At 42.6% G+C, this 115343-nt stretch carries 99 protein-coding genes, 1 tRNA gene and 1 pseudogene (2 of these 101 only partly in view); 42 read left to right on the forward strand and 59 right to left on the reverse strand.

Annotated features, from left to right (window positions below; all coding sequences use genetic code 11):
• The 6 genes from SHALO_RS12700 to SHALO_RS12725 form a co-directional block, all read right to left on the reverse strand.
• Positions 1 to 1068, reverse strand: the 5' portion of a protein-coding gene (locus tag SHALO_RS12700; RefSeq protein WP_238585246.1) for an MFS transporter. Its footprint begins 114 nt before the window's first position; only the first 1068 of its 1182 coding nucleotides appear in the window; the start codon lies at positions 1066 to 1068; its stop codon lies beyond the left edge, outside the window.
• A gap of 11 nt (positions 1069 to 1079) precedes the next feature.
• Entirely contained in the window at positions 1080 to 2366 is a 1287-nt protein-coding gene (locus SHALO_RS12705; RefSeq protein ID WP_238585247.1) for an MFS transporter, read from the reverse strand.
• Positions 2305 to 4092, reverse strand: a complete 1788-nt coding sequence (locus tag SHALO_RS12710) for an ABC transporter ATP-binding protein (protein ID WP_069478841.1) — start codon at positions 4090 to 4092, stop codon at positions 2305 to 2307. Before SHALO_RS12710 ends, SHALO_RS12705 begins: the two co-directional genes overlap by 62 nt.
• Positions 4089 to 5864 carry an ABC transporter ATP-binding protein gene (locus SHALO_RS12715; protein WP_069478842.1) on the reverse strand — a complete coding sequence of 592 codons (1776 nt, stop codon included), beginning with the start codon at positions 5862 to 5864 and terminating at the stop codon, positions 4089 to 4091. Before SHALO_RS12715 ends, SHALO_RS12710 begins: the two co-directional genes overlap by 4 nt.
• Before the next feature lie 11 nt (positions 5865 to 5875).
• Positions 5876 to 7981, reverse strand: a complete 2106-nt coding sequence (locus SHALO_RS12720; protein WP_084010934.1) for a TonB-dependent receptor — start codon at positions 7979 to 7981, stop codon at positions 5876 to 5878.
• Positions 7982 to 8104: 123 nt separating this feature from the next.
• Positions 8105 to 10147, reverse strand: a complete 2043-nt coding sequence (locus SHALO_RS12725; protein WP_084010936.1) for a TonB-dependent receptor — start codon at positions 10145 to 10147, stop codon at positions 8105 to 8107.
• A gap of 111 nt (positions 10148 to 10258) precedes the next feature.
• On the opposite strand from SHALO_RS12725, the gene SHALO_RS12730 reads away from it, so the two are divergent.
• On the forward strand, positions 10259 to 11224 hold the full coding sequence (locus tag SHALO_RS12730) for a helix-turn-helix transcriptional regulator (RefSeq protein WP_069478844.1): 966 nt from the start codon (positions 10259 to 10261) through the stop codon (positions 11222 to 11224).
• Between the two features lie 10 nt (positions 11225 to 11234).
• On the forward strand, positions 11235 to 12191 hold the full coding sequence (locus SHALO_RS12735) for a helix-turn-helix transcriptional regulator (protein WP_069478845.1): 957 nt from the start codon (positions 11235 to 11237) through the stop codon (positions 12189 to 12191).
• Positions 12192 to 12194: 3 nt separating this feature from the next.
• On the opposite strand, the gene SHALO_RS12740 is transcribed toward SHALO_RS12735, so the two are convergent.
• From SHALO_RS12740 to SHALO_RS12755, 4 genes are all read right to left on the reverse strand, one after another.
• Entirely contained in the window at positions 12195 to 13880 is a 1686-nt protein-coding gene (locus SHALO_RS12740) for a sensor domain-containing diguanylate cyclase (protein WP_069478846.1), read from the reverse strand.
• A complete protein-coding gene (locus SHALO_RS12745) occupies positions 13877 to 14692 on the reverse strand; it encodes a hypothetical protein (RefSeq protein WP_069478847.1) in 816 nt (271 codons plus the stop codon). Before SHALO_RS12745 ends, SHALO_RS12740 begins: the two co-directional genes overlap by 4 nt.
• 15 nt (positions 14693 to 14707) lie before the next feature.
• Positions 14708 to 15451, reverse strand: coding sequence for an EAL domain-containing protein (locus SHALO_RS12750; protein WP_069478848.1), 744 nt, complete (start codon positions 15449 to 15451; stop codon positions 14708 to 14710).
• A 64-nt stretch (positions 15452 to 15515) separates the two neighbouring features.
• Complete coding sequence (locus SHALO_RS12755; protein ID WP_069478849.1) at positions 15516 to 15827, reverse strand: DUF2325 domain-containing protein; 312 nt, start codon at positions 15825 to 15827, stop codon at positions 15516 to 15518.
• Between the two features lie 158 nt (positions 15828 to 15985).
• Between SHALO_RS12755 and phnD the strand changes: the two genes are divergently transcribed.
• The 10 genes from phnD (at position 15986) to SHALO_RS12805 (ending at position 23923) form a co-directional block, all read left to right on the forward strand.
• Positions 15986 to 16933 (forward strand): phosphate/phosphite/phosphonate ABC transporter substrate-binding protein, encoded by a 948-nt coding sequence (gene phnD / locus SHALO_RS12760; protein WP_069478850.1) that lies wholly within the window; start codon positions 15986 to 15988, stop codon positions 16931 to 16933.
• A gap of 8 nt (positions 16934 to 16941) precedes the next feature.
• Complete coding sequence (gene phnC / locus SHALO_RS12765) at positions 16942 to 17766, forward strand: phosphonate ABC transporter ATP-binding protein (RefSeq protein WP_069478851.1); 825 nt, start codon at positions 16942 to 16944, stop codon at positions 17764 to 17766.
• A complete protein-coding gene (phnE, locus tag SHALO_RS12770) occupies positions 17763 to 18554 on the forward strand; it encodes a phosphonate ABC transporter, permease protein PhnE (RefSeq protein WP_069478852.1) in 792 nt (263 codons plus the stop codon). Before phnC ends, phnE (SHALO_RS12770) begins: the two co-directional genes overlap by 4 nt.
• Positions 18542 to 19357 (forward strand): phosphonate ABC transporter, permease protein PhnE, encoded by an 816-nt coding sequence (phnE, locus tag SHALO_RS12775; RefSeq protein WP_069478853.1) that lies wholly within the window; start codon positions 18542 to 18544, stop codon positions 19355 to 19357. Before phnE (SHALO_RS12770) ends, phnE (SHALO_RS12775) begins: the two co-directional genes overlap by 13 nt.
• Complete coding sequence (locus SHALO_RS12780; protein ID WP_069478854.1) at positions 19357 to 20277, forward strand: HAD-IIA family hydrolase; 921 nt, start codon at positions 19357 to 19359, stop codon at positions 20275 to 20277. The genes phnE (SHALO_RS12775) and SHALO_RS12780 overlap by 1 nt, the downstream gene beginning before the upstream one ends.
• A gap of 43 nt (positions 20278 to 20320) precedes the next feature.
• Positions 20321 to 20647 carry a YnfA family protein gene (locus SHALO_RS12785; protein WP_069478855.1) on the forward strand — a complete coding sequence of 109 codons (327 nt, stop codon included), beginning with the start codon at positions 20321 to 20323 and terminating at the stop codon, positions 20645 to 20647.
• A 67-nt stretch (positions 20648 to 20714) separates the two neighbouring features.
• Positions 20715 to 21221, forward strand: coding sequence for a DUF1007 family protein (locus SHALO_RS12790; protein WP_069478856.1), 507 nt, complete (start codon positions 20715 to 20717; stop codon positions 21219 to 21221).
• On the forward strand, positions 21218 to 21967 hold the full coding sequence (locus SHALO_RS12795) for a nickel/cobalt transporter (RefSeq protein ID WP_069478857.1): 750 nt from the start codon (positions 21218 to 21220) through the stop codon (positions 21965 to 21967). The genes SHALO_RS12790 and SHALO_RS12795 overlap by 4 nt, the downstream gene beginning before the upstream one ends.
• A 3-nt stretch (positions 21968 to 21970) precedes the next feature.
• Positions 21971 to 23398 (forward strand): nickel/cobalt transporter, encoded by a 1428-nt coding sequence (locus SHALO_RS12800; RefSeq protein WP_069478858.1) that lies wholly within the window; start codon positions 21971 to 21973, stop codon positions 23396 to 23398.
• Positions 23399 to 23407: 9 nt separating this feature from the next.
• Positions 23408 to 23923, forward strand: coding sequence for a DUF1007 family protein (locus tag SHALO_RS12805; RefSeq protein ID WP_069478859.1), 516 nt, complete (start codon positions 23408 to 23410; stop codon positions 23921 to 23923).
• Positions 23924 to 23954: 31 nt separating this feature from the next.
• Here SHALO_RS12805 and SHALO_RS15660 read toward each other — a convergent pair whose 3' ends face one another.
• From SHALO_RS15660 to SHALO_RS12815, 3 genes are read right to left on the reverse strand one after another with little or no spacing between them, the layout of a single operon-like run.
• On the reverse strand, positions 23955 to 24089 hold the full coding sequence (locus tag SHALO_RS15660; protein WP_274532260.1) for a hypothetical protein: 135 nt from the start codon (positions 24087 to 24089) through the stop codon (positions 23955 to 23957).
• A complete protein-coding gene (locus tag SHALO_RS12810) occupies positions 24086 to 24592 on the reverse strand; it encodes a flavodoxin (RefSeq protein ID WP_069478860.1) in 507 nt (168 codons plus the stop codon). Before SHALO_RS12810 ends, SHALO_RS15660 begins: the two co-directional genes overlap by 4 nt.
• 24 nt (positions 24593 to 24616) lie before the next feature.
• Complete coding sequence (locus SHALO_RS12815) at positions 24617 to 25063, reverse strand: hypothetical protein (protein ID WP_069478861.1); 447 nt, start codon at positions 25061 to 25063, stop codon at positions 24617 to 24619.
• Positions 25064 to 25231: 168 nt separating this feature from the next.
• On the opposite strand from SHALO_RS12815, the gene SHALO_RS12820 reads away from it, so the two are divergent.
• A complete protein-coding gene (locus SHALO_RS12820; RefSeq protein WP_069478862.1) occupies positions 25232 to 25858 on the forward strand; it encodes a LysE family translocator in 627 nt (208 codons plus the stop codon).
• On the opposite strand, the gene SHALO_RS12825 is transcribed toward SHALO_RS12820, so the two are convergent.
• The 6 genes from SHALO_RS12825 to SHALO_RS12850 are packed head-to-tail and all read right to left on the reverse strand — an operon-like array spanning position 25855 to position 30287.
• Positions 25855 to 26670: a TIGR01777 family oxidoreductase gene (locus SHALO_RS12825; RefSeq protein WP_069478863.1), complete on the reverse strand. Its 816-nt coding sequence runs from the start codon at positions 26668 to 26670 to the stop codon at positions 25855 to 25857. The genes SHALO_RS12820 and SHALO_RS12825 overlap by 4 nt on opposite strands.
• Position 26671: 1 nt before the next feature.
• Positions 26672 to 27178, reverse strand: a complete 507-nt coding sequence (locus SHALO_RS12830; protein WP_069478864.1) for a hypothetical protein — start codon at positions 27176 to 27178, stop codon at positions 26672 to 26674.
• Positions 27175 to 28137 (reverse strand): hypothetical protein, encoded by a 963-nt coding sequence (locus SHALO_RS12835; protein WP_069477106.1) that lies wholly within the window; start codon positions 28135 to 28137, stop codon positions 27175 to 27177. The genes SHALO_RS12830 and SHALO_RS12835 overlap by 4 nt, the downstream gene beginning before the upstream one ends.
• Positions 28134 to 28799, reverse strand: coding sequence for an ABC transporter ATP-binding protein (locus SHALO_RS12840; protein WP_069477107.1), 666 nt, complete (start codon positions 28797 to 28799; stop codon positions 28134 to 28136). The genes SHALO_RS12835 and SHALO_RS12840 overlap by 4 nt, the downstream gene beginning before the upstream one ends.
• Positions 28796 to 29983 carry an ABC transporter permease gene (locus SHALO_RS12845; RefSeq protein ID WP_069477108.1) on the reverse strand — a complete coding sequence of 396 codons (1188 nt, stop codon included), beginning with the start codon at positions 29981 to 29983 and terminating at the stop codon, positions 28796 to 28798. The genes SHALO_RS12840 and SHALO_RS12845 overlap by 4 nt, the downstream gene beginning before the upstream one ends.
• Positions 29973 to 30287, reverse strand: coding sequence for a hypothetical protein (locus tag SHALO_RS12850; protein WP_069478865.1), 315 nt, complete (start codon positions 30285 to 30287; stop codon positions 29973 to 29975). The genes SHALO_RS12845 and SHALO_RS12850 overlap by 11 nt, the downstream gene beginning before the upstream one ends.
• Before the next feature lie 267 nt (positions 30288 to 30554).
• Between SHALO_RS12850 and SHALO_RS12855 the strand changes: the two genes are divergently transcribed.
• Positions 30555 to 31178 (forward strand): LysE family transporter, encoded by a 624-nt coding sequence (locus SHALO_RS12855; protein ID WP_069478866.1) that lies wholly within the window; start codon positions 30555 to 30557, stop codon positions 31176 to 31178.
• Here the strand turns inward: SHALO_RS12855 and SHALO_RS12860 are convergent.
• Together SHALO_RS12860 and SHALO_RS12865 are read right to left on the reverse strand one after the other, a co-directional pair.
• Complete coding sequence (locus SHALO_RS12860; RefSeq protein ID WP_069478867.1) at positions 31175 to 31516, reverse strand: arsenate reductase family protein; 342 nt, start codon at positions 31514 to 31516, stop codon at positions 31175 to 31177. The two genes, SHALO_RS12855 and SHALO_RS12860, sit on opposite strands and share 4 nt — an antisense overlap.
• Positions 31513 to 33630, reverse strand: coding sequence for a diguanylate cyclase (locus SHALO_RS12865; RefSeq protein WP_069478868.1), 2118 nt, complete (start codon positions 33628 to 33630; stop codon positions 31513 to 31515). Before SHALO_RS12865 ends, SHALO_RS12860 begins: the two co-directional genes overlap by 4 nt.
• A gap of 136 nt (positions 33631 to 33766) precedes the next feature.
• On the opposite strand from SHALO_RS12865, the gene rarD reads away from it, so the two are divergent.
• The 8 genes from rarD (at position 33767) to SHALO_RS12905 (ending at position 40696) form a co-directional block, all read left to right on the forward strand.
• Positions 33767 to 34663 (forward strand): EamA family transporter RarD, encoded by an 897-nt coding sequence (rarD, locus tag SHALO_RS12870; RefSeq protein ID WP_069478869.1) that lies wholly within the window; start codon positions 33767 to 33769, stop codon positions 34661 to 34663.
• Positions 34664 to 35338 carry a response regulator gene (locus SHALO_RS12875; RefSeq protein ID WP_069478870.1) on the forward strand — a complete coding sequence of 225 codons (675 nt, stop codon included), beginning with the start codon at positions 34664 to 34666 and terminating at the stop codon, positions 35336 to 35338.
• Positions 35322 to 36719, forward strand: a complete 1398-nt coding sequence (locus SHALO_RS12880; RefSeq protein WP_069478871.1) for a sensor histidine kinase — start codon at positions 35322 to 35324, stop codon at positions 36717 to 36719. The genes SHALO_RS12875 and SHALO_RS12880 overlap by 17 nt, the downstream gene beginning before the upstream one ends.
• Before the next feature lie 105 nt (positions 36720 to 36824).
• Complete coding sequence (locus SHALO_RS12885) at positions 36825 to 38336, forward strand: phosphoethanolamine transferase (RefSeq protein ID WP_069479428.1); 1512 nt, start codon at positions 36825 to 36827, stop codon at positions 38334 to 38336.
• Positions 38337 to 38381: 45 nt separating this feature from the next.
• Positions 38382 to 38855, forward strand: coding sequence for a DNA-deoxyinosine glycosylase (locus SHALO_RS12890; protein ID WP_069478872.1), 474 nt, complete (start codon positions 38382 to 38384; stop codon positions 38853 to 38855).
• A 75-nt stretch (positions 38856 to 38930) separates the two neighbouring features.
• Positions 38931 to 40118: an EAL domain-containing protein gene (locus tag SHALO_RS12895; protein ID WP_069478873.1), complete on the forward strand. Its 1188-nt coding sequence runs from the start codon at positions 38931 to 38933 to the stop codon at positions 40116 to 40118.
• 109 nt (positions 40119 to 40227) lie between these two features.
• The gene (gene relB / locus SHALO_RS12900; protein ID WP_069478874.1) at positions 40228 to 40443 is read left to right on the forward strand and encodes a type II toxin-antitoxin system RelB family antitoxin; all 216 of its coding nucleotides are present in this window, start codon (positions 40228 to 40230) and stop codon (positions 40441 to 40443) included.
• Positions 40427 to 40696 carry a type II toxin-antitoxin system RelE family toxin gene (locus SHALO_RS12905; RefSeq protein WP_202968803.1) on the forward strand — a complete coding sequence of 90 codons (270 nt, stop codon included), beginning with the start codon at positions 40427 to 40429 and terminating at the stop codon, positions 40694 to 40696. Before relB ends, SHALO_RS12905 begins: the two co-directional genes overlap by 17 nt.
• A gap of 34 nt (positions 40697 to 40730) precedes the next feature.
• On the opposite strand, the gene SHALO_RS12910 is transcribed toward SHALO_RS12905, so the two are convergent.
• The 6 genes and pseudogenes from SHALO_RS12910 to SHALO_RS12930 all read right to left on the reverse strand — a co-directional run bounded on the left by SHALO_RS12910 (position 40731) and on the right by SHALO_RS12930 (position 46246).
• The gene (locus SHALO_RS12910; protein ID WP_069478876.1) at positions 40731 to 42260 is read right to left on the reverse strand and encodes a PAS domain-containing sensor histidine kinase; all 1530 of its coding nucleotides are present in this window, start codon (positions 42258 to 42260) and stop codon (positions 40731 to 40733) included.
• A complete protein-coding gene (locus tag SHALO_RS12915; protein ID WP_069478877.1) occupies positions 42250 to 43941 on the reverse strand; it encodes a PAS domain-containing sensor histidine kinase in 1692 nt (563 codons plus the stop codon). The genes SHALO_RS12910 and SHALO_RS12915 overlap by 11 nt, the downstream gene beginning before the upstream one ends.
• Positions 43942 to 43949: 8 nt before the next feature.
• Positions 43950 to 44318: a response regulator gene (locus SHALO_RS12920; RefSeq protein ID WP_025345874.1), complete on the reverse strand. Its 369-nt coding sequence runs from the start codon at positions 44316 to 44318 to the stop codon at positions 43950 to 43952.
• A gap of 3 nt (positions 44319 to 44321) precedes the next feature.
• The gene (locus SHALO_RS15570; protein ID WP_238585330.1) at positions 44322 to 44756 is read right to left on the reverse strand and encodes a CZB domain-containing protein; all 435 of its coding nucleotides are present in this window, start codon (positions 44754 to 44756) and stop codon (positions 44322 to 44324) included.
• Positions 44748 to 45146: pseudogene (locus SHALO_RS15775) on the reverse strand (methyl-accepting chemotaxis protein); the annotation flags it as partial. The pseudogene SHALO_RS15775 and the gene SHALO_RS15570, both read right to left, overlap by 9 nt.
• 587 nt (positions 45147 to 45733) lie before the next feature.
• Positions 45734 to 46246 carry a NifB/NifX family molybdenum-iron cluster-binding protein gene (locus tag SHALO_RS12930; RefSeq protein WP_069478879.1) on the reverse strand — a complete coding sequence of 171 codons (513 nt, stop codon included), beginning with the start codon at positions 46244 to 46246 and terminating at the stop codon, positions 45734 to 45736.
• Positions 46247 to 46362: 116 nt separating this feature from the next.
• Between SHALO_RS12930 and SHALO_RS12935 the strand changes: the two genes are divergently transcribed.
• Positions 46363 to 46947 carry a DUF134 domain-containing protein gene (locus tag SHALO_RS12935; RefSeq protein ID WP_069478880.1) on the forward strand — a complete coding sequence of 195 codons (585 nt, stop codon included), beginning with the start codon at positions 46363 to 46365 and terminating at the stop codon, positions 46945 to 46947.
• A gap of 64 nt (positions 46948 to 47011) precedes the next feature.
• On the opposite strand, the gene SHALO_RS12940 is transcribed toward SHALO_RS12935, so the two are convergent.
• From SHALO_RS12940 to SHALO_RS12960, 5 genes are all read right to left on the reverse strand, one after another.
• Positions 47012 to 47776, reverse strand: coding sequence for an undecaprenyl-diphosphate phosphatase (locus SHALO_RS12940; RefSeq protein ID WP_069478881.1), 765 nt, complete (start codon positions 47774 to 47776; stop codon positions 47012 to 47014).
• Positions 47777 to 47889: 113 nt separating this feature from the next.
• Positions 47890 to 49068, reverse strand: a complete 1179-nt coding sequence (locus SHALO_RS12945) for a mandelate racemase/muconate lactonizing enzyme family protein (protein ID WP_069478882.1) — start codon at positions 49066 to 49068, stop codon at positions 47890 to 47892.
• Between the two features lie 34 nt (positions 49069 to 49102).
• Entirely contained in the window at positions 49103 to 49918 is an 816-nt protein-coding gene (locus SHALO_RS12950) for a MetQ/NlpA family ABC transporter substrate-binding protein (RefSeq protein ID WP_069478883.1), read from the reverse strand.
• A gap of 11 nt (positions 49919 to 49929) precedes the next feature.
• Positions 49930 to 50592: a methionine ABC transporter permease gene (locus tag SHALO_RS12955; RefSeq protein ID WP_069478884.1), complete on the reverse strand. Its 663-nt coding sequence runs from the start codon at positions 50590 to 50592 to the stop codon at positions 49930 to 49932.
• An 8-nt stretch (positions 50593 to 50600) separates the two neighbouring features.
• Complete coding sequence (locus tag SHALO_RS12960) at positions 50601 to 51569, reverse strand: methionine ABC transporter ATP-binding protein (protein WP_069478885.1); 969 nt, start codon at positions 51567 to 51569, stop codon at positions 50601 to 50603.
• Positions 51570 to 51948: 379 nt separating this feature from the next.
• Between SHALO_RS12960 and SHALO_RS12965 the strand changes: the two genes are divergently transcribed.
• From SHALO_RS12965 to SHALO_RS12990, 6 genes are all read left to right on the forward strand, one after another.
• Positions 51949 to 53268, forward strand: coding sequence for a double-cubane-cluster-containing anaerobic reductase (locus SHALO_RS12965; protein WP_069478886.1), 1320 nt, complete (start codon positions 51949 to 51951; stop codon positions 53266 to 53268).
• A gap of 248 nt (positions 53269 to 53516) precedes the next feature.
• Complete coding sequence (locus tag SHALO_RS12970; RefSeq protein WP_084010942.1) at positions 53517 to 54836, forward strand: double-cubane-cluster-containing anaerobic reductase; 1320 nt, start codon at positions 53517 to 53519, stop codon at positions 54834 to 54836.
• Positions 54836 to 55594, forward strand: a complete 759-nt coding sequence (locus SHALO_RS12975) for an acyl-CoA dehydratase activase (protein ID WP_069478888.1) — start codon at positions 54836 to 54838, stop codon at positions 55592 to 55594. The genes SHALO_RS12970 and SHALO_RS12975 overlap by 1 nt, the downstream gene beginning before the upstream one ends.
• A 56-nt stretch (positions 55595 to 55650) precedes the next feature.
• Positions 55651 to 56328 carry a hypothetical protein gene (locus SHALO_RS12980; protein WP_069478889.1) on the forward strand — a complete coding sequence of 226 codons (678 nt, stop codon included), beginning with the start codon at positions 55651 to 55653 and terminating at the stop codon, positions 56326 to 56328.
• Between the two features lie 89 nt (positions 56329 to 56417).
• Positions 56418 to 56678: a type II toxin-antitoxin system prevent-host-death family antitoxin gene (locus SHALO_RS12985; protein WP_025345883.1), complete on the forward strand. Its 261-nt coding sequence runs from the start codon at positions 56418 to 56420 to the stop codon at positions 56676 to 56678.
• A complete protein-coding gene (locus SHALO_RS12990) occupies positions 56668 to 56943 on the forward strand; it encodes a type II toxin-antitoxin system RelE/ParE family toxin (RefSeq protein WP_069478890.1) in 276 nt (91 codons plus the stop codon). The genes SHALO_RS12985 and SHALO_RS12990 overlap by 11 nt, the downstream gene beginning before the upstream one ends.
• Before the next feature lie 8 nt (positions 56944 to 56951).
• Here SHALO_RS12990 and SHALO_RS12995 read toward each other — a convergent pair whose 3' ends face one another.
• The 11 genes from SHALO_RS12995 to SHALO_RS13045 form a co-directional block, all read right to left on the reverse strand.
• Entirely contained in the window at positions 56952 to 58223 is a 1272-nt protein-coding gene (locus tag SHALO_RS12995; protein ID WP_069478891.1) for an HlyD family type I secretion periplasmic adaptor subunit, read from the reverse strand.
• Positions 58220 to 60340, reverse strand: coding sequence for an ATP-binding cassette domain-containing protein (locus SHALO_RS13000; protein ID WP_158513725.1), 2121 nt, complete (start codon positions 60338 to 60340; stop codon positions 58220 to 58222). The genes SHALO_RS12995 and SHALO_RS13000 overlap by 4 nt, the downstream gene beginning before the upstream one ends.
• A gap of 10 nt (positions 60341 to 60350) precedes the next feature.
• Complete coding sequence (locus SHALO_RS13005; protein ID WP_069478893.1) at positions 60351 to 72881, reverse strand: beta strand repeat-containing protein; 12531 nt, start codon at positions 72879 to 72881, stop codon at positions 60351 to 60353.
• A gap of 58 nt (positions 72882 to 72939) precedes the next feature.
• A complete protein-coding gene (locus SHALO_RS13010) occupies positions 72940 to 73905 on the reverse strand; it encodes a hypothetical protein (protein WP_069478894.1) in 966 nt (321 codons plus the stop codon).
• A gap of 94 nt (positions 73906 to 73999) precedes the next feature.
• Positions 74000 to 75796, reverse strand: a complete 1797-nt coding sequence (locus tag SHALO_RS13015) for a tetratricopeptide repeat protein (protein WP_069478895.1) — start codon at positions 75794 to 75796, stop codon at positions 74000 to 74002.
• 55 nt (positions 75797 to 75851) lie between these two features.
• Positions 75852 to 77132, reverse strand: coding sequence for a TolC family protein (locus SHALO_RS13020; protein ID WP_158513726.1), 1281 nt, complete (start codon positions 77130 to 77132; stop codon positions 75852 to 75854).
• A 117-nt stretch (positions 77133 to 77249) separates the two neighbouring features.
• A complete protein-coding gene (locus SHALO_RS13025; RefSeq protein WP_069478897.1) occupies positions 77250 to 77882 on the reverse strand; it encodes a hypothetical protein in 633 nt (210 codons plus the stop codon).
• 30 nt (positions 77883 to 77912) lie between these two features.
• The gene (locus SHALO_RS13030; RefSeq protein WP_069478898.1) at positions 77913 to 80018 is read right to left on the reverse strand and encodes a MotA/TolQ/ExbB proton channel family protein; all 2106 of its coding nucleotides are present in this window, start codon (positions 80016 to 80018) and stop codon (positions 77913 to 77915) included.
• Between the two features lie 222 nt (positions 80019 to 80240).
• Positions 80241 to 81296, reverse strand: coding sequence for an ABC transporter substrate-binding protein (locus tag SHALO_RS13035; RefSeq protein WP_145923264.1), 1056 nt, complete (start codon positions 81294 to 81296; stop codon positions 80241 to 80243).
• Complete coding sequence (locus tag SHALO_RS13040; protein WP_238585248.1) at positions 81278 to 82114, reverse strand: class I SAM-dependent methyltransferase; 837 nt, start codon at positions 82112 to 82114, stop codon at positions 81278 to 81280. The genes SHALO_RS13035 and SHALO_RS13040 overlap by 19 nt, the downstream gene beginning before the upstream one ends.
• A 5-nt stretch (positions 82115 to 82119) precedes the next feature.
• Entirely contained in the window at positions 82120 to 84237 is a 2118-nt protein-coding gene (locus SHALO_RS13045) for a TonB-dependent siderophore receptor (RefSeq protein WP_084010947.1), read from the reverse strand.
• A gap of 355 nt (positions 84238 to 84592) precedes the next feature.
• Between SHALO_RS13045 and aspA (SHALO_RS13050) the strand changes: the two genes are divergently transcribed.
• From aspA (SHALO_RS13050) to SHALO_RS13075, 6 genes are all read left to right on the forward strand, one after another.
• Positions 84593 to 86023, forward strand: coding sequence for an aspartate ammonia-lyase (gene aspA, locus SHALO_RS13050; protein ID WP_069478900.1), 1431 nt, complete (start codon positions 84593 to 84595; stop codon positions 86021 to 86023).
• A 181-nt stretch (positions 86024 to 86204) separates the two neighbouring features.
• On the forward strand, positions 86205 to 87611 hold the full coding sequence (gene aspA, locus SHALO_RS13055) for an aspartate ammonia-lyase (protein ID WP_069478901.1): 1407 nt from the start codon (positions 86205 to 86207) through the stop codon (positions 87609 to 87611).
• Positions 87612 to 87734: 123 nt separating this feature from the next.
• A complete protein-coding gene (locus tag SHALO_RS13060) occupies positions 87735 to 89036 on the forward strand; it encodes an anaerobic C4-dicarboxylate transporter (RefSeq protein WP_069478902.1) in 1302 nt (433 codons plus the stop codon).
• Between the two features lie 232 nt (positions 89037 to 89268).
• Complete coding sequence (locus tag SHALO_RS13065; RefSeq protein ID WP_202968819.1) at positions 89269 to 90261, forward strand: type II asparaginase; 993 nt, start codon at positions 89269 to 89271, stop codon at positions 90259 to 90261.
• A gap of 83 nt (positions 90262 to 90344) precedes the next feature.
• Positions 90345 to 92195: a sensor histidine kinase gene (locus tag SHALO_RS13070; protein WP_069478904.1), complete on the forward strand. Its 1851-nt coding sequence runs from the start codon at positions 90345 to 90347 to the stop codon at positions 92193 to 92195.
• Positions 92192 to 92839, forward strand: a complete 648-nt coding sequence (locus SHALO_RS13075) for a response regulator transcription factor (protein ID WP_069478905.1) — start codon at positions 92192 to 92194, stop codon at positions 92837 to 92839. The genes SHALO_RS13070 and SHALO_RS13075 overlap by 4 nt, the downstream gene beginning before the upstream one ends.
• On the opposite strand, the gene SHALO_RS13080 is transcribed toward SHALO_RS13075, so the two are convergent.
• A complete protein-coding gene (locus SHALO_RS13080; RefSeq protein WP_069478906.1) occupies positions 92834 to 93454 on the reverse strand; it encodes a lytic transglycosylase domain-containing protein in 621 nt (206 codons plus the stop codon). The genes SHALO_RS13075 and SHALO_RS13080 overlap by 6 nt on opposite strands.
• A 298-nt stretch (positions 93455 to 93752) precedes the next feature.
• On the opposite strand from SHALO_RS13080, the gene SHALO_RS13085 reads away from it, so the two are divergent.
• The 5 genes from SHALO_RS13085 to SHALO_RS13100 all read left to right on the forward strand — a co-directional run bounded on the left by SHALO_RS13085 (position 93753) and on the right by SHALO_RS13100 (position 98182).
• Entirely contained in the window at positions 93753 to 94538 is a 786-nt protein-coding gene (locus tag SHALO_RS13085; protein WP_069478907.1) for a transporter substrate-binding domain-containing protein, read from the forward strand.
• Between the two features lie 135 nt (positions 94539 to 94673).
• A complete protein-coding gene (locus SHALO_RS13090; RefSeq protein WP_145923265.1) occupies positions 94674 to 95342 on the forward strand; it encodes an amino acid ABC transporter permease in 669 nt (222 codons plus the stop codon).
• A 210-nt stretch (positions 95343 to 95552) separates the two neighbouring features.
• Positions 95553 to 95651: transfer RNA gene (locus tag SHALO_RS15315), tRNA-Sec, on the forward strand.
• 320 nt (positions 95652 to 95971) lie between these two features.
• A complete protein-coding gene (locus SHALO_RS13095; RefSeq protein WP_069478909.1) occupies positions 95972 to 96637 on the forward strand; it encodes a hypothetical protein in 666 nt (221 codons plus the stop codon).
• 465 nt (positions 96638 to 97102) lie between these two features.
• Positions 97103 to 98182, forward strand: a complete 1080-nt coding sequence (locus tag SHALO_RS13100) for a Fic family protein (RefSeq protein ID WP_069478910.1) — start codon at positions 97103 to 97105, stop codon at positions 98180 to 98182.
• 47 nt (positions 98183 to 98229) lie between these two features.
• On the opposite strand, the gene SHALO_RS13105 is transcribed toward SHALO_RS13100, so the two are convergent.
• The 15 genes from SHALO_RS13105 to SHALO_RS13175 form a co-directional block, all read right to left on the reverse strand.
• Complete coding sequence (locus SHALO_RS13105; protein ID WP_069478911.1) at positions 98230 to 98739, reverse strand: hypothetical protein; 510 nt, start codon at positions 98737 to 98739, stop codon at positions 98230 to 98232.
• Entirely contained in the window at positions 98736 to 99689 is a 954-nt protein-coding gene (locus SHALO_RS13110) for a hypothetical protein (protein WP_069478912.1), read from the reverse strand. Before SHALO_RS13110 ends, SHALO_RS13105 begins: the two co-directional genes overlap by 4 nt.
• Complete coding sequence (locus SHALO_RS13115; RefSeq protein ID WP_069478913.1) at positions 99686 to 100363, reverse strand: ABC transporter ATP-binding protein; 678 nt, start codon at positions 100361 to 100363, stop codon at positions 99686 to 99688. The genes SHALO_RS13110 and SHALO_RS13115 overlap by 4 nt, the downstream gene beginning before the upstream one ends.
• Positions 100360 to 101472 (reverse strand): ABC transporter permease, encoded by a 1113-nt coding sequence (locus SHALO_RS13120; RefSeq protein WP_069478914.1) that lies wholly within the window; start codon positions 101470 to 101472, stop codon positions 100360 to 100362. Before SHALO_RS13120 ends, SHALO_RS13115 begins: the two co-directional genes overlap by 4 nt.
• Positions 101462 to 101650, reverse strand: coding sequence for a hypothetical protein (locus tag SHALO_RS13125; protein ID WP_069478915.1), 189 nt, complete (start codon positions 101648 to 101650; stop codon positions 101462 to 101464). Before SHALO_RS13125 ends, SHALO_RS13120 begins: the two co-directional genes overlap by 11 nt.
• Complete coding sequence (locus tag SHALO_RS13130) at positions 101647 to 102513, reverse strand: nitrous oxide reductase accessory protein NosL (protein WP_238585249.1); 867 nt, start codon at positions 102511 to 102513, stop codon at positions 101647 to 101649. The genes SHALO_RS13125 and SHALO_RS13130 overlap by 4 nt, the downstream gene beginning before the upstream one ends.
• Before the next feature lie 21 nt (positions 102514 to 102534).
• A complete protein-coding gene (locus SHALO_RS13135; RefSeq protein ID WP_069478917.1) occupies positions 102535 to 103368 on the reverse strand; it encodes an SEL1-like repeat protein in 834 nt (277 codons plus the stop codon).
• Between the two features lie 22 nt (positions 103369 to 103390).
• Positions 103391 to 106084: a cytochrome c biogenesis protein gene (locus tag SHALO_RS13140; protein ID WP_069478918.1), complete on the reverse strand. Its 2694-nt coding sequence runs from the start codon at positions 106082 to 106084 to the stop codon at positions 103391 to 103393.
• Positions 106085 to 106114: 30 nt separating this feature from the next.
• Positions 106115 to 107077: an NrfD/PsrC family molybdoenzyme membrane anchor subunit gene (nrfD, locus tag SHALO_RS13145; protein ID WP_069478919.1), complete on the reverse strand. Its 963-nt coding sequence runs from the start codon at positions 107075 to 107077 to the stop codon at positions 106115 to 106117.
• Between the two features lies 1 nt (position 107078).
• Positions 107079 to 107750 (reverse strand): 4Fe-4S dicluster domain-containing protein, encoded by a 672-nt coding sequence (locus SHALO_RS13150; RefSeq protein ID WP_069478920.1) that lies wholly within the window; start codon positions 107748 to 107750, stop codon positions 107079 to 107081.
• Between the two features lie 36 nt (positions 107751 to 107786).
• Positions 107787 to 108569 carry an FKBP-type peptidyl-prolyl cis-trans isomerase N-terminal domain-containing protein gene (locus SHALO_RS13155; RefSeq protein ID WP_069479431.1) on the reverse strand — a complete coding sequence of 261 codons (783 nt, stop codon included), beginning with the start codon at positions 108567 to 108569 and terminating at the stop codon, positions 107787 to 107789.
• Positions 108570 to 108650: 81 nt separating this feature from the next.
• Positions 108651 to 110720: a cytochrome C gene (locus SHALO_RS13160; protein ID WP_069478921.1), complete on the reverse strand. Its 2070-nt coding sequence runs from the start codon at positions 110718 to 110720 to the stop codon at positions 108651 to 108653.
• A gap of 166 nt (positions 110721 to 110886) precedes the next feature.
• On the reverse strand, positions 110887 to 112302 hold the full coding sequence (locus SHALO_RS13165; protein ID WP_069478922.1) for an ATP-binding protein: 1416 nt from the start codon (positions 112300 to 112302) through the stop codon (positions 110887 to 110889).
• Entirely contained in the window at positions 112292 to 112981 is a 690-nt protein-coding gene (locus SHALO_RS13170) for a response regulator transcription factor (protein WP_069478923.1), read from the reverse strand. The genes SHALO_RS13165 and SHALO_RS13170 overlap by 11 nt, the downstream gene beginning before the upstream one ends.
• Positions 112982 to 113103: 122 nt before the next feature.
• Positions 113104 to 114732, reverse strand: coding sequence for a methyl-accepting chemotaxis protein (locus SHALO_RS13175; RefSeq protein ID WP_069478924.1), 1629 nt, complete (start codon positions 114730 to 114732; stop codon positions 113104 to 113106).
• 205 nt (positions 114733 to 114937) lie between these two features.
• On the opposite strand from SHALO_RS13175, the gene SHALO_RS13180 reads away from it, so the two are divergent.
• Together SHALO_RS13180 and SHALO_RS13185 are read left to right on the forward strand one after the other, a co-directional pair.
• Positions 114938 to 115162, forward strand: coding sequence for a hypothetical protein (locus SHALO_RS13180; RefSeq protein WP_069478925.1), 225 nt, complete (start codon positions 114938 to 114940; stop codon positions 115160 to 115162).
• A gap of 140 nt (positions 115163 to 115302) precedes the next feature.
• A protein-coding gene (locus tag SHALO_RS13185; protein WP_069478926.1) for a winged helix-turn-helix transcriptional regulator crosses the window boundary here: on the forward strand, positions 115303 to 115343 show its beginning. The gene runs 310 nt beyond the window's last position; only the first 41 of its 351 coding nucleotides appear in the window; its start codon is at positions 115303 to 115305; its stop codon lies beyond the right edge, outside the window.

Genomic DNA, 115343 nt, shown 5'->3' on the forward strand with positions numbered 1-115343 from the left:
ACTCGCCAATGGTCCGATGATGATGCCCAAGCCTTGTGCGGAAGAGACCGTACCTGCCGCAGCTCCTTGTTCAGCTTCGCTGACACTGTTGGCTGCCATTGCTTGAAACGCAGGGAAAATAAGCCCCATACCAAAGGCTGCGATGCAAAAACCAAACCCTAGCATGACGCCAGAGTTCATCATAAAAACAATTACATACCCAATAGCCGCAATGATGGAACCTAAGAGTAGCCATCTTTGTGGCAAAACACCTTGGCGTTTGGAAACGATAATTTGAGCCAATATAAAACAAACCCCCACCAAGGCTAAAATATATCCCGTCACTTTGGCACTAAGTGTAGGATCAAGGGCGAGTTTATCGATGACAAAAAAGCCTAAGCAAACCTGTGAAGTGACCACGCTGTACATCGTTAAAAATGCCGCGATCATTGGTAAACGCAAACGCGCATCGCTCCATTTAGGATGCGGTACCTCTTCAACATGCTGTTTGGGCGTTTTCGGAATCGTTTTATAGACCAAAAATGCTGCAACCAGTGGTAAAATCGCAAATGCATACAGCGGCGCGGAGAGTCCATACGCCGCCAAATAGCCACCCACGGCAGGCCCTAAAATCATTCCAAACCCACTTGATGCGCCCAATTTTGCCATATAATTTGTCCGCTCACTCGCCGCTACTTTATCAGCAATCAAAGCGTTAGAAACCGCAGGAATGGCGGCGTAAAAAACACCGATCAACGCACGCGCCAAGACAATCATCCCAAGGGAAACCAAAATAGGCGGCATGGTTAAGAGTGCAAAATCGATGTAGGAAGCCAATAGCAGATACGAAACGCCAACGCCTAAAACACCCATCAATAAAATCGGTTTTCGACCTACCGTGTCACTCTTTTTACCCCAATACCGCGCCATCACAACCCACACAACCCCTGCAAGTGCCACGGTTAATCCTGCATGCCACTCTTGCATATGAAGGGCACGAATAATCGGCCCAACAACGGCTAAAAATGCCATCATCGCGGCAACACATAACAAATTTACGACCATTAAGGTCTTCATCTCTTTCATCATTTACTCCCATTTTATCCGATAAACTCGACCTGTATCGTGCTCTCTTCTTTCACGACCACTTCACCACTGAGATACCATGCAAAAATACTCGTTGCCACCGCGATAAGCGAAAGGACGATAATGACATTGACATACCCAAAGATTCCTGCCAAACTCATCGTGACTCCTGCTGAAACGATTCCTGCAAAACTAAAAACACAATGCTGCATCGCATACTCAAGCGCAGGCGAATGCTCCACATGATCCATCATCAATGTTGAAAGCACAGTAGCAGAAGGGCTGTAAAAAAACATAATCGAGCCAATAGCCAGCATACTAAAACCAAAATGCGCATAACCAAAAGCTGGCAATAACAGACATAAAATGCCCAGACTTTGTGCAAACGGTGTCCAGATGAGTATCAGCCTTCGCCCAAACCGCTCAATCAACCACCCTGCCCCAAACGCTCCGATAATGCCGAGGATTGAGCCAAAAATGCTGATATTAAGCCCTATATGATCCAACCGCCACCCGGCATCAACCAAAATAGGCGTCATCAGCCCATATGCACCACTGATGCACACGGGGTATGCCAACAGCAACACAAACCAGCGACGCTTCTCTTTGCCCCTCCAAAATCGAAAGAAATCTCTCCACGAAGGCTCATGTATTTTGATGGTGTGCATGTCATTGGGTTCTTTAAAAAACAACAGTTGAAAGAGCGATGTGGTCGTCCCAACGCATAAAATTAGCATCGCGTAAAACCATCCTAGATGCTCATACACAATTAAAACCAATCCACCGCCGATAAACATCCCAACCAGCCCACCACCGATTTTTAAGGCATTGACCATGCCACGCTCTTTAGGCGAGACAATTTTATACGCCAGTGCATCCACCGCAATGTCTTGCGATGCCGCAAAAAAGGCGAAAAAAGCGCACCCGATCAACAGTGGCTGAAGTTCTGTGAGCACATCAAAACGGCTTACATGTAAAAGACTGAGCACCATCAAACTCTGCCAGATAAAAAGCCACGTGCGGTAATGCCCAAAGCGTTTAAAACAGACTTTATCGATCAAAGGCGCCCACAAAAAACGAAGCATCATAAAAAGACCGAGTGAGTAGATCAGCCCCAACTGCTCTAGCGGAACCCCATTTTTACGCAAAATAGCAACCAACGACTCCATGAAAAAGCCCAGCCCTAGGTACTGAGAGACATAAAGATTCAGCAAAAGAGCTTTGTGTTGTAAGGAAGTTTTAGCGGACATGGGTGTTAAGATTCCACGTTTTAATGCGTTGTTGCGCACTCCACATTGCATGGTATTTTCCCTCTTTGACAACCAAGCTTTCATGCGTTCCCTCTTCGACCAAACACCCTGCATCAAAGACTAAAATCTTATCGGCAGCACGAATCGTTGAGAGACGGTGCGCGATGACAATGACCGTTTTATCGTGAACCAGTGCATCGATCGCTCTTTGCACCGCGACTTCACTCTGGGTATCGAGTGCAGCGGTTGGCTCATCTAAAATAACAATCGGTGCATTTTTCAAAATAGCACGCGCAATGCTGATGCGTTGCCGCTCCCCACCACTCAGACTTCCGCCTATATCGCCAATACGCGTTTGGTACCCCTCAGGTAACCGTGCGATGAATTCATGGCAAAACGCCGCTTTAGCAGCCTCTTCCACTGCTTCATCGCTCGCATCAGATCTTCCCATACGAATGTTATTTAAAATTGTGTCATCAAACAGATAGACATCTTGAAAGACCACCGAGAAGTGCTTCATCAGCGTATCACTCGAAATAGAACGAACATCCACCCCACCAAGACGCACCTCACCACGTTGAGGATCAAAATGGCGCATCAACACTTTGCTCAAAGTTGTTTTACCCGAACCAGAAGTCCCAACAATCGCATTGAGTGTGCGCTCTTTGAGGGTAAAACTAACCTCTTTAAGAGCGCGCTCATTCTCTCCTTCGTAGGCAAAATTGACCCCTGAAAAAGTGACTTCAAAACTCTTAGGTTCAGCCGTTGGCATCTTTACATGTAAAGGGGTTGATGCCAAAATGGACTTGATATGCAAAAACGCTGTGTCCATCAGATCAAACATCGGAACGATGCCTAAAAAGATCGAAAGAGGCTCACTCAGGCGTGAAACTATCACTAACATCGCCGCTAAAGTGGGGAGCGCTAAGAGATGCTCATCGACCATGAAACTTCCCACGGCTAAAAGAATGAGCAAAATCACTTCGATTAACACGCCCATGATGAGCAGAGGCAAGGTCGCTTGTTCAACCCCTTTGCCTTGCACGGCTCTGACATGTTCAATGGAAGCGTGCAGATTTTTAGCATTCGCACCTGTTTGATTGAGTGCGCGAAGAACCGCAAGCCCTTGCACATACTCGATAAATCCCGCTTCAAGATGGGCATTTGCCTCACTAAAATCGCTTTTTTCTTCAATACTAACGCGACGTTTCCAACGGTAAAGCGGAATCATCATCGGAATGAGAATAGCCATAATGAGCGCTAACTTCCACTCGATAAACAGAGTCACCAAAACGACGACAATCGGCACCACCGTAATCTGCAAAAAAAGAGCAGCAACCACGCCCATGTGCATGACCGACTCATCGACACTGCTTGAAAAAATGGCATTGAGCTCACCTGTTTTATAACGACTGAGTTTTTCCAAAGGCATTTTGCGCAGCGCATTGCCAAGAGTGGTGCGCAGATCGTGTGTCACCTCAGCGATGTAACCTGAGTAATCAAACCCGTGCCCTAGCCACTTCAGCACACAAAAAAGCAGGCTAAACAGCGCCATACCACTTAAGTAAAACAGCACATCTGCGACGATAAATGGCGTAGCAAAAAGCGCTTTTAAGAGCGGATAGAACATCGCAAAAGCAACCCCTTGAGCGGTAAAAGCAAGGGTGAAAAAAACCAAACTGCGTTTAAAACCACTTGCGTAATTGCCTGCTAACGCAACCGAGAGCTGATACACCTTAGGCAACGAGGCGTAGTGATGGGCATGTGTATGACTCATACGATCTCCTTTAGGGCGCGCAAATCCCAATGTTGTGCTTTTTCGTAATTTCCCCAAAGCATCGCGTAAAGTCCATTATGAGCTAAAAGATGCTCATGCGATCCGATTTCAGCGATTTTTCCTTGATCGAAAACGATGATCTGATCGACATCTTTGATCGTTGAAAGACGGTGTGCGATGACAATAACGGTTTTATTGCGCATCAAATTGGCAAGGGCTTTGATGATCTCCTCTTCGTTTTCAGGATCGGCAAAAGCGGTTGCTTCATCCAAAACAACGATAGGCGCATTGCGTAAAATAGCACGCGCGATTGTAAGGCGCTGCTTTTGCCCACCTGAGAGTCTTGTTCCTCGATCTCCTGCTAACGTTTCATAGCCTTGTGGAAGGCTCATAATAAACGCGTGAATCTGCGCCGCTTTGGCTGCTTCTATCATCATAGCATCGCTTGCGTTTGGGTTTGCCATTTTGATATTAGCCCCTAACGTATCGTGAAATAAAAAGGTGTCTTGAAAGACAAAAGAGACATGTGCCATCAAAGACTCGGCACTGATGGTGCGCACATCAACGCCACCGATCAAAATGCGTCCTTGGTTCACATCCCAAAAACGAGGAATCAGCTTTGCCACCGTACTTTTGCCAGCACCCGAAGGACCGACTAACGCGGTCACACTGCCCTCCGGCACCGTAAAACTAACCGACGCTAGGGCATACGCATCTTTACGCTCATAGGCAAACGAGACATCTTCAAAACGCACACTCGCATCCTGGGGTATAGACGTTATTTCAGGATACTCCAGTCGTGGTAGATCTAAAATCTCTTGAATACGAAGTGCTGCTGCTTGGGATTTTTTGATGAAATTGCTCATCCACATCAGAGGTAACATCGCATCTGCCATACCTGTACTAATCAGCAGTGCTGCGATAAACGGCGCAAAATCTAACGCATCTTTCGCAATCAGCCAAATGCCCACACCACTCACCACCAACAGCGTTGGCAGCGGACTTAGGATCATCATGCCAAGTTTGGCGGAGATAGCAGTTGCATTGATCCACGCTTTCAGACACGTTTTGTAACGAAGAAGCGCGTCGGTGTAACGTTTAAACGAACTGCTTCCATCATCAAACGTGCGCACCACGCTCATGGCTTGCACAAATTCGATGACAGAACGGTTGATCTGCGATTGCGATTCGTCGTAATTTTTACGGTGCTCGACCGAATCTTGCATCACCCACGCCATAATCACCCCACCTACCACAAGCACCACAATACTCGCCAATGCCAAACGCCAGTCTATAAACAAAAGGGCTATCAGTGAAGCCATCGGTGTGGCAACACTTTTGCCAATCATCGGCGTGGTATCCGCCACAAACGCATGCAGATTTTTGACATCATCCAGAAGCACCTTTTTAAGCGCCCCCGAACCTGTGGTGATGATATACCCAAGAGGCGTTTGTGCCAAATGCTCAATAAGCCTTTTGCGCAAAATCTCTTCGAGCTTAAACGCCCCATGATGCGAAACAATAAAGGCGTACTTTGAAAGTAAAAAGGAACAAATTGCAATCACTCCTAGCAGACTAAATGCGCCCCAAAAGCTTACATGTAAACTCAAAATTTCAACACTTCCATGCAGAGGAATTGCCATCACATACGCTAAAAGCGCCATATCTACCACCAACAACGCTCCTCCCAAAACAGAGAGGAGGATTGCTGTTTGTATCTCTTTATTTACAGGAGCCATGATCGCCCATAGCCCCCTTTTTTGCTCTTGCATTCACCTATCCTTTAAAAGGTATATTTAAACCCGACTCCCACACGTCTGCCCTCACCAAACATCACGAGTGTGTCGTAATTGGGCATCAATGTTTGAGCGGTAGCATTGATAATATAATCTTCATTGGTCACGTTTTGAACATACGCATAAACATCAAGTCCTGATTTCATGCGATACCCTGCTTTCACGTCACCAACAATATAGGCATCTGCTTTAATCGTATTTTCAGGATTGTAATAGGTCTCGCCTTGCGCCCTAACATCAACGCGTCCATACACTCCGCTTGGATGCGTATAACCGATGCCTATTTTTGCCGTATAAGAGGGGGTTCGCTCAATTTTATTGCCCTCGGTAGGAACTAAAATACCTGAGCTATAGACTTTATAGTCATCATATTCAGTCTGAATTAAGCCCACTGCACCGTTCATTTCGATGCTTGGAATCGGCCTATACAACGCCTCAAGCTCAATACCTTGGGAATGCGCTTTATCGGCGTTGGAAGCAGTCATAATGGTACCCACTTGGGTATAGACGTGTATATCTGTGATATCCATATAAAAGATGTTTGCTCCTAGAAAGAGTGTTCCATCTAACGTATCGCCTTTAACACCCACTTCGTAGTTAATAGACTTCTGAGGTTCAAACATATTGGTCTCTTTACCACCGCTGGTAGCATAATTATTAAATCCCCCAGGTAAGTATCCCGTTGAAATTGACGCATATGCGGAGAGGTTGTCGTTGATTTTATACAACAGTGCCGTTTTGGGTAAAAATGCCGTCCATGAATCTTTGGCATCGTAGTGGTGTGTAGCAAAGTCCATCCCAGGATACAAATCAATCGAGGTCAGCGTATAATTCGAATCGATCTCTTTTTCAATACGTTGAACACGTCCACCCAAAGTCCATTCAAAATGACTTGCAAACGGGACAATGACTTGTCCAAACGCTGCATACGTCTCGGCTTTTTGCGTCGAAGCATCATTGATATTGACGGAGCCGTAAGTACCGTAACTGTATTGGCGTCCATACCCTGGATAGTCAATATCCTCTTTTTCATAGTAAAGTCCCGCAACCCACCTAAACCCTTCTTTGTTTGGGCTAGAGAGTTTTAATTCTTGCGTATAGGTGTCGCTTTCGCGATCCACAAACGCACTTAGTCCGTTATAGGTGGTATCCAAATCAAACGTTCCGTTTGCTTCTACTTTTTTATGGGTCGTCGTCGATGTTAAGTCCATCGCATCAAACGCATACTTTAAATTCAACGCTTGCGAATTGGACTTGGTCGTGATCTTATTATCAACGTCCCAATCTTGGAATTTCGTATCGCTACGGCTGTAAGAATTGATATTTTCTCCCGCAGGAACACCAACAATATCCATCGCACCTGCACGGCTGTAATAATCCGATAAGCTTAATTGCGCGCTAAAACGATCGGTCGGCTTCCACGTCATGTTCACGCCGATGTTGTGTTTGCTTGTCTCATCAATCCCCTTTTCACCATCATAAAGGTTGGTAATGTACCCCTCATCGCTCGCATAATCGCCGTTAACGTTCACAAACAGCACGTCATCCACCACGGCTCCGCCCACGCTCATCGTCGTATACATGTAATTGTCCGTACCGTACTCCGCCCCGATCGTACCACCCCATTCATTCTTAGGCAATTTTGTGATAATGTTGATAATCCCACCAATAGAATCCTTGCCGTAAAGGCTTCCTTGAGGACCTCGTAACACCTCAACATGATCGACGTTTGCCAAAGACGCCTCGTACGCGTAAGAGTTACTTTGCGAAACACCGTCGATGTAGATCGTTACGGGATTATTCGAGGTAAATATCGATTGATTAATGCCCCTAAAGTTGACACTTTGATAATAAAGTGGCGAAAAAGACATATTAGGAATTTCTTGAATAATCCCCTCAACGTTTTTAATTTCACGATCTTCCAAATTGCTCTCACTCAAAACCGTAATGCTCTGCGGAACATCTTGGATCTTCTCCTCGATTTTATTGGCACTGACGGTTACACCCTCAAGGTTGTATTCTCCCTCCGCACCGTACAACAGACTACTGACCACGACTGAAATCATTGCAAATGCAACCTTTTTTCTCTTCACACCATTCTCCTTTGGATAGTTAAGGGAGAATGGTACCCTTTATTAAGAACCATTATCAATAATTTTTTAACGGCAGAGGGATTATTTTGCGCCCGAAACGGATTTTTAGTCAAACTAACTCCATTAAAATCGATAGGTAAAAGCAACACCGACACTTCGAGGCTCCCCAGCTCTTGCATACCATGAAGAATTGACGATAAACGCACGGGTAATGCAGCCCTCATCAAAGATGTTTTTACCGTAAAGGTAGACATCAAATTTCTCTGTTTCATAACCGACTTTCAGATTGGTCACACCGTAACTTTGGGAATGGGTATTGGCATTGTCATAGTAAATATCGCCAAAATAGGCGTAATTTCCACCGATATAATAACCACTAGGAATACGGTAATTTGCCCCTAAATTGATCGTATAACGTGGTACATTGATAACATAATTGCCGCTGTAATTCTCGCTTCCTTTCGTGTACTCCTCATACGTCGCTTTGGTGTACCCAAGACCACTAAACACATTTAAACCTTCCATCGGATTCATGTGAAGCTCAATCTCAGCTCCTTTACTGGTCGCGCTAGAGGCGTTGTCAATATACGCCACGCCGTTGCTTTGCGCTAACTCCACTTGCATATCTTTCCAGTCAATGTAGAAAAGTGCGGTACTTAAAGAGAGCGTATCGCTGAGTTTGGACTTGACACCGAGTTCATAATTCCATGTAAATTCAGGATCGTAGCTTTGCCCCACGGTATCGGTTGTGTTAAATCCACCGCTTCGAAAACCTTTCGAAATCGTTACATACGGACTAAACGCTTCGTATTGTTTATAGGCTAAAGAGAATTTAGGAAGCCACGCATCAAACGTCTCACTTGCAGAGCCACTTTTATCCTCGTATCCAAACATAGAGAGCATCGTTCCACCCGTTTGTGCATAGTCATCTTCTTTTTTCTCCCTGTCGTAGCGAAGCCCTAAAGTGGTTTGTAAACTGTTTTCAAAACTGTATGTCGCTTCGCTAAACAGAGCAGTTCCTAGCGTGTCGATCTTACTTTTTTGCACCAGCGTCTCGGTGGGCATACCCATGCCCATATTCATAAAGTTCATTGGCATTTGGTAGTCGTGTTTTTCCTCTTCTTTGAGAAGAAAAATACCGTTAATCCACTGCAAACGCTCATTGGGTTTGGCGATAAATCGAAGCTCTTCGGAGAGCGACTTGACCTCTTTATCGGTATAAAGTCTCGTTAAATCGTACGAGGTAAAATCAATATCGTTATTGGCGACGTAATGCTCTTTTTTTGCCGACGTGATGGAGACGATTTTAAGGGCATCGCTGTAGGTGTAATCCGTCTTTACATGTAAATCATGTATCTCTTTTTTGGCATCGCCCAAATAGTCCACATCAACGTTTTTACGTATCGTTTCACCTGACCATGGGGCATACTGTGCATAATGCGGCGAATCGCTTTTTTGGTAGTTATACCCGATGCTCACGCTAAGATCATCGTTCACTTTCGTGTAAAGTTTCAAGCGCGCATCGATGTTTTTCTCCTCACCCACATCATCGCCCTTTAACGTGTCTTCAAAATAGCCGTCACTGTGTTCATAACGAAGTGCCGCGCGAAGAGTTGTCGTGTCGCTTAAGGGCTGATTGATAATCGCATGAGAGCTGATTGTGTTAAAACTGCCATACTCCATCCCCACTTCGGCACTGGGTACAAACGAAGGCGCTTTGGTCACAACATTGACAACACCCGCTTCGGAGTTGCGCCCATAAAGCGTACCTTGTGGCCCTTTTAAGACCTCAATATGGTCGATGTCTAAAAAGTTCATATCCAAAGCGCTGTAATACACATCATCCACATAAAATCCAACTGCAGGTGTACCAATCATTCCAGCCGTAACGCCTCGCATCGAGGCAAACGTTGTTACCGTAGCAGGACCGGTTTCCACAATAAGAAAGTTTGAAGTCATACTCTGCAACCCCATCGAATCTTTGATAGAAAAATCATTGATCTGATCGGAACTCACCACACTCACACTTGAAGGCAACTCCAAAAGTGTACTTGATCCTGTTTTATCGGCACTTAAAACAATTTCATCTAGTCTTGTCTCTTCTGCCCATGCCCCAACGTTTATCAACGCGATAACCGCCATACTCAACACTCTTTTTCTACGCATCTTCTCTCCTAAGCTTTCCTAAATAAAGTTTGCGTTATTCTATTTTTATTTGATAGTAAATATCAATATGTTATTTATGCCAAAGCAACATTTTTTTATGAGGAAACCATCATGTGCAATACAATTGACCTACAATCGCTTGATTTGCTCAATCCAAAAAATGCGAACCAAGATAAAACAGCTTTGTTGCAACCGTATGCAAAAGGAAATATTCATCCTATTATTCTCGGCGAAGGCATCATGTTGTGCCATTTTGACCTCACCGCTAAAGAAAACTTAACACTCAACAACCAATTCGAGCAGCCTCTTTTGATGTTTGCAACCTTTACGCAAGGAGGCATTGCGTATGAACACCGTGATTTTCACCTGAAACAAACGTTCCAAACAAACCGTCTTTACACCGTACTCTTAAACCGAGAAAATGGGCAAAGTTATTACAAAAAAGATCTAGCAACCCGTTCGTTTAACCTTGTCATCTCTCCATCTTTTTTGCAACAAACACTGGATGATACCCACCATCCTTTGTCAAAACTTCTCGATACGTTGGAGCAAAAACCCCTTTTTAATATCCTGCAAGAAGCACCGTTGAGTCAAAATGCTCGCTACAGCATCGAGATGCTAAGCCATTTGGATCTTCGCGAACCCATGAACCTTTTTTACCTCAAATCCAAAGTTTATGAACTGTTACACGATTGGCTTTGGGCGTTGCATCAAAACACAACATCCCAAAAATCTCTGCCAGAACTCGAACGCTTTTACATGAACAAAGTAGCAGCGTATGTTCAAGAACATCTCTTAGAACCGCTCACCCTTGAACAGCTTTCACGCGTTGCTAAAACCAACAGTTCAAAACTGCAACGCAGCTTCAAACAGCTCTTTGGTCAGAGCCTTTTCACCTACATCTGCCAACAACGCCTCCAGCATGCCAAGGCCCTACTTGAAACTCAAGAGATGCGCGTTGATGAAGTAGCAAAAGCTGTCGGATACGCACACCAAAGCAACTTCTCAACGGCATTTACCAAATATTTTGGCTACGCACCCAAAAGCGTTTTACACCACAAAACATTTTACATGTAAAGGATTTAGAGTGGCTATCACCCTCTCGTGCGACGACTTTTTTGAAGCGATGCCAGAGCTTTTCAGTGCGCAAAGCCCCAGGACGTTTGGGCAAACGGCGCTTCTACAAGCGTATGGAAATGTCACTTTAACGCATTTCAACACAGGCAATGGCATTGCATATGGTGCGTTTGAAGGCATGTTTCATGAGGAGATGCACCTTCAATCTTTGGAAATGAAGGAGCAATCGTTTCTCTATTTTAACCTTGGCGATGACTTATGTTTCAAATCGATCAATGACAAAAAAGCGTTTTCAATGCGTCAAAACAGCATGATTCAAGGCACGATTCATGAAGGATTGCACTCATTGGGTATTTATGAAAAACAGAAGCGCTATTCGTGCCACACGCTCATTGTTGATAAAGCACTATTGGATTCTCTGCACACCTATGAAACTTCGCTAACACCAGGCTACTTTCAAATAAACACGTATCAAAACATGGCACAGAATCAACGTGTTTTACTGGAGCATATCCTGAAGCAAAAAGAGCTTTTAGGTCCTTTGCAAGAGCTCTATTTGGAGTCAAAACTACTCGAACTGGTCTACCAAACGTTCCACAACACTTCAGTGCATGTCTGCACCAAACTGTGCCAAGATGACTGCAAATCCCTTCATAAAGCGGAGCAGATTTTACTTGGCAATCTTTCCAACCCACCTTCACTTAAAGCGCTCTCACATCAGTGTGCCATCAACGAATTTAAGCTCAAACAGGGATTTAAAGAGCTTTTTGGAACCACGGTTTATGGCTTAGTGCATATCAAACGGTTGGAAAAAGCCAAAGAACTTTTGGAAAAGCAGGAGATTTCGGTGCAAGAAGCGGCTTTACATGTAGGCTATAAAAGCCTCAGCCATTTTAGTAAAGCCTTTAAAGAGCGCTATGGCATCTTTCCTTCCGAGCTTAAAAAAGAGCGTAAATATTACCGTTAATCTTTACGAGACAACACTCTGATTTCGTCCTTTTCGTTTGGCTTCGTAAAGATTTTGGTCGGCTTTTTCGTAGAGGCTCTCAAAGGTGGCTCCCATTTTATTGAAAACACCACCGATGCTAACGGTGAGCGAAAAGGACTCGCCCTGCGTGCCTTGCAGAGACAAAGCTTCTACTTTGGTGCGAAATTTTTCTGCACTGTGTTGGAGCTGTTCGAGCGTTTCGCATGAGAGAATCATCACAAACTCTTCGCCACCGATTCGCCCGATCACGTCTGTTCCACGTGCATTGAGGGTTAAGACATTGGAAAACGCCTTCAAAACTTCATCGCCAATGGGATGTCCGTACGTGTCATTGACGCGCTTGAAATGATCCAGATCAAACAGCAAAAGTCCTTGCACGTGGGAATGAAACTTCTCTTCAAGCAGTGTTAAGATGCCACTACGATTGAGAAGTGAGGTCAAAGGATCGAGCATCGCCTTTTTTTGAAGTGTTTGGAGCTGTTCGTTGAAACTCGAAACATCCGTCAGCGTAATGAGGCGTTTATTTTGAAAGAGCGGTTTGGTGTTGATGATGAAGAAAAAAGGGCGCTCCAAGAGGCTAATCTTAATCGTTTCATGATTTTGAGCATGTAACAATGGGGCAAACAGCGCTTCTTGCTGCGTGCTAAGGCGCTCTTGGGCGCTTCCAAATATCTTTTTAAACGCGTCATTGACTTTGAGAATTTTTTCATGGTCAATGACCAAGAGCGCGTGTTGCCATGAGTCGATAATCGTTTGTAAAAAATTGCGCTCCTCTTCCAAGAGTGCTTCTTTCGCTCCCAGCTCTTTTTTCTGGTATGTTTCAATCTCGCCAAGCATGGCATTGATCCACAAAACCATCGTTCCAAGCTCATCATTGCTTTTACATGTAATCCTTAAACTCATATTATTGGGGCTGGATTTGAGGGTTTGAATCTGCTGTGAAATATGCCGAATGGTTGAGAGCACTAAGCGATCCAGTAGGACGTAAAAAAGAGCCAAAATAATCGCTAAAATCGAGATGAAATAAGCCATACTTTTGTACAAATCCTCTTTCATAAAAGCAAAAATACCACGATCAAACGTCACTTTTACGTAGAGCGATGCGGTAAAAGGGATGTAAATATCGGTAAAACTACCACTTTTATGCGTTAAATAACGCTGCTCACGGTCTTCAAAAAAGAGCGTTGATGAGGGCAAAGAGAGTGACGCATCCAATGGGACAAATTGCACACTTCCTTGAAGAAATTCGCTAAAGCGTTTGGCTAACACCTCATCCACAAAAAAGATTTTGCCGCCATAAAGCGGTGCCTGGGCTGATCCAATGAGGGTAAAAAGGGCGTATTTTCTCGTGTCATTGTGAACATTAAGCAGCGCAAAAGGTTCTTTTTGAAGCGTAGAAACCAGTAAGTCTGTGTCGATGTCCATCGCTTCGTTGCTCTGTTTTGAATCAATCACCACATCCAAGTGAGCGGTCGTACTATTTTTAAGATCAACCTTCTTTTCATCCCAAAACTCTTTTAACATGTAAAACGCGCGAAACGCTTCATTGCGTGCCCACATCTGTTCAAGATTGTTGTATTTCTCGATGTTTTGCGCTAAAAAGATCAGCAGTAATGCGAGCAAAGGAAGGGCAATCGCGACAATCAACCATAATGCCTTTTTTCTCAATCCCTATTCCTCTGCTTTTTCAGCAAAAACCATCCACCCGTGGGAATCAGCAAAACAAGAGCACTCATCAGCCATTGCAGTAACGGAATGCGCTTTTGGTGAGAAACGCTGCGTGTTGAAGAGAGCTCTTTGGGCGTCAGCAAGGAAGAGAGCTCCTTCAAATCAGCCTCAATCTCGTGGGTGTAATTCACAAGCGTTGCGGTGGTTTCACCTTTTTTCATCATCTCGGAGAGCACTCTAAAACGCTGTTCTGCTTTGAGCTTACGATCTTCATTCAGCGCTAAAATCGCCTCTTCCATACCGCTATTTTCAAAAATATCAAAATAGATTGATTGCACTTTGGAGGTCGCTTGTTTTAGCTCTTTGTGTTGATACAGCGCAATAGCACTCAAAAGAGCCTCGTTAATCTCTTGCGTCACCAGATGCCAATTTTTGACCGACGCGCGTTTTGTAAGCGGTGAAAGTGCGGGTAAAATGAGACGAATGCTCTCTTGTAAAGTCTGCATTTCAGCGCCAATAAGATTCAGTTGATGCGGCTTTTCTATCAGCAGTTCTAGGTTTAAAAACTTCTCTTCGATGGCATTTGCCTCTTCAAAAGAGCGCTCTTTTTCGATTTGGCTTTTAAGCCCAGAATTACGGTAACCATGGTAGAGGGCAAATTTAAGCTCCTCTTTGGCATGTTTGCTGTCGCCTATTTTATATAGATTGAGTGCTTTTTCGAGATCATTTTGAATAAGCTCCATCACAAAATCATTGGAAGATGCGTGCAAGAATGTCATGAAAAAAACAAGCAATAAAAACAGTTTTTGCATGAGCGTTTAACCTTTTTAGGAGCGTTTTTGGCTACTGATATTTAAGTGTTTAAAGATGTACCCTTGTACAAAATCAACCCCCAATGCCCTAGCCATCGTAAAATCCTCTTCTTTCTCAACCCCTTCTAGGATGCTTTTTTTACCCTGCGCTTTTGCAAAGCTCAAAAACCCTTTGAGGATCTCTTGGTAATCCACGCACGCCTTGATTTTTAAAAGCCATGTCCGATCAAATTTTAAAAACTGCGCACGCTTCGTTAAATCAAAGCAAAAAGGCTTTTGATCGTTGCCAATGTCATCTTGTGCGATGGGAATGCCACTTTTTTGAATCTCATCCAAGCAATACGACAGAAGTGAAACCTGCATATCGCCCGTATTTTCAGTCACTTCGATGCAGAGATTTTGAATATCGCGAAAGAGCGTATGCCAATACCGAATCTTATCGCTATCGCTGAAATTATGAGGGTCAATGTTGACAAAAAGCATACCCTCACGAGGGCGATGCGCTAGTTGCATGATTTTAAGCGCCCGCTCCAAATGAAAGAAAAGTTCGTTCTCTTTGTGCGCAATCTCTAAAATAGGCATGGGAGGAATCTGCTTGCCATTGATGACAAAACGGGCGAGTGCTTCATAGCCGAAAATATCGCCATTGTTCATATCGATAATGGGTTCATATTCGACCCAAAAACTCTGCGTATCGATAATTTTGCAGATGTCATCGTAATTGAGAAGATGCTCATGCGAGAGGGTTGGAAGAGACATATCAAAAACCTTTAGTAGCGAAACGTAAGGTCATAATGCACGTTATGACCTTACATGTAAACGCTTATTTTTCTAAAATACAACCGCCGTTTGGATTGTATTTTTTACAGAGTTCACAAAAAACTGAGCTTTCACTTCGTTTCGCGCAGATAAACTCTATCGCTTTACGCTTGGCTTCATTTTTGAACTTATTCATCGCGTTGTGATTTAAAAAGTTGGTAAGCATGATCACCAAGGTGACATCCTGAGGAATCTCTTTTTTAACCACGGAAGGGTTTCGCGCATCCCAATGCGTGACTTTCTCAAAAGAGAAATCTTGCAAAACAGACGTTATTGAATCAATTTTATCTCCACCTATGACAAGAACCGCTGACATAACTTCTCCTTTTTGATAATTGTTATTAAAATAATAGACTAATAAAGCTTAATTTTACATAACTTTGAGATTTATTATCATTATTTCTATGTAATCATTTTGTAATGCACCCGTAGTAAAGTAATTTCTATATTTTTTAAAACAAGGAGTGTTCTATTATGAGACGTTTTATGCACCTAATTTTAGCATCAGTACTATGTTCGAGCCTAGCATGGGCAGAGTTTAAACTGGATTCGCGTTATGAAGATAAAGACGGAGACATGGTAGCCGACACTCCCAAAGAAGCTTCAAAACTCATAGATCCCTCCACACTGATTTTTGCGTATACACCTGTGGAAGACCCTGCTGTTTATGTTGAAGTATGGGCGGAGTTTTTAAAGCATATGGAAAAAGTGACCGGCAAAAAAGTCCAATTTTTTCCCGTTCAGTCTAATGCGGCACAAATCGAAGCGATGCGAGCAGGACGCTTACATGTAGCAGGATTTAACACAGGTTCTAACCCCATTGCCGTTGCGTGCGCAGGGTTCAAACCTTTTACAATGATGGCAGCCAATGACAACTCTTACGGTTACGAGATGGAAATCATTACCTATCCAGGATCGGGCATTACAAAAGTGGAAGATATTAAAGGTAAAAAACTCGCCTTTACATCTCAAACCTCTAACTCAGGCTATAAAGCACCCTCAGCAATTCTAAAAGCGGAATTTCATATGGAAGCAGAAAAAGATTTTGAACCCGTTTTTTCAGGCAAACATGACAATTCCATCTTGGGTGTTGCCAATAAAGATTATCCAGCTGCATCGATTGCCAACTCTGTTTTGGTGCGTATGCTAGAGCGAAATGTGATTAAAAAAGAGCAACTCGTGAGCATCTACAAATCTCAAACTTTTCCAACTACGGGTTATGGTATGGCGTATAATTTAAAACCTGAATTGCAAGAGAAAATCAAAGAAGCCTTTTTTACCTTTGACTGGAAAGGTACCAAACTCGAAAAAGAGTTCGCCAGTGCCAACCAAACAAAATTTATGCCTATCACATTTAAAGAGCATTGGGACGTCGTTCGTAAAATTGATGACGCCATGGGTGTTAGTTACACGTGCAAATAAGGTAAGGTATGTTATCTATTCAGCATCTTAGCAAGTCATACAAAGACACTCGTCTTGTTTTAAATGATGTCAGTTTTGACGTTCAAAAAGGAGAGATCATAGGACTCATTGGCCCCTCAGGGGCAGGTAAATCCACACTAATTCGGTGTATTAACCGTTTGATAGAACCCACAAGTGGTTCTATTACGCTTGAGGGCATTGAACTCTCGCACCTTTCTTCGTCTAGACTGCGTGAACAGCGCCGTCGTATCGGGATGATTTTTCAAGAATACGCGTTGGTCGAACGCCTCAGCGTCATGGAAAACGTTCTTTCTGGAACACTGGGCTATGTCCCTTTTTGGCGCTCCTTTTTTTGTAAATTTCCGCAAGAAAAGATCGAAAAAGCCTTTGGATATTTAGGACGTGTTGGACTCATGGATCATGTAAACAAACGTGCCGATGAACTTAGTGGTGGGCAAAAACAGCGTGTTGGTATTGCGCGAGCACTTGCGCAAGAACCTTCTTTACTGCTGATTGACGAACCCACTGCAAGCTTAGATCCTAAGACCTCACGGCAAATCATGCGCCTCATTAAAGAGATCTGCAAAGAGCAACAGTTGCCTGCTATCATCAACATTCACGACGTTCTTTTGGCACAAACCTTTGTTGATCGCATCATCGGACTCAATGAAGGAAAAATCGTCTTTGATGGAAGTCCTAGTGAGCTCAATGAAGCGGTTTTAACAACAATTTATGGCAAAGAGGAGTGGCAAACAGCGCCCCAAGAGAAAGAGGCGACGGTAGCCACTCTTACCCCTGAGAGTATCGCGGTTAAATTAGAGCTTGCCGTATGATGCGTGCATGGCATCGACCGCATTATATTATTCCTCAAGCAAAGTGGCGCTGGCTTCTTTGGGCATGTTTTATTCTCTATCTCATTGTGGCGACGGGAAGTATTGATCTTCATTGGAGTCGTGTATTAGAGGGTTTTGAGCGGGGTTGGCGTTTTGTCCATGCTTTTTTGCATCCCAATTTCACCACACGTTGGAGCGACATTCAATCGGGCATGATTGAGAGCCTTACGATGAGCCTGACTTCGACATTTGTGGGTATTTTGCTCTCCATCCCTGTGGGAATCGGGGCGGCATCTAACATCAGCACGAAAAGCATTTATGCCCTATGTCGTTTTTTTATCAGCATTTCTCGATCCATGCAAGAGGTGATTGTTGCCATCTTTTTGGTTGCGTTATTTGGATTTGGCACCTTTGCAGGCTTTTTAACACTGACGTTTGCCACCATAGGTTTTTTAGCAAAACTGCTGGCAGAAGAGATTGAAGGCATTCACAAAGCGCCACTGGAAGCCATTCGTGCGACAGGAGCTTCATGGTTACAAACCTTACATTATGCGATTATGCCGCAAATCATGCCACGTTTAGTTGGGTTATGGCTTTACCGATTCGATATTAATTTCAGAGAATCCGCTGTGATTGGCATTGTCGGAGCAGGCGGCATTGGCGCAACGCTCAATACGGCGATTGAACGCTACGAATATGACTCAGCGGCGGCGGTTTTATTGCTGATTATTGCTATTGTTTTTTTATGCGAATATGTATCGGGGTACTTACGAAAATGGTTCATTTAACATCAGAAGAAGAGCTCATCTGGCAAAAACGTATGCGTTTAAAAGCGTGGTTGTGGTGGTTTGCTTGGCTTTTTTGTATTAGTTTTTTCATGATGTGTTGGCAGACAATGACACGCGATACGATGTGGGTTTTTATTTACGATGCGCCAACCCAAGCGTATGACCTGCTTGATCGTATGTTTCCGCCACGATGGAGTTATCTTCCAACACTGCTCAAACCGCTGTGGGATACGCTCAATATCGCAACGATAGGAACACTGATAGGCATCATCCTCGCCTTTCCCATCGCTTTTTTAGCCGCACGCACCACAACGCCTTCCGTGCTTTTTGTGCGTCCCATTGCGCTGTTTATTATTGTCGCTTCACGCTCCATTAACTCGTTGATTTGGGCGCTTTTACTGGTAGCGATTTTAGGTCCTGGGCTTTTGGCGGGTATTATCGCCATTGCATTTCGTTCCATTGGGTTTGTCGCTAAACTGCTTTATGAAGCCATCGAAGAGGTCGATCAAACGCCTGTTGAAGCCCTCAGCGCAACCGGGGCAAGTACGCTTCAGGTCATTGATTATGCGATTGTGCCACAAATATTGCCAAGCTTCATCGGGATTTCCCTCTTTCGTTGGGACATTAATATTCGTGAATCCACAATTTTAGGGCTCGTCGGAGCAGGAGGCATTGGCTTGGAACTGCAAGCTTCATTGAGTATTTTGGCATGGCCGCAAGTGATTTTAATCGTTCTTTTGATTTTTGCCACCGTCATTTTTTCCGAAGCACTCTCCGCTAAAATCAGGCAAGCGATTCTGTGATGCTGGCTTTAGAAACCCAAAAGGCATTTGATGCCTACGAATCCATTCGCCATCGCCTTCCTTCTGCTTCGTTTCCCAAAAACGCCACAACGCTGTCTCATGTCGAAATACTGTTTGAGCATGTTGATGGTTTTTTCCTCGATGCATTTGGGGTTTTAAACGTTGGAACGGGCGCGATTGAAGGAGCAAAAAAGTTCATCGAAACCTTGCATAAAGCCAAAAAGCCCTTTTTTATTCTCTCCAATTCTGCCTCAATGCCCAAAGCGTATCTTCTCGCTTTTTTTCACAGCGTGGGACTTCCTTTTGATGCGTCGCAAGTGATTACCAGTCGGGAGGTGCTTTGGCGGGTATTTGATCCACATAGTAAGCCTTCATGGGGCGTGATCGCACAGCAAGAACAAGCACTGGAGCAGACGTTTTCTCATGCCTTTGCTCCCGATGAGGCGTTTTGGAACAGTGACGCATTCCTCTTTTTAGGCAGTGTTTCATGGAACGAAACGCTGCAAAAACGCTGGATTGAAAGCTTACATGTAAAGGCAAAACCTATCTGGATTGCCAACCCAGACATCACCGCGCCAAGAGGTGAAGGCATCTACTCGAAAGAGCCTGGTTTTTACACGCTCTTAAGCGATGATGCGTTGTTTGAGCAGATGTCCTTTGTGGGCAAACCTTTTAACACTATTTTTGAATATGCCTTGCAAAGAGCCCATCAAGAATGGGGCATTTCCAAAGAGCGCATTCTCATGGTCGGCGACACGCTTCACACGGATATTTTAGGCGGATGCGCAGCAGGTGTCAAAACAATGCTTCTGGAAGATTACGGTTTTTTTGCCCATCAAAATGTCGATCCCTTTATCGATCAAAGTGGCATAATACCTCATTTTCGCCTAAAAAACTACGAAACGCTCTTTCATTCTTAGATCAGTTTTGTTGGGTATACTCTTATTTAAAAAGAGGATGACAATGGAATATCTCAAATCGTTGGGCTATTTTCTGCTAGCAGGACTGTTTGAAATTGGTGGCGGTTATCTCATCTGGCTTTGGCTTAGAGAAGGAAAAGGGATTGTTTATGCGCTGTTTGGTGCCATTATTTTAGTGCTTTACGGTGTCATTCCAACCTTGCAACCTGCTAGTTTTGGACGTGTTTATGCCGCGTATGGCGGTGTTTTTATCGCACTTTCACTTCTGTGGGGATGGAAGGTTGAGGGCATTGTTCCTGATACCTACGATCTTATTGGGGGAGCCATCGCGCTATTGGGTGTGGGCATCATTATGTACGCACCTCGATAATTGCAACTTAGTTGTATTTACTTTTTTTAGCTACAATACTTTATATCCCTAGGTTAAGAGTATTTAAATGGTACGATTTTTTTTACTTCTTTTGTGTTTAATTTCCATTGGGAATGCACATCCTCACACATTCATTGATGTTTATTTAGAGATTTCGAAAAATGAACTAAAAATTAAATGGTTTTTTGATGAAATGACATCTGGAGCTTTAATAGAGGATTTTGATTTAAACCATAATAAATCTTTCGATGATAAAGAAACTGCACTCTTTAAAAATGAAGTTTTTAATCCTCTTCAAAAGTTTTCTTTTTTTACAAACCTCAAAGTTGCAAAGAAAAAAATCATTTTTTCTCCTAAAAATCTTCAACTCTCACAAGTTGGAAACACTTTTGTGATAGAATTCTGCGTTGATTTAAAGCCATATGAACATCAAAAAAAATCCATTGGCTTTTGGGATGACTCTTTTTTATGTGCGCTATCGCTTGAAGCCGCGCATATTCACTCAACATTACACTATACCTTAAAAGTAGTTGATAACGCCTACTATTATGGGTACCTTTTGGAGCTACCATGACACTTTCATCCCTTGCCACCACCTTTGCCGAAGCCAATCGCTATTTCAATACCGAACTCTCCGCTCATTTTAGAGCGATTGATGAGGGAAACCTACTGCCGATGCTGCTTATTTTTGCCCTTTCATTTGGGTATGGCGTCGTGCATGCCATAGGACCAGGACATGGAAAAGCGCTCGTTGCAGGCTACCTTTTAGCCAATCCCACCAAACGCTCCCACGTCTTTCAAATAGGCTTTTTCATTGCCATCGTACATGCGCTCTCAGCCCTTATTGTGACACTTTCAGCGACCTATATCATCCAGATCAGCGCGATGAAACTCTTTCGTCAGGTCAATCCACCGCTGTTTCAGATCTCAGGTGGGCTCATCGTGCTGATGGGCTGTTGGCTTCTTTATGATGTGTGGCGCTCACGCACGATCACCAAAGAGAGCATTCGCCCACACAATAGCCGTTTTGGCGTGGTTCTTTTAGCAGGTGTCGTACCTTGTCCTGGCGTTATCACGCTCTGTTTTTTTGCGATCACGTTGGGGCACATCGGCATTGGCATCATCGCGGCTGTTTTTATGAGTCTAGGCATGGGACTGACCATCTCACTCGCAGGTCTAGTGGTGAACCGTTTTCAAAAAGTGCGTCCTATCGTTAAACATCCGCGCTGGTTTTGGGTTTTGCGCCTTGTGGGTGTTCTGTGTGTCATTGCCTTAGGCGTTTGGTTTTTAGCCAACCCCATGTCCACGAGGGCTTTTTAAATCATGTGCAAAAAATTTCTTTTCGCTTTTATGCTTCTAACCCTGCCCTATCAACTCTGTGCTTGTGCATTGTGCGCACTTTACACGCCTTCTGCCACGGTGGCTATTACGATGGAAGGCTCACCTTCAAAGATCATTTCGATCAGCTTTCTATGGAGTTTCAGCCAAGATTTCATTAACTCACTTTTAGAACGTTACGATGAAAACCACAATAAAAAACTTGACCCCAATGAGTTAGAGCGCATAAGGATCATCTTAGAAAACTACATTTCCAAGAAAAATTACCTCACCAGTATCGAATACGTGAGTGCAAAAGATGCTCAAGCACATGTTACAAAAATCCCTATAAAAGTGCTGCAAAGAGCGTTTTGGCAAGAAGGCAGTGCGCTCAATTTTCGCTTCACCACAGAGGTCAATCAAGCAGTAGCAAAGGGCGATGAGATTTCTTTTGTCATCGAAGATAAAGAGGAGTATTTCAAATTTTTAGTTCACAGCGTGACGCATACGATCGCAAAACCGTTTGCGATGGAATTCAACCTCTTTAACCACATCGCCTTTACCAAAATCACCGATGGCGAGCTCATCCAAAAGGATGCTCTTGCATCACCTCCTGCCAAAGCGATACCCTCACCAGCTGCATCGGTCGAACAACCCAAAGAGCTTCCGCCTTCACTCTCGTGGCTTCAATCGCGTTTAGCGCATCTGCAACAAAACATCCAAGAGGCGATGAACGCACTCAAAGAAAAAGGCACGTTTGCCGCTTACACGCTTTTTTTAGGTACTTCGTTTCTCTACGGACTACTTCATGCCGCAGGTCCTGGGCACGGCAAAGCGCTTGTAAGCTCGTACCTCTTTGCATCCAAACATCGCTACACCAAAGCGATCAGCATGGCCGCCCTCATTGGCATCGTGCATACCTTTGCGGCATTTATACTCACACTGGTCATTTACGCCCTCTTTGATCTCTTTTTTAACGCCTTTTTTACCGATGTCACCTACTATGCCACAAAACTCTCAGCGCTGATGATCATTGGCATTGCAGGCTATTTGAGCTGGCAGAAAATAAGAGCGTTGCAACGCACACCCAAAATCGTCGCTTTTTCTGCTCACCCGTTTACATGTAACTGTTCTGCCTGCTCACCAAAGTCCCAAAGTACCGACTGGGGCGTCGTTTTAAGCGCTGGAATCATCCCCTGCCCTGGCACCATCACGATCTTTATTTTTGCGCTGAATACGGGAGCCTATTTTTTAGGATTTATGGCGGCTCTTAGCATGAGTTTAGGCATGAGCAGTGTCATCGCACTCACCGCCATCGCTTCGGTCTTTACCCAAAATCGTTTTCAAACCAAAAGCCCTAAAATTCTCACCTACAGTGAGCCCATCAGCCTTTTGATTATGCTAAGCCTTGGCTTTATTCTACTGATCGCCTAAGGAGTTTTTGTGTTTTTCCGCCTACTTTTTTACGCCTGTTGTTTTGGCACATTTGTGTCCGCGCATCCGCATGTCTTTATCGAGACAAAAGTGGACGTTTTGCCTGAAAAAATCATCGTGACTTGGAGTTTTGATGAGATGAGTTCGGCGATGTTGATGGACGATTACGATAAAAACAAAAACAAAAAACTCGACCCTGACGAGGTTGCTTTTATGGAGAAAGATCACTTTAGAACGTTAGAGCCGTACAGTTATTTTATCCATATGTCCGATGGGAAAGATGAGTTTGATCTTAAACGGGTAGGCGAATTTAGCGCTTTGTTTGACGCGAAGAAGCTCATCTACACCTTTGCGATTCCCAAGCCAAAATTTAAAAAATACGAGCTTCGTTTTTACGATGCAGAGATGTATGTCGCGTTGATTTTAAAAAAAGAGTGGCTTACATGTAAAGAGCCCATGAAGTGTAAAATTGAAGGGTATGATGCGGATTTTTACTACGCGTATAAGGTGATGGTTCAAGAATAAGGAGAAGGCGAAGTGCCTTCTCCTCTAACATTTAGCAGGTGCATTTGCAAAAAAGCAGACGCTCTTTTGCATTTTTTGCACTGTTTTGCTCAGGTTTTTCGACATTTTTTGACTTTGGACTCGCCGCAGGATTTGGCTTAGTGTAAGCAATGTCACATGCACTCATGCACTCGCCTTCAACTCATCTTCCAACTGGGTGCACCATGACTCAATTCGACTTTTAGTGAGATCACTTTGATTGTCTTCATCGAGTGCAAGACCTATAAATTTACCATCAATGACCGAGTTTGAGCTCTCAAACGAATATCCATCAATCGACCATGAACCGATCACTTTCGCCCCTTTTTCGATCGCAGCATCGTAAATAAAGCGCATACCATTGACAAAATCACTGCCGTATCCCTCTTGATCACCCATACCAAACAGTGCAACGATTTTACCGCTCAGGTCGGCTGATTTAAGATGGCTTATAAAGCTCTCCCAATCGTCTTGCAAATCGCCATCGTACCATGTGGACGTGCCAAGAATAAGCATATCGTACTGGGCAAGTTCATCGCCACCGTTTAGTTTTCCTACATCGTAAAGATCCGCATTGAAACGTTTTTTGATTTGTGAAGCCGCATCGGCGGTATTGCCATTTGTACTTCCATAAAAGACCGCTGTTTTCATAAACTCATTTCTCCTTCGTAAGATTTAATAGATAGTATAAGGAACTAATTTAAGCGTATAGTCAAGCCCAAGCGCGTCCAGTTTTGGGCTACGCACAGGCACATGTTTTCTAAAATTGGCACTTCTAGGAAAAAGAAGATAGATATGTTTGCACTCTTGGGTTTCAAGCACATCAATCGCCCGACTGATCTCTTCGCACGCCTCGACATCGACGCGCCCTTCGATCATTTTCCATGTGGGGTACAGGTGTAGCGCCTCAGCACACTCCTCGCTTTGAATCACAATGCGAACGGCCTCTTGAACCACTGATTTGTCAGGATTTTGACGTTTCACACGGCTGAAAACGTGGTGCGTAAAGAGCTCGTAATTGTTGATCGTAAAATGAAGATCGGGATGTTTGGCAAGCAGTGCCAAATCTTCACTGTCAAAACGTTGGCTGATTTCGGTTAGGGTTGAATGCGCTTCGGACATCGATCACCTCTTTTTGTTTTTGAAATGATAACCGTTTTCAAATCATAAGTCAATATCTTTTTAGTTCTCTTGCTGTAATATTTTAAAATTAATGCGAATCATTTCATTTAAAAGCCCTAAAACAGGGAATTTTAATGATTTAAATCTTTACATGTAAAAAGGAAGAAAATGCCGTTGGAGCTTTGGACATTTTTAATTGCGATTACCCTGCTGACGATGACACCCGGAGCGGACACGATGATCGTCATTCGCAACACTCTGCGTGGTGGTGCTCGTGATGGGCTCGTTTCAAGTTTGGGAATTTGTTTGGGATTATTTGTGCACGCAACGCTCTCAGCTGTGGGCATTTCAGCGATTTTGCTCTATTCGGCTACAGCGTTTATGCTTTTAAAAACGATCGGTGCACTCTATCTTCTCTGGCTTGGTCTGAGTTCGCTTCGCTCTTTTTGGAATGCCAAAAGGATGCACCAAAAAGCGGTGGAGAAAAAACCATTTTCCTTTTGGACATCGCTTCATGAGGGCTTTTTATCGAATGTTCTCAATCCAAAAGCGATCATTTTTTACATGGCATTTCTGCCACAATTTATCTCACACGATCACTCCGCCCTTGCGCAATCTCTCTTTTTGGCGCTTATTCACTTTATCATTGGGATGATTTGGCTTGGGCTTTTGATCTACACGATTGTCTCAACCCATAGTTTTATCACGAGAAAAAGTGTACGCCAAAGTCTGGATGCCATCTCGGGCGTCGTGATGATTGCCCTTGGTATCCGACTTTTTTTGGAAAAACGTTAAGCCAAAATTTTACGAAGGGAACTCTCCAAATCAGGATACGCAAAGACAAACCCTTGATTTAAAAGCGCTTTAGGGTACGCCTCTTTACTATCAAGCAACACGGTCGATCCCTCGCCAAAGAGCATTTTAATGATGAAGGATGGCACCGGAAAAAACGTTGGGCGATGCAATACCTTGCCCAGTATTTTGGTAAAGTGATAGTTCGTAAGCGGTTGCGGAGATGTCGCGTTAAAAATGCCTTCCAACCGTTTTTCTAGTACAAACGCATAAATGGAGACCAGATCATCAATGTCGATCCAACTGGTGATCATCCTGCCATCGCCGATGATGCCTCCCATGCACATCCGAAACGCAGGCAACATCTTCTCCAACGCTCCTCCCTCGCCCAAAACCACGCCAAAGCGTAAAATAGTCGTGCGCTTTGTGCATTTTTGTGCTTCCCTCTCCCATGCAAGGGCGAGATGTCCTAAAAAATCTTCACTTAATTTGGAGCTCTCTTCATCGCAGGGCACATTATTGGGGTAAATTCCCACCGCAGAAGTTGAGATGAAATGCTCTACGTCGCTTTGATGAATCGCCGCTACAAGCTTTTTGGTCGTCTCGATGCGACTGTCCCACAACACTTTTTTATACGCTTCATCCCACTTTGCCACAATGGGAGCCCCCGCAAGGTTGAAAACGGCATAGACATCTTTTAGCTTGCGCGCAATTGCTTCCACATCATCCTTGCGTTCAATCACCACAAAATCAGGAAATTTCTGTTTTAACGCGTTTGCCACAAAACCGCTTGCGCCGCTGATCGCTACTTTCATCTTAGTGTCCTTTGAGTCGTTGTCGTATTTTTGGATCGCTCATGTTTTCGCCTCTGAGCATGCGAAGACGCATCTCCGTAAAGTCTATCATACCCTCTTTTGGATTTTCGTAGGCGGCAAAACCATAGAGCATCGGTGTCTCTTCGGTGAACGTGTACGACGCTTTGAGCGCATCGATGTAGCGATTGATCTCAGTACTAAAGACCCACAGCGTAATGGTTTCGGGGTCAATCTTCTGCTCTTTGAGCCACAAAATAGCACACCCAATGTCATCAAAAAAGTGCGTTTTAAGATCGTTCGTGATGATCTGCGCTGTGTGTTTTTCACCCACAAGGTACATATTGCAAAGCGCGCAGGTAACGGTATTGTCCTTAAATTCGAGAGGCATTTTCTCTTTATTGACGATTTGCGTGGGCAGTTGATGCTTTACATGTAAAAACCAAAAGAGACCACCCAGCGCAAGAAGTGGGAAAAGTACGAGAATAAAAACTCCTATTTTTTTCTTCATAACCAGACTCCATTGCGTAGAAAATAGACGAGCGGATAGGCGGAAATGCTAAGCAGATAGAGCGTATTAAATGCCAAAGAAGAACGCATAAATCGAGGCTGAGTTCTTCGTGAAAGAAGCGCTAGGACACCTCCTCCCATTCCCAAAAACGTACCTGCAAACACGAAAGCATACAGCGCGTACCCGACGTAATAATAATCTTTTTGCAAGAGACAAAACGGACAACGGTGTGTCGGAAGCTCGTACACATAGGTGCTAAAAAAGATGATCAACGAGATGATCGCAAAAATGAGGAAAAGTGCATTAGAGACAATCAAAAGTAGGCGGTTTTTAAGTCCATACGCCAAGAGTGTGATGCCAAAAGAGCCGTAAAAGAGCCCAACCCAAACACGCTCATCGACCACAAAAAGCAGTGACATGTACGAATCACTTGCCGCAGAGAAGAGCGTTCCGCAACAGCTGACGATTTTGCTGATGTTAAGGCTGGAAAAAAACGAGACTTCAAGCGCAATTTCGGCAAAAAGAGGCAGTGCAAACAGTAAAAACAGCACAAATTTGAGTCGTGTAAAGGGGAGTTTTTCATCAGTAACATCGGCATAATGCAGGAGCAACCAAAAGCCAAAAAGGTAGAGATTGAGCAGTTTAAACAGCGTCAAATAAAGCCCAAAATCAACCGAATTAACCACCCCTGCGGCACACATCGCTCCTGCGATGATGGAAGAGAGTTTGTCGCACGTGTAGATAAAAAAGGCAAACAGCGGCAGTTTGAGCATAAAAATGTACTTGATGATGATGGCACCCAAATAGCTCTGTTTGGAAAGGGTGTATTGAAAGGGTGTCGTTGCTTTGGCGTTCCAGTGAAATGCGATGCGAAACGCCACAACCCACGCGATGAGCCCAAAAAAGCAAAAGATGGCATCCAGCGTTAAAAGCGCGATAATTTCAGGTGTCAAACTCATACCAGTTCACCGTTTTTGATCTCGATGATACGATCGACAAACCCAAGCTCAAAAAAGAGCGGATCGTGCGTTGCGATGAGTTGCGTAATGCCTTGGCGTTTAAGTCTTTCAAACTGCGCTATCAGCTCACGCGAGAGATTTTCATCGAGATTGGCGGTCGGCTCATCGGCTAAAATAAGCAGAGGGTTATTAACCAAAGCACGCGCAATGGCGACGCGTTGCTGCTCGCCTCCTGAGAGGCGGTTTACGCGCATCTGCGCTTTATGCGCTATGCCACACTGTTCCATCGATGTTTTGGCTTTTTCATCCAAAAGAGAGAGCGCAAGGTTTTCAGGAATCAGGGGCGTTATCACATTTTCCAAAGCAGTCAGATGGGGAATCAAATGAAATTTCTGAAAGATAAACCCGATCTTTTGGCGACGCAGTTTGGCGCTAAACTGTTCAGGCAATTTTGAAATTTCCCTGCCATCCACGCTCACTTCGCCACTGTTGGGTTGCGCAAGTCCTGCGATTAAAGAAAGCAGCGTACTCTTTCCACTGCCGCTATTTCCTTTGAGCACCACACACTCGCCACGCTTTACATGTAAAGAGATTTGAGTGAGGGCAAATACGCTCTCATCGCCTTGCATAAAGCTTTTACACACATCATGGAGCTGTATCATCGCATCACCTCGTCCGCATCTAAACTTGAAGCGCGCCATGAGGGAATCAAGGTTGCGGCGATGTAAATGGGCACACTGAGTAAAAAAAGCAGTACCACCATGGAAAGATTGAAACTAAAGGGAAGCAAAAAGGTGGGTTTGAGCTCCGAATAGCCCATGAAAAGGTTTCGCAAGAGCGGTGCTTGCAGTGCATACACGTAAAAAAGAGCGCACGAGATACTCAGTAAAAAAGCGCCCAACGAGAGGATAAAACTCTCATAAAACTTCTCTTTCACAATGTCATCACTGCTCCAACCAATCGCCTTTAAAATGCCGATTTCCCGCTTCTCTTCGGAGCTTAGCCCGCTGGTTTTATCGTAAATGATGATGAAAAAGGCAAACGCACAGACGCTAAAAAGGGAGAGAAAAAAGCCACTTTTATAATCAAAAATATTTTGGTAACTCACCCTGATGTCATCTTGCGTGATGGCGCGCATATCAGGATAGCGCGCGGTGATTTTCTGCACAATGGTCGCAATCTCTTTGACATTTGCCACTTTGACCACAATGTCAGTCGCTTTGCTCTCCTCCATACCAAAAATGGCGTAGGCAAGTTTTTTAGGAAGGATGATCAGATCGTTTGACTCCAAAGCAAGATCGGAATGAAAAACCCCAGCAATCGGCACTCTTTTCCACTGACCATCGGGCGTAATAAAGTTAAAAAAGTCGGTGTAGTAGTTCTCTGCTAAGATTTTTTTCACCCCTTCGCCTACGATCATGCTCTCTTTATTGGCGAGCAGTTTCATATCGAAATGTTGGGTCAAAAGCGTAAGCGTTGACGAGTACTGCTCCTCATACGCATCGATGCCCACGACCGAAAAGTTCACACCTGCGGGTTTAAAATAGTAGTAACCCCACACACGTGGTGTCACTGCACTGATGCCTTCAATGTCTAAAAGTGCCTCGGCGCGCGCAATCGGAACATCACTCTGTTTGCCAGCGATAAAACGCTGCAAGGTGATCTGCGGCAAGGTTTTCAGCGTCGAATTTAGCTCCAACTTGATCGCATCGGCGATCATCAAAACCGAAGCGAGCAGAAAAATCAGCAGGCTTAAAATCAAAAAGATAAAAAAATTCTTGCTAAAGCGTCGCATCAAAGAGCGAATCGCATAATCCAGCAGTAAAAAATTCATATTAAAAATCACGTTCTATCCTTGAAGGCTGTGTGTTGGGTGCGAAATGGTAGACAAAAGTGGAAGGAAAATATTCTAACAGCTCAGGCGATTCATTAAAATAGGAGAAAACATCGCTGAGACTTCGGTGGCGAACATAGTGTGCTTCACCCACAAGCGCAAGATCGGGAAGCCCTACAAATGCGCTCAATGCTTCTTTACATGTAAGCTTTTCTTGAGTCAGTGCACGCGTGGATGAGAAGTAAAACAGTTGTGCCATTATCGTGACACACAGCGTCATAAAGAGTGCAAAAAACGTGATTCGAGCTGACATCATCTCTCCTGTAACATTCGCGAAGATTGTACCACACGAACGCTCTTTTATCAATAGAGTTATTATAGAACTCTTAACACGTTTTTAAAGCAAAGCTCAAAACGAAGTTTCTGTGAAAAAACTACGTTAACACTGGGTTTTCCTCGGCGGAATGCCCACGCACCTTTGGTGCTTTGTGATCTTGCGAATAAATTTTGAAAAAACTCTATTTCTTCTAAGCCATTTTGATTTACAATACGGCATCTTAAATGCTTTAGCGAAGGACGTTTTATGCAACTTGATATTTGGCTTACGATGCTGGTCGCATCCATTCTCATCAGTGTTTCACCAGGAGCAGGTGCGGTGGTTTCTATGAATTATGGACTCAAATACGGGCTCAAACGCTCTTATGCCGCCATTATGGGGCTTCAAATGGGGCTTTTTGTGCAAACCTTTGTGGTCGTTATTGGACTTGGCTCACTCATTATGAGTTCGCTTCTGCTGTTTAACATCATCAAGTGGATTGGTGTGGTTTATTTGATCTTTTTAGGCGTGATGAAGTTCATCGAAAAACCTCAATTGCCAAGTGATGCCGCCAATATTAAAGCGTTCTCAGCGTCCAAAGCATTTGTTCAAGCCACGCTCATTAACCTCACCAACATCAAAGCAACGGTCTTCTTGGTGGCGTTTATTCCCCAATTTCTCAACCCAAATGAGCCGCTTTTAGGGCAATTTGTCATCATCTGTTCGACGCTCATTTGCGTGGACATCATCGTAATGACAGGCTACAGCTCCCTTGCTTCACGCCTGAAAAACGTCATCAAATCCATTCGCGCAATTCAGATTCAAAACCGTCTGACTGGTGCTTTTTTACTCGTAGCAGCCTTTTTTATCTCAACCGCAAAAAGGGCTTAAGCGAACGTCTTGGCGTAAACCTCTTCATCAAATCCAACCAAAAGCGCCCCGTCTTCACACTCGACGATGGGGCGTTTGAAGAGGAGTTGTTCTCGTAAAAGCCAGCTTTTCTTCTCTTCATCGCTGATCTCTTTGGTTAGATTCAAGGTTTTAAACTTTGTGCCTTTGGTATTGAAAACAACAGAAAGAGGTTTTTTGGATAGCCACTCTTCCAGTTTTGCTTCGCTGATTGCGGTGGTTTTAAGATCGATAAAACTGTAAGGAACCACCTTCGCTTTAAAAAATGAAATGGCTTTTTTCACACTGCCACAGGTGGTAATGCCGTAAACTTTAATCATCCTAACTCCTCATAAAATTCGATGCGGTTGCGCCCTTTTTGTTTGGCAAGGTACATCGCCTTATCGGCTTCGCTAAAGACACGCTCTTTGCTGTGTGAATGCTGGCTAAAAAGCGAAATACCAATGCTTGCACTGCACTCATGTGTAATGATGCGTGAATCGTCTTCAAGATCAAGCACGAGCACGTATGGAGCGTTTACATGTAAACGAATTTTACCTGCAATTTTCAGTGCTTCTGCTTTGGCGGCACTCTCTTCTTCATCTAAATCCCGTAGGGCAACCAAAAACTCATCGCCACCAAAACGTGCCACCAAGTCTACCTCACGCACACAAGCGCGAAGCCTTTTTGCCACTTCGATCAACAAAAGATCGCCTGCATTGTGACCGTGCGTATCGTTGAGAGGTTTGAAATTATCAAGGTCGAGCACCAACAGTGCCCCGTGTTTTTGCATGCGTTTGGCATGGGCTATCATCGTAGCAAAGGTTTCATGAAACATCCTGCGATTGGGCAGATGCGTCAAGGAGTCATGATACGCAAGCTCTTTGATCAGCTCTTCACTCTTTTTGCGCTCGGTAATATCCGTCGAAATGCCACACAAACCGTAAATAATTCCCTCTTCATTGTAAAGAGGTATTTTCGTCGAGATACACGTAATCGCCATGGAATGATCTTTAAGCACAAAAGTATCTTCCGAGGTCACTTTATGCCCAAAATGAATCACCTCTTCATCTATTTTGCGAATCATCTGAATCGTTTTGGCATCAAAAAAGAGCTCATCACTTTGTCCTATGATCTCCTCTAGTTTCACTTCCAAATGTTCGCAAGCTCTTTTGTTGGCATACGCATAACGGTACTGAACATCTTTAATGTAGATAAACGCATCAACGCTGTCTAAAATCGTATTGAGCTTCGCTTCGCTTTGCATAAACCCTTTGGTACGTTCTTGGATTTTTTCTTCAAGGGCAACATTATTGGCACGTATATAGGCGATCATCTTGATAAACTCTTGGGAAAGTGCTTCAATTTCTGCACTTCCTAAAGGGGAGAGATCCACCTCATAGTTCCCTTTTTCCACCCGTTGCATGGAGGATTTTAGCTTTTCAAGAGGTTTGATGATTAAAAAATGTAGCGCTCCTGCAACCAAAATTAGAATCACCAAAAAGAGCAGACAAAGCATCGGGAAGATCGAAAAATCTTTGGCGATTTGCAGCTCTTCTTCATCAATGAGCGTCAAATTGAACCATTCAACCTCGGGAAGAAAACTCATGCCTAAGAGTTTTTTAGACCCCTCATACTCAACCCAAAAGGTACGAATGGCATCTGGATGCGCCCTTAGATACATTATTGCATCACGAATGGCATCTTTATCTTCAACCCGTGTAAAAAACTCCGTAATTTTTTTATGCCCACCAGCGTTTGTTTTGAGGTTTTCATCGTATTTCAGATGGGTATCTCGCTCTAATTGAACATCTAAGTGGCGGTTGATAAAAAAGTTTCGCACACCCTCTTGCTCAATGCCCACGGACTCTCTCACAAAGCGGGTAAAATCCAGTCCTGTTCCAACAATGCCTAAGAGTTCACCGTTTTCTTTTAAATCATAGTTGATCCAAATGTACGTCGTACCCAAAAATTCATCGGTATCGACATTGATGCGATACGCTTGATTGTCGCTCAAAACATCGTAAAACCATGCGTCATTTTTTTGACTTGAGGAGAGTTTGTACTGAAACTGTTTTCCGTTATAACTGTTTTTGGCATCATTGAAGTAGTAATTTTCACTTTTTGTAAACGCCGCAAAATAGCTTTGGCTCTGAAACTTTGAACGATACGCCTCTAACAGTGCAATGCCATTTTTGCGTAAAAGGGGGTCTTTATCATTGCGCGCCATGGCAAGCAGTGTGGGTTCTTTGACCATCTCTTTGATAATCTCAAGCTCGTGCAAAAGGGGCAAAAGCGTGCGATTTTTATCAAAAAGAATCTGCTTCTTGACAAACCGTTCAGCCCATTTTTCATTGATCTGTTCTAGCACATGCTTAGAATAGGACCAAACCGTAAGCGAAAAGAGGATGAACAAAGCGGTCATAAAGATAAAAAGTTTTACTTTGAGACTCATTGTCACTCCCTCTCTTTCCTGATGATTTGAATTATAACAATTTTTTGTCACAAATACGAATGACATCTTGATTTTAATTTCAACCTGTAAGCATCATTACTCTATAATAACAGCACTTTTTTACAAGTTGGAACCCATGAATAATCTCTCTCGTGAAGCACAAGGCTACATCTACGCACTGATGGCATTTGGTTTTTGGGGCTTAATCCCGATCTATTTTAAACTGATCGCTTCGGTCTCACCTGCGGAGATCTTGGCGCATCGTATTATCTGGTCGGTGGTGTTGCTCTTTGGCATGATCCTTTTTAGCCGTCAATTTGGTGCATTTACCCTCCTCATTCGAGACCTCCACAAGATCAAATACCTCGTCCTCACAGCCCTGCTTGTCTCCATCAATTGGCTCGTTTTCATCTGGGCGGTAAGCCATAACATGATCGCAGAATCCAGCCTTGGCTACTACATTAACCCACTGGTCAATTTTGCACTGGGCATCATTTTTTTCAAAGATCGTCCCTCCTTTTGGCAAAAAGTTGCCATTGGGTTAGCCTTTGGCGCTATTGTCTATCAAGTCGTTACGCTCGGCTCCATCCCTGTTATTTCACTCGCCTTAGCCTTTAGTTTTGGCTTTTACGGGATGATTCGCAAACAGATCAACTTGCCTGCCATGAATGGGCTTTACATCGAAACGCTCATTTTATTGCCTTTGGCACTGCTCTATTTTAGCTACCTTGTTGCGACAGACCAAAACGCGTTTGTCTTTCCACCCAATGGCGTTTCATGGCTTTTACTGCTCGCTGGCATCATCACCGTACTTCCATTGTTGTGGTTTAATGCCGCTGCTACACGCATTTCACTGATCCACATCGGCTTTTTTCAGTACATTAGCCCGACCGTTTCCTTTTTGTTAGCTATTTTTGTTTATGATGAAGTTTTACTTCCTGAAAAACTGACGACGTTTGTGCTGATTTGGATTGCGTTAGCCATTTTTAGCATCGATGGGTATATGAAAAAAAGAGCTTCCAAAGAGGGTTAAATGAAAATTTTAGTCGTTGAAGATGATGCCAAAATCGCCTCGTTCCTTAAAAAAGGACTCGAAGAGGAGTATTTTTGTGTCGATCAGTGTGACAACGGTGAAGACGCGATCTACTTAGCGCAAATGGGTGCTTACGATGTGATCATTTTAGATATTATGCTGCGAGGTGCGCAAGGCGATCAGGTTTGCCAAAAGATTCGCGAAAAGAAACTTACAACGCCTATCATTATGCTCAGTGCCAAAAGTACGATCAGCGATAAAGTGAGTCTGCTCAATTTTGGAGCCGATGACTACTTGACCAAACCGTTTAGTTTTGAAGAACTTTTGGCGCGCATTCATGTGCAACTACGCAAACATAACGCCAAAGAATCTGTGCTCAAAGTGGCAGATTTGGAGCTCAATCTTTTGAGTAAAACGGTGATGCGTTCAAGTGAGCACATTGTTTTAACCGCCAAAGAGTATGCCCTTTTGGAGTATCTGATGCGCCATAAAGGCTCCATCATCGAAGAGCGCGCTTTAGAAGAGCAACTCTTTAGCAGTGACCAATCCATCAACAGCAATATCATTTCTGTTTACATGTACCGCTTACGCACAAAAATCGATAAAAATTTTGAGCTAAAGCTCATTAAAACCCACCGTAATTTAGGATACTCGATCCATGAAAACGCCCTTTAAAAGCCTTAGATTCCGTCTTTTGGCGGCACTTTTTGTTATCTTGTCTGCTCTGTTTTACAGCTTTGGCTATTTGGTCATTTATACCCTTGAAACGTCGTATCAAAAAAGCATTGAAGCGACGTTATTTACCGTTTTAAAAGACATTAAACACGATTTTGAGGAAGATCCAAACAAAGAGATAACGCTAAATGAAGTCAAAGAGGAGTTTGCCATTCCGCTCTTGTATGCGCAAGTGGTCGCGTATGACAGCATGTCAAATGCCCCACAGATCCTGTCGCGCTCAAGCGATCTTAAAGAGCTGAGGCTGAAAATCGAGCCTGCTCTCATTCAAGAGATCTTGGAACAACCCAGAGAAATCGCCTTTTCACTCGCTTTTGAGCCGAATCTGAGCCCTCATAAAATCTATATCGGAACCATGTTTTTAGCGCAAAATGAGTACCAAATGCTCTTTTTACAATGTGCTATTCCCTACGATAATCTCACACCACAGATTCAAGAGATGATCACAACGCTGAGTATCGGGCTTTGCGCTTTGCTCTTAATTGTTCTTGGTTTAGCCTACATGCTCATCTCCAAATCGCTCTCCAACGTTCAGCATGTTACCAATGCCGCTAAAGCGATGCGAGGAGAGATGGCGCATTCCATCATTCCTAAATCGCACACCGCTTATGAGATAGACGATCTCATCGAAACCTTTAACACACTTCTTAGCGAACTCCAACACGCCTACGCACAAGTCAAACAGTTTGGGCAAAATGCTTCGCATGAGCTCAAAACGCCCCTCACCATCATCAAAGGCGAAGTCGAAGTCGGGCTTCGTAAAGAGCGAACCATCCACGAGTATGAGCAAATTTTAGAAAAAGTGGCAAAAGAGGTTGGGGTTTTGCATGAAGTCATCGAAAAGATTCTTTTTTTATCGAGCAACACCAAAAATGATCTTAAAAAACATTTTCATGAGGTCTATCTGGATGAAGTTTTACTCGAAGCCATCGAAGAAAAACGCCCTTTGTGTGAACCCAAAGGCATTCACCTCATCGTCGAAACCCTGCAAGCACAAAATCTCAGAGGCAATGCAACCCTTTTAAAAATCGCCATTGCCAACCTCATCGACAATGCCATCAAATATTCACCCCAAAATGCCACGATTCACATCAGCCTTAACGCGCACGAGCTGAGCGTTAGGGACGAGGGGATGGGCATTAAGCAAGAGGCTATAGAGCATGTTTTTGAGCAGTTTTACCGCACTCAAGAGAGCAAAGAGATCGCCTCTGGGAGTGGATTGGGGCTTGCAATCGTTAAAAATATTATCGATCTGCATGATCTTTCCATCACCCTTGAAAGCGAAGAGCAAAAAGGAACACATGTAAAAATCCTTTTCTAATTCATCTTCCATTCATGCTCATGCTCTAAAATTTCCTTATCTTTTAGGTAAGGAAAACCTATGCTTTTCTCTTTTTTCAGATCCCAAAGTCAAAGGGCCATTTTAATGACCGCCCTAGGGATTGCTCTGTTATGCAACATCACTTTTTTTTCAAAACTGTTTCACTATGCTCTCAGTGAGCACAACTATTTTCTAGCGTTGAGCGCACCTTTTATTCTGATGCTGATGCTCATTGCTCTCTTAAACCTTCTCTTGCTTTTTGCCTCTAAAAAGCTTTTTCGCTTGAGTCTTGTTGTGCTGATTTTTGCGGGTATTTTAGGCAGTTATTTTATTGATTCTTTTGGAGCTATCATCGATGCCAATATGTACACCAATATTTTTCAAACCGATAGCGGTGAAATACTCGATCTTTTAACGCCTAAACTTTTGCTCTACGTTGGGGCTGCCACACTTATCTCACTTTGGATACTTTTTAAAGCGCCTATACGGTTTGAAAGTTTCACCCAAGAGTTTGCTCAAAAAGCACTGGTACTGATTGTCTCTCTCCTGATGGTTTTGGGTGTTTATATGAATTTTGGCAAATCCTACAGCTCCTTTTTTAGAAACCATAATGAGCTTAAAATGTACATAAACCCAGCTTTTCCTATGCTCTCTTTTACAAAATTCGTTTATAAAAAAATCAAGCCAAAGCCTGTTTTTACCGCTATTGCAATGGATGCAACGCGTCCCATCCATGAAAAGAAAAAACTGGTTGTATTTATCTTAGGTGAAACAGCACGTGCGCGTAATTTTGCGCTCTTTGGGTATGATCGCCCAACCAATCCTCTGCTTTCCAAACGGGATGACATCGTCTTTTTAGACAATTTTGCCTCCTGTGGAACGGCAACGGCGATCTCGGTGCCGTGCATGTTCTCTAAATTTGGTAGAACCAATTGGAGTGAAGAGAAAGAGTCGTATGAAAATATCGTGGACGTGCTTGCCAAAACAGGCGTGCGCGTCATCTGGAGAGACAACAATTCAGGTGGCGACAAAAAAGTTGCCAAACGCATGAGCGATGTCGTGAACTACGGGGGAAAAGGGTTTGATGATGTCCTGCTTCGTGACTTTCAAGCCAACATCGATAAGCAGTATAAAGACACGTTTGTGGTCTTGCACCAAGAAGGAAGCCACGGACCGACCTACTTTAAGCGCTATCCTGACGCGTTTAAAACATTCACTCCAACCTGTGATACGCAAGATTTGGAAAAATGTACGCAAGAGATGATCGTCAATACCTACAATAACACAATTGCGTACACCGATTACATCATCAACGAGACGATTACGCAGCTCAAAGCCAATGAAGACAAATACGACACCACGCTCATTTATATCTCCGACCACGGCGAGTCTTTGGGTGAAAATGGTGTCTACTTACACGGACTTCCCTACATGATCGCTCCCGAAGATCAAAAGCACGTGCCAGCACTCTTTTACTTCAGCGACAAAGCTAAGCGTGAAGCCTTACATGTAAAAGCCAATGAGCGCTTTTCGCAGGACAATCTTTTCCACACGCTCTTAACGCTTTTTGAGGTTAAAACCAGCGAATACAAGCCAAACCTAGACCTCTTGCGCTAGGTTTGTGCTATACTTTTTGATCTTTACATGTAAAGTGAAAAAAGCATGCACCATACGTTTGAACCTGTTTATAATATCCACTCAAACGTGCTGATTTTAGGCACGTTTCCCTCCGTTAAATCGCGTGAACAACACTTCTTTTACGGCAACCCACAGAACCGTTTTTGGAAGGTCATTTCCGCCATTACTGAAGCACCGCTTCCCATCACCATCGAAGAGAAAAAAGCGATGCTCTTAGATCATGGCATTGCCATTTGGGATGTCATTCAAAGCTGCGATATTACAGGCTCCAGCGATAGCAGCATCACAAATGTGGTACCGATGGATTTTTCAAAGATTCTAAGGCACGCTTCCATCAAACAGATCTACGCCAACGGCGCAACAGCTGAAAAACTCTACCAAAAGCACTGCGAAGCAACGACAGGAAGGAACATCATCAAACTCCCTTCCACTAGCCCTGCTAATGCCGCATGTTCTTTGGAAAAACTGATCGAAGCGTGGAGCGTTATCTGCCGATAACGTTGCCTTCTTTTTCATCATGCGCCCTCATAGCGCTGTGTTATAATGTCTCTCATAGACCAAAAAGGGGGCTTTGTGGTTGCACAACTCATTCAAGACAGCGCTATTTACATCTATTTTCAACCGATCGTCTCCATTCGCAGTGCCAAGGTGATTGGTGTTGAAGCGCTGATGCGCGCGCACGATAAGCACAATGAACCGCTCTCGCCTATCTTTGTATTTGACCAAGCCAAAAAAGAGCATCTCTCGTTTGAGCTCGACAAATACGCGCGAACCAAAGCGCTTGAAACCTTTAAACCACTGCTAGACGCCAACAAAGAGCTGTTACTCTTTCTCAATTTTGAATCGCATCTGCTCGATAGCAAAATTAGCTTTGATGACTTTGCTTTCTGTTCACTCGCCAATGATTTTGGTATTCCGCCCTCACACATCGTCATTGAGATCAAAGAGTATCAGATCGAAGACACAGAGCGTCTCAAACAGTTCTGCGACTTCTACAAAGATCGAGGCTTTCTCATCGCTCTGGATGATTTTGGTGCGGGCAATGCCAATTTTGATCGCATCTCCACCGTACGCCCCCACATCGTCAAAGTTGATCGCTCGCTCGTGTTTAATGTGCATCAAAATTTCATCCATAAAGAGATTTTAAAATCCATCGCTAATATGTGCTTCAACATCGGCGCACTCGTGCTTGCCGAAGGGGTGGAAGAGGAAGAGGAAATTTTGCGCTCTTTAAAACTCGACATCGATCTTTTTCAAGGATTCTGGTTCGCAAGACCTAGTGCAACGATCTTTGATAAAGCGCTTTTGGATGAAAAAATTACCCACATTGGAGCAAGACATACTCAAAATGTCAAATCTTCCATGCAACGCAAAGAGATCTTAATCGAGAGTGCCAAAGCCTACACACACGCAATTATCGAAACAATTACACAAAAACATCAACCTGATCTGTTCGCGTTTCTGAAAGAGTTTGAGATCATCGAAGCGATCTACTGCATTGATGCTCAAACAGGCATTCAAGAGGGCAATACGATCATCAGCGCAGACACCAACGAGTTTTTCCAACCCGCACGAAACGGCGATAACCACGCGCTTAAAGAGTATTTTTACATCACCAAAGAGTCCAAACGGGGCAATTACCTGAGCCAAAAGTACATTTCAAGGGCTTCGGGTCGCATGTGCCGCACCTTCGCTCAAAAATTTGCGCATGAAGGCAAAGAGAGCATTTTGTGTCTCGATCTTAAAGTGCAAACGCTATAACACAAATGCCTAAAGTTTGATGGTCATTCTAAAAGTACAAAAGCCGTTTAGCCTGATTTGCGCTATAATATGAATACAAAAAATACACGTATTCACAAAGGAGGATATTATGGCGACTTCCATTCGACTTGATGATAGTTTTGAAGCACGCTTAAGCCGTTTAGCCTCATTAACCGATCGTCCAAAATCTTTTTATATCCGCAAATTATTTGAGGATTATTTTGAAAATTTGGAAGATTATTATTTGGCAGAAAAAGCAGATCAAACGCCTGAGCCAATTTATACCTTAGATGAAGTGGTACAAGAACTTGGCTTGGATCGTTAAATTTAAAGAGAGTGCCAAAAAAGAGCTTTCAAAACTAGACAAACCTATTGCAAAAAAGCTTGTTATCTTTTTACAACAACTAAGTAATTGTGATGATCCTAGGCATAAAGGTAAACAGCTCAAGGGTAAACTCAAAGATTTTTGGAGATATAGAGTGAGTGATTATCGCATCATTACCAAAATCACCGATCAAGAAATCACTATTTTAGTTTTAAAAGTGGCACATCGTAAAGATGTTTACGAGGATCAATAAGTCAGATTTAAAAGGTTACATTTTTACAAACGCTTTAAGGTCGTGGAAATGCCACAATAAACCTAGCGCCGATCGTGCGCTCTTCGTGGGTGATATTTTCCACCCTGATGCTGCCTCCAAAGCTCTCGTTCATGATCATCGAGCAGATGTAAAGCCCGATGCCACTGCCTTGCATCTTCCCTTTGGTGCTAAAATAAGGCTCGAAAATGCGCTCCAATAAGCTCTCCTCAATGCCCCCTGCGTTATCTTCCACACACAAATGCACCCCCTCTTCATTCCTCCATGCTACAAGGCAGATCTGTTTGGGCTCAATTTCCTTGGTGCTAAACGCATCTTTGGCATTGCTTAAAAGGTTGAGGATGACTTGCTGTAACTCATTGGCTAAGCCATAAACCTCCACCGTTTCATCGATATTGTGGGAGAGTGCGATGCCTTCATTGCGCAGTTGTATGGCGGTGATATTGGTTGCATAGCGCACCGCTTCGTGCAGCTTAAATGCTTTTTTCTCTTTATTTGGTTTGTAAAAATCCATAAAATCGTTGATGGTACTGCTCATCTGCTCAGTCAGTGACTCAATCGTATCAAACGCGCTGTGAAATTTTTCATCGCTTAAAGCGCCTAAGGCATGTTTGCATCTAAGATCGAACGTTGTGAGATTGAGCACATTGAGCGGTTGGCGCCACTGGTGGGCGATGTGTCCGATGATTTCGCCCATGGCGGCGAGCTTGTGTTGCTGTACCAGCATCGCCTCTTGCGCTTTTTGCAGGCGCCTTGATTCTACCATTTCGGTCACATCAAAAACCGTCATAATTTTATAAGGCCCTCCAACAATATGCTCCAAAAGCCCTTCGGTCGCATAAACGTCGATGCGCTTGCCACCTTTTCGTACTAACTCCATTTCGCCATCGTGCGCCGTTTCACGATGAGAGAGAAAAGCATTGTGATGCAGCTCTGATTCATCGCGCAACTCTTCAGGAACAAGCAGATGAAAATGTCTGCCAATCAACTCTGCTTCGCTGTAGCCGTAAAGTTTAGCAAACGCGGGATTAAGTGCCACAAAACGCCCTTCTTGATCTAACAAAGCGATGCCAAGATTGGCGGTTGCAAAGATCTGCTCGTAAAAAGCCTCACTCTCTTTCTGGTCACCCTCTTCTTGAAAAAGGAGGCTGTGAGCACACGAAAGATCGGCATCACTTTCCCCCAAAGCAGGCGTAGCAATAGGCCAAAAGAAGACGATATAGCCCTGTTTACAACCCTCTTCAAGCAGGGGATTGGCTCTGACAAACACATCGATCCACCTGCCATCTTTGGTTAAAAAGACCTCTTCGCCCGCATAGGTTTTATCTTGCAGAAACGCTTTGTAGATGGAGCATTGCAAAAGCCCTTTTTTTTCATGATGCGCGTGAAAGATAAAATGTCCAATTTTGCCTAAAAGTTCCTCTTCACTGTAACCTAAAATCGTTTGAGCCGCGGGATTAAAATGGGTGATTTTGCCATCGCTATCAAAGGCGTAAAGCCCTTCACTCATCGAGTCATAAAACTGTTTTAAAAACTTAGAGGGCATGGATAGACTCCTTTGCTAAAGGAAGGCGTACCTCAAAAACGGCACCCTCTTTTTCATTGTACGCGATGATTTCACCCTCGTGTTGTGTAATGATTTGCTGAGCGATATTGAGCCCAATGCCAATGCCAGAGCTCTCTTTCGTACTCTCAAATGGCTCAAAAATACGCGGTAAAATCGCAGCATCAATGCCTCCAGCGTTATCACAAAAACGCACCACAACCGTTTGATCTTCTTTAAAAATCTTTACATGTAAAGTGCGTTTTTCAAACGACTCGATCTTGACAAGCTCATCTAAAGCGTTGTTCAAAATGATCACAAACACCTGCTCGATGCGCTGTTTTTGAACGTTACATGTAAAGTGGTATTCACTTTTAGAAAGGCTTAGATCAAAGATTTTATCATTCATAGAAATAGCAACAATCTGCTTTGAACGGTTGTATGAAAGGGCTAAAGAAGCGCACAAAAGTTCAAACAGATTGACCTTCTCTTTTTGTTCGCGACTCTTTTGAGACGCCTCACGCATCGTCTCGATAATGCTCTCAATTCGCTCAATGCCCTCTTGAATGGATTTGCTATCTTTGAGCATCAGGTTTTTACGAGAAGAATCCGGCAGTGCTGCCATAATGTCTTCTACCAGCATCTCAAAATTACCTTTGACATAAGTCAAAGGCGTGTTGATCTCATGCGTAATGCCCGCTGCCATTTGACCGATGGCGCTAAATTTGGCATTGCGTACCATCTCTTCTTGGTAGATTGCTTGGATTTTGAGGTTTTTATCCAGCTCTTCGCGAATACGATTTTGCAGGTAGATTTCTTGTTTTTCCGCTTCGGTCATATCGATGAAAACGCCCACAAACCCGTCAAAAACACCATTGCGCATCATCCGTTTTTTTTGGATTTCCAACGTTATTTCCTTGTTGGTAAGGGGTGCGATGGTCGTGGTTTTATAGACTTGAAGGTTACATGTAAGCATCTCTTGGTCTTTTTTAGAGAGCCTCTTAGCGATTTCGACAGGGTAGAGATCAAACACCGTTTTGCCCAGAACATCCTCTTTTTTCAAACCAAAATAGGCACAATACGCACGACTGCATCCGATGTAGCGAAAGTGGCGATCTTTAATAAAAACAGGTACAGGAATAATGTCCAAAATCGTTTCGATGTCGCGTAATTGCTTTTGGTATTTGAGGTTGAGTTTTGCAATGGTATTGCGTGATTTAACGCGTAAATTAATATCTCGAATACTCCAAATACTGTAGCTTCCCTCCGTATCGACAAAGCGCCTACCATAAAGCTCCGCCCAGAAACTTTGACGGTTTTTGGTGCGCAAACGATACTCAAGGCTTGAAATGCTTTCAAAATTTCCCTCATGCAGGTACTCTCTCCACCATTTTTCATAACGCTTAGGCGTTGTAAAGAGTTTTTTAACGTATACGCCCAGTATCTCGCCTCGACCATAGCCCAAAAGCTTGCTAAAGGTCTCATTCACTTCAATAATACATTGGTGCTCGTCTAAAACCATATAGGCAAGATCGGAATTGTCAAAGAAGAGTTTGGCTTTACTCGCTAAGCGCTCTAGCTCTTTTTTTTCAGCAATGGCGCACTCTAAGATGCGCCTGTTTTGGCTTTTAAGAACGGTAATTTCTTGCTCAAGATCGAGGATCTTAGAGAGTAAATCTTTCATACAAGACGCTACTGAACCAGTTCGTAAATCTTCTCTTCTAAGGCTTTCATTGAGGAAAATGGTTTCATAATGTAGTGGGTTGCCCCTTCGCGGTGCGATTTGAGCACTTTATCAAGCGTGGAGTACGCTGTCATCATAATGATTTTAAGCTCTGGTGCTTTTTCATGCAAACTTTTGAGTACATCCAACCCATTCATCTGTGGCATCATAATGTCTAAAAGCACCACATCGTAGCTTTTATCAATGCGAGAAATTGCATTATGCGGGTTGGAAAAAGTCGTGACCGCAAAACCTTGCGTTCGACTCAAATACTTTTCGATCATATCCAAGATCTCTTGCTCATCGTCAATGACCGCTACTTTAATCGTTTTTTTCATTCATTATCCCCTCACCTGTTTGTCAAAAAGATGCTCTTTGGCTTCGAGCATCAACGTTTTTGCTTTTTCATCGACCATCGAGTCCAGTGTTGTAAAAACATCGCCGCTAGCACTTTCAATCTCTTTGACCATCGTTTCAATTTCGGCTTTTGAACAGACCGCTTTTTCGCCGCCACACTCTTTGGCTAAACGATTTGCCAATTCATGCACTTTGGCATGCGGGTTTTCCAGTTTTCCAAACGAAGCCGTTTTGCTAAACTCCTCTTTGCCGATGCCTCGCTCATACCAATTGCCCAATCGGCAGTCATGGTGCGTAGTGGCTTTAAAGTCGGTGTGTTCGCCAAACAGAAGCGCGTAGAGATTATTTTTATAGATGACATGGTCGATTTTAGCGAGCGATGCGAAGATTTTATCACTCAGATGACTCACTTCAAACATCGATCTCGTCGCATTTTTCTCAAAAGAGATGATCTTAATTTTAAGCGCGTCGGTCTGCTCTTTGGTGGTACGCGCAATCACGCTCACCTCTTCGGTACTATGCTCAGAGTGTGAAGACTCTTGTTGCATCGTTTGAACGACCATCGCGATCTCTTTGGTCGCTTTTTGCGTGCGTTCAGCCAAGTTTCGCACCTCATCAGCAACGACAGCAAACCCACGTCCGTGCTCACCTGCACGCGCGGCTTCGATGGCGGCATTAAGGGCTAAAAGATTGGTCTGATCGGCAATATCTTCGATAAGTTGCACCACTCCTGAGATCTCTTTGCTTCTGGTTAAAAGCGACTTTGCATTGCTGAGTACATCACTCATCAATAGACTGAGTTTATCCATGGCGGTGGAAGAATCGTTGGCAAGGGTGAGTCCTTCGCGTGATTCTTGAGAGATTTGAGCTGACTCTGTTTTCATCACTTTAAGGTCATCCAAAATTTCAGAAAAGGTCGTTTGAGAGTTTTTAAGCGCTCCTGCAATGGAGTTTTGATGCAGGCTTAAGATGTTGCTGTCTTTGGCGTTGCGAACATCGGTTTTGATGATGCTATACGCAACAAGCTCAGGGCTTAAACGTTTGGAAAGAACGGAACCTTGGCAACCATCCATGCTGATGTTTTCCATCGATTCATTCAAAAGTGAGGCTAATTTAGCAGGCTCTTTGATCGTCACTTTGGCAAGATCGTTTTGCATCACGATCTTTTTAGCGCTATCAATCACAATGATCATCTCTTCTTGCGAGAATTGAGAAAGTGCGAGAAGGCGCTCATTTTCTGCTTTCAATTCCACGATCTCATTTCGCAGAATCGCAAGTTCTTCAGGCTCTTTTTTCGTAAAAAACATCCATCGCCCCTGTACAATTTTGATGCGATACTATACCATATTCATCTGCATTTTTTGCGCTTCGGGGCTAGGAAAATGTCACGCTTTTTTTAGGAGTGATCATGATGGCAATTGCCATGCTTATGGTCGTGTTCATGCCCACCTTGATGACCGCTTAGAGGATTGTTTTTCGGTTTTTCACAGCATTTCACTTTGGCACGAAATTCACCTGCTTTGAGCTCGTCGCCACAGCCATGTCCTTTTTTTTCGTCCTGCTCCTCACCTAGAAGTTCGGCGTAGTTTGTCACGTTGACTTCGAGCAAAGTGCCTTCTTTAAATTTTTGCAATGCCTCAGCAACTTCGATGCGCTCTTTACCTGCAAAATAGATGTTAATCCCTGATTTTTGAAGTGCTTGAAACGGCTTTTCGCCCAAATGGTTGGTAATCAATGTTTTAACCCCTAAACTCTCAAACCATCGCGCTGTTTTGATGCCACCTTCGGCTTGGTTTTGCGATACACTAATAGCGCCGTCTTCTGCTACAAAAGCAAACCATTTGGCTTTGCCAAACAGGGGTGCAAGCGCACTCTCTTTTTTTTCGGTTTTAATGGGTAATGCGATCATTCTAAACTCCTTAATTGGTCATATGTTCACAATCATAGCACTTTAAATGAACATATGTCAACTATCTTTCAATAATCTATGCTATGATACTTTTATAATTAGACAAAAGGAATGCAATGCCTCGCCACAAATGTCGCCGTGCAACTTCGTATCAGCCGCTGATTACCCGTTTTATGCCCAAAGGTGGCGTGCATGAGGAGTCTATTACGCTCATTCCAGAAGAGATAGAAGCACTCTATTTGATGGATTTGTTGGGGCTGTATCAAGAAGAAGCAGCGGTGAAAATGGAAGTCTCACGCCCCACGTTTGCGCGCATCATTAAAACCGCACGTCAAAAAGTGGCATTAGCGCTTCTTTGCGGACAAGAGCTACACTTAGAAACCAAGCGCGATCGCTATGTGATCGCCTTTTGTTGTGATGAGAAAGAGCGCTATGAGAACCTTCATCCAAAAGGAAAATACCTCTTTATTTTTACGGTGCAAGACCAAAAAATTGAGCACTTTCTCTGCTTAGAAAATCCTGCCCATGGCAAAGACATGAAGCCACCCCTTCTTTTAACCCCTCTTTTTCAAGAACATGGCGTGAACTTTTTTCTCACCGCAACCTTAGGGCAAGGGCTCAAAAAAACCCTCGCCAGCGGAGGAATTCAGGTCATCTCCAAAGAGAGCATTTCAGAAGAGGAGATACCTAAACTTTTTTGATTTTAATAGCGTCCTTATCGAACGCTTGGAGAGTGCCCACGCACCTTTGGTGCTAACATAAAATCTAGTAAAGTGCTAAGAGTACGACACCAAAAATGATGCGGTAGATGCCAAAACTGACAAAAGTAAAACTGCGTAAAAAGCGTAAAAAGAGCTTAATCGTAAAATACGCGGTCATAAATGCAACCACAAAACCTACACCTAAAACGATGAGATTGTCGGCGTTAAATTCTTGGTAATTTTTCACGATGCTGTATCCTGTTGCCGCACTCATGACAGGGAAGGCGAGTAAGAAGGAAAATTCGGCACTTGCTTTGCGCGTGAGTCCCACAAACATAGCGCCTAAAATGGATGAGCCTGAACGAGACGTGCCTGGAACCAGCCCTGCAAGTTGTGCGAGTCCAATGAGAAAAGCTTGCTTGTAACTCACTTTTTCAATATCATCAATAAAATGCTCTTTGGGTTTGTAGTACTTCTCCGCAATCAAGAAAACCACACCACCCACGATAAACATTGTCGCGACGATCTCGACGCTAAAGAGCCCTTTGATCTGCTTGGAAAACAAAAATGCAACCATGCCAATGGGCAAAAACGCCACGATTATTTTCTTCCAAAGCTCTATTTTTTGGAATGTAAATTTCTCTTTATACGCCAAAACAACCGCCAAAATCGCCGCAAACTGAATGATAATCTCATACGCCTTGGTGACACTGTCTTGTTTGATGCCTAAAAAATCTGCCATAACGATCATGTGCCCCGTTGAAGAAACAGGCAAAAACTCGGTGAAACCCTCGACGATTCCCATAATGATTGATTGAAAAATATCCACAAAAATTCCTACATGTAAAATAAAAAAAGATTGTAACATAAGGCTTATTAGACTTTGAGAAAATGGTTTACATGTAAAGATAGAAGCTAAAAAGAGTTCGTGAAGAACTCTTTTTACTGAATGGTAGTAATAACACCTTTTTTGAAAACAAACTCTGAAAACTCATTACCAATTCCTGGTAAATCTGGCACAGTATACATCCCTTTTTCAGGCTGATAATCATGAATACAGAGTCGTTTATTGTAGTCATGCAAATTATAGACATGATGCTCATGAATCGTAAAGTTTGGAATGGCCGCTTCGAGTTGAAGCGCAACAGCGGTTGAAAGCGGACTGGCGCAGACATGCGCTTGAACCCCAACGTCATACAGATGTGCCATATCGCAAATCTTTTTCGCTTCGGTGATGCCACCGCAATTACCAATATCAGGCTGAATCATCTGAATAGAGCCATTTTCAAAATAAGGCGCGAAACCCCACCTAGAGTAGATGCGCTCGCCTTGAGCGATGGGGATATTAATATGATCGTGGATAAATTTATTGGTTTTTGGCGTTGGGGTGCAGGGCTCTTCAAAAAGAAAAATGTCATATTTTTCAACCAAACGACCCAATTGAACTGCCACTTGCGCATCAATGTATGAATGGTTTTCCATAATAATATCCACATCCGCACCAATAGCATCTCTCACCGCCGCGACTCTGTTGACGACCATATTTTTATATTTGGGAGCCAACAGTCTGGTTGTATCTTCACTTGTAAGACGACGACCCGTTTCATCAAAAGTGAAAAAGTCGATTTTAATCGCGTCATAGCCTTGTGCCACCGCAATTTTTGCATACTTCACATAATCAGCAATGCTCGCCGCAATTTCCCTGCGCTCACCCCAACCAAACTGCAATTGACTCGCATATGTGCGCAACTTATCGCGCATTTTTCCACCCAGAAGCGCATAAATTGGCATCTGAAGCGCTTTGCCTTTAATGTCCCAGAGCGCAATGTCTAAAGCAGAAATTGCCGAAAAGATGACTGAACCGCCATTTTGTGCCCAAAAGGTTGACTTGTAGAGTTTTTCCCAGATCACTTCCGTGTCAAACGGATTCATTCCAATGATTAAAGGGGCCACATCTAACAGCATTCCATGTGCCGCTTTGGCACCAATGCCATACGCCATCGCCGATTCGCCATCGCCATAAATACTCTCATCGGTATAAACCCTACACACAATAGGATGCCACCCTTTAGGATTGTCTTCTACATCCACCGCGATGACGTCAATCTTCGTTATTTTCACCTTCAACTCCTAGTGTTTCATGCTAATGTATCCCCTAAAAACCAGGGATACTGCTTCCTTTGTAAATACCATTAATGCCTTCTCGTACTTTTTCAGTGGTATAAGAAGCCAGAATATCTTTCGCCCATTTCGTATCTTTGTTTTTGTTCGCAATGATAAAACCAACACCGAATTTATCGGCATCTTTCGATGTCGCAATTTGGTATTTTGGGTCTAACTTATTGCTCACCGCAAATAACGTAGCCGAAAATGCTGCGTCCGCATCGTCTAATGAGGCGATCACTTGATGGACATGGATTTTAAAGATTTTAACGTTTTTGTCATTGCTCTCAATGTCCAAATCCGTAGGACTCGTCACGCCAGCCTTTAGCTTGATAAAGTTTAATTGCTCCATCATAAACAATGAACGCGCCAAATTGGACTCATCTTGGGGAATAATGATTTTAGCCCCATTAGGAATCTCTTCTGGGGTAGCATATTTTTTAGAGAACATCCCAAATGTATTTTTATGAATATACGGTGTTAGCATCGCGATATCGGTTTTATTGCCTGCATTGTAGCTGTCCATCCACGGTTTGTGAGGATGCAATGCCACATCAATTTCGCCGTTTTCAATGGCTTTACACATCGTCGTTGCATCTTGCAAAACTTTTACAGTCACCTCATAACCTCTTTTTTTGAGATCTTCGATTCCCAATTCAACCTCAGGCATTGCCAACGCTGTTGTCGCGATGGTAATGGTTTTTTTCTCAACGGTTGCACCACTAGTTTTACCTTTGTTATCTGAACATCCAGAGAACAGAAGCATACTGCATACAACACCAACAAATAACATCACTATTTTTTTCATTTTAACTCCTTTTATTTAATGCGTTTATAGACATAATCACCCAATAACTGTATTGCCAAAACCAAGATGAACAGGACAATGACGAGCGTGTACATGATTTTGTCGTTGAAACTTTGATAGCCATAAATTAGTGCAGACGCACCAATGCCTCCTGCTCCCAATGTTCCTGCAATCGTGGTCAAACTCAAAATTTGGATCACCGATAAAACGCCCCCATTGACGATGGAAGGCAGTGTGGCTGGAATCAAAATTTTAAAGACAATTTGAAGATTGGTTGCGCCAAATGAACGTGCGGCATCGATGAGATCGAGCGAAACCTCTTTAAAACAGTTCTCAAATATCCGTCCCATAAACGGCGTTGCCGCAACCGTCAAAGGAAAGAGTGCCGATTCCCAACCGATAACGGAACCCGTGATAAACCGAGTAATCGGAAGAATCGAAATAGCCAAAATGATAAAGGGAAAGGAGCGTATAAAACTCACAACGATATTGAGCATTGAGTAGCATTTTTCATTGGGAGAGAGCCCATGTTTGCCAACCCAAAACAGCGCAATCGCCAAGCAAAACCCCAAAAGACACGCCAACACGGTCGCGCACAGCACCATTAAAAGGGTTACACCCATTGATGGAAATATAATTTGAAAGATAATAACGTCCCATGAATAATTCGTCATGTTTTTCCTTACCCGCGTTCAATGCGTTTATAGCTTAAATGCTGTGCATCAAAATACGCTAAAAATTCTTCTAAACATTCTTCTGAAATATTCATCACAAAAGCACTCAAAACACCCTCACGGTAATGGGTTAAACTGCTGTTGATTAGTTTATACGGCTTTTTAAGGGATAGCGATAGATCGGAATGAAACTGCTGTCCAACGGCTTCATCGGTAATCAAAATTTCGATATTTATCCCTGTTTCGGGCAAGTTGCACTCCAATATGCCGACAAGATTTTGCAAGGCTTCGGGTTGTTCTAAAAACACCTCTTTCACATCGCCCGATACCATGCAATGCCCATTTTCAAGAATGCTCATTTTGGTGCACATTCTGTGAATGACCGACATCTGATGCGTCACCATGATGATCGTTATGCCGTATTCTTTGTTCAGTTGCAGGAGCAATTCAAGAATTTCATCCGTCGTTTTAGGGTCAAGTGCGGAAGTGGCTTCATCGCAGAGTAAGATTTTAGGATTCATCACCATCGCTCGTGCGATCGCCACGCGTTGTTTTTGTCCGCCACTAAGATCGCGTGCTTTTTGATCGCGTTTGCTCTCCAAACCGACGATTTTAAGTAGCTTTTCTATTCTCTCTTTTTGCTCAGGTTTGGGTATATGCCAGCACTCCAAAGGAATGGCGATATTTTCATACACCGTTTTTCGATCAATCAGCGAAAATCCTTGAAAAATCATGCCAATATTTTTACGCAATTCTCTAAGGCTTTTGTCCTGTAGCGTCGTAATATCCACACCATCAATAACGATTGATCCGCTTTGAAACGTCTCCAAACCATTGATACATCGAAGTAGTGTCGATTTCCCCGCACCACTGCGCCCGATCAATCCATAGATGTCACCATCATCAATCGTAATGTTTATATTTTTCAATACCTCAGTATCGTGATAACGTTTGTGCAAATTTTCGATGGTGATCATACGAAATGCTTTCTCCAAATATTTAATGTAGATGAGATTAAGTAGTGACTGTGTAGTATTTACATGTAAAAGGAAAAAGCAGGAAAAAGAGGTGCTACTTCATGTATGTCTAAGCCTTAGACCAACAGTGTTTCGCGTATTGTAATTGAATCTTTTTTAAAATGCGGTTAAATGCAAATGACGATTTAATTGCTCACATTGCTTTTGTTAAAGCGCACTCTGTCTTTTTGCAATTAACCTTTTTTTAACGCCTCGTAGATTAAAATACCTTAAACGCAGTGAGTCTAAGGCTTAGACATACATGAAGTAGCACCTCTTTTTTCTGCTTCCACCTTTACATGTAAACCACACCGCACACATTTTCACACAAGGAAAAACTATGGGTGTTGAACTCCATAAAGATTTATTAGAGAGCATCAATATTGACGTCGAACGTCACGCTAAAATGATGGGAATGGGACTTGAAGGCTACAAAACTCAGTTTATGAGCCAAGACAATCGTCCCAAAGCGATGGAGTATTTCAACTGGTTTATGAGCGAAATCCAAGGACAACGCATCGCCGAGATCAATCAACTAAGAGCCGAGAAAAAACCTGCGGTTGGGGCGTTTTGCATCTTCGTTCCCGAAGAGATCGTTGTGGGCGCGGGTGGTGTCTGTTATGGTCTGTGCGGCGGTTCCAACGCTACTGTAGCCGATGCGGAAAGCGAACTGCCTCGCAATATCTGCCCTCTCATCAAATCCGCCTACGGCTTCAAACTCCAACGCACCTGTGCGTACACCCAATCGGCTGATTTTATTTGCGGTGAAACCACCTGTGAAGCGAAAAAAAAGACGTGGGAGCTCTTAAACAAACACCATCCCGTTCACGTCATCAACGTCCCACATATGAAGCGCGAACGTGATCTCAGTATATGGCAAGAAGAGATCAAAGAGTTTAAAGAGCGCATCGAGAGCGTCACGGAGAAAAAACTCACCCTTGCTGAGATGCTCGAAGGTGTGGAGATCATTAACGCCAAGCGTGCTGCGCTGTTGCGCTTAGATAAACTCCGTTCTCAAAATCCAGATGTGATGCCCATCAGCGGCAAAGACGCGCTGTTTATCTTGCAAATGGGCTCAATGGACGATCCCGTGCGCTACACTCAAAATGTCAACAACGTCTGCGATGAACTTGAAGTGCGCCTTCAAAAAGGCATCAGCGTTTTTCCCAAAAACACACCGCGTTTGATGGTTTTAGGCACCCCGATTGCCATTCCAAACTGGAAACTTCACACCGCCATCGAAAGTTCAGGTGGATGCGTTATCAACGAAGAGTCCTGCACAGGGCACCGTTACTATAAAGACAATGTAGATGTCACAGGCGTGCAAAGTGAAGATGACCTCTACCATCGTTTGATCGAGCGCTACGCTAAAATCGACTGTGCATGTTTCACCCCCAACACAGGAAGAGTTGAAAAAATCGTCCAAATGTACAAAGAGCGCAAAGCCGATGGCGTCATCTACTATACCCTCTCCTTCTGCCACACGTACAATGTTGAGTCGCACCTTGTCACCGAAGCGCTCGCTAAAGAAGGGATTCCGTGTCTCGTCATTGAGTCGGATTACTCCCCTGAAGATGCAGGGCAGATCAAAACGCGTGTCGAAGCCTTTTTAGAGAGCATTGCCTTCAAACAAAAAGCCCAAGCATTCGCGAATAAATAATATTCTAAGATCGTTACATGTAATGCTGTAAAAAGTGGGTGCATTGGAGGAAAATTCGTGATAAGCGGAGAAATTTCCTCCTAATTTGGTAAAAGATATTTTACCTCTTTTTAATGTTAAGCAGATTACAATACTTTAAACGCTGTTAGTCTAAGGCTTAGACATACATGAAGTAGCACCTCTTTTTTTCTGCTGACCGCTTTACATGTAAACCCCCACAGCACATATTTTCACAACAAGGAATGACAATGGGTGTTGAACTTCACAAAGAGTTATTGAGTAGTATTGGTGTTGACGTTGAGCGTCATGCAAAAATGATGGGTATGGGACTTGCAGGCTATCAAGCGGGTTTTATGAGCCAACCGAACCGTCCCAAAGCGATGGCATATTTTGACTGGTTTATGAGTGAAATCCAAGCCGAACGTATTGCTGAGATTAATGCACTAAAAGCGCAAAAAAAACCTGCGGTGGGAACCTTTTGTATCTTCGTTCCTGAAGAGATCGTCGTAGGTGCTGGCGGAGCCTGTTTTGGACTGTGTGGCGGAGCTAACCCACCTATTGCTGATGCAGAGACAGAGCTTCCTCGTAACATCTGCCCTCTCATCAAATCTGCGTATGGTTTTAAACTCCAACACACCTGTGCGTATACACAGTCGGCTGATTTTATCTACGGTGAAACCACCTGTGAAGCGAAGAAAAAAACATGGGAACTTTTGGGCAAACATCACCCTGTGCATGTCATGAACATTCCGCATATGAAACGAGAACGTGATCTTAAAATGTGGCAAGAAGAGATCAAAGAGTTTAAAGAGCACATCGAAGAGGTCAGTGAGCGAAAACTCAGCCTTTCGGAGATGCTTGATGGTGTCAAACTTATCAACGCCAAACGTGACGCAATGAAACGCCTTGACACGCTTCGTGGCATGCACCCAGACATCATGCCTATCAGCGGTAAAGACGCACTTTTCATCAGCCAAATGAGCTTTTTAGATGACCCAAAACGCTTTACGCAAAAAGTAAATGAACTCTGCGATGAACTGGGTGAGCGCATCAAAAACAAAGTAAGTGTTTTCCCTGAAAACACCCCTCGCATCATGGTTTTAGGCACACCCATTGCGCCACCAAACTGGAAACTTCACACCGCTGTTGAAGGCTCAGGTGCGTGCATCATCAATGAAGAAGGGTGCATCGGACATCGTTACTTTAAAGACAATGTGGACATTGAAGGAGTACAAAGCGAAGACGAACTCTATGCCCGTTTGATGCAACGCTACTCCAAAATCGACTGCGCGTGTTTCACGCCAAACACAGGCAGAACCGATAAAATCGTCCAAATGTACAAAGATAGACGTGCCGATGGTGTCATCTACTACACGCTTTCTTTCTGCCATACCTACAATGTCGAGTCGCACCTTGTGACCGAAGCATTAGCGAAAGAAGGCATTCCGTGCCTCGTCATCGAGTCAGATTATTCCCCAGAAGATGCAGGACAGATCAAAACCCGTGTTGAAGCCTTTTTGGAGAGCATTACGTTTAAACAAAAAGCCGAAGCGTTCGCTAACAAATAATGTTTTGGGGCGTAGATATAGGCTCAACCTATACAAAAATCATCGGTATCGGAAGAGAGAAGGAGATCACCCATCATGTGGTGATCCCGACTATCTTTAACCAAGACGTCATCGTGGGCGAGTATTTAGCAGACAAAGAGGTCAAAATGCTCGTCGCCACGGGCTATGGACGGCATATGCTAGGAGATTCGCTCGGCGCTCCCGTCATCTCCGAGATCAAAGCCCACGCCAAAGGGGCGTACTTTTTTCACAACGAAGTCAAAACCGTCATCGACCTAGGCGGACAAGACAGCAAAGTCATCAAAATGGGTGACGATGGCGGATTTACCGACTTTCGCATGAACGACAAGTGTGCGGCAGGAACAGGAAAATTTTTAGAGATCGCCGCGAATCGTTTGGGCTTAGACATGCAAACTTTCGCCAACGCAGGCTTTGATGCGACTAAAGAGCTAACAATATCGAGCATGTGCGCCGTCTTCGCCGAGTCTGAGGTCATTTCCCTTATCGCCAAAAAAGAGAGTTTAGCCAACATCTGCTGGGGAGTTCACGAATCCATCGCCTCACGTTTAGCTTCGATGGCTAAAAAATTTGTAGTAAAAGAAAACGACTGCATCGTCTTCACAGGTGGTGGCGCACTCAACCCGTTTTTACACCATATGTTAGAACTCAAACTAGAGCGTAAAATTCTCGTGCCTGAACATCCTCAACTCATAGGCGCTGTTGGAGCGGCACTTTCGGGGTTTGAAGTGGTGCAATAATTTTTTTACATGTAAAGGTTTGGATATAATTTTGTAACTCGCTAAAAAGGTTGTTTATGAATATCAAATCTTTACCTAAAAAAATTGGAAATAAAGCAAAAGCAAACTTGAACAATACCTATCAAGTAATAGATTTTGTAACAGGTGGGACACTCTCTTTATTTGTACAAACTATTATCAAAAGCCATCAAGGTTATATAAAAGAGAAGTTTGATAATTTACTTCTTGATTTAGCAAATAATGAGATTAACGATGAAGAACTTTTAGATTTTATCAACTCACAATTTCAATCTGATAGAGAATTTCTTAGCAATATGCTTATTAAAAACTTTCATGCTGACAATCGCATCACTATTTTTATTCTTGCTAAACTTTGGGCAAATAAAATCAAAAACGGTTCGCTCAATTATTATGAATCTTCACTTTTTACAAACATCAATACTTTCACTTATGAAGATTTTAAAATATATTATTTTGCTATACAACATATTCATCCATCTGAGAAAAAGCTCAATAGTATGGCTCCTTTTATCTCAATTCCCTTAGAAGATGAACATTATATTTTTGCAATAGATAAATTTTGTAGTTTTGGAATTTTACAAACGGCGAATACGATGGATGGTAGATACGATAAAAAAGATAATGAAATTAAAATCTTTTTTATCAAAACACCCTACTCTGATACGTTTTACCAAATACTTGATGAGTATTTTAAGAATACTCCACCATCGTAAATTATTCTTACATGTAAACCCAATCTCTCAGCCAACTTTCCAAAAGTATTCTTTATAATACGCTAAATCGTACTATTAAGGATACTCTTATGATCGTATCAGCCAATGACATTAAAACCAAAGGGGTCACGCTGCTTGACAAACTCTTCGAGAGCGTGAGCGAAGTGGTCATCAATGTGCGGGGGAAAAACAAGTATGTAGTCATCGACATTGAGCGCTACAAGCAGTTGAGAACCTTGGAGCTTGACCGACTTTATGAAGAGACGATGCAAGAGATTAAGGAAGGCAAGTACACGACAGATGTCGAGGAGCACCTCAAAGAAGTAAGAGCTATCGCCAATGGCTTATGAAATTCGTTTAAGCGAAAGCTACAAAAAGCGGCTTCGTAAATTTATTCAATCTCATAAAGATATGGCAGTGCGTTATGAAAAGACCATTCGTACGCTTCAAGAAAACCCGTACCATCCTTCCCTTCGCCTTCATAAACTCAAAGGGAATTTAAGTGAGTATTTCTCTATTTCGATTAACATTGAGTATCGCATTATTATGGATTTCATGATTGTGGATAACGTCATTCTACTACTCGACATCGGCGCACATGACGAAGTTTACTAATTCAAAAACTACGGCTCCAACATCGCATTTTTGCTCATTCGTTTCAATGGAAGCAAAATGTACCCAAGCACGGTTCGTTTACCTGTAATAATATTAATCCCCGTCTCCATTCCTGGCATAATGGGCAAGTTTGGACCGAGTCGATCTTTGAATGCTTTGATTTTAATGGCATAAAAGATCTCTCCTTTTTGCGTCGTAAAACTATCGGGGCTAATCGAAACAAGTTCGCCCTCAATCATGCCATAACGAGCATAATCATACGCAGTAATTTCAATATTTGCTTTTTGTCCGACCCAAATGCGACCACGATCAGCCGCTTTGATGTTGGCTTCGACCATCAAACCCTCTTCCAATGGTGTAATCTCAGCAACCTTATCTCCAGATTTGATCGTGCCACCCACCGTATGAAAATAGAGCACATTCACGATGCCATTGACAGGAGAGGTGATGAGAAGACGTTTGGTTCTATCGACACTTGCTTCCGTTTGTTGGGAAAGTTGACTTATTTTGAGACGCACATCTTTGAGGTCATTGAGCAATTTGGATTGAATGTCAGAGCGAACCGAACCTAACTCATGTATCACCTCTTTGTATTTGCCTTGCGTGACGGGTATGAGATTTTTCACCTCATCGACTTGGGTAATGAGATTTTGTTTTTTACTCATCTCAAAAAGGTACTCTTTGCGAGACCCAGCGCCTGATTTCATTAACTGCTCAGCAATCGTCGTATTTTCAAGTGCCATATTGAGCTCTAACATGAGGTTTTTTTGCCGACTCTCTAACTCTTTGAGTTCATACTGTCGCTGTTCTACTTTTTGTTGCACGCCACTGAGACGTTCCGAATTATTGAGCTTCTCACTCCTAAAAATCTGCATCTCATTTCCAACAATCTCAGGGTATTGTTCGACCAACGCTTTATCAAATACCAACTCTTTGTCATCAATGAGACTCATCAAGCGCTCTTCTTTAGCTTGTAAAGAGACACGGTCAAGATCTTTCCCTTTCATATCTGCCGTAAAAAAGGCTTGGTTTAGCTGGTAAATGGGTTGATTGAGGGCAACATTTTGTCCCTCTTTCACTAGGATTTCAGAGACAATGCCACCTTCCATGTGTTGAAGGACTTTGGTTTGCCCAGAGGGAACAATCTTTCCATTACCACGAACCACTTCATCAATTTCACTAAATGCCGCCCAGATCAAAAAAACAAAGAAAAAAAGAGCAATAGGCACGACCGTGATGTAATAATTCCAGCGTTTTTCAATCATCATTCTGTTTATCATGCTGGTTTGCCTTGCAACTGTTTTAATATCTCATCTTTAGCGCCATCCGCAACAATGCGACCATTATTAACCACAAGCACTCTATCAACCAAATCCAATGCGGCAAAGCGATGGGTAATGACAATCAGCGTTTTATCTTCCATCATGGGTCTAAGGTGTTCCACCATCTCTTTTTCAAGCCCCACGTCCATACCCGTTGTAGGCTCATCCAAAATAACAATCGAAGGATCGCTAATCAAGGCACGTGCCAGTCCGACAAGATGACGTTGCCCCACAGAGAGGCGATTGCCATTTTCGCCAACTTGGAAGTTTTCACCCTCGCCTGAGCGTTTCACCAACTCTTCAAGTCCCGTCATAGCTAGCAGTTTAATGAGTCTGTCTTTGCCAATATTGACACCAATCTCAATATTTTCTTTGAGTGTGCCTGAAAACAAAAAAGGCTCTTGGGGCATAATGCCTATATGGGAACGCAGTTCCACAGGGTGAATCGTATTGATCTCATGCCCATCAATATAAATAGAGCCTGATTGTGCAACATCAAGTCCTGAGAGAAGTCGTAAAACCGTACTTTTACCCGCTCCAGTACGTCCGATAAACCCTACTTTCTCACCTGCTTTAATCTTAAAAGTTGCCGCTTGAAGTGAAGGATTTTTAGAACCCAAATAGGTGTAGCTGACATTGTTAAATTCGATATCGCCCTTAAGGTTTTGTATGCCAATCTCAATCGATTTTTGTGTCTCTAACGGCAAGTGCCAAAAATGATTAATCGACTCTAGGGCTTCTTTGAACTCTTTGTACTTACTCAAAATCGTAGATATTTGAACAATAGGCACCATCGCGCGCCCTACTAAAATACCTAAAGCAACCAAAGCACCTATCGTCATTGTTTTATCTTGAATCTCATAGACACCAATGACCAACGTCAAAACCGTTGCTAATTGCATGACAATAGCGGAGAGATTCATCGCAAGATTCGATTGCATCTGAATTTTAAGATTGATAAAATTGTAAAAACTAACAAGCTGTCGCCACTTAAAAAGTCGTTTTGTAATGGCATTGGTCAGTTTAAGTGTCTCGATGCCTTTAATGGTTTCAAACAGATAGTTGTGCTTCATCTGCCCATCTTTAAAAAGTTTTTTGCTCCAGCTAAAAATGGTAATCTGAAACACCATATTAATTCCAATAATAATCAATCCACATACAAGTGCCATGGAAGCGATCATGGGAGAGATCAAGTAGATGACAAAAAGGGTTAGCACCACAAAAGGCAGATCAAGTGCGGTGCCGATGCTCTTTGACATAAAAAAATCGCGTATTTGGGCAATCTCTCTAAAAAGATTCGCCTTAGAGCCTGCTAGAAGCTGGTCATGCCCGCTTTGAATCAGCAGCAAACGCTTCAATGCCTCTTCTTCCAATACACTCCCAATACGCTTTCCCATACTCTCTAAGATATAAACACGCACCATCTTAAACAGTGCATCAAAAATAAAGATAAGCCCTACGCCAAGGGTTAAAACAAACAGTGTTTCGGTTGCAAAGTTAGGAATGACTCTGTTATAGACATTCATCGCGTACATGGGAATTAAAATAATAAAAAGATTGATAAAAACCGTTAGAATTCCCACACGAATAATGTCGGACTTTGCATCTAAAAGATGTTTCCAAAACCACTCTTTACTCTTTTCGGGATGCGTTAAGATATTTTTATAAGCAATATCTTTAAAAAAAGTTAACAGCGTTGTAAATCGTGCCTGTAAAGCTTCCATACTCAGATACTCTTTTTCATGCGTTAGAGGATTCAAAAGCGTGATCGTCTCCTCTTCAAAAGAGCTCAAAATAGCGATTTCTTCATTGTCAGAGATAACAATGCAGGGAAAAACATGGGAATGCACCATATCTGAGGAGAGTGCTATCTCCTCAAACTCTAACCCAAAATCTTTGGAACCGTATCTCAAATCATCGACAGTCACCTGCTTATGATCGTGTGCTAAGATATTTTGAATGGTCTCAAAAGAGACATCCCCATAATAAAAATCAAGAATGTACTTAAAACAAAGGAGTAATCTATCTTTTGTTTTATGCAAAGGTACTTCTACTAACGTGTCGTGCTGTTGCACTTTTTTTCCTTTAAACAACATGCATATAAAGTGTTTCGTTATTGGTGGTTGTAATCGTATAATCACCTGTAGCGCTCAAAGCCCATGAGTGATCGGCATCCGTAACACCATTCACACTGGCGACATTATCTAAGGAGATATTGCTCACAGTTGTTCCACTATTTGCCACATCCAGTGTTAACATAGTGCTCGCAGTTGTTGAAGAGTCAAATGCAAATAAAGATGACGCATTGATGCTTAGACCTAAACCACTATCAAGTCCAAGATTACTAATGTCTAAGGTTTCGATATTGCTAAAGAGTGTTGAGTCATTTAAAACAGATGCGTTGGAACCTGTGATACTGACCGTATCGTTCCCACTTCCTCCATCAAAATGGTCAAATGATGCTAAGTTACTAAAATCTAAAACCAATTGATCATTGCCATTTCCTGTTTGAATCACATCAGCACCACCTGTGCTATGAATGAGATCATCTTGTCCCGTCCCCGTAATCGTGTCATCCCCTGTTGTGTCGTTGATTGTTACACCTTTACCCGTAATGCTTGAAGCATCGTAGGTTCCAGTGGCGCTTAAATTAATACTTAAATTTCCCGTTCCACTCAGGGCAAAACTAGCATCATCACTACTCGTGATCGTTGCATCGTAACTGTTTAGATTCAGTGCTTCAATATCTTGAAGTTTTCCACTCATATCCATGGTGCTTAAAAGATTGACCGTATCGGTTCCACCATTACCATCAATACTGCTTGCCGCGGAAAGATTATAGGTCTCAGTCACACTGCTTGAACCTGAGATAGAATGACCACCTATTGTATCATTATAAGTAATTCCACTTAATCCTGATACGGTGGCTACACTCATATCGAGCGAGGCATCCAGCGTTGTTACTAAGGAACCACTTCCAGCAATCGTGCTAAATTGATCAACTTGGGATGAGTTCATCGTTAAAGCAACACCGCTATTGATGCTTAACGTATCAAGATTTGAAAGCGTTACACTGCTTAGATCCATGGTTGATGTCACGGTGAGATTATCGGTTCCACTCACACCATCAAAACTATGGATGGCGCTTGCATTTGAAACGGTTAGTGTATCATTTCCACTGCCACCTAAAACATCGTAACTACCGCTGGCAAGGGTTAAAGAGTTACCTAAATCGGAGAAATGGATCGTTTCAATATTGGTGACATTACTGCCAAGACCACTAATGGCTCCACCTGTGGTAAAGTAAAGCGTATCGGTGCCACTACTTCCATTGACACTATCACTGGCACTAAAATTAGCAACGGTATAATAAAAGATATCTGCACCAGTGCCACCAATGAGGCTAACGTTATTATAATCCAATGCCACATCATTGCCACCATTAGCAAGTTGAATGATTTCTATACCACTGAGGGCTGCACTAATACCACCTGCACCACTGATAGCATCGGTAATGAGCACTGTATCGACGCCACTGCCCCCATTAATTACGGCACTTTGCGTTGCTGTAATGCTAATCGTATCGGAACTACTGCCTGTGGTGACACTAACGGCATTGGTATACGAAGAGATATCGATGATTAAACTACCCGATGCTAAAGAGCCATCAATCGTAGCAAATTTGTTGATAGCACTGCTATCAAGCGTTACCGATCCGCTAAAACTGGAGAGATTGAGCGTTTCAAAGTTAGTGACGTTTTGGAACAATGCTCCACCCAGCGTACCGCTTCCTGTTATTTTGAGGATGTCGGTATTAGCACCACCATCAAGGGTATCACTCGCCGCTAAATTACCCAGTGCGAATTCAACGGTATCAGCTCCATTTCCTGCATAGAGTGTATTATTAACGCTACTTCCACCAATAATCGTATCATTGCCACTGGTACCAAGAACGGAAATATTACCCACATTAATGGTATTGGTTCCACTGGCAAGTTGTAAAAATTCAACCGAACTGTCAATTTTAGTCGTCGTAATCGTTCCTGCATCGCTCATCACAATCGTATCATTGCCACTACCACCAACTAATGTACCAACCGACGTGAGATTTGCAATGCTGAGATTAAACGTGTCATCCCCATCATCGCCATACAAAAGATCCGCTCCACCGCCACCATTGATGATGTCATTGCCATTGCCACCATAAATCGTATTGGCAGCACTGGTTCCAGTGATCGTATCTGCGAAGCTTCCGCCTACGAGTGAAACCCCTGTTTTAGAAAAATTGGTTACGGTGTTGATTCCCGCACTTGAAAGCTGAATCACTTCAATACCGCTCACAGAGTTAAACATCGAAGAAGCATCAAGCGTCCCACTGTTTGAAAATGCCAACGTATCAATACCTGAGCCACCAACAATAATGTCTGCACTGCTTAAATTGGCAATGGCATAATTAAATGTATCATTATCGCTACCGCCAATGAGGGAGATTCCATCAAGATTGAGGGTAATCGTATTGGTGCCCAAAGAAGAAAATTGAATTTTTTGAATATTGGTATAGCTTCCAGCAATCGCACTTATCGTTCCATTGTCGGTAAATTCAAGCGTATTGACGCCAAGACCACCGTTAATAATATCGCCCGCTGTAAAATCTGCAAGTGCAAATTTAAAGGTGTCATTACCATTGCCTGCATTGACGGTATTGTTGTATCCAACACCTCCGATAATCGTGTCATCTGAGGTACTTCCAAGAATGCTGTACCCAGATCCAATGTTTAAAGTATTGGTTCCAGTAGCAAGCTGAATGTACTCAATTTCGTTTACATGTAAAAGATTGGCAGCATCAATTGTGCCTGTATCAAGGAAGCTCAGCGTATCATTTCCAGCACCTCCATAAAGGGTATCACTGCTACTGAGTGTGCTGATACTATAGTTAAAGATGTCAGCACCATTACCACCCAATAGCGTAACGCCTTTACTGCTGGCATCTAAAGTAATGGCATTTCCACCGCCATCCGCCAGTTGAACTTTTTGAATATTTGACATATTCGTAAACATCGCTTCGGTAAGTGTTCCTGCGGTCGTAAAGAGAAGTGTATTCACCCCACTTCCGCCATCAAGTGTATCATGGCTATCAAACGTCGTGGCGGTGTATTTAAAAATATCATCCCCGCTACTACCCAAAAGGGTTCCATCGTTAAAATCAATCGTTACGGTATTGTTGCCTGTAAAAAGTTGTATCTTTTCGATACCTAAAGCATTCGTAAAGAGTGGATTATCACTTGTCGTTATCGTATCTTTGAGTTGTATCGTATCTACGCCTAATCCACCAATCATCGTAAGATTACTGGTGAGATCACTTTTACTCATTAAAAAAGTATCGTTTCCGCTTAATGATCCTGCAACATCATCGCCATACAAGACATCCGTTCCACCAAGCGTTCCTCGCTCCAGCGTATCATTACCGCCATTACCAACGAGTGTGTTGCTTGAAGCGTTGCCAACGAGGCTATCATCACCCGTCCCTGCGAAGACCCATTCAAATCCACTAATGGTATCTTTAACACTGCTATTCCCGATTTGATAGGCGACATTGGTTGAGAGATTGACATAAATATTTTTGCCGCTTAATTCATCATACCTTAGAATATCGGTACTCGTATCCGTTGAAGCATCGCCACCGTACAAGGTGTCGCTATCTAACATACCGTAAATCGTATCGCTTCCATTGCCACCATAAAGGATGTCACTACTTCCATCTGCGGTATTCGCTCCTGTAACAGAGCTCCCTCCACCACGAAGAATATCATTACCATCGCCACCCACAATTATATCAGCACCCATTCCTCCAGCGATAATGTCATTATCAGAACCACCATCGAGATAATCATTACCCTCATCGCCGAACAAACTGTCATTACCACGATTTCCCCAAATGCTATTATTGGCATTATTGCCATAAATAATATCTGCATTAGAGGATGTAGCCGTAACGTCCGAACCACTGATATTTTCAAAATTACTAATCGTATCTTCTGCCACAAAGCTTGAACCATTCCATACCGAAACCGTTGTTGTTCCCGAATCATTCAACGTGACATTGATTTTACTTTGATTGACATAACTAACGGTATCAACGCCATTGCCACCATCAAGGACATCGTTACCACCCATACCCATAATGACATCATTACCATCTTCGCCGTAAATAGTATTAACAGCGCTATCGCCAGTAAACGAATCGCTATAGGCCGTTCCTTTAATATTTTCGATTCCACTGATAAGATCGTTCCCACGCGATGCTGAGATATACTGCGTATTTGAGGTAGTGCGTAGATCCGTACTGGCGGCTTCTGCAATGCCATCAACGGAATAATCAATCCAGTCACTGCCTGCTCCACCTATCAGCGTATCGCTTCCAGTACCACCCATAAGGATGTCATCATCATCGCCACCATTAAGGATGTCATTGCCTATGCCACCTTTGAGTGTGTCATCGCCTGCATTACCCAGAAGAGTATTATCGTTACTATCTCCGCTTAGTGTATCATTAGCACTGCCACCTGTAACGTTTTCGATGTTAACAATCGTATCCGTATCGCCACCACTGAGCGTTACAGTTGCATTGGTCGCACCATTAAGTACAACGGTAATCACGCCATTGAGAGCAGAATAATCCACCGTATCACTGTCACCTTCGCCATTGTAAAAATCAGTACCATCGCTTAGAGAGGAAGCATAAATGGTATCGTTACCACTACCTCCATAGACACTATCATTCCCTGATTCTGCATACAGTTGATCACTCCCAGCTCCACCATAAAGGGTATCGCCGTCATTCCCACCATGAAGGATGTCATTACCATCATCTCCATACAATGTATCACTACCGGCATTGCCATAAATGGTATCGTTACTTCCATAACCGTGAATAATATTCGCAAGGCTATTTCCGGTTAACGTATCGTCGTAATTGTTTGAGCCTTCAAGATTTTCAATATCTTCGGCAATAAAACGATCACTGCCTCCACCACCTGTTGTTTGAACGGAAGTGTTGGAAATATCTACGCTAATAGAAGATCCTGCATAATAATACGAAACCGTATCAATACCGTCTCCTCCGCTGATCGTATCATTGCCTTCGTGGACTCTAAAATAGTCATTGCCTTCATTGCCATAAAGCGTATTGGTGCCAGCGTTTCCTTCAATAAAATCGTTGCCTTCTCCAGCATAGAGTATATCGTTATCGTCCCCTCCGTATAAAGAGTCATCCCCTTTACCGCCATAAATGGTATCAGCGCCTACTTCTCCCCAAATCGTATCGGCACCCGTTTCAGTGCCTCCTGTGGCTAAAGCGTTGGTATTATCATCTCCATAAAGGAGATCCGCTCCTGCTCCTGCATAAATCGTATCATTGCCTGTGCGACCAACAATGGTATTGCGATTGCTATCACCCGTAAGGGTGTCATTATAAAGGGTGGCTGTGATATTTTCAATACCGGTAATATAATCAACACCCGCACTTCCCGTGGCATTGCTGTTTGAAAGATTCACAATAACAGAACCACCAATTTGAGCAAAATCAATGGTATCGCCCAAAGTATCATGAGCTCCACCGTCAATGGTATCATTGCCCGTTGTCATAACAAACCAGTCATCACCCGCATTACCGTGAAGAGTATCCGAACCACTATTTCCGATCAAGGTATCATTATAGGTCGACCCTAAAACTTTGTAAAAATTGGTGACACTATCAACCGCACCACTGCCATCAACAGCACTGTTTTGAACAACGCCATTAATTGTCAATCCTGAGCTTAGATTTACAGTAACAGCTGCACTATCAGCAGAATAATCAATGGTATCGGTTCCACTTGCACTACCAACATTACCGCCACTGAGCGTATCTGCGCCAATGCCTCCTGAAATGGTATCGTTTCCATCGCCACCGTAAATAACATCATCCCCCGCGCCACCTGAGAGAATATCATTACCGCCCCATCCGTAGAGGGTATTCGCATTATCATTGCCCGTAATCGTATCGCCAAAACCGTTACTGCCATAAATGATTTCAACATCATCGCTGATCGTATCGGTTCCCTCAGAAGTGCTTAGTGTGCCTGTAGAGAGGACATTTCCATTGGTAGCATCGGGGGCAATGACGATTTTGGCTGTGGCATTGCGGTAATCGGCAATATCGATCCCATCACCGCCAACAAAAACATCATTACCAACACCGCCGATAAAGCTATCATCGCCAGCGCCACCCACTAAACTATCATTGCCTGAACCACCAACGAGTATATCACTACCATCTTCGCCATAGAGCGTATCATTATCGGCGCCGCCGTCTAAACTGTCATTACCCATACCACCGTAAAGTAAGTCCGCGCCATCGTTACCAGAGAGTGTATCCGCTCCTGCATTACCATAAATAGTATTTGCCATGCCATCGCCATAGAGCGTATCGTTGCCACTCCCTGCATTGATATTTTCAACATTCACAATGGTCTCAGTGTTGCCATAGCCATCATTGATAATTTTTTGTGTGGATAAATTGATCGTAATCGGTGTCGTGGTGATAGCAGAAAAATCTATCCAATCGTTAGAGCCACTACCCCCATCAATGTAATCAACCCCGACACTGGTAAAAATGGTATCATCGCCAGCGCCACCTTTAAGGGTATTGGCTTGGTCATCACCGTAAATCGTATCATTACCCGTGCCACCGGTGATATTTTCTATTTCACTAAAGGTGCTTGCATTCGTATTTACACTACCCATTGCCATATTAATCACTAACGCTGTTGCAACATCTGAAAAATCTAGTGTATCGCCATTACTTTCGCCATTTTCACCGCCAGTAATGACATCACCATCCGTATTGCCATAAAAAAGGTCATCACCATCACCACCGAAAAGGTTATCAGCCCCAGAGCCACCTTTGAGAGTATCATTGCCTGCTTCACCAAATAGGGTATCGACTTGACTTCCGCCTGTGACAATGTCATTTCCAGCACCGGCATAAATGGTTGATAAGACACCGCTGTTTGCCATCGTAATGACATCGGCTAAATTGCCCGCTCTTAAAATTTCTATCGTGGTAATATCAACACTATCAGCGCCTTCACCCGTAATCAAAGTGCTATTTAATGTCGCGGTAATCGCAACACCTGCGGTTGAATAATCTAGGGTATCAATTCCACTACCGCCATTAAAGGTATCATTTCCAGCGCCACCTCTTAGGGTATCGTCACCGCCACCACCATAGAGGATGTCATCACCATCGCCACCCTCTAAAATGTCATTACCGATTAAGGCATTGAGACTATCATCGCCATAAAGGGTATCTGCACCCGCACCACCTTTGAGCGTATCTGCACCTGCATTCCCCATCAAGATATTGGCTTGAGAATCGCCATTTAGAGCATCATTGCCACTGCCTGCTACAACATTTTCGATGTTATAAAGCGCGTCAGCACCAATTGTTGCACCACTGGTTATCGCACTCCCCGCACTTGAGCCATTTAAAGTAACCGTCAAATTTTCGTTTACATGTAAAAGACTATAGTCGATCGTATCGCTTCCCGTTCCCCCATCATAACGATCCGAACTGCCATCAATGTCTGCAGATGCAATGACAATCGTATCATCCCCTGCATCACCATACAGATTATCGCTACCAGCACCACCGTATAAGGTATCATTATCGGCGCCACCGTATAAAGTATCGTTTCCACCTTCACCACTGAGCGTATCAGTACCCTCATTGCCATAGATGATATTGCTGAGCGTATCACCCGTAATGGTATCGGAAACTTTGGAGCCTTTGACATTTTCAATGTTTCGAATAACATCATCATTTCCACCACCAGCGGTTCCGACAACAACTGTTGCATCCAATGATCCTGCTAATGTGAGCGTGATGTTTTCTAAAAGGGTACTGTAATCAATCGTATCAATGCCACTTCCACCATCAATGGAAAAGGACTTCGTATCCGAACTAGCACTTTGCGTAATCGTATCGGCACCTGAGCCTGTTTGAATAAACTCAATAGTATTAAAAGTGTCTTTATTGGCTAAAGACGCTGTTTTTGCGATACTTTGCACACTCAGATCAACGCTTAACGATGCCGTTTCACTTCCATACGCAAGAGTATCCGTACCATCTTCACCCTCCAACATATCGCCATCAAAATTACCTGTGAGAAGATCATTTCCCAGACCTCCTTTAAGCGTATTGATCGTTCCACTTTTACCCATGAGCGTATCATTACCACTGCCGGCGATTGCATTTTGAAGATTAACCAAGGTATCATAGGTAGCAGAGCCTGTGTAGTTGGCTTGGCTGTTGGACAAATTAATTGAGATATTGGCACTTTCACTGGAATAATCAACACTGTTGGTACCTGTTCCGCCGTCTAAATAATCGCCATCCAGCCCGCCATAAAGGGTATCATTTCCCCCAGCACCACTGAGCGTATTCACAACACCGACTTTACCTCGTATCGTATCATCCCCAGAAGAGCCAATAATATTTTCAATACCATAAAGGGTATCCGTACCTTCCGTTGAGGCATTACCTACGACGGTTCCAGTTGCAAGATTTGCATTAATACTAAAAAGAGCGGATGTATAATCTGCTGTGTCATTACCACTATCAACGCTTATACTTGTGCCACCGATGAATGTGTCATTGCCAGCACCGCCGATAAACGTGTCATTGCCCATTTCACCATAGAGCAAGTCATCCCCTAGTCCAGCCGAAAGGACATCATTTCCGCTACCTGCTTTGATTGTATTATTGGCACTGTTACCAGTAATCGTATCGTTGCCACTGCCTGTGTTAATATTTTGAAGATTATTGAGTGTATCTGAATTGGTTGTTGTAGGAGAAGTACCTGTTTTATAAATATTTTTAGAAGCAGTAGAAAGATCAACGGTTAAACTCTCTGTACGTGCTGAATAATCAGCCAGATTAACCCCACTCGCACCATCAAGATAATCACCATCCAAATTGCCCGTTAGCGTATCATTCCCATCGCCACCATAAAGGGTATTAGAAGCACCACTTCCTCCAATCATCGTATCATCGCCAACGGTTCCATAGACCTCTTCAATGCCATAGAGCGTATCGGTTGAAAGTGTTGCATTGGAAGCATCTCTTAAAAAAACTTTGTTTAAAGAGAGATCAACATAGATATTATCGATACTGGATAACGTGGAATAATCAATACGGTCTTGATAACTATCTATTGCGACGCCAACCTCAGCACCATAATAAAGATCATTTCCCAGTGTTGCATAAAAGGTATCATTGCCACCCATACCAATGAGCGTATCTGAATTACTAGAACCGGTCATATGATCTTGGTATAAAGAACCCTTGATCATTTCAACACTCACAAGTGTATCAGTACCCCCTAAGCCATCAATCACACTGTTGGTTGTTAAATTGGCGGTAATCGCATTGGAAGAAGAGTAATCAGCCATATCAGAACCTGCCCCACCATCCAAAAGATCCGCACCCAATCCACCAATTAACGTATCATTGCCATCGCCTCCGTACAGCGTGTCATCACCTGCCATACCATTTAAGGTATCAGCATCACCTCGTCCATCAAGAATATTGGCATCACTGTTTCCCACTAAGGTATCTTTATTGGAAGAGGCATAAATATTTTCAATATCGATGAGTTTGTCACTAGAATTACTGGATCCATCCAACGTTACATTGATTTTAGCGCTGATATTGACATAATCAATTGTATCGATTCCACTACCACCATCGAAGGTATCGCCATCAAAATAACCATAGAAAAGATCATTGCCCCCTTTTCCTAAAAGGGTATTTACCACACCTTGTGAGCCAGAGAGTGTATCATTTCCACTGGAGCCAATCACATTTTCAATTGAAATGAGACGATCGGTATCACTTATAGAAACGCTACCACTCTCATTCGCAAGATTAACCGTAACGCTCGAAGCATAACTGTAATCAACCCAGTCACTTCCCACTCTTCCATCCAGCGTATCATTGCCATCCAAACCACTTAGTGTATCTCCACCCAAACTTCCAACGATCGTATTAGCAAGGGCATTACCAACAAGCGTATCGCCCAAGCTAGAGCTAGAGCTAGAACCTATAATATTTTCAACATTATAGATTTGATCACTTCCTTCACCCACCGCAGAATTTAGGTTGAGGTTGACATAGACCTTGGAAGTTGACGAGCTAAAATCAACGGTGTCATACCCACTTCCCCCATTGATATAATCATCCCCCGCACCACCTTGCAAGGTATCATTACCACCATAAATCGTTGCGAGCGTTGCATTGGTATCGATATTGCGAATAAACTCTACACTTTGATCTGCAGAAACTTCCACAACGGTTTTGCTCGAAACAGGGGCAGAATCACCATAGATTTTATCGTTTTCACTTCCACCTTGGAGAACATCATCTCCACCATACAGGGCTCCAACAATCACCGAATCCACTTGCATATCACCCACAATGGTATCAGCTCCAGCCCCTCCATTGATCGTATCATCATTTGCGGTAACGGCTGCAGCACTATGATTATAGCCACCAATTAAAAGATTGTCTGAATTATCCCCATTGATAATATCTTTGTATTGCGTTCCAGCAACGTTTTCAACATTTTTGATAATCGTCGTTGCTGTTGTACTGCCAATATTGCCGAGTGATCCATTCGCAGAATTATTAAGCGTGATCGTAATACCATTAGAATTATTTGAAAAATCGATCGTATCCGTATTATCGCCACCATCGATCATATAATCATCAGTACTGCCAATGAGCCAATCATTTCCAGCGCCACCATCTAACCAATCAGTACCACCTCTTCCCTCTAAGGTATCGTTTCCTTCCCCGCCTGAAAGCTTATTGGCCTCATTGTCACCACGAATGGTATCATCGTATTTTGAACCAATCACATACTCTATTCCACTTAAGGAATCAGCAATATCTTTAGAGGTTTCACCCGCGGTGACATCACCGGTGTTACTATCGTAAACGGTTTTTCCGGTTGCGATCCCTGCTTGTAAATCAACGATAATGCCTTTACTATCATTACTAAAGGTTTGATTAGCAAATAAGAAATCATCACTGAATTTGGTGAGAAAGTCATAACTGATGGTATCAATCCCTTCTCCACCATCGATAATGTTTGTGCCAGCTCCACCGCTAAGCGTATCATTTCCAGCATCGCCATTCATGGTATCATTTCCAATACTTCCATAAATGGTGTCGCTTGCAAGGCCACCATAAACGGTAGAATCATACTTTGAGGTATAAATGATATTATCATTTGGCGTTGTGTCAAGCACAAATCCAGTCGAATACTTTCCAGAATACGTATAATCAGACTCGCCTGTAACATCTTTAACAATCACGCCTATGTCTTTATAAGAATGTAATGTTGTTAAATCAGGGACAACCACGTCTGATTGATTTGCGGCAGGAACATTACTCATATCAAAGACAGACGTTAAACTCACTTTCATCAAATAATCATTCAAAAGTATCATATTGGCAGAAGATGGCTCGTAGCGAATATAAAATTCGATAATCTGTCCACCATCGGTAAGGGTTGAAGTAAACCCTGTACCTGCACTCAGGCTCCATCCTCCATCCGTTGAATTAGCCGAAGTAAAGTCTGCATTTAAAATCTGAAAACCATTGGAAAGACCCAAAATCGTAATATCAGTAATTGCAAATCCTATTGGTTGCGAAACGGTGAGTCGTACCAATTTTGTAAGATACGTTGCATTGACTAAATTAGAATTATCTGCCGTAATCACTGTTGAATAAGCATCGTTACGATAATCCAGTGTCTCTGCTTGAAACTGAGCCGCCGCACTTTTACTCACATTGCCTAAGGCACTTCCTGTTCCACCTAAAACGGTTGTAACATTTGAGCTTGTAGTATCCGAACTCTCAATTTGATAAAACCCAATATCAAAAGAGAGTGCGGCTGAAACATCTGCAACATTATCTTTCGATTTACTTTGGTCATCCGTTGATTTATTTTTTTCACTGTTATCATCAACTGCCGTATTATCACTTGTGTAGTTTGTAACGGCTTCTTGCAAATATTTGCCACTATTCTCTTTTGAACTAACATCATCATTGGGTTTTATAAACGGGACGGGATCACTATAATAGGCATTGTAATCATTAACAGGCGCTTCTTCTTTTTTTGATTGTTCATTCTGCAACGTTTTTTCATGTTCACTTTCCAACGAAACAGGACCAGAGACAAGAATACTATCTTTAGGCGCTTGCCCAATATCATGGATTTGATTTAAAATTTGCTCAATCTGTAAAATCGTACCATTGGAAAGTTTGAGAACAGGCGCATTACTTTCAAACGCCATCATTCCTAATGAAACGAAGGTAATTTGTCCTCCATTAGGAAGGTTTGCAACAACATCGCCTCCTACAATTTGCAGTGTTGCTTTTGAAATATCAATCGCTAAAGAGAGTTCATCGCCTGGGCGTAAAAAGAGATTGATATTTTCGCCCTTTTGAGGGGGGCTTTTGAGACTAATAGTGCTCTTGCTATAGTTTATTTCAGATGTCTCTGCCATTGTCTATTCCTCCCTCTTCCAAAAATGATTAAAGAATGTGCCGCCATAAACCATACGATTAAATCATTAAAACTAATAATGCAACCACTAAACCAAGTGCAGCTGTCGTAAGTCCTGTTGATATTTTTTTGATCATTTTTGGCAAGCCATTTTCTTTCGCAAGACTTTCCCCAACAATAATAACACCCACTTTTTTGTCGCTACTACTCAAAAGAGGTTTTGCTAAAATAAAATAGTCATCGGTTAAGAGATATTTATCGGCTATAATTTTTTCAAAATCCAAATCTGCAATTTTCTGTGAAAATTCGTTATCCACTTTGGACTGTACGCTGACCTCATTTTTACCTATTTTCTGATACTTGAACGATTGCAGTTTTTTCATATCCAACGTATCTTTATCCAGTAAAATTTGAAAAATTTTGCCACTCGCAGCATAGGTATCAAATAAAAAATCAGCAGGACGCTTAATCTCTAAAATACCATTTGGGATGGGGAAAAGTGCTCTTAAAAAGACTTGACCATCTTCATAACCAATACCACTCAAAGGCTGATTGCTTGTCACTACTTTTTGCAACTCTTCAGAATCATACACATCGGGTGTTAAAATAGGAGTAGACGAAGAAGAGGCTATTTTGACTAAATTTTTAGTGTAGATCTCTAGCGTGACATCATTCTTTGCGACCACCCTTAAATGAGTATCAAACGTATTTAACTTCTCCATCATCGCCGGAATATTATCTTGTAAACTCAATGCCACTTTAAAATCAGGGTTTGAAAGCAACATACTTCCAATAATTTCTAGATTAAATAATGAATCATTAATTTTTGAATCTAAATCATTAAAATAACTTGTATTGGTGGATTCATAGAGATTTTTCGTTGCTCGATGGGGCATGGAATTTAAATAATATAAGGTACTAAGGACACCTAAAAGAGCCATGGTGGTAATCGTCGTAAACCAAAGAGCTTTGCGTTTTTTAAGCTTTTCAAAAAGTGCCTGAAGCTTTAAAATCATACTAAACATTATTTTCTCCATTCATATTTTTCATCTCTTTATACAGTATACCTATACTATAAATCATAGCATTCTCTTTCTAAGATCTCTCTTCAAAGTGACTTCAGGGTACTGATTGATCCGAAATATAGGCATTGGCGAGACCTTGTAACTTTTCTTTAATCTGCAGAATTGGCTTTTGCCAATCACCTCTTTTCTCTTGCCTAAATAAGACTAAATTTTCATACCATGGTGTTGTTTCGCCCTCTTGCATCCAACGCCATTCTGCAGGTTTTGAAAGTAACACAAATGTTTTTTTATTTAAAGCACCACTTAAATGAGCAACAGAAGTGTCTACAGATATGACCAGATCTAACGCTTCGATGAATGCCGCCGTTTGCGCAAAATCTGTTAAAAGCTCTGTTTTATCGATAATTGTATCGTGAAGATGTAACGATTGGATTTCATGGCTATCTTCTCCGATTTGTAAGGAATACCATGTAATATGCTCCACATCGAAAAGTTGACTTAAAATCTTAAGTCCAATGTATCGATCTTTATGACCTCTATTGGTAGGACTACCACTCCACGTAATGCCTACATGTAAACTTTTTTGATCAAAGGAAAATTGACTCTTTTCGGGACTCCCTAAATAGGGAAACTTACGCGGTATGGTGTGCAAAAGGGTCTTAAACCTTTGGGGGCAGGAGAGTAAAGGAAGGTAAAAATCATGCTTTGGTAAAGGATCTTCTTCACACATAATTTCGTGTACCTCTTTGATAGACCGAAAAAGCGCTACGAGTTCTACGCGTGTTCGCACAATGACCTTTGCACCAAGTTCGCTAAAATAAGGAGCATAACGAATAAACATGATAGTGTCACCAAAACCCTGTTCCGTCTGAAGAATGATCGTTTTATTTTGAAGCGATTCGCCTTGCCAAAGGGGAGATGTATAGACATGCGTTTTGGCAAGAAGTTCATTCATTTTCAAGCGATACTCATATCCACGCCATCCGTTCTCGTAATGACCGTTAGAAAGATCCATCAAGGCTATATCAAATTTGGCATTCGTATGCTCAGGATTTAATGCCAGCGCTTTTTGATAATAGAAAATAGCACGATCAAACTCTTTGTTCTCTTTATAAACGGCCCCTAAATTGCTGTAAGCATCTGCATAATTTGGATTCAGGGTAATAGAACGCTTTAAATAATCAATTGCCCCTTTTGTATCACCCATATTGCGTCGTAAGTTACCCAAATTGTTAAACGCGGCCGAGTCATTTGGATTGAGTTCTAAGGCTTTTTGGTATGCAAATAACGCCTCTTCGTTCCTTCCCATTTCTTTATACACAACACCGATATTATTATACGCTTGTGTTTTATCAGGAGCGAGTCTGATGGCTCTACTATAGGGTTCAACCGCTTTTTGAAAAAGCCTCCAAGAGGCAAAGAGATTCCCTAAATTAAGATACGCTTCATACTCGTTAGGGAATTTTTTGACAATTTCATTTGACACACGTAAAGCTTCTTCAGGCTTTTTAAGAAGTTTTAAAAGTTCAACCAAGGTAATGTAGTCATTAAGCTTATGGGTAATTGAGATGGTTTTCCATAGCATTTGCGCCGATTTGGCATACTGTTTTTGAAGTCGCAAAACAGAAGAGAGATTCGAATAAAAGGGAACATAGGAGTCATCCAATGCGATGCCTCTTTCAAAAGTAGCAATGGCTTTTTCAAATAAACCTTCGCGCTTATACGCAACGCCTAAATTAGTATAGACTCTTCGCAAGGCATTTGCATCCAAAGGATACTCCAGTGCCTTAACATAACACGTGATCGCCGTTTTAAAGTCTAATTCTCGTAAGAAAATATCACCCGCTTCAATCAGTGAATGTACATTGTTTTCAATCGCTTCGTGTACCACGTTATTCTTTCTCGCTGTTATTGTGTAATTTTAAGTGTTCAGTTGTTTTCATCTATTAAAAGCCAAAATATTCTACGAGCTTGCCTTGCTTAGAAAGCAGAGAGAAATAATCAACGACACGCGCTTTTTCACTTCTTAATTTTTCCAATTCAGCACTATTGACTTGCCGTTGTGCTTGAAGCAGTGTCACGAGATCTTGGCTCGAAAGCCTAAATTTTTCCCAGTAAGCCTCCGCCATTCTACGGCTCGCGTCTATCTCTGTACTTAGGGTATCAATCGTTTTAACATTCGTTTGGACTGAATTAAACAGTTTTTGGGAATTCCATTTTGTATCTTGCTTTGTGTACTCAAGGTTATAAATTAATGCTGATGTTTCACTTAACAATTTAGCAGACTTGGCCTCTGTTCGTCCTCCATCATACAAATTGATCTTAAAAGTAAGCTCGGCTATAAAATCACTGTTTTGACCCTCTGATGGGCTTGTCGTGGGTAAATTATCATCTTTAAATCGCTTAGAATTTGTCATTGAAAAATCAATTTTCAGTCCTTGGGTTGCATTATTGATCACAATCTCTTTTTGCTTACCTTTAATCTGAGTTTCAAGGATATTTAAATCCGTATTTTGTTTTTTAATCTCTTCAAATATCTCATCAAACGCAGAAAGGTTCGTTTCAAAGGAGAGCTCTGTTGGTGTCAGATCTTCAACCTTTGCATGGGTTAGAAATTCATAATAATCTTTGGCATTATTGTAAGCGGACTCCGTATTAATCAGTGCTGTTTTGGCATTAGAAACACTCGCCTGAATAGAACTTTCATCTCCTACGGTTGCTGCGCCTAACTCTCTTTTTATTTTTACGATATCAAGAATTCGCAACAGTTTATCGTAGTTATTTTTATTGACTTCGACTGCCATACTCCCGTAGGCAACACTGAAATAAGCATCAATAACTTTGGATATTTCCTCTTCGAGTGTCCCTTTTAAGCGCTCTTCTTGTTCTTTGCGTGTAATTTTTGTTTTTGCAACCGTTTCACTGTGCATACCGGATGAAAAAAGATTGTAGGTTGTTGTCAAATCACCTCTGGCTTGTTCGTATTTTTGCTCATCAAATCCTCGGTTATCTTTACGTGTTCCAGTAGATGCAATATCGACTTGGGGCAAAAAGTCGGCATACGCTTCTTGCGTCGAATAATCAGCCTGCACAATACGCTCTTGTGCTTGCCTAATGCGATAATTTGATTTAATTGCCGTCACAACCGCTTGCTTTAGCGTAACATTGTTGGTGTCGATGGAAGAAGAGTCTTTTTGCGTTAAAAAATTATTTAATTTTGCAATCATATCTTTTTGAGATTCATCCTCTTGTGAATCAAGTGCCAAAAGGGACGATAAAGAAAAACTGCAGCATAGACACAGAGCAAAAAAAACGTTTACCTTTTTAACCATCACTTCTATTCCTCACTTAACATCTATTTTCAAATACCCAAAGTCATAATTATTGGTGCTTTGTTGCTTATAACTCACGTGGATTTTATTTTTAAATTCGTCCATACTCTCAAGTTTATTTTTTAAACTCAAAATTCTGCCTATGGAAACTTGTTTTGCTTGTGTTGAACTTATCAGTTTTTTTGTATCCCCTACGCTAATAACAAATTGGGCATTCGGTTTTGCTTTTGCTATTTTTCCCATGGTTTTAACCAATTGACTCAGTGCATTTTGCTGTGGGAAATAGTCGTTGTTTTTAAAGACAATTAAAAGATCGGACTCTTTTACCTCAACAACACTTGATGTGTCCTTTTGCTTACTCAATGTATTTTCACCCACATCGGTACTACTTTGCACCGTTGGGTCTTTTTGATTTATTTTGGCAGATGAAAAGATTATTTTTGGAGATTCTTTAGGCACAACCATATTCTGCGTCATCTCTTGAGGAACGTCTTGTTTGGCATTTTTTGAGGTAAACTGCATGTAGTAACCAACATTAACAAACATGATCAATACAAAAAGGAGTAAAACCAATATAACAGAAGAGAAGAGATCAACATATGAAATATAGGGATTCATCTCTCCATCTTCAGAACTAGCAGCCATTTACTTTCCTACGTTTTTTATTTGTTTTATTTACTGATTTTTCGTAAACAAAGAGCCAAAAAAGCCTTTGATTTCGTCCGCAACGCTGGGGCCATGAAGTGTATTTTGTTGATCAAGGCGCGCTATAATATCTTCAATATTTTTAAGTGACTGCTCCATAAGAACCACGTGATGTTGTGTACTCTCAATTTTCTGGCTCAGTTGAGCAATCATGTTACGCGCACTTTCAGCACTTTGAATAAAATAGGTCTCTTCAAATGCCTTATTTTGAGCTAACGAGAGCTGCGCTGTTTGTTCTAGTGCTAAAAGATTGGATACGACCGTATCAAGAAGCTCCTTCTCTTGCACCATACTATTTTTTTGTGTCTCATGGCTCTCTTTTTGAGTCTCTACATAGCTGGCATGAAAAGCTTCGTGTGCCACCAAAAGAGATTCTAACGACTGCTTATTTCGACTAATGGCATGTTCAACCTCTCCAATCGCTCCACGAAGATCACTCGAAGCGTTCAATGATTCGAGTTTAAATGTCTCTTGTATTTCACCCACACGAGCAAGTGTCTGCTGTGTTTGCTCGATTGAGCTATGTATCCCTTCAAAAAGATGATAGGCATTTTCTTGGTTAAGGATCATTTGATGGCTATCTTCACGTGATTGATGCGTGAAAAGCTCTACATATTTTATCTCTTCATGGAGCGTTACATCCAGCGTATCAAGCTGGTGTTGCATTTGAGCATACGCGCGGACACTCTCATCAAACTGACTATTTTGGGTTGTCGCGATTAAGGAGAGTGTTTGAGCACTCGCACTCACGTGTGTAAAGATTTCTGATAATTGATGGTTTGTCTCCACAACCCGTTCAATCATCTGACCTAATTTACTTTCGTTTTGAGTTAACGTCTGAATCACTTTTTCACTCTCATGCGACATACTGTCTTTAAGCTCTGCAACCGCTACGAAGGATCGTTGATGGGTTTCTTCGTTTACATGTAAGATTTGCTCATTCAGGGTTACCAAGGATTGCGTCGTGGTTTGCTGAACATCTATTTTATGGCTGGTATCTTCGAGTGTACGGCTAATGGTTTGAAGGGATGACGCATGCTGTGTTAAAAGCTCTGTTTGCTGGGTGTTTATAACGACTTCTTGATCATAGTGTACCTCTAATGTCTTATCTCTTTGGATAATATGCGTCACAAGATGATCAAATTTTTCTTCATACCCTCTTTGCTGATGGGTAATGGTTTGCAATGTCTGATGCTGTTCTTCCATCACATTTTTGATAGAAGAGAGCGTTTGCGCCATTACATGAAAGTTTTCATTTGATTGTGTCAGTTTTGAAACTTCCTGTGTAAAGCTCGTCATCTGCTCAAGGAAAAGGTCAATGAAACTTCTACGTTGTTCAGGCAAAGCAACGGTTGAACCAGTCGTCGCTTGACCTAACGCTTCAGGTGCTATATCAATAATTCTGTTTTTTAACCAATCCTCAACGCCACTAATCAAGGTATCTTGTGATCGAAACAGAATGTAACCATTGATGCCTAAAATAACAGCAGAAACAACACCAAAAAGGGAAGCACCAAATCCAATAGCCATACCCGAAAGTGGTCCTGAAAAATCTTGCATAATCTGCTTGATATCAATATCGCCATTGAGCCCTAAAATAATTTGCCCCATATTATCAATCGCTTCAACCAGTCCCACAAAGGTACCAAGCAAACCAATCAACATAGACGTATTGATAAAAAAGTTAATATACGATTTTTGTTTGCGAAATTTACTATCAAGCCAATCAATAATATTACGAGATTCGTCTTGGGTAAAAAGCATCTGCTGTTGGCTCTTTCGAGTGATCAGCATATGGGCAATATTCGCAGGCAAAAGAGAATCGATACTTTTAATGTAAAATTCATACCCTGTTTTTTTATACGCAAGTGCGCCAAACGTTCCACCCAACATCATGATGCCATAGCCGCTCACTATTTGATAGAGGGTTCCAACAATGAGCAAACCTAAAATTGAGGTACTAAAAATAACCGTTGCCATGAAGAAAACAGTGAGGAGTTCAGCATTTGTATAAACAATGTAAAGAATGAAGAGCCAGATAATCAAATAAGCTTTGAGGACTTTAATACGTTTCATATGCTTTTTAAATTCTTCCTTTTCTCAAAATAAATTCAAACATTAGGGGGATAGGGATCGAGTGTATTAAAATTAGGCTATTTTGACTCTATTATGTACCGATACAGCGCTTATACTTACAATTCTATCAATAGTTATGTACAAGATCCCTTAAAGAAAATAAAAGTTACATAAAAGTATCACGAAAACAATTTAAGGAAAAATAAATCTTTACATGTAAAGCTACCTAAGCAACGTTTTCTCAGCGCCCTCTAAAATCATTTTGACTTCCGCATCCGATGCTTCGTAGTGATAAAACGTTTTGTAAAACTGCTTCACCTCCTGCTCCATTGAAATATCGGCAAAGCGTTCAGGGTAAAACATCTTCCCAAGCCATAAGGGTTGCAGAGCCCCTTCGGCACTACGAACCGACCAAAGATAAACGCCTGTGGGAACGACGTAGACGCGTTTGTTTTTGATCGCACTCAGTGTTTGAAAAGCGGGATTGCTTACAATGACATCGCGACTGGGGTTGCTGTTCGTGATGATGACATCAGGATTCCAGACCAAAACCTGTTCTGCGTTGATGATCTTCACCATCTCTTTTGTGTCAACCGCGTAATCACTCGCAACATTGTTTCCACCTGCGATTTTGATGTACTGCGCGCCAATGTCATTGTCATTGATCGTGGAGTAATTGCCTGCTGAAAAGTTCAGCGCTAAGACAGCGAGCTTGTGTGAAACCGTGGACGTGCGTTTTTGCACCTCTTGGAGCATTGTGTCGTAGTAGCGGTTAAACGCTTGCGCTTTTTGAGGGGCATCCTCACCTAAAATCTCCGCGATAAGACGTATGCTCTCTTTGATCTCTTCTATGGTTGCGAAGCTACTGATCTTGACAACCGTGATGCCTGAAGCTTGAAGTTGCGCAACATTGGCTTCACTAAGAAAAAACGATGTTGGGCCAAAGACGACTTGTGTTTTAGAAGCGATGAGTGCTTCGATACTGGAGGAAAGATTGGTGCTTGCACTATTTTGCTTTACTGAGGGAAAAATGGTGTAAAACATCTCCGAGAGTCTGGGAACACTGGAGGCTATTTTTCCCTCAGCGCCAAGCATACATGTCACCTGTGCAAATGCGCCAATGAGTGGGGTGACTCTTTTTATATGTAAAGGAACAGCGACCTCTTTTGCGTCGCTGTCTTTAACCATGCGAAACCCCTCATCGGCGTAACCAGATGAAACCAAAAGTAAACACGCTAAAAAAAGAATAGCGCGAAGTATTACAGTTTGATTTCGCATGGTTTCCACCACATCACATAGGTTTTGGTTGTGCGAAGCAAATGTATTCGCCCATCTTCTAATACATCTAAATAGCGATCAACATTTGCACGGTACCGCTCTTCGTGTTCAGGCAAAATCGTTCCTAAAAAGCGTAAATCTTCATACGCGTCTTCTTTGGTGGTGTAAAATCGCTCAAATCCATCGTCCAACACGACAACACTAGGATTGGCACCCATGTCGTAGATCATATTAAACGTCACGTTATAATCAAACATGCGTGCATCGGGGCGTGGTTTGGGTGCGGGAATATCGCTAATGCCTTCTAAAAAATCGAGTTGAATTTCCCTCAGGCTTGGTGCATTGGCAAAACTCATCACAAAGACGTATTTGGTTGCGAGTTGGTTGAGTTTAATCAGATCAAACATGCCCACGGAGCGCGAAGCTATGGCGATGTCGTGCTTGCCAATTTTTGAGACCGCATCCTCATCAAGCCAGCTTTGAAACAGAGGCGTGACATTATCAAGCCCCTCATGTTTAGCATTGTGCATGCAACGCTCTAGCATCTTTTCATACGCGTCCACACACGTCACCGATTTGGCTTTTTTTGCCATCGGAACAGTTAAACGTCCAGGGCCGCAGCCAATGTCCACAACCGTGTCATCTTTGGTAATCATCATAGCATCCACCTGTTTTTGGGTAAAAGCCTTTTCAAGTTTTGCCATGCCATCGTACATCTCTGTAATAGTGTTCCAGTCAATTCCTGGCGTTTTAGGATCTCCTTGCATTGCAAAACGATTGCGATGGAGGAGTTCCCAGTTTACTAACCCTTTCATCATTTTCCTTAAAATCTAACTTCAACTGAAGCGGTAATATTGCGTGGTTCACCTAGGAAAAGGCTGGTTGAACCTGCAACGCTATTACCATCCAATCCATTACTTGCAAAGATGCCTCCCCAATATTTTTCATCAGTAATGTTATTGACAGAGAGTCTAAAAATTGTTCGATCGCCTAAAAGTTTTTTAGTGGCATAGCGAGCTCCTAAATCAATCGTGAAATACTCATCCGCCCATTGCGTATTAGCAGGGTCAATCGCTCGCTCGCCTGTGTAGTGAAAATTGCTACTTAGCACGAGTTCTTCAAAGCTTGGAATGGTGTATTCAACCAAAAGATTCGCTTGCCACTCTGGCATACCAAGGGCTTGTTTGTTATTGATATTGGCTATTTTTGCACCGTTAATTTCGGTATCCATAAAGGTTACGCCTCCAAAAAGAGCCACTGAATTGGTCAGCTTTCCTGAAGCCATAAATTCAATACCCTTGTTCGTTTGTTCACCTTGTTCTTCAAACACACCATCATAGCCGGTATACGCAGTCGGTCGCTCAATTTGGAAAAGTGCGGTGGAAAGATCAACATATTCAAGGGCAAGTTTGGCACCCACTTCATACTGCTTGCTTCGGTAAGGATCAAGTGTTCGCGTCACACCATTAATATCTGTTCCAGATTCACCTGGTTGGATACTGTCTGCATACGTAATGTACACGCTTAAATTTTCAATCGGTTGATAAATTACACTAGCAGCATAGCTGTACCCACTCTTAGAGACATCCGAAGTCGTTGCACCTGATGTGTTGTACGCTTCCGTGCCAATCCAACTTTTATTGGTCGAAAGAAGTACCTGCCATTGGTCATTGAGTTTGATCGTATCGCCCAAGGTTAAAGTTTTGACATCGGTTGTAGAGGAGACATAGCGCTTACCATTGGTATTATTTGTACTGTAAATATCCCAAATATAGCCGTTACCACCCATTGCAATGTCATTTTCAAAACCTAAAAAGTCTTGTTTTGTTTTGATATAGCCCATGTAACTGTCAAGCTCAAATCGCCCTGCAGCAGTCGAAGGATTGACCGTTGAGCTGGTATAAGTTCCATTGTTAGAATTAAAGGTATTGGTTAATCCATACAGTGCTCTATCGGCTCTTTGTGTGAGGTAACCGCCTTCTGCGTACCAATGATCGGCTATATCGTATTTGAGTTTCCCGCTGTAGGTTGTTGTGGTAAGCTCTCTTCCCGCATTTTTTTGCGCATACTTCTCATCAGCAGCGTCATACGCATCAGGAAGCGTGTACCTAGCAACACCCAGTGCAGTATAAGGCATGTTAAACTGTCCTGTATAGCCTTCTTTTATGTATTTATAGTAACTAAAATTCGTCTCCAATGTCAGCCTATCTGTAAGGTAAAAATCAAGCCCTGTTGAGATGAGTTGTCGTCTAAGATTACTTCCCTCAACATACCCTTCGCCATCGCCTCCAACAAAAACGCCTCTGTAGCCTATTTTGTCATTAAACCTACCACCCACATCCATTTCAGCTTCGCCATGCCCACTTTCACCATATGTTAAAAGTAAAGAGTTCTCATACTCTTTGGTTGGACGTTTTCGTTCAAAATTATAAATACCCGAAGGATTGGCAGCACCGTAAAGAGAGCCTGCCAATCCATTTTGAATTTGAAGGCTATCAAACATCGCCATTGGTGTTGCGGTCGTAGAGACAACATGCAGACCATCCCAATAACTATTGGCAACCACGTCACCCCGCATACCTCTGGTTTGAGGGCGACCCACATCGGCACCTCCGCGCCACTCAATTTGGGCAGAAGGAATGTATTTGATAACATCTTCTAACCCTTGAGAACGTTGATTTTTAATGATTTCTTTCGGAATGGTATTGACCTGATACGGCACATCAAACGCTCTTTTATCACCAAGAGCTCCCATCGCAACATCTTTGGTTAGAAAACCATCGGCGATGCCACCTTCTAACTCCTGAAAACGTTGCGTCGAGACAACAACACTTTCAAGCGTTACACTGGTTTTCTCTCCACTCTCTTCGCACAAAGCACTTGTAGCACATAAAGCGGTCACAAGTACAACGCTCAACCCCTTCAAACAGTTATTTTTCACCCTATCTCCTTAATGGTATTGTTTTATGGTATAAATTAATATATAACGTATATTGCTACTTTACACGTTCATAAAATGAATAAAATCCCTTATAAAAGGAAATAAAACTGTAAATAAACTCTCTTATATCGATATTAAAAAAAAGTATAACGATTATTTAACTCTAAAACTTCTTAATATCGCGTTAAAGAAATATTAAATGTCTATAAAAAAATCACAAAAATGAATAAAATTTAACCACTCTCTTTTAAAGGAAATTAGCCTAAAAAGTAATCTTTACATGTAAAGATTTTGTAGCCCTTGAATGCTATAATGTACCCACACAACGAGACTTAAAAATGCAAGGAGCTAAAGCGTGCGTACTCGAATCGAACATGATCTTATCGGCGATAAAGAGATTTCTAATGCGTGTTATTACGGTGTTCAAACGGCGCGAGCTATGGAGAACTTTCACATCACGGGGGTGACACTGGGAAGCTTTCCTACTTTCATTGAGTCCATCGCCAAAGTTAAAAAAGCGGCAGCGCTTGCCAATTTTGAGTTAGAACTTTTAGCAGAGAACAAGAAAAATGCGATCGTGCAGGCGTGCGAAGCCATTATCGCGGGTAAATTCCATGACCAGTTTGTGGTCGATATGATCCAAGGAGGGGCTGGAACTTCGACCAATATGAACGCGAATGAAGTGATCGCCAACATTGGTTTAGAGATTTTGGGGCACCAAAAAGGCGAATACATCTACCTGCATCCCAACAACGACGTCAACCTTTCGCAATCCACCAATGATGCTTACCCAACCGCCCTTCGCGTCGCACTGTATGAAAAACTAGGTGAGCTTGGCGAGTCGATGGCAATCATTAAAAACTCGTTTGCTAAAAAAGCGAGTGAGTTCAAAGATGTCATCAAGATGGGGCGAACCCAACTCCAAGACGCGGTTCCTATGACGTTAGAGCAAGAGTTTCGAACTTACGCCGTGATGATCGGCGAGGACATCCAACGTGTGCATGAAGCAAGACAGTTAGTACGTGAGATCAATATGGGAGCTACCGCGATTGGAACGGGCATCAACGCGCATCCTGATTATGCTAAAACCGTGGAAGATAAACTGCAAGAGGTGACGGGGCGTCCGTTTATCACCGCGGGTGATTTGATCGAAGCGACGCAAGATACGGGCGCTTACGTGCAAATATCGGGTGTTTTGAAACGCGTCGCGACTAAAATGTCCAAAATCTGCAATGATCTTCGTCTTTTAAGTTCAGGCCCAAGGACGGGTTTTGGCGAGATCAATTTACCTGCGATGCAACCAGGTAGCTCCATTATGCCTGGCAAAGTCAACCCTGTTATTCCCGAAGTCGTGAACCAAGTCTGTTTCCAAGTCATCGGCACTGACATCGCCGTGACGATGGCGTGTGAAGCGGGACAACTGCAACTCAATGTTTTTGAGCCACTCATCGCTTACAATCTTTTCAACTCGGTCAATATGATGAAAAACGCCTTTGAAGCACTCGCGTATACCTGCGTGGATGGCATCACGGCAAACAAAGAGCACTGCAAAAATTTGGTGCTCAACAGCATCGGTCTTGTCACGGCACTCAATCCTTACTTAGGCTACGAAAACTCCACCATCGTTGCCAAAGAGGCGTTAGAAACTGGCGGTTCGGTGTATGACATCGTTTTAGCCAAAGGGTTGCTCGCCAAAGAAGAGTTGGATGAGATCATCAAGCCAGAAAACATGATCCAACCCCACAATTTCGGTCTTTCCGAGAAAAATAAGTTCGAAAAACTCTAACTAAACAGGGGCTTTGGCTCCTGTTCTTTCCTTTACATGTAACCGCCAGTATCACTTAAATTTTATATATACACATTAATTTCATTCTTTCAATCTTTTTTTAAAATCTTTTCCAAAAAGTCATTTTCAAGTCTCTTTGGAGGTTTAAACTTCCACTACCTTTAAATCTTAAGGAGACACAATGTCAACTAGAATAGAACACGATCTAATCGGCGATAAAGAAATATCGAACGAATGTTATTATGGCGTGCAAACAGCGCGCGCAGCGGAAAACTTCCACATTACAGGTATCACACTTGCAAAATTCCCAACCTTCATCACTTCCCTTGCTAAAGTAAAAAAAGCGGCAGCTCTTGCCAACTTTGAACTAGGACTTCTTGCAGAGAACAAAAAAAATGTGATTTGTGAAGCGTGCGATGAGATCATCGGCGGTCAATACCATGACCAATTTGTGGTCGACATGTTCCAAGGCGGAGCAGGTACCTCCACTAACATGAATGCGAACGAAGTCATCGCAAACATCGGACTTGAAAAAATGGGTCACAAAAAAGGTGACTACAAATACCTTCACCCAAACAATGACGTCAACTTGTCTCAATCCACCAACGATGCGTACCCAACCGCACTTCGTGTAGCTCTTTTTGAAAAACTTGGCGAACTTACCGTTTCGATGAGTATCATCAAAAATTCATTTGCTAAAAAAGCATTAGAGTTTAAAGACATCATCAAAATGGGTCGTACCCAACTTCAAGATGCCGTTCCTATGACACTTGAACAAGAATTCAGAACCTATTCCGTTATGATCGGTGAAGACATTCAACGTGTGATTGAAGCGCAACAATTGATGCGTGAAATGAACCTTGGTGCCACAGCGATTGGTACAGGAATTAACGCTCACCCTGATTATGCAAAAACCGTTGAAGGCAAACTTCAAGAAGTAACAGGACGCCCTTTTGTAACGGCAGGTGATCTTGTTGAAGCAACACAAGATACAGGTGCTTATGTACAAATCTCTGGTGTTCTTAAACGTGTAGCAACAAAAATGTCAAAAATTTGTAATGACCTTCGTTTATTAAGCTCAGGCCCAAGAACAGGTTTTGGCGAAATCAATCTTCCAGCAATGCAACCAGGTAGTTCAATTATGCCAGGTAAAGTTAACCCAGTTATGCCTGAGGTTGTGAACCAAGTATGTTTCCAAGTTATCGGTACAGACGTTGCGGTTACTATGGCATGCGAAGGTGGTCAACTACAACTTAACGTCTTTGAGCCTGTTATCGCGTTCAACCTTTTCAACTCTGTAAACATGATGAAAAACGCATTTGAGGCATTGGCTTACACCTGCGTTGATGGCATCACAGCAAACAAAGAGCACTGCAAAAATTTGGTCCTTAACAGCATCGGTCTTGTGACAGCGCTTAATCCTTTCATCGGGTATGAAAACTCAACTTCGGTTGCCAAAGAAGCGCTTGAGACAGGCGGTTCAGTCTATGACATCGTTCTTGCGCGTGGTCTTTTAGCAAAAGCAGAGCTTGATGACATCATCAAACCCGAAAATATGATCAAGCCTCGTACCTACGACAAAAAGTAATAACAAAAACCGCTATTGCTAAAACTTCTGCCGACTTGTTCGGCTAGCTTTAGCACCACAGCGGTTAGCGTAGCACCAAGAGCTTTGCTCTTGGTGCGTTATGAAAATAAAAAAGGAGTTTCCATGTTATGGTTAGAAGTCATCGTTGTTCTTGGCGCCATCTTTTTTGGTGCAAGACTAGGTAGTATTGGTATCGGGTATGCGGGTGGCGTAGGCGTTTTGGTTTTAACGCTGGGAATGGGACTTAAACTAGGTTCAATGCCTATTGATGTAATCCTTATCATCATGTCCGTTATTGCAGCCATTGGCGCAATGCAAGTGGCAGGTGGACTTGATTATATGGTCAGTATTGCGGAGAAGATTTTACGTAAAAATCCTAAACAGATCACGTTTCTAGCACCTGTTGTCACCTATGTGATGACATTTTTTGCAGGAACGGGGCATACGGCGTTTGCAACCTTGCCGGTTATTGCCGAAGTGGCGAAAGAGCAAGGCATTCGTCCTTCTCGTCCTTTAAGCATCGCGGTTGTTGCGTCTCAAATTGCGATCACCGCATCTCCTATTTCAGCGGCCGTTGTTTTTGTGAGTGGCGCATTGGAGAAACAAGGCATTGGGTACTTAGAGCTTTTAGCGGTCTGTATCCCTTCTTCGTTTCTGGCATGTATGTGTGCAGCCGTTGTGGCAAACTTCTTGGGAAAAGATCTTAAAGATGATGAAGTCTACCAAGACAGACTCGCTAAAGGTCTTGTTAAAACCAGAGGTACGACCAAGATCGAGATCAAACCAGGGGCAAAACTCTCTGTTGTGATCTTCCTTGTCGCGATTTTGTGTGTTATCACCTATGCAACACTGATCAGCGGTAAAGTGGGCTTGATTAAAAACCCTGTGCTGGGTCGTGACGCGGCGATTATGCTCTTTATGTTTGCGGCGGCTACGTTTATCTCTGCCTTTACACGCATTGACACGGCGCAAGTGTTGAACTCTTCTACGTTTAAATCCGGTATGAGTGCATGTATTTGTGTACTGGGTGTCGCATGGCTTGGTGATACGTTTGTTGCAAATCACATCAACGAAATCAAAGCGTTTGCAGGCGATCTTCTTAACGTCTATCCATGGATGCTAGCAGTCGTTCTTTTCTTTGCAAGTACCCTGCTCTACTCTCAAGCGGCAACAGCGAAGGCGCTGATTCCAAGTGCATTATTACTAGGTGTTTCACCCCTTACCATCGTAGCTTCGTTTGCAGCGGTGAGTGCACTGTTTGTTCTTCCAACCTACCCAACACTGATTGCAGCGGTGGAGATGGACGATACGGGCTCAACACGCATTGGTAAATTTGTCTTCAACCATCCTTTCATTGTTCCTGGTGTTGTGGCGATTGCACTCTCGGTTGCTTTTGCCTTCGTCATCGGCGGTATGATCTTATAAAAGAGTCCGCAAGGACTCTTTTGACACGGCTTTGGGGCAAAGCTCCAAAGCCTACGCTAGCCGCTTGGCGCTGAAGCTTGCCTCTTCGAGGCAGAATAATATAAAGTAGCCTTCTTATCGGCTCTTTTGGGAGCCGATCCTTTTTACATGTAAACCAACTTTTCAAAGGAGTATAAGAATGAATTTTTTACGCACTTCACTCATGGTGACACTCATTGGTGTCTCTTCACTCATGGCAAAACCAACCATTGCCATTTTAGCAACGGGCGGAACCATCGCAGGTTCTGGTACATCTGAGCTTAAGAGCTCTTACTCAGCGGGCGCTGTCACGGTCGATAAATTACTTGCTGCGGTTCCTGCTATCAATGACATGGCAACCATCAAAGGCGAGCAAATCTCTAGCATTGGCTCTCAAGAGATGAATAACCAAGTGTGGCTCAAACTCGCCAAACGTGTCAATGAACTTCTAGCGCAACCTGACATCGATGGTGTCGTTATCACCCATGGAACAGACACCGTTGAAGAGACTTCGTATTTTCTAGACCTTACCGTCAAAAGTAAAAAACCCGTCGTTTTTGTAGCCGCTATGCGCTCTTCTACCTCTATGAGTGCAGATGGTCCGATGAACCTTTTCAATGCAGTTAATGTTGCAATCAACAAAGAGACTACTGGCAAAGGTGTTGTCGTTGTCATGAACGATGAAATTCACAGTGCACGTGAAGTCACGAAAGTCAATACCAGTTCTGTTAACGCATTTGCTTCTCCAAACAGCGGTAAAATCGGTACAGTGTATTATGGCAATGTTGAGTACTACATGCAACCAACCCGTAAACACACCGTTGCGTCTGAATTTGATGTGAGCAAACTCGAAGATTTACCACGCGTGGACATCGTTTACGCTCATCCTAATGACACCGATGTCATGGTCAAAGCAGCCGTTAGCGCAGGTGCAAAAGCGATCGTTCATGCCGGTATGGGCAATGGTAATCCTTTCCCCCTTACCCAAGATGCTCTTGCGGACGCAGTTAAAAAAGGTGTTGTTGTCGCTCGTAGTAGTCGTGTCGGCAGTGGTAGTACCACGCTTGAAGGCGAAGTAGACGATGCCAAATACGGCTTCATCACAACCACAACCCTCAATCCTCAAAAAGCACGTGTTCTTTTAATGTTGGGTCTCACCAAAACCAGCGATAAAAAAGCACTTCAAAAGATGTTTTTAGAGTATTAGAAAAACACTCCATCTCTCTTGGCGGGGAGATGGAGAACCCTTTACATGTATGCTATAATAGATGTAAAAAAGAGACCATTTCAATGAAAAAATTCGTGTTGTTTTTAATGGTTTTTAGCTTTTTTTATACCCCCTCTCTCTTTGCCCATGACAAAAAAATCCTCATTATCAACTCGTATCACCGAGGCTTTCAATGGAGCGATGATGTGCTTGTTGGAATGGAAGAGGTTTTTTACAACCATCCTGAAATCACCACAAACATTTTATACATGGATTCTAAGCGTATTAGCTCTGAGGAGTACTACGCGAAACTGCGCGAACTCTACAAACTTCAACTCAGAAACCATCAGTATGACCTTATCGTTGCGGTTGATAAATTCGCGTATGATTTTATTGTCAAATACTACCATGAACTCTTCACAACGGAGCCTGTTTTGTTTACAGGGTTGGAACAATTTGAGATCGAAGATATTCAAAAAGAGGGGCTGGAAGATCGAGTTTATGGCATTTTAGAAAGACGTGCCATTCCTGAGACAATCCCGATGATTGCTAAAATGATGCCCAGCCTTAAAAAACTCTACATCATCAACGATGCGAGTGCCAATGGCGATGACAGTGAACCTTTTATACGCCAAGCGATGAGTGAGCACAACAGTGAATTTGAGATCGAGTATATCCGCTCTTCCACACTTGAAGAGCTTGAAGAGCGCTTTTCCAAACCGAACAAAGAAGAAGCGGTCTTTTTCATCCGCTTTTACAACGACAAATACGGCAATCTGTATAAAAACAGTCAAATCGCTTCCATGATCAACAAAAGCGCTTTGCCCGTTTTTATCACTGACACACTTTTCATCGAAAAAGGTGCGTTTGGCGGTAAACTGGTTCCTGTCAAAAGCGTGGGACGAATCACGGGTGAGATGGTCATCGATGTGCTCGATAAAAAACTTCAACCTTTACATGTAAAGACACTCATTGAGTACCACTACCAATTTGATGTGCAAAAAATCCAACAGTTTGGGCTCTATCCCAACGCCAGTGTTAAAGCGTTTGAGCTTGTGAATGCGCCGCTAACGTTTTTTGACAAGCACCGAAAATTCGTCGATGCCGTCTTTTTGATCTCACCTTTTTTACTCTTTTTGGTTTTGGGGATTATTCATAACATCTACATGCGTATTCGCAGCGAAAAGGAACTGAAGGCGATTGAGCTGCAAAAAAATAAACACCAGCAGTTCATCATCCAACAGTCCAAGCTCGCCGAAATTGGCGAAATCTTCTCTTCCATCGCGCATCAGTGGAAAAATCCTTTGGTCGAGATCGCAACCATCGCACAAGAGCATGTTTACAGCTCCGCCGACCAAGGCGATGAACAGAGTAATGAGTATGTGAACGCCATCATGGTGCAAGTGCGCTACATGACCGACACGATCAACGACTTTCAAAAATTCATTATGCCTTCCACGCAACGAACGGTTTTTGATGTCAATGAGGCGATTGAGACGATGATGAAAATCATCAGTCATAACATCAAATACAACTACATTGACGTCAGCATCGATGTAAGCCATGCCACAAACGTAATGGTCAGCGGCTATAAAAATGAGTTTATGCAAACCCTGCTCAACATCGTCAACAACGCCAAAGATCAGATCAAAGAGACGCGCGAGAACAAACAGATCAAGCGAGGGATCATCTCCATTCGCATTTACAATCATTCCAAAAAAGTCATTATCGACATCAAAGATAACGGCGGAGGCATCCCCATCGATAAACTCCCCAATATTTTTGATGCCTACTACACCACCAAAGAGAGTGGTCATGGGATCGGTCTTTACATGTCAAAGCTCATCATCGAAGATAAAATGGGCGGAAAAATACGCGTAAGCAACACCTTAGAGGGCGCTTGCTTTTCGATTACACTAGGAAATATATCATGAAAATTTTGGTTTTAGAAGACAACGAACGCCTTGCCAATGTCATCAAAAGTGTCCTCACCAAAGAGGGATACACGGTCGATCTGTTTATGGACGGCGAAAAAGCACTGGACGCACTCAACCGTGGGTATCACTGCTTTATTTTAGACATCAACGTCCCATCCATCGATGGACTCTCTATTTTAGAGACGATTCGCATCTACCATAAAGAGATTCCTGCCATCATCATCAGCTCTAACCATGATCTGGAAAAGATCCAAGCGTCGTACGAGATCGGCTGTGATGACTACCTCAAAAAGCCTTTTTTCATCTATGAACTCGTCCAAAAAGTGAAAAAACTCTGTCATAAGCCAACATCGACGATTTCTTTGTGGATCGGCTACACGTATGACTATGCCAACCATCGCTTGTTTGATCCGAACATGGAAGAGATCAAACTCGCCAAAAAAGAGGGGATGTTTTTAGACCTTTTTATCAAAGATCGTCACCGCGTGATCACTTTTAGTGAACTTGAAGAGTATGTCTGGGAGGGCGAAGAGACGAGTGTTTTAAATATGCGCGCACTCATTAAGCGTTTGCGTAAAAAACTCCCTGAAGGTGCCATAGAGATGATCAAAGAGGTAGGCTACCGCTTGGGCGAACTATGATGGATCGCGGTAATAGAGCTTAGTTTTATCTTTTTGGTACGAACTGTAGAGTTTTTGAAACTCTTTGAAGACTTTTGCAGAGTAAGGATTGTCATTGATCTTGCCATTGTACGCGTTGATGGCATCTTTGTTGTTTTTGTGTCTCGCAAAACAGGTCGCTAAGATGTAGGCTCCGACTTGAATGTTGATCTTTGGCTCGAAAAGGTCGTACAACGAAATATTGGCTTTATCAAGAAGTGGCTTATGAATCGAGTTGATCTGCATGATGCCCATGTCAAAACGCGGATAGTTGTTGGTGTAGAGAAAATGCACCACATGGCTGGCTTCATACTTGTTTTTGCTCCTGATCGCAATGACCTTCGTGTGTTGCTTGCTCTCAATCCCTTTTTGCTTTAAAAACGCACTCAGTCTTTGCGCTTGCTCTGGCGTCATCCTATCGGCGCTAAACGCCACCACATAGCGGTCAAGATCACTCTCAACCTTGGCGATAGAGTACAAAAGGCGCGGCTCAATGCCGTAAATCTGCCCTACTTTGACCCAAATATTTTCACCTTGATTTGCCTGCGCCGCCCACATCAAAAGAGGAAAAAATAGGAGTATAAGTATGCGAAACATCTATGATTTTCCCCCTTTTCTTAAATTGACTTCATTATAAATGAAGCAAACTTTATTCTCTATAAAGCTCTTTTTTTTGCATTTTTATTGATCCAAATAAAGCATATCGTGGTTAGAACATTTCTCCTTTTCTGTTTTTAAAAATACAAGGTTCTGAGAATTGGGACTATGCGTACCCTAAGATCTTTACATGTAAAAAGTCAAACGTGTACCCTGACATTTTTTTGCTTTGACTTCCTAACCAATCCCTAAGAAAACTCTGAATACAATAAAGAAATCTCTTCAAAAAGGAAAGCGGATGTTCAAGCAACTTATCAACATTTTCATTGGGCTTAGTCTTTTTACAACGCTTGTAAATTCAGCCGAAAAACCACTCATCGTTGGTATGGAGTTACAATACCCTCCTTTTGAAATGAGTGATAAAAATGGAACGCCCACAGGTGTGAGTGTGGACGTGGCAATGGCTCTTGGAAAATACCTAGGGCGCGAAGTGCAAATCGAAAATATTGCGTGGGATGGGCTGATCCCCTCTTTGAAAACTGGGAAAATCGACCTCGTTATCTCGTCGATGACGATTACAGATGAGCGCCAAAAAACGATCGATTTTTCGATACCCTACGCACAATCAAACTTGGCAATTTTGGCGAATAAAACCAGTAACATTCAAGACATAGAAGCGTTAAATCAAAAAGGCAAAAAGATTGCTGTGAAAAAAGGGACAACGGGGCATCTTTATGCAAACCAGTACCTTAAAAATGCTGAGCTTTTAGTCTTCGATAAAGAAAATGCCGCCGTGCTAGAAGTGATACAGGGCAAGGCAGATGGCTTTTTGTATGACCAACTCACCATCTATAAAAACTGGACAAATCATAGAAGCACAACCGTTGCACTGTTGAAGCCGTTTCAAGAAAAGCCTGAATACTGGGGCATGGCTATCAAAAAAGGCAATGATGAACTACGAGAGCACGTCAATGCGTTTATCAAACAGGCTAAAAGCGACGGCACGTTTGACGCATTGTCTAAAAAGTACCTTGCAGAAGCCAGAGCTACGTTTGATAAGCTTGGTATTGCATTTTTCTTTTAAGGAAAAACCATTTTACATGTAAACGATTTTTTCATACAAATCATTGACCAAAAAGAGAGTGTAAAAACCAAAAAAAGCGTTTATATTTTTAACTTTTTACTTCTTACGTGTATCATCACCACCATCGTTTATAGCATGTTTACGGCTATCTCGTATGAGTTTCACTGGGATACGATCTACGCGTACAAACAGAAGTTTATCGATGGCTTTTTCATGACGATCGTTATCTCCTTTTTTGCCTTGATCTTAAGCCTTATCATCGGGGTTCTTTTTGCTTATGGGCAAAATTCCAAGGTGATTCTTTTGCGGTTTTTTTCGCGGTTTTATATCGAGCTCATTAGAGGAACGCCTCTTTTGGTGCAAATCTTGATATTTTTTTATGTCTTTGCCAACAACCTTGGCTTTAACAATCGCTACATCGTGGGAACGGTGATTCTTGCTCTGTTTTCAGGGGCATACGTGAGTGAGATTATCAGAGCTGGCTTACGAAGCATCCACAAAAGTCAGTACGAATCCGCACAATCACTGGGCTTCACCCCATTTCAAACCTATCGCTATATCATCTTTCCCCAAGCTTATAAAAGAATTATCCCTCCGCTGACGGGTCAATTTGCCTCCATCATCAAAGACTCATCCTTGCTTTCCATCATCTCAATCAGTGAGTTTACGATGAATGCCCAAGAGGTCAATGCCTACACTTACTCGACCTTAGAGAGTTACATACCCCTTGGCATTGGGTACCTCATGCTCACCTACCCTATCTCTTTTTGGGCAAAAAAGCTTGAAGAACGGATGAAAGATTAGGCGGGTCATTCTTTTTTGATCGCATCTCACTCTTTACATATAAACTAAAACAGCCACACGAAGCGTAACCGTTTATCAAAAATCACCAAAACCATCTCCACTCGTGCTTTTCAGACACGCGTGCGGTTCGATACAGAGAGAAGCTGCACCAATAGACCCTCCATAAAGCTCTTTTTTACGTTGACTTGGTTAAAATATTTCTCCTTTTGCGGGGGGTATGTGACTCTGGTGTGCACCACGGCCTTCAAAGCCGATTGGAGGGGCAGTTGACTGTCTCTTGGTAAGTTCGATTCTTACACCCTCTCGCCAACTTTCAAATCATCAAAAATATACTACTTTAAGTGCCTGATTCTTAAAGATTTACAGTCATTAGAGCCACACTTAAAGGGTTCCTCGGGAATGAGCCCACAAAAATCTCTATAGATAATCAAAGAATACTTAAAGAAGAATAATTATTAGTGTGTCTTATAAAACAGACTAATAACTAACTTACTAAAGGAGTAACTTATGGCTCTAACTAGGAGGATTCTATCATTGAATTAAAGTTACAAGGCTTTCTCAATAGTATTTCATATATTTGATTTATGCTAAAATCTCACATTTATTATTTTGCATATAAAAGGTGTTTAATGTCAAAAATAAGAGAATTGATTAATATTATAGGTGGTATTTCTTTTCAAATCATTTTTGCTTGTTTTTTGTATATAAGTACAGGCTTGTTTATCATGTCAATGTATGAGTGGTATCAAAAAGGTATGGATTTTAGCTTATTTAATCCTTATTATGCAGTACTTCTAGCGTCTTTAATAGCTGGGTATGCTGTCCTTGTTAATATAATAGAGAAAGAAAGTGATAAAAGAGCAAATGATAAGAAAGAACTAGAAAGGTTGAAGAAGTTTTTTAATGCTCATGTAAGACACTTACTTAGTATTGTTATTAATACAAAACAAAGTTTAGAAAACAAGTTAGAAGCTATCAGTTCTCAAGATTTTCCATCTTATAATGCAAACGATATGAATAAGTTCTTTTTCCCAAATCAAACACAGTCAATACTACTGGAAGTAATAGAGCATTTATTAAGCACTGAATATGGTAAGTTGTTAATCGAAGAGGAACTAATCTTACTACTTAAAATGAAACATCTTCTTGTTGAGGCAATACATGGGTCTTCTTCTCTTATTACAAATTCAATATTAACACCCGATGATTTTATTAGTTACAAGATGCTAGTCAATAAATCAATACTAATGCTCAAAAACCTTGAAGATACTATACCAATGCTAATCCGTAACTAGGATATCATTTGAAAGTACTTTATATATAGGAGAGAAGGAAGGCTGTAAAATTCTGACAAAAATACTAAAAATCTCTGAAAGGTCATATCTACGTCTTACGAAAGCAAAAGTCCCCCCGTAGCCCTTCCCTCTGTTCAAAAGTAAGTGCGTACGAGGACGATAGAGACACTTTATCACGTTAGACTGACTCATAGCACACCTTCAAGTCTTCCACACACTCACAATACATTTTACTTCATTAGATCACTCATCTTGTTAACTCTTGACCATGAAAAATGCTTACATGTAAGGTATCAACTCGAACAAACCCAGCAGTTTTAAAAGCACTTTTGCAACCGATATTTGTGTAAAAAATCAAAAAAATGACTCATTTCCAAAATACTTGGGTAAAATAATGAAAAAATTACTCATATTTATAATACATGGGTAATTTGCTACAAAAATGACGCATATCAAAGGGGTTTCATGGCTGATGAGTACATTCCCGCACCGCTTCCGCTTTCCATCGACTTAGAGACAAAAGAAATTCTTAAAAAAGTCATCAGTGCCAATCGTGCCTTAGCCGAACTCAAAGGCGTGGCGAACTCCATCCCCAATCAGCACATCTTGATCAATGCCCTCTCTTTGCAAGAAGCCAAAGACTCTTCGGAGATTGAAAATATCATCACAACGCACGATGAATTGTACCGTGCGAGTGTGAGCAGTGCCGCTATCTCCCAACAAGCCAAAGAGGTACAACGCTACCGTGAGGCGCTTTATACTGGGTTTTCATTGATTGGGGAGCATCGTTTATTGCTCAAAAAGCATATCATCGAGATTCAAAAAGTGCTAGAGGGCAATGATGCGGGTATGCGTTCCCAAAGCGGAACGGTACTCAAAAATGAACAGAGCGGCGAAGTCGTTTTTATGCCACCGCAACATCCACAAACCATCCAAGCTTTGATGGATAATTTGGAGCAGTACATCAACGCGCCCAAGCTTGATGACCTTGATGCGCTCATCAAAATGGCGATTGTGCATTATCAATTTGAAGCCATTCACCCTTTTTACGATGGCAACGGCAGAACGGGGCGCATCGTCAATATCCTTTTCCTGATGCTCAGTGGGCTTTTAGAAATACCCATTTTGTATCTTAGCTCTTACATCATCAAAAACAAGTCGGAGTATTACCGTCTTTTAAGAGCCGTGAGTAGCGAGGGCGCATGGCAAGAATGGGTGCTTTATATGCTTGAGGGCGTTGAACAAACAGCACAAAAGAGCATCGTGCTTATCAATGCTATCAATGCAACGATGCAAGAGAGCAAAGAGATTATTTTAAAAGCCTTGCCAAAACTCTACTCTAAAGCGTTGTTGGAGTTGCTTTTCAAACACCCCTACACCAAAATCAACTTTTTAGTCGAAGAGCTTGGCATCACACGCAAAACTGCTGCAAACTACCTCAAAGCGTTGGAAGAAATAGGCATATTGGCGAGTGAGAAAAAAGGAAGAGAAGTCTATTTTATCAATAAGCGTTTGTTTGAACTGCTTAAAAATAGCCATATTTGAGCATTAAGCTTTTTACGATGCAAGACTTTTTACATGTAAAAAGTTACTTAGAGTTTATTGCTCATTAAAAGCGCATTGACCATCGGATGCAACAAGGTTTCGCCACGCAGTGCAAAGAGCTGTACTTCGTTGAAGTAGTAGTCAGAGGTTCCATAAAGGCGAAACTCGTACGCTCCAAAGCCATACCCCATTGGGGTGATTTCGACGCGCGAGTACCATGCGTCTTTGGCTAAAACATAGCGCTCGGTATCTTGCGCGTAAACCCACACGACGATCTTTTCTGGTTCTTTTTGACGCCCTAACCATAAGAGCACATTGCCGACATCATTAAAAAAGTAGGTGTCTCCGTTTGGTAAAATGGCTTGAGCAGAGTTAAACAACTCTACGATGGGCACGCGGCTCTCGATGCAGATGTACTGATCTAAAACAATCTCCAATGGCTCTTTTTGCGTATTGCCATGACGTACCAACACACGGCTTTCGCTGATGTCCATGGTGACAATAAGCAAGGCAAGCACACTTAAAAGAAGCACCGTGGCAAAGGAGGATTTCATCATAGAAAAACCCCTGTCATGAGGTAGTAGCGCACCACGTAAATGCTACAGATCAGTGCGGTGATGGCAAGGCAGATGGAAGAGTATTTGAGCAGATAAACGTACGATTTTTGCGTGATTCGCTCGATCAAAAAAGGCATAATACCAAAGAAAATGCCTAAAAAAAGTGAACCCCAAATGAGATACCCGATGTAATAATACTCCTTTTGAAGCATGCAGTACGGGCATTTGTGGTTGGGCATTTCGTAGACGTAAAGTCCGAAAAAATAGGTGATGGCATAGTAGGCGATGAATAAAAACAGAAGATTACATGTAAAGCTTGCCATCGTCTGTTTGAGCGTGTTGAAAAGTACAATGACCCCAAAGAGCGTGTAAAAAAAGAGCACCAAAAGCGTTTGCGTGTAACCAAAAGGAAGCTTGGGCGCTTGAAAAACAACGCTGCAACAAAAGACGGGAACGGTTAAAGGAATGTTAGAAAAGTAGAGAATTTCTAGTACAAATTCACCTAAAACACCGACAAAGAGCAAGGTAAAAAGAAGGTATTTGCGTTTCAAATAGGGGAAGATGATGGAAGCAAGATCGAGTTTATTGACAATCAGCCAGAGTCCAAATCCAAAAATCAGCAGTAATTTTAAAAGAAGAAGCGCGTTGCCATAATGATTCGCGCCCACAACGCCTGCGGAGCACATGGCGCCTGGGACGATGCCCGCTAAGGAATTGAGCGATTGGATAAAAAAGAGGAACAAAATCACTTTACATGTAAGCGTAAAATAGAGAATCGTATTGACCAGATAGTTCTTTTTCTCCAGCGCATATTGCAACGGTGTCGTCGCGTCAAAATCCCAATGGCGCACAATGCTTACGATGTTCACCTGTGAAATCGCCATCAAAACAATGAGGATCAGCTCAATGAGTAAAAAAACGATGATCTCATTGGAGAGAAAGATACTCATTGCAAAAGCTCACCATCGCGCATATGTACGCATCGATCGATGCACGAAAGATCATCAAACAGCGTATCGTGCGTGGCAATGACGACTGTTTTATGAAGTAGCTTGAATTTTTTCAAAATTTCAATGAAGATTAACGAATTCTCTTTGTCCAAATTGGCGGTTGGCTCATCGGCTAAGATGATCTCAGGCTCCATTACCACGGCTCGTGCGATCGCGCAACGTTGTCTCTCGCCACCGCTTAAACTGCCCACCTTTTGATCTTTCTTATGCTCGATGTTGGCAAGTTCCATCGCCAGACTTACTTTTTCGTGCATCACCTCTTTGCCAAGCGATGTCAAAGACAAGGGCGCTAAAATGTTCTGATAGACATTTAAGCCTTCCAAAAGATTGAACGACTGAAAGATGAAGCCTATCTCCGTGTGACGAAAAGCAGAACTCATGATGTCAGGCAGTTTGGCGATGTTTTGCGCATCAACCAAAATCTCGCCAGAGCTTGGTTTACTCAGTCCTCCTATAAGAGAGAGCAGTGTACTTTTGCCACTGCCACTCACCCCTTTTAAGATCACGATTTGCCCATCTTCAATGCTAAGATTGATATTTTTAAGCGCGTAAAAGGCATTGGGTTTATTGGGGTTGTAAAGCTTATTGAGATTTTGAATGATAATGTTACTCATGATTTTACCGCCTCGCTCATGTCGCTGATCGCGATTTTCCATGCGGGTAAAATGACAAAGGCTAAGAACGGAATGACGCCAAAGAGGAAGATCAAAAAGAGCAGATTGAGATCTACCACAGGGGTGAGGGAGATGCTGTTTTCAAGTTCATTGCCTAAGAAAATATTGCGCAGATAAGGCGCGTTGAAGACAAACACATAAACGTAAGCCAACGCCACACCTAAAAGATACGCACTCACGGAAACCACCGTGTTTTGAATGAATTTAAGCGCGATGATGTCTTTGATGCAAAAGCCAAGACTTCGCAAAATTGCGATCTCTTTTTTCTTTTCGCCATACACCAAACTGATCTGGTTTTTAAGCAGAATGAAAAACGAAACCAGCGCAATCACGTACAAAATCATGAAAATGCCCCCTTTGTAGTAGTACAGATGGCGCACCGCGCTCATAGCATCTTCTTGCGTGGTTGCTTTGGCACTGGGGTAAATCTCGACAATTTTAAGCGCAACATTGCCCACTTCATTGGGGTTTGGAACGCTCACATAGAGCTTTGAGTACTCATCCATCTCCATGCCGAGCACTGCGCGTGCCGTGTTGGGATTGAGAAAGATCGCATCGTTGGAGAGGATGTTCGTTCCCTTAGGGGCGATTTTGTTGATTTTAACTTTAATGAGGCGCTCTTCGGTGAGGAAGTGAAACTCATCTTCGTAGTAAAGCTCTGCCATCGCTTTTTGAACACCCTGACCTATGATCATCTCATCTTTTGCCAAACTTGCATCGCCGATGATGTGAAACCACAGACGCTTTTGCGCGAAATAATGGTAACCATCCACCACGCCTTCGACACTGCTCACGCCTGTAATTTGAGAAGCGTCATACACATGCCCCTCGTGCATCTGATACGCGCGCCCTGCCCTTGTGTTCTCGACGACAATGGAAGGCTGAGCGTTGATGCTTTGGATCAAATCGTACTGCAACGAGTCCGAGATAAAAAGCACCGAGCTTAAGATAAAGACGATAAACGAGAAGATCAAAAAGCTAAAAAGATGGTCATTTCGATCTTTAAAGAGCAGTAAAATCGCATACTCGACAAAGTTTTTACGGAACATACACAAACCTTTTGTATTCGTGTGTTGGGAAGCTCAAAGAGGGTTTGGCATCTTTTACATGTAAAGAGAGTGCGGTGAGCTCTTCGGCTTTTTTTTGAGTAGGAAAACTAAATGCATGCACCACTAATACAAGGTAAATCATCGAAAATGAGGCGGCAAGCATGGCTAAAAATTTCATAGACTTTTGACCAACGCTTCGGTGATTTCATCAAAAGCGATGACTTTTTGACCATTATGGTCGCGTGCAAAATTTTGTGCTTCTTCTTGCGTCGCAAACGGGATGAGTTCACTGCCCATCGGTCCATACACGTTAGAGCCAATGACATAAAACGCTTTGGAAGCTTCTAGTTTTAAGAGCTTGTAATAATCACTGACATAGAGTTTATCGCTGCTTAATTTTCTGGCATATGCGTACTTCATCATGTCTTTGACACCATCAAAATAGAACTTTTTTTCTCCATCGTACAGCGCGACCCATTGCGGGTATTTGGCGACAAACATGCCACAAATGGGGCATTTTGCATCTTTAGGAACCTCTATTTTTGCTACAGGAACTACCGTTGAAAGCGTGGCTTTTTTTCCAAAATCGTTAGGAAAATCTTCCGCCGCTACGGCAAACGCCGCTTCAAAATTCATGATTTTACCACCGTTATCCGAGACAAAAAGAAGCGCATCTTTTTCATTGCCAAACGCGTAACTGCTCGTGCGTGACATCGTTCCTCGCACTTTACTTCCCACAACATAATAGGCTTTTTTCACATCAATGAGCTCTAACGTGATCGTATCCACCACTTTGGCATCCTGTGGAATCACGCCCTGTGTTGATTCATAAAGGCAGTGAATGGAGCAATACTGATGGTTCTCATGCGTATGACTCGTTTTGTAAAACTTCACTAAGTGCATCCCGCAGTTGGGACACGCGTACTTCTCCTTGCCTGATTGAATGAGCGTGGCATTCGCTTCGGGAACGCTTTGAAACATCTGTGCATACGCAGAATTGAGCAAAATAAATAGAATTAAAACCGCCCGTAAAACCATCATTTCTCCTTTACATGTAAACCATTATTTCGTAATTGTCTCTAACAGCGTGACGTTCTCACAACCCTCTTTCAGCCCTTTGTCGCAACTGCTTTTGAAAAGCTCTTTGGCTTTGGTGTTATCGGCACTCACACCTTTGCCTTCTGCGTATAAAATGCCAAGGTTGTTGCAGCTTTTCTCAAAGCCACTTTTGCACGCTTTGTCGTAAAATTGGCTCGATTTTTTATAATCCTGCGCAACCCCTTTACCAACGGCGTACAAAAGCCCTAGATTGTCGCACCCAATGGCAAGATCGCCATCGCAGGCTTTTTGGTAGTATTCACTCGCTTTTTTATAGTCTTGTGGCACTCCACGTCCCTGTGCTAGAAGAAACCCTAGGTTGTTACAGCCCATTAAGTCCTCATTTTTGCACGCTTTTTTGTAAAACTCAGCCGCTTTGGCATAATCTTGTGTTACACCCGCACCATTCGCATACAAAAGCCCCAAGTTGGTACACCCTTCATCCTGCGCGCAGGATTTTTCGTAGAACTCTTTTGCTTTAGCAAAATCTTGCTTAACACTAAGTCCACCTGCATACGCCACGCCCAAGTTATAGCATGCAGACGCAAAGTCAGCAGAACACGCTTTTTCATAGAGCTGAATCGCTTTTGCGGTATCTTTGGCAACATTGCCTGTGCCCTCTGAATATAAAACACCCAAGTTATAGCACCCAGAAGCTTTGCCTTCGTTGCACGCTTTGTCGTAAATCTCAACGAGTTTTTGATGGTCACCACTCTCTTTGGCATCCATCCCCTCTTTGATAAATCCAGCATTTGCCATGACGGCGCAGGCTATTAAAATAAGAAGTTCTTTTTTCATTGTTTTTCCTTTACATGTAAATCTAAATCGTTTTAACATCTCGACCCTTGTACGCCAAGGCACACAGACCAAATACGCATAATAGTGTGTAATAGACAAAGCTAGGAACAGCAGGACTCGCCCCCGTTGCGGCGTAGGAGTGCATGCCTGTGAGGTAAAAATTGACCCCAAAATAGGTCATCATAATCGAGCTATACCCCAAAAGTGAGGTGATCGAAAAAATATACACTGAGTTCAATTTGGGAATAAATCGAAGGTGTAAGATAAGCGCATAAACGATGATCGAGACAAACGACCATGTCTCTTTTGGATCCCAACCCCAGTAACGTCCCCACGACTCATTCGCCCAGATACCTCCAAAAAAGTTGCCGATGGTGAGCATACAAAGCCCGATAATGAGGCTGATCTCATTGATCGCGACCAAATGCCTGATCTGCTCGTTCATAAGAGATTCATTCTTTTTGTTTTTCAGCATCATCAACACCAACGTAATCAACCCAAGCAAAGCGCCCATACCCAAAAAGCCGTAACTTGCCGTAATGACCGAAACATGGATGGTGAGCCAGTACGATTTTAACACAGGTACCAGATTGGTGATTTGAGGATTAACAAAACTCATATGTGCGACGAGCATCACAATCGCCGCTAAAATCGCCGCGGCGGCTAGGGAGAGAATGGATTTGCGAAAAACCATCACACCTGCAAAGCTTGCAGACCAACCGATGTACACCATCGACTCGTACGAATCACTCCATGGGGCATGCCCTGAGATGTACCACCTCAGAGCCAACCCAAAACTGTGTACGATAAACCCTGCGATAAAAAGGTACAAAACGCCCTTTTCAAGGGATGAGTAACGTTTACATGTAAAGATGGAAAAGACCGCTAGAGCGAACGCGCCAAAGCCCAGTAAGAAGTAAAACCCAACGAGTTTTTGAAACAATCCCATGTGGTTGTAGAGCACTTCAGCACGGATGCGTGTCTCGCTTGGAAGGATCTCACTGCTTTGGATGCGTTGGTTCTCTTTAAGCGCTGCGAGTGCCTTATTAGCGTTCTCCCAGTGGTTGTTTGAAACACCCTCTTGAAGCGCTACAAAGTAGTCATTAAGGGTGCTTTTGACTTCACGACTCACTATTGGGTTGCTAAACGCATCGTTAGGAGCGATCCACGTGTGCGTTGCATCGTTTGGAATCGGAACAAATTTAAAAAAGACCCCTTTGAGGGTAAGGTACGCGATGTTGAGCTTTTCATCGAATTTAATCACGTCATTATCAAAGGTATCGCGTTTGGACCCAGCTTTTTGATTGGCGGCACTGACCTGTTTTGCCAGTTTATAGTAGCCCTCGTCATCGAACATCGAGGCAAAACTCACATACTCAGTTTCAGGTGGTAAACTGAGCACTTTTTTAATGTTTGCGTTGGAGAGCTTGATGATGGGAAGCTCCTGCCACAGTGCAGCGTTGGAACTCATACCCAAGATCATCTGCTCAGGTGTGAGCCCAAAAAGGGAACTTTTACCAGCTATTTTATGGACAATTTCAACGGCTTCGGTACTAATAGGCTTGATGCGCCCTGCATAATCTTGCACCAACAAAGCACTAAACGCGCCATTGGCGTGTTCATAAGAGTTTTTACGAAAGAGTTCAAGCGCATCTGGAGAGTCCGCTTTTAACGGTAAAGAGGTACCAAGCAAAAGAGGCAAAAGAAGGGCTAAAGCGCTTTTTTGCAAAAAGGCACGAAGTTTTAGAAACCTGCTTCCTTTGGTAAAAAAGTTGCCGATAAAGCCAACACAGAGCAGAAAATACCCAAAATAAGTCGGCCATTTGCCGGGGTCTTTGTTCACTTCCAAAATCGTTCCTTTCTCGTCCGTATCGTAGGAAGATTGGAAAAATGTGTACCCTTTGTAGTGCAAAGGGTGGTTCATAAAAATTCGGTATGGTAAGACACTCTTCTCCGCTTTGTCGATCACTTCGATCTCACTGGCGTACGAAGAGGGACTTTTGGAACCGGGGTAACGCTCTAGTTCAAAACGAATCAGTTTAAACGCAAAGGGCAATTCAACCACTTTTGAACCCCATGAAAGGGCTATTTCGACATCATCAAAGCGAAGCAGGGTTGGAGGCTCAATCCAGCCAGCACCGCCTTCGATTTTAACCGTTTTGATTTTACTATCGTAGGTTGCTTCCACCATCAATGAACTCAGCTCGCCTTTGGAGCCAGCATGGAAGCTTTTGTAGTTTACATGTAAAACTTTTCCATCGATCATTTCGCTGTACGAAAAGGCATTGTTACCCAGTTGTGCTAAAGCAAGTGGGTACTCAAAAAGCTCTTTTTCGGTTCTAATTTGAAAATAAGGCTGAACGCTGAGCATCTCATGCTCGCTTAACCCTTCTCTGATATGAATCACACCCTCATACCCAAAATAACGCGTCAATGCCGCACCGATAAGAATTGCAACAAAGGCTACGTGAAGCACACAAGCACCAAACTTTTTCCACATTTTGTTTTTATAGATAATGCCAAGCAAAGAGAGGGTGAGCAGAAGCATCACCCCTTCGTACCATAAGGCATCATAGACCACGGCTTTAGCGCTTTGGGTGTCGTAAGCACTTTCAATGAACGTCGCAACACCCGCACCCAAGCCTAAGAGAAACAACATGAAGAGGATAAACGGATACGAAAAAAAGTGTTTTCCTAAAAGTGTTATAATCTTCATATTAAACCTTTAAAATCAAATCTATACGTCTTAAACGCCAAACGTTTGCCCTGCGTAAATAATGAACATCCGAAGGCATAAAACGCCTGTCACACTCGCCATTCCAGAGAGGTAAAAAGCCGTATGCGAATTCGCCACGTGTTTGCCCAACGCAAAGTTAAGCACCAATGGAAGCCCAAAACCTACACCCATCACACCAAACCAAAAGAGGTTGGCATACACGCCACTTTGAAATGCAACCGTCGTGGTTTGTTGAAACTCATTGCCCACTAAAAGCGAGACAAACAACATCGCAATGAGCATGATCTCAACCGCCATAATCGGCCATTCGATGACATGCAAGGTTTTCATATCAGACGAATGGGCATCTTCTTTAAAGAACCACGTAGCCACCATACTCGCAGACGCTGTACCTGCTGAAAGTCCAGAGACCACAAAAAGAGCGGGTAAAATGGCGGTATTTAAAATCGGAAAACGTACCAAAACAGAGATCAAAAAGCCCGTATAGGCACAAATCACGACGGCAAAAATGACACTCAAAACTTCAATCAATGGACGGATTTTTTTCAAAAGCACCATGACCATCTCAAAATAACCCAAAATCTGAATTTTTTTCGCAAGGATCGTTGATATCTCTTTTTCAAACAGATACAAACACATCATCACGGTCAAAGGGATATAGACCGAAATCGCCATAACACCAATCGACATGACCGAAGTAAAGTTATAATGAATCAAAATCTTCCAAAAATAGAGTGGCTTTTCCAAATCACCCACCAAAAAGACCATACCCAAAGCAATCGTCACAAATGACACTAAAGAGGCAGCTTTCAAAAGTGGTGTATCCTCGTGTTGTTTTTTATAAAAACACACCAACAAAGCAACAATCAGCGCTCCACCTGAAATACCCGCAAGCAGCAGATACACCGCGATCGGCCAGCCCCACTCAACACCATGTGAAAACCCGTATGTAAAATTAATGGCTCCATTCATATCACACCCCCACCTTTACAACTGGTATGTAGCGAAGACTCGGCTTCGTTCCATAGGTTGGTTTCATGCGCACGGAATCTTTTACATGTAAGATCTGATTGATGTACGCATTTTCATCGTTCAAATCCCCAAACACAAGCGCTTTGTATTTACACGACTCCACACACGCGGGCTCTTTGCCTTTGGCCAAATTCGTATTAAGACAAAAATTACAGTTTTCAGCCGCTTTGGTTTTATGGTTAATAAAACGCACATCGTACGGACACGCCACGATGCAGTATTTACAGGCGATGCAGTCATCAGGATTCATGGTAACAATGCCCGTTTTACCATCTCTATGACACGCTTTACTCGGACATACCGCAACACACGGAGCGTCTTCACACTGCTGACAGGAAACTCGCACATAGCGCTTCTCCATCGGTGTTGCAGGATCGGTTTTGTTTTCAAGATAAAGGCGTACTTGACCTTCAGGTACTTCATTCACTTTTCGACACGCTACTTCACAATCGGTACATCCCACGCATTTATTTTGATCAAAAATCATCCCATAATGCGGTTTTTTTTCTACTTTTTCTGCTGCCATTGCAACACTGTAACCCGCAGTGCCCAATGTCACAGAACCAAGACCTAAAACTTTTAGAAAAGCTCTTCTTTTCCCGTCATTTTCCATCTTCTCCTCCAATTCGTGTAGATGAATACACAAGACCTACAGTTTCTTTTTCTCGATACCGTGGGCTTGTTTTATTTCCTCATCGCTCAGTGGTTTTGCACTATTCGCAAGCTCCCCTGGCTTTAACACTTTGACTAACTCAACCTCAAAAATCACCGTTGAACCTGCAGGAATCTCTTGCATATCGGCATTGCCATACGCTAATTCGCTTGGAATCACTAACTTATATTTAGATCCTTCATTCATCAGCATCAAACCCTCTTGCAACCCATCGACGATGTTGATCATGGAGAGATGCGAAGGTGTTTTGCGCGCATAGGTGTCATCAAAGACCATACCATTGACCAAATACGCTTTATAGTTCATCATCACAATGCTCTCTTTTTTAGGCTTTTCACCCGCACCTAAGGAGAGCACTTCGTATTGCAGTCCTGATTTAGTTGTTTTAACATTTTTGTTTTTGGCATTGGTTGCAAGGTATTTTTTACCCTCGGCAATGTTTTGATCAAGAGCTTGTTTGAATTTTTCTTGACTCACTTTATTGAGCGTCTCTGCTCGATCATTCAAGTACGTAACAATCTCTTCATCTTTGAGCTTTTGCTGTTTCTTCAAGGCATCAATAAAGCCATCAATCACCGCATTGACATCCGATTTTGCACCCATTTCAGACTGCTCAAAAAGTTGATTGGAGATATAGCTTCCTGTGGATACACCAATACTGTATGACTCTTTTTGTACTTGTGTTTTTAGCTCACCAGCAGACGCCCCAGAAACCAAACAAATAAATACAAATAATCCTGTTGTGAGTTGTTTACGCATCATCTTCATACCTTTACATGTAAAATGAAGTGAGCTATGAAATTCATAGCTCACTTTAACGTCGCACGACGTGTGCAACACCTATTTTGTATTTTTATTGATTACTCTTTGCGCTTCATTAACATACTCAACAGCAGCATCTAGTCGTTGTTTTGTATATTTAAATCCGTGCATACCCCATGAACCATCTTTTTCAAGAAGGTCTACGGTCTCTTGTGCTTTTTCAATCAACTCATACACTCTGGTTTTATCCGATGGCGAGAGTTTTTTGACTTCAAGCACGCCATAGAGTCCTTGGATGCTTACTTTGACCTGTGTAAATTTCTCTTTCACAGGTGTTTGCCATCCCATAACTTCATCGTACGCTTGTTTTTGATCTTTGAAGTGAAGTGTCTCTTTGAGTTCTGAAACAATCGGACTGTGACACCCTTTTGCCTCTACTTGCTCTTTATCTGCCCATGTTGTACGTGCACATGACCACATAAGATCAATAAAGTTACGACCCTCTTCATTACGCTCAAAATGCCAATCTTTCGCATCTCTTGGACCCGTTGCTGCTGAGCCTGGTACCAAAGATTTACGTTTTGGATCCACATCAATTTTCCAGATATGAGACCTTCGTTGCGTATCAAATCCCGCTTGATCTTGGAACTGAACCGCATAGAAGTTTTCACAACTCATCATAAATGGCATGTGACATGTTTGACATGAATTTTTGCTGTGCGTATCCGATTTTGACTGGATGTACGCTTGCTCTTTGTGACAATCTTTACACTCTTTTTTGAGTTTTGGTTTAGTATAAAGGGAACTTAAATAACCTTGGTTAGGGTTATAGTTCATACCTTTAATCTCTTTATCGCCCGTAACAGGTCCTGTGACATCGTGTGGATCATGGCAGGTTGCACAACGCATCCCTTTTTCATAGTGTGCAGTAAAGTACGTTTGAGCACCTTCCGTTCCACATCCAGGTCCCATAGATTTGAATTTTGAACTGAGTGCAAGGTCTGGCTTACCGACATTCGCTGGGTTTTTAGCCAAATCAGGACTGTAATCAAATCGTTGGTGACAGCGTTCACAATTTGAGATCAAAAGACCCGAACCACCTTCTAAGTGACCGCCCGCTCCATGACACTCTTCACAGGAGACACCTTTAGAGATGGTGTGTTTTTGAAGCTCTTTCGCATTACCGAGTGCTGAGAAGAACTCGTTTTGGTTTTTAAAATCAAACTTCCAAGGGTGGCATACTTCACAATACGAAGTCGATGCTTGGAACGCCATTGATTTTTTGTATTTGGCTGCATACGACGCTAAGCCTCTTACATAACCACCATTTTCGCCATACTCTTCTAACGTTACAGGAAAATCTGGGACCCATTTTTTGATTTTCTTTGCAACTTCAGGGGTGAGGTTAAGCGCCCATGTTCTTTGCCATTGGTTTGCACCCGCGACAATTTGACCGGTACCATTTTTAAGAAGACCGCCTTCAACATGGTACGTTCCACGAAGCAACCACGCATCGAAGAAACCTAATTTTGTTCTAACATGACCTACGGTACAATAGATGATATCAGGGGTAATTCCTTTAGGGAGAATTGACGCTGTATCTTTGTCAAACACAGGATCGGTCAAGTTGTTGTTAAACTCTGGATGTTCTCCTGGGAACCTGATTGTGGTGGCGTGTCGCGACCTGCTCCAAGTCTCATATTGCGCAGGGTGACACTCACCGCATTTCTCTGGCCCAATGAATTTATTGGGGTATTGAAGCGTTGAACCACGTGCGACCCTGTACATCATAGAACTGATGCCTTCGCCGTCACTTCGTTTAGAAGCTTTGGACATCGCTTTACCATGACCCTCAGCCACCCACTCATGCCCACGATCACCTACAGACATTTTACCAACCGTTTTTCCACCGTATTTGGTGAAGATAGGATGGTTTTTAAAGAGCCAGTCATACATAACCTGCTCTTCGACAATATAGTCTTGCAACGAGATAACGCCTCTGCTTTCCTTTGTCCCTTTCGGATTAGCAATGACATCTCTTGCTTCCTTAGTCATTTGCATCCCCTCCATTCCTTCGGCGTTTAGACCAACGGAAAAGAGATTGATGCACATGAATAAACCAAGTAACACTTTGTCCCAATTTTTCATGTTTCCTCCTTTGAAAAATTGAATCTCTCATCACCTTTACCTTTTCATAACCATGAAAAAATGTCAATGAATTCAAGATCAACCAGCACGAATGCCTCATTGGAAATACTATCAGGAAAAAAGGGGAGAAAAGGGGGAAGTATTAAATTTGTATTAAATATAAAAACTAAAAGATAATTGTAAACATAACGCCGTCATCAACATTTTCAACGCGCAGTGTGGCACCATTTTTTTCGATGATCATCTGACTCATGTAAAGCCCAAGCCCACTGCTGGACTCTTTGGTCGTAAAGTAAGGGTCAAAGATTTTCTCAATGATCGCATCTTCAATGCGTCCTGCATTGTTTTGAAGCGTGATGACAGGAATGTCATTGTCTAAAAAAGCGGTAATTTCAATGATTCGCTCTTTGATTTCACGCGCCAAAAACGCCTCTTTGGCATTATTCATGATGTTAATGAGCACTTGAACAATCTCATTGGCATGTCCTAAGCGTGTAAAGTTGCTTTGAATGTCGATGTGCACGGCAATGGCATACTTTTCCAACGAAGCACTGAGGAGCTTTTGAGCTCGGTAAATCACCTCTTGCGCACTAAACTCTTTGTTGGAAGTGTCAGGCACAAAAAAGTTTTTAAAATCATCAATCGTGCTTGACATAAAGCAAAGTTGTTCATTCGCCTCTTTGATCTTTTGCGTCAGTTTCTCTTTGGTGAGTTTGTCTTTGTCGCTGTGCAGTTCAAGATTGATCAAAATGGTTCCTACTTGTGCGAGGGGTTGGCGCCACTGGTGCGAGATATTACCGATCATTTCACCCATCGAAGCGAGGCGGTTTTGACTCATCATCAGCATATTGGTCTTCTCTTTGAGACGCTGTTCGTTTCGGTAAATTTTGTAGATAAACAGAATAAAAACAATAAAAACGATCAACATAACCGTTCCACCCACCACAAACTCTTTCACATGGTAGGTCAAAATGCTGTAGACGGGGATTTTTAAAGAGAGCATCGCTATGACATCGCCTACTTTGCTCTCAAAGGTTGGAATATGATGGTACTGCTCGATCATCGCCTTAGGGGCGCTGTTGGTCGTGTGGCATTGCAGACAGGACTCTTGAGAGTTATGAATCGGAAGGCTCACGTAAAAATAGCGCGTTCCTTTTTCATTGATGATGCTAGAGTACTCTTTGCTTTTACCCTCTTTGAAAGTCTCTAAAATCTCATTTTCAAACGCATTGCCCTCGTGGTCAGGGTTGAGCGGATCGGTTGCGACCAGTTTGTAGTCATAATTGATGTTCTTTTTCTCTTTTTGAATGTTGTAAATTTCACGCGTAATGTACGAAGAAGAGAGCAGCCTCGGATCGAAAAAATCCTCCACCAACAGCTTCTTCTCTTTTAACTCTTCAATCAAGGGGCGTTGCACCAACGAGATGTAATCGCGAATCGCGTTCATCGTATCTAACACAAAAAAGGCCTCTTGCCTGGCATCTTTCATCGCAAGTTCGCGATAAAAATTGAAAAAAAGCAACGTAATGATCGCGTAAAGCACCACAAAAAGCGCTACGATGACTTTGAAACTATATTTCACACACGTACCCCACGCCGTAAAGATTTTTGATGAAATTGTTGTCGATTTTTTTACGAAGCTCTTTGACGATCGACTTGAGTGCTTCTTTACTCGGCTGTTCAAACTCCCACATATAATCAAAAAGCTGCTCATACGTCACCGTTTGGTTGAGGCGTTTGAGAAAGTACTCTAAAAGCCTGCTCTCACTTTTGGAGAGGTGCACAAGTTCATCTTTGTGAAAGACCGTTTTTTTGCAAAAGTCGTATTTACATGTAGGATTGATTTGAAACATCGGCGTGTGCCCAATAAGCTCCAACGCCACGTCTTCCAAGGCTTTAATAAGTGCGTCTTTATCGTAAGGCTTGACTAAATAGCGGGTAATTTTAAGCTCCACAGCACGCCAGAGATACTCTTGTTCGGTGTGCGCCGAAAGAAGGATGATAGGAATTTTTTTATCAAATTCACGGATTTTTTTCACCACTTCCAACCCATCCATGTGAGGAATGGAGATGTCGAGCATGATGACATCGTACAGATTGCTTTTGGCTTCATCAAGCGCTTCAATGCCATCTCGAACCCCGACCACTTTGCCAAAAAAGAGCTCTAAAGACTCCATGATGTTGTTCAAAATACAGGCTTCATCTTCCACACAAAGCACTTTTTTATTCGAAAGAACATCTAAAAGATTGCAGTCACTCATGGTGTTTATACCCTATTTTACTAAATTTAACGCTTCTGTGAGGATAGGATAACGCATCGAAGCTTATAAAATTATTTTCTAAGTAATTCATAAGCTTCTTAAACAAGGGAGATTTTACGCACTTAGGTTCTAAATTGACTTAACCCTTTGTTTAACTCTTCGGTCAATCGGAACAGATGCTCTGACGCGCCTGCAATCTCTTCAACACTGCGTGCATTTTTCGTACTGATCTCGTTTATATTGTCCATCTGCGACACAACCGTGGCAATGCTTTCGTTGATACTTTGTGAACTTTTCATCGAGTGTTCCGTAGCTTCAACAGCCTTGTGCATGACCGTTGTTACATCCACAATAGAATGGCTCACATCTTCGGCATTGTGCGTCATCTCTTTGAAAGATTCTGAATTTTTGTTCATCTCATCGGAGCTTTGATTGATGGACTGCACGACAATATTGATCGTCGCATTGATGTCAACCAGCGCTTTTTGCGTACGTTCCGCCAAATTTCGAACCTCATCCGCAACAACGGCAAATCCTCGCCCATGTTCCCCCGCGCGTGCCGCTTCAATCGCTGCATTGAGCGCCAAAAGATTGGTTTGATCTGCAATGTCGGCGATAATCGTTAAAACGCTTTTGACTTGCTCGGTATCTTGGCTTAACGCATTGAGTTTTTGCGCCAAATTCATCTCTTTTTCGCTGTTGGTGACAATGGTATCTGCCAGCGCTAAGACGATTTTTTTTGCCTCTTCTAGCTTGGTATTTGCCATCTCGATTTCAGCCCCAACCCCTTGTGTCGCGGTATAATTCTCTTTCACAATGGCGTGAATATGATTGGTCGTAGTGACTGCTTTTTGAATCGTTGCCACCTCTTCTTCCACTCTTTTTCCGATTTCAACTGCCGTCGTGCTCAACTGCTCAGAAACCGCTACATTTTCACTGCTCGATGTTTTTCCCATCGAAATGAGTTTTTGCAATACTTCGATAAACGAATCAAAATTGCGCGATACCGCGCCAATTTCATCGTTGGCTTGAATGTTGATACGCTTGGTCAGATCGCCATTGCCTCGTGCCAAATCTTCGGTGACATTTTGAAGCGCCAAAATAGCCCCCAAAATAGAACGTGCCAAGATAAACCCACCACCCAAGACAAATAAAATCATAAAAAGAGTCACACCTACAATAGCGCTATCGCTTGTATTGGCAGACTCTTTTGCCTTTGTAGCCGCCTCTTTCGCCTCATTTAAAACAGATTCATACATTTTTTCAAGAGTTTGGCTCATCGTATCACCTGCCGTATCGAGTGCATCATCTAAGGCGCTAAAGTCTGATGCCGTATCTGCACCACTAAGCCCTTTATCAATGGCGCTGACCAGATCTTTTGTCACCAACTTTTCCAAAACGCCACTCTCCTGCGCAAGCTTCGATGCCAACGCCTTCTCTTCAGATGTATCACTCAGCGTTTCAATTGATGATTGCAAACGTTTCATCTCGCTAAACGTTGCTTTCATCTCACTGTGACGCTCTTTGGAGATTCCCTCTTTTTGATCAACGATAATATCCATCGCTAAAAGTGTTGCTTGTGTGACACTGTGTTGATAGCGTTGAATGTCCATTAATTGGTTATTGCGCAACTGTGCAAGGTCACTGTGTTCAATTAAACTCCCAATCGTCCTGCTTGCAAAAATATTACTCCCAATCACGATAGCAAGAAGCACACTTGCTCCAACAATTAACTTTTTCCTGATTGTCATACATCTTCTCCTGAGTGAAATCGTTTAAATTTTGAATGGAAGTCGAGATTTAAATAATGACCTATTATAACAATTTATTTTCGTTTTTATGAAAAGCGTTTTCATTTTGATCGTTACATGTAAACATTTAGACCACGTTTTATGCAACGCCAATATAACAATCACGTTTTATAATGTCTTTAATATTACTACTAAGGAGTCGAAAATGACATCTGCAACCTTAAGCTGTTCCCAAGAGACATGCAAACAAAAACGCTACCACCTTGAACGCCTCTCCTACCAAGCCCTCTGCGCACAACTTGAAAAATGCGAAACCTGTGAAAATGGTCTCTTCAAAACCAACCTCGTCGCCACACGAACCCACCAAATCATCGCACTCTACTGGGCACAAATCCACAACACCTTCACAGGCAAAGCCATCGGGAATTAAGGAAGGTTTCCCTTTTTCCCCACGTGCATTTTTGCTACAATATAACTCAAACAATCATAGAAAATTTTATAATCCTAGCTTTACATGTAAAGCTATTGATACACTAAAAAACAGTAGTGGACGAAAGGAGAATAGTAAACGTGAATACTAAAGATAGCACGTGTGTTCCAGAAGGAATCAA

This window comes from Sulfurospirillum halorespirans DSM 13726 (genome assembly GCF_001723605.1).
GTDB classification, from domain to species: domain Bacteria; phylum Campylobacterota; class Campylobacteria; order Campylobacterales; family Sulfurospirillaceae; genus Sulfurospirillum; species Sulfurospirillum halorespirans.

Bases quoted from the DNA above. Each gene is read 5' to 3' on its own strand.
- SHALO_RS13155 (WP_069479431.1), bottom strand. From the start codon at position 108,569: ATGCGTAAACAACTCACAACAGGATTATTTGTATTTATTTGTTTGGTT.
- SHALO_RS12880 (WP_069478871.1), top strand. From the start codon at position 35,322: ATGAAAACGCCCTTTAAAAGCCTTAGATTCCGTCTTTTGGCGGCACTT.
- SHALO_RS13105 (WP_069478911.1), bottom strand. From the start codon at position 98,739: ATGATGAAATCCTCCTTTGCCACGGTGCTTCTTTTAAGTGTGCTTGCC.
- SHALO_RS12985 (WP_025345883.1), top strand. From the start codon at position 56,418: ATGATCGTATCAGCCAATGACATTAAAACCAAAGGGGTCACGCTGCTT.
- SHALO_RS12910 (WP_069478876.1), bottom strand. From the start codon at position 42,260: ATGCCCTCTAAGTTTTTAAAACAGTTTTATGACTCGATGAGTGAAGGG.
- SHALO_RS12885 (WP_069479428.1), top strand. From the start codon at position 36,825: ATGACCGCCCTAGGGATTGCTCTGTTATGCAACATCACTTTTTTTTCA.
- SHALO_RS12835 (WP_069477106.1), bottom strand. From the start codon at position 28,137: ATGAGTTTGACACCTGAAATTATCGCGCTTTTAACGCTGGATGCCATC.
- SHALO_RS12755 (WP_069478849.1), bottom strand. From the start codon at position 15,827: ATGTCAGCGGTTCTTGTCATAGGTGGAGATAAAATTGATTCAATAACG.
- SHALO_RS12980 (WP_069478889.1), top strand. From the start codon at position 55,651: ATGAATATCAAATCTTTACCTAAAAAAATTGGAAATAAAGCAAAAGCA.
- SHALO_RS12960 (WP_069478885.1), bottom strand. From the start codon at position 51,569: ATGATCACCATCGAAAATTTGCACAAACGTTATCACGATACTGAGGTA.
- SHALO_RS13130 (WP_238585249.1), bottom strand. From the start codon at position 102,513: ATGATGGTTTTACGGGCGGTTTTAATTCTATTTATTTTGCTCAATTCT.
- SHALO_RS12830 (WP_069478864.1), bottom strand. From the start codon at position 27,178: ATGAAGAAAAAAATAGGAGTTTTTATTCTCGTACTTTTCCCACTTCTT.
- SHALO_RS12725 (WP_084010936.1), bottom strand. From the start codon at position 10,147: ATGCGTAGAAAAAGAGTGTTGAGTATGGCGGTTATCGCGTTGATAAAC.
- SHALO_RS13010 (WP_069478894.1), bottom strand. From the start codon at position 73,905: ATGTTTAGTATGATTTTAAAGCTTCAGGCACTTTTTGAAAAGCTTAAA.
- SHALO_RS12860 (WP_069478867.1), bottom strand. From the start codon at position 31,516: ATGATTAAAGTTTACGGCATTACCACCTGTGGCAGTGTGAAAAAAGCC.
- aspA (WP_069478901.1), top strand. From the start codon at position 86,205: ATGTCAACTAGAATAGAACACGATCTAATCGGCGATAAAGAAATATCG.
- SHALO_RS12715 (WP_069478842.1), bottom strand. From the start codon at position 5,864: ATGCAAGAGCAAAAAAGGGGGCTATGGGCGATCATGGCTCCTGTAAAT.
- SHALO_RS13140 (WP_069478918.1), bottom strand. From the start codon at position 106,084: ATGAAGATTATAACACTTTTAGGAAAACACTTTTTTTCGTATCCGTTT.
- phnC (WP_069478851.1), top strand. From the start codon at position 16,942: ATGTTATCTATTCAGCATCTTAGCAAGTCATACAAAGACACTCGTCTT.
- nrfD (WP_069478919.1), bottom strand. From the start codon at position 107,077: ATGAATGGAGCCATTAATTTTACATACGGGTTTTCACATGGTGTTGAG.
- SHALO_RS13160 (WP_069478921.1), bottom strand. From the start codon at position 110,720: ATGAAAAATTGGGACAAAGTGTTACTTGGTTTATTCATGTGCATCAAT.
- SHALO_RS12955 (WP_069478884.1), bottom strand. From the start codon at position 50,592: ATGACGAATTATTCATGGGACGTTATTATCTTTCAAATTATATTTCCA.
- SHALO_RS12920 (WP_025345874.1), bottom strand. From the start codon at position 44,318: ATGAAAAAAACGATTAAAGTAGCGGTCATTGACGATGAGCAAGAGATC.
- SHALO_RS12970 (WP_084010942.1), top strand. From the start codon at position 53,517: ATGGGTGTTGAACTTCACAAAGAGTTATTGAGTAGTATTGGTGTTGAC.
- SHALO_RS13065 (WP_202968819.1), top strand. From the start codon at position 89,269: ATGGCAAAACCAACCATTGCCATTTTAGCAACGGGCGGAACCATCGCA.
- SHALO_RS12825 (WP_069478863.1), bottom strand. From the start codon at position 26,670: ATGAAAGTAGCGATCAGCGGCGCAAGCGGTTTTGTGGCAAACGCGTTA.
- SHALO_RS13085 (WP_069478907.1), top strand. From the start codon at position 93,753: ATGTTCAAGCAACTTATCAACATTTTCATTGGGCTTAGTCTTTTTACA.
- SHALO_RS12705 (WP_238585247.1), bottom strand. From the start codon at position 2,366: ATGCAATGTGGAGTGCGCAACAACGCATTAAAACGTGGAATCTTAACA.
- phnD (WP_069478850.1), top strand. From the start codon at position 15,986: ATGAGACGTTTTATGCACCTAATTTTAGCATCAGTACTATGTTCGAGC.
- SHALO_RS12850 (WP_069478865.1), bottom strand. From the start codon at position 30,287: ATGATGTCAGCTCGAATCACGTTTTTTGCACTCTTTATGACGCTGTGT.
- SHALO_RS13035 (WP_145923264.1), bottom strand. From the start codon at position 81,296: ATGCGAAATCAAACTGTAATACTTCGCGCTATTCTTTTTTTAGCGTGT.
- SHALO_RS13170 (WP_069478923.1), bottom strand. From the start codon at position 112,981: ATGAGTGACTGCAATCTTTTAGATGTTCTTTCGAATAAAAAAGTGCTT.
- SHALO_RS12975 (WP_069478888.1), top strand. From the start codon at position 54,836: ATGTTTTGGGGCGTAGATATAGGCTCAACCTATACAAAAATCATCGGT.
- SHALO_RS13070 (WP_069478904.1), top strand. From the start codon at position 90,345: ATGAAAAAATTCGTGTTGTTTTTAATGGTTTTTAGCTTTTTTTATACC.
- SHALO_RS13090 (WP_145923265.1), top strand. From the start codon at position 94,674: ATGTTTACGGCTATCTCGTATGAGTTTCACTGGGATACGATCTACGCG.
- SHALO_RS13080 (WP_069478906.1), bottom strand. From the start codon at position 93,454: ATGTTTCGCATACTTATACTCCTATTTTTTCCTCTTTTGATGTGGGCG.
- SHALO_RS12990 (WP_069478890.1), top strand. From the start codon at position 56,668: ATGGCTTATGAAATTCGTTTAAGCGAAAGCTACAAAAAGCGGCTTCGT.
- SHALO_RS13110 (WP_069478912.1), bottom strand. From the start codon at position 99,689: ATGAGTATCTTTCTCTCCAATGAGATCATCGTTTTTTTACTCATTGAG.
- SHALO_RS12730 (WP_069478844.1), top strand. From the start codon at position 10,259: ATGTGCAATACAATTGACCTACAATCGCTTGATTTGCTCAATCCAAAA.
- SHALO_RS13075 (WP_069478905.1), top strand. From the start codon at position 92,192: ATGAAAATTTTGGTTTTAGAAGACAACGAACGCCTTGCCAATGTCATC.
- SHALO_RS13095 (WP_069478909.1), top strand. From the start codon at position 95,972: ATGTCAAAAATAAGAGAATTGATTAATATTATAGGTGGTATTTCTTTT.
- SHALO_RS12820 (WP_069478862.1), top strand. From the start codon at position 25,232: ATGCCGTTGGAGCTTTGGACATTTTTAATTGCGATTACCCTGCTGACG.
- SHALO_RS13135 (WP_069478917.1), bottom strand. From the start codon at position 103,368: ATGAAAAAAGAACTTCTTATTTTAATAGCCTGCGCCGTCATGGCAAAT.
- SHALO_RS13005 (WP_069478893.1), bottom strand. From the start codon at position 72,881: ATGGCAGAGACATCTGAAATAAACTATAGCAAGAGCACTATTAGTCTC.
- SHALO_RS13180 (WP_069478925.1), top strand. From the start codon at position 114,938: ATGACATCTGCAACCTTAAGCTGTTCCCAAGAGACATGCAAACAAAAA.
- SHALO_RS13175 (WP_069478924.1), bottom strand. From the start codon at position 114,732: ATGACAATCAGGAAAAAGTTAATTGTTGGAGCAAGTGTGCTTCTTGCT.
- relB (WP_069478874.1), top strand. From the start codon at position 40,228: ATGGCGACTTCCATTCGACTTGATGATAGTTTTGAAGCACGCTTAAGC.
- SHALO_RS12785 (WP_069478855.1), top strand. From the start codon at position 20,321: ATGGAATATCTCAAATCGTTGGGCTATTTTCTGCTAGCAGGACTGTTT.
- SHALO_RS13030 (WP_069478898.1), bottom strand. From the start codon at position 80,018: ATGAAACGTATTAAAGTCCTCAAAGCTTATTTGATTATCTGGCTCTTC.
- phnE (WP_069478853.1), top strand. From the start codon at position 18,542: ATGGTTCATTTAACATCAGAAGAAGAGCTCATCTGGCAAAAACGTATG.
- SHALO_RS12930 (WP_069478879.1), bottom strand. From the start codon at position 46,246: ATGATCGCATTACCCATTAAAACCGAAAAAAAAGAGAGTGCGCTTGCA.
- SHALO_RS12875 (WP_069478870.1), top strand. From the start codon at position 34,664: ATGAAAATTTTAGTCGTTGAAGATGATGCCAAAATCGCCTCGTTCCTT.
- SHALO_RS12855 (WP_069478866.1), top strand. From the start codon at position 30,555: ATGCAACTTGATATTTGGCTTACGATGCTGGTCGCATCCATTCTCATC.
- SHALO_RS13125 (WP_069478915.1), bottom strand. From the start codon at position 101,650: ATGAAATTTTTAGCCATGCTTGCCGCCTCATTTTCGATGATTTACCTT.
- SHALO_RS12710 (WP_069478841.1), bottom strand. From the start codon at position 4,092: ATGAGTCATACACATGCCCATCACTACGCCTCGTTGCCTAAGGTGTAT.
- SHALO_RS15570 (WP_238585330.1), bottom strand. From the start codon at position 44,756: ATGTTTGAAGTGAGTCATCTGAGTGATAAAATCTTCGCATCGCTCGCT.
- SHALO_RS13020 (WP_158513726.1), bottom strand. From the start codon at position 77,132: ATGATTGCAAAATTAAATAATTTTTTAACGCAAAAAGACTCTTCTTCC.
- SHALO_RS12800 (WP_069478858.1), top strand. From the start codon at position 21,971: ATGTGCAAAAAATTTCTTTTCGCTTTTATGCTTCTAACCCTGCCCTAT.
- SHALO_RS12745 (WP_069478847.1), bottom strand. From the start codon at position 14,692: ATGCAAAAACTGTTTTTATTGCTTGTTTTTTTCATGACATTCTTGCAC.
- SHALO_RS12790 (WP_069478856.1), top strand. From the start codon at position 20,715: ATGGTACGATTTTTTTTACTTCTTTTGTGTTTAATTTCCATTGGGAAT.
- SHALO_RS13115 (WP_069478913.1), bottom strand. From the start codon at position 100,363: ATGAGTAACATTATCATTCAAAATCTCAATAAGCTTTACAACCCCAAT.
- SHALO_RS12840 (WP_069477107.1), bottom strand. From the start codon at position 28,799: ATGATACAGCTCCATGATGTGTGTAAAAGCTTTATGCAAGGCGATGAG.
- SHALO_RS12795 (WP_069478857.1), top strand. From the start codon at position 21,218: ATGACACTTTCATCCCTTGCCACCACCTTTGCCGAAGCCAATCGCTAT.
- SHALO_RS12865 (WP_069478868.1), bottom strand. From the start codon at position 33,630: ATGAGTCTCAAAGTAAAACTTTTTATCTTTATGACCGCTTTGTTCATC.
- SHALO_RS12810 (WP_069478860.1), bottom strand. From the start codon at position 24,592: ATGAAAACAGCGGTCTTTTATGGAAGTACAAATGGCAATACCGCCGAT.
- rarD (WP_069478869.1), top strand. From the start codon at position 33,767: ATGAATAATCTCTCTCGTGAAGCACAAGGCTACATCTACGCACTGATG.
- SHALO_RS13150 (WP_069478920.1), bottom strand. From the start codon at position 107,750: ATGGAAAATGACGGGAAAAGAAGAGCTTTTCTAAAAGTTTTAGGTCTT.
- SHALO_RS13025 (WP_069478897.1), bottom strand. From the start codon at position 77,882: ATGGCTGCTAGTTCTGAAGATGGAGAGATGAATCCCTATATTTCATAT.
- SHALO_RS12935 (WP_069478880.1), top strand. From the start codon at position 46,363: ATGCCTCGCCACAAATGTCGCCGTGCAACTTCGTATCAGCCGCTGATT.
- SHALO_RS12995 (WP_069478891.1), bottom strand. From the start codon at position 58,223: ATGATAAACAGAATGATGATTGAAAAACGCTGGAATTATTACATCACG.
- SHALO_RS12815 (WP_069478861.1), bottom strand. From the start codon at position 25,063: ATGTCCGAAGCGCATTCAACCCTAACCGAAATCAGCCAACGTTTTGAC.
- SHALO_RS12750 (WP_069478848.1), bottom strand. From the start codon at position 15,451: ATGTCTCTTCCAACCCTCTCGCATGAGCATCTTCTCAATTACGATGAC.
- SHALO_RS12950 (WP_069478883.1), bottom strand. From the start codon at position 49,918: ATGAAAAAAATAGTGATGTTATTTGTTGGTGTTGTATGCAGTATGCTT.
- SHALO_RS15660 (WP_274532260.1), bottom strand. From the start codon at position 24,089: ATGAGTGCATGTGACATTGCTTACACTAAGCCAAATCCTGCGGCGAGT.
- SHALO_RS12915 (WP_069478877.1), bottom strand. From the start codon at position 43,941: ATGAAAGATTTACTCTCTAAGATCCTCGATCTTGAGCAAGAAATTACC.
- SHALO_RS12965 (WP_069478886.1), top strand. From the start codon at position 51,949: ATGGGTGTTGAACTCCATAAAGATTTATTAGAGAGCATCAATATTGAC.
- SHALO_RS12780 (WP_069478854.1), top strand. From the start codon at position 19,357: ATGCTGGCTTTAGAAACCCAAAAGGCATTTGATGCCTACGAATCCATT.
- SHALO_RS13060 (WP_069478902.1), top strand. From the start codon at position 87,735: ATGTTATGGTTAGAAGTCATCGTTGTTCTTGGCGCCATCTTTTTTGGT.
- SHALO_RS12890 (WP_069478872.1), top strand. From the start codon at position 38,382: ATGCACCATACGTTTGAACCTGTTTATAATATCCACTCAAACGTGCTG.
- phnE (WP_069478852.1), top strand. From the start codon at position 17,763: ATGATGCGTGCATGGCATCGACCGCATTATATTATTCCTCAAGCAAAG.
- SHALO_RS13120 (WP_069478914.1), bottom strand. From the start codon at position 101,472: ATGTTCCGTAAAAACTTTGTCGAGTATGCGATTTTACTGCTCTTTAAA.
- SHALO_RS13100 (WP_069478910.1), top strand. From the start codon at position 97,103: ATGGCTGATGAGTACATTCCCGCACCGCTTCCGCTTTCCATCGACTTA.
- SHALO_RS13040 (WP_238585248.1), bottom strand. From the start codon at position 82,114: ATGATGAAAGGGTTAGTAAACTGGGAACTCCTCCATCGCAATCGTTTT.